The following is a 112,432-nucleotide window of genomic DNA, read 5'->3' on the forward strand; positions in this document are numbered from 1 at the left end:
ATGCCATCCAGTGCCGCAACGCTGGATGCATCCCAGATTTGTGCGTGGGTTAAATCGATCGTCACCTTTTTCGGGTCATGTGCATAATCGAAATGCTCAAACAGATCGTTGCTGCTGGCAAAGAACAGTGGACCACGCACCACATAGCGCACTGACCTGCCATCGTCGCTCAGCTGGCGTTCCGCATGAATAACGTGGGCAATACGGCGGGCAAAGAGCAGCATCGCGAGGAGCACCCCAGCCAGCACGCCCAGCGCCAGATTCCCTGTCCAGACCGTCACTGCCACCGTCAGCACCATAATCAGCGTCTCTGACCACGGCATACGTTTCAGGGTAGCGGGCTGCAGGCTATGCCAGTTAACGGTTTTCACCGCCACCACCATCATGATCCCAGCCAGCACCACCATCGGGATTTGCGCCATAATCCGGCTGAGTCCGGTCACCAGTAACAGCAGCACCAGACCGGCGGCTACGGTGGAGACACGGCTACGCGCCCGGCCCAGCTCAACGTTAACAATCGTCTGCCCTATCATCGCGCACCCGGCAATGCCGCCATAAAAACCGGCAAAGATATTTGCTACCCCAAGGCCCCAGGCTTCACGTCGCTTACTGGAGGGGGTATCGGTCAGATCATCGACCAGTTTGGCGGTCAGCAGTGATTCCATCAGTCCGACAAAGGCGATGCTCAGTGCGGTGGGCCAGATAATCTGCAGGGTCTGCAGGTTGAGCGGCACCAGCAGACTGTTAAAACCGGGCAGGCCGGGGCTCATTGGCCCTTCGTCGCCCACGTTCGGCATGCGATAGCCCATTAACAGTGCGACCGCAGTCACCACAACAATGGCGACCAGAGGAGAAGGAATACTCTTTAACAGGTGCGGTAACAGCAGCACGATAGCCAGGGTGACGGCAAAGAAGATCCACACCAGTGATGACTGCCCCCAGACGTGCGGCACCTGAGCAAAGAAAATCAGCACGCCGAGCGCATTCACAAATCCCAGCATGACCGAGCGGGGGATATAGCGCATCATGCGCGCCAGACCGACGACGCCAAACAGAATCTGAATGACACCGCCCATCACCACTGCCGGCAAAATATATTCAACACCGTGCAGATGGACCATCGGCCCGATAACCAGCGCCACAGAACCTGCCGCTGCCGTGACCATTGCCGGGCGTCCGCCCAGTATCGACAGCGTCAGGCAGAGCACCACCGAGGCGACCAGGCTGACTTTAGGGTCAACGCCAGCAATAACGGAAAAGGAGATCACTTCAGGGATCAGCGCCAGCGCGGTAATCACACCGGCCAGGCATTCGCGGGTCAGCAGCGCAGGCGAACGCAGAACGCGCCCCACACTGACATCGCCCGCCACAACGTCGGTCGCGGCAACATCATTGGTTTGGGTCATAAAGTTTTGCAGGCTCTTTAGTTGTTTTGCTCCCGCACGAGGGGCGGGAAGATTTGGATAATGGTAAGGGCAGATAGTACCGGGCGACTGGCGAAGATGCCAGAAAAAGGGGGATGACTCCCTCCATGGAGTCGCGATTACAGTGAAAAATCGTCCGGGGTTTTATGGACTACCAGGTCAAGCAGCTGCCGGTAGATGTCCAGCATCTCCCTGTCGCTTTCCAGTTCCAGCCGGTGAATAAGCTTTGAGATAATGGCTTTATTACTCACTGGCATGCCTGACTGCAAAATTTCTGCAACAAGGATACCCAGCATTTCCATCTCGCTGGCTGGCTTATTGGCAGCAGGATTAAAGTAATCAGCAATTTCCTGATTGGTCCGGGGAAGAATAGTTTGCATGTGTAAGCCCTTCAGAACAGCCCGATTCCGGTTCGGATGTCAGGACAAAATCGATCAAAAAAACCATCACATGGACAGATGCGATGGTGCCAGCTGCAAAGACTGAACAGATAAAAAATAACCTCTGAAGGTGGAAATCCACTGACACCTTCAGAGGCGACGCAAGTGCATCATTCGTTACAGAGTCGCATGACAACTCATGGCAGTAAACTTATACAATGAAGGGTAATTTGTACAATCAGAACCTTTGATAAAAAGTGCTATTATTCACTTATCAGTCGCTTATAAGGATTAATCCGAATCAAAATCTGTACAAATAACCTATACAAACGACGGGGCCGGCTGATGGAGTGGGAGAGTCAAGGGAAACAGCAGTCTGCTTCCTGTTGAAAAACTAACTGAAAAGCGCCAGTTTTGCCGTCATCTTACGCAGCGCTTTCTTATCGCCAACGATAGCAAGTCCAGACAGACGCCAATGCTGACGCGGTTGTTGCCGTAGTACGTCACCCAGCGCCTGATAATCGGTGGTGCTCTGACCCGCTTCGGGAAACAGCACCAGATCGTACTCCGCCTGTTCGCACTGTTCCCGCAAAACACTGAGCTGTTCGTCGGTGGCGGCCAGGACCGGAATGCCGGTAGTAATCAAACCGGGAGAAGGACGCATCTCTGCGTCTGTCAGCGCGTTGCCAACCAGCATCGGATGACGCTGTCCCAGGGTTAAGGCGATTACGGCGGCGGCGTTGGTTGCTTTGCCTGGCGGCAGAGCGGCATTGAGTATCATTACACATCGTTTGTCCTGCATAGCGCTTCTCCTGTCTGAAAAAACGCATTGTGGCAAGTGGCTTAACCCAGGTCTGGAAGATTTGTGCAGGCGTGCTGATAACGGGCGGGGGAGAGCTGGCAGGCGCGCTTAAACCAGCGGCCCAGATGACTCTGATCGGCGAAACCCAGCGCAGCGGCTACATCGGCGACAGGCTGGCCCTGCGCCAGCTGGCGTCGTGCCTGGCTCAGTCGCCACTGCACCAGCCAGGCGTGGGGCGGCAAACCCCAGTGCGTCTGAAACAGGCGCGACAGCCGGAAGCGATCTGTCTGAAGATGCTGTGCCATCTGCGCTACCCCGGGATTATCCGCATGATGGGCAATCAGCCAGTCACGCGCCTGCAGCGCCAGCCGGGCATCTTTGTCTATGGGCTGTGCGGGCAGTGACCAATGCCGGTGCGGGGTGAGCTGACCAAACATCCGGTCCATCGCTGCCTCTTTGATGATGGCAGGATGGTTGTGCCACAGCGCATCAAATGCGTGCCAGACGGCATACGCCAGCGGGCGGTCATCGCGCAGCGTGGCGGCAAACCGCAGCTCACGCGGTGAGGGGGCATCAGCCTGCTCAGGGGCGAGGTGGCGGGCAATCTGCTGTGGAGAAAGATAGAGCATCCGGTAGGTGAAACCGCTGTCATTGATGGCATCCCCATCATGCAGCTCCTCCGGCTCCAGCATAAAGACCGTTCCGGGACGACTCTGATGCTGTTTGCGTCGCGAATGAAACTGCTGTACACCTTGCTCGGTCACGCCAATCAGATAACTGTCGTGCCAGTGCGGATCATAGGCGTGACCGGTAAAATGGGCGCGCAGAGCCTCGATACCACTGACGGCGTCGCGATGCAGATCGATCCAGTTTGCTGATGCCTGTTGCATGTTGTCTGGCTCCCGGTTGCGGCCTCTGGACATTCTGCCGCGATCCACTAATTTTTAACAGGCCGGACGCTTTTCAATCGTGTTTCGCTTTGCGTATAATAACGCTTCCACTCAATTAGAAATCTTACTATTAGGCTGCTAACATTTGTCTCAGCACACGCGTACCTTTACCCATTTACTGCATCTGACCGCCCATGCCTGGCGGCTGGCGGTGGATCGTCACCTCAAAGATAGCGGCTTAAGCATGAGCAGCTGGATGGCTATCGGGCTGATTGCCAGCGAACCGCAACGCATGACCCAGACCGAACTGGCTCAGTTGCTGGGACTGGAAGATGCCAGCATGGTGCCGCTGGTGGATCGGCTGGTCAAACAGTCACTGCTGACGCGGGTACAACCGCCGGAAGATCGCCGTAAACGCCACCTGGTGCTGACCGAAAAGGGCAACGAAGCGTTTGCTAAAGTGAAAACCGAAGCTGATGCACTCCGTACTGAAATGCTGGCCGATATTGATCCGCAGGATCTGGCCGTCACCGAACGTGTACTGCAACAACTGCTGAGCCGTATGGGAAGTATGTAGCAGTGGCAAAGCGAAATCCCTACGCTGTCCGCGAGTGGTTGCCGCATGAAAAACCGATGCTGCCGGGTTCGCCCTCGACCCCGCTGCATCCGATGCCAAAACGTCTGGCGTTTGGTCTGATCGGCTTACTGATCTCGTTGACTGGTGCGCTAAGTAACGCGCTGGTCACGGCAAATCTGGTTAATCTGCAGGGCACCTTTGGGGCCTGGTCGAATGAGATTGCCTGGCTGCCTGCGGTCTACGTAATGGGTAATATCTCGATCAACCTGCTGCTGGTGAAGTTCCGTCAGCAGTTTGGCCTGCGTGTCTTTACCGAAGCGTTTCTGGTGCTCTATGTGCTGGTGGCGTTCTTTCATCTGTTTGCCAACGACCTCAGCTCGGCGATCGTTGTGCGCACGGCCCATGGTATGGTGGCTGCGGCGCTCAGCTCGCTGGGTATTTACTACCAGGTACAGGCCTGGCCCGCGAAACACAGGCTGAAAGCGCTGGTGATAGGCCTGACGGTCTCGCAGCTGGCTATCCCGCTGGCCCGCTTATTCTCGTCGGAACTACTGCAGCTCAACGAGTGGCGCGGTCTCTATCTGTTTGAACTCGGTCTGGCGCTGATTGCGCTCGGTGGGGTCCTGCTGGTGAAACTGCCTCCGGGCGATCGCATTAAAACTTTTGAGAAGATGGACTTCGTCACCTTTATCCTGCTGGCGCCCGGCATGGCGCTGTTGTGCGGTGTATTGACGCTGGGGCGTATTGAGTGGTGGTTTACCACGCCCTGGCTCGGTATCTGTACCGCGATTGCCCTGACGCTAATTGTCGCGGCGATCGTCATTGAGCATAACCGGCGCAACCCGCTGATTAATACCCGCTGGCTCAGCAGCGGCATGATGGTGCGGCTGGGCATTGTGATGATCATGATCCGTATTGTGCTGGCGGAACAGAACACCGGTGCGGTCGGCTTTTTGCAGCAAATCGGCCTGCAGAACGATCAGATGCGCGGTCTGGCATTGGCAATCATGGCCGGGGTTATCGCGGGCATTGCTGCCAGTGCGCTGACCATCAAGCCTGCACATCTTAACTGGCCAATTGTCACCTCGCTGCTGGTGATGATTATCGCCTCACTGATGGATGCGCAATCCAGTCCGCTGACCCGTGGCCCCGAGATGTATTTCAGCCAGTTTCTGCTGGGTTTCAGCAGCGCTTTTTTCATGGCACCCGCCATGCTGATGGGCATTGGCAGCGTAGTTACGCAGCCGAAAAATCTGGTGAGCTTTGTGGTGCTGTTTGGCATGAGTCAGAACCTGGGCGGGCTGATCGGCTCGGCGATTCTGGGCACGTTTCAGGTCTGGCGGGAAAAATATCACTCCAGCCTGCTGGGCGATCAGCTCTCATTGCTCGATCCCAATGTTACCGAGCGACTCAGCCAGTACAATGCGCTGTTTAATTCGCTGGTGGGTGACGACGTTCTGCGCAGTGCGCAGAGCACCAGCCAGTTACAGACGGTTGCCACGCTGCAGGCCAATGTGCTCGCCTGGAACGACACTTATTTGTTAACCGCGGCACTGGCGTTGATTACGCTGATGTGGGTGATCTGGCGTTTAACCCGACGTCGCTATCTTGACTGGCGTCAGGCGCAATTTAACCTGCGTGAGCAGCAACAGCTGGCCGCGTTACAGGAATCAACGGAGAAACAATGAGTCAGCAGGATGAGCTTCAGGCGGCGGAACGCGAGCGCGCGAATCGCCGCCGTATTCTTTCTATTGCCGCAGGCAGCGGCATTGTGGTGATTGGCGTACTGGTTATTCTCTACGCCTGGCAACTCTGGCCCTTCACCAGCGCTATACAAAGTACCGAAAACGCCTATGTGCGCGGTCAGGTCACCTTTATCAGCCCGCAGGTTAATGGCTATCTCACTTCGGTAGAAGTGATTGACCTGCAGCCGGTGAAAAAAGGGCAGCTGCTGATGACGATTGACGACCGTATCTATCGCCAGCGGGTGCATCAGGCGCAGGCGCAGCTGGCGATGAAGCAGGCGGCACTCAACAATAATCTGCAGCAGCGGCGCAGTGCCGAAGCTACTATCCAGAGCAACAAAGCGGCGCTGGAGAATGCTAAAGCCCAGGCGCTGAAAAGCGGCTTTGACCTGAAGCGCGTTGAAAATCTTACGGCAGATGGATCGCTGTCAGTGCGTGAGCGCGACGCCGCCCGAGCCGCAGACGCCCAGGCGCAGGCGCAGGTACGTCAGGCTGCGGCGCAGATCGCCGTCGCCCAGCAGAATCTGCAAACCGTCATCGTTAACCGTGATGCGCTGGAAGGCGATGTCGACAGCGCACGCGCTGCGCTGGAGCTGGCGGAGATCGATCTGGCAAATACCCGCATTACCGCGCCCGATGATGGCCAGCTCGGTCAGCTGTCGGTTCGCACCGGTGCCTATGTCACGGCAGGTACGCGCCTGACCTCGGTGGTCCCGAATCACAAATGGATTATCGCGAATCTGAAAGAGACCCAGCTGGCCCATATTCGTCCCGGCCTGCCGGTGACAATTCGGGTCGATGCACTGGATGGCAAACGCTTTAACGGGCAGGTGGAATTTATCTCACCGGCCGCCGGTTCGGAGTTCAGCGCCATTTCGCCCGACAACGCTACCGGCAACTTCGTTAAAATCGCACAGCGTATTCCGGTTCGCATCCGCATCCACGATCAGGATATGCATCAGTTGCGTCCGGGGATGTCGGTCGAAGTTAACATCGACACCGCTGCTCAGCCCACTGCTGAGGCCGCGCCATGATACGACGCGGCTTACTGGTCAGCGCGCTGACGCTGGCACTGACAGGCTGCGCCACGCAGGTTGAAAAGGCACCGGCCTCTCTGCCGATCCCCGAAGCCTGGCGCAACAGTGTCGGGCCAGCGGCTGCGCCGGAAGCAGAGTGGTGGCGCGCGTTTCATGATGAATACCTCAACCGGCTGGTGACGCAGGCGTTGCGCAATAATCCCGATATTCTCACAGCGCGATCCCGCGTTGATCAGTATCGTGCTCAGCTACGCGCCACGCAGGGCGATAACTTTCCGACTCTGAGCGCCGGGGTTGCTGCGACCCGCGAACGTACGCTCTCATCAGTGACGGGCCAGCCGTATGAAACTGATGTTTTTCAGGGCTTATTACAGGCGAACTATGAGGTCGATCTCTGGGGAGCGCGCAGCAGTAGCATTTCGGCCGCACAGGCGACTTTAGCGGCGCAGCAGGCCGCCGCATCTGCGGCCGAGCTGACCATCGCCAGTTCGGTGGCGTCAGGATATCTTAACCTCTGTGCGCTGGATGAGCAGTTGCGGGTGACGGAGGCGACGCTGGCGACCCGCAACAATTCGCTGAAGCTGGCACAGCGTCAGTTTGAAACCGGCTATACCTCCAGACTGGAGTGGATGCAGGCCGCCTCGGAATATCAGTCAGCCAGAGCGCAGATGCCGCAGCTGCAGCATCAGATCACCCAGCAGGAGAATGCGCTAAGCATTCTGGTGGGCATGAATCCGCGCAGCATCGCCCGTCGTCAGCAGTTCGACCAGATCTTACCGCAGCAGATGCCGTCACTGCTGCCCTCAGAGCTGCTCAATCGCCGTCCGGACATTGTGCAGGCACAGCGTCAGTTACTGGCCGCAGATGGGAGCCTGGCATCGTCGCGGGCGAAGCTGTTGCCAGGTCTGAACCTCACCGCCACCGGCACCCTGCAGAGTTCGGTGCTACATCAGCTGGCGGATGACCCGTTCCGGTTGTGGAGCGTGGGGGGCAGCATCCTCGCACCGCTGCTGAACCGTGAAGCGCTGACGGCGCAGGTGGATGTCTCCATGGCGACACGCAATCAGGCACTTTATGGCTATGAAAAAGTGGTGCGCAACGCCTTCTCGGAAGTTAACGATGCGATAGACGCTATCAGGCAGCGTGAGGCACAACTTCAGGAGCTGCAAAAGCAGGAGGCCTATGTAACGGAGGCGCTGCGCATTGCCCGCAATCGCTATCAGAACGGTTACGCCTCTTATCTTGATGAACTGGATGCCCAGCGAACTCTGTTTTCAACCCAGCTCAATCGGGTGACGGTTAAAAATAATCTGCTGCTGGCGCAGATCGACCTCTACCGCGCGCTGGGCGGTGGCTGGACTCCCGCTGCCACACCGTAATTGCCCTGGCCGCTCAGTAATGTGCGCGCGGTTGCCATGATCTGTCGGCAGACGTTTTGAGTATAAAGATTGCCAGCAAATTGCCGACAAATCAGATGACCCACTATTGCTGAACCGCAGAATAAACTTCTACTGTGAAAGCCTGATGCGGCGCTTATAAAGGCTTTCAGGCACGCACTCTTTAACACCAGCGGGAGCAACCCAACGAACGCCGGCTTCACACCGATAACGAAAAGAGTGCAGGGATGAAACTCGCTTACTCACAGGTCGACTGACAGGCTCGGGTTCCATGATTTCACGAGCCGGTTTATTTTCCGGACGAAAGAACCGGACGATAATCCGCCTTTCATTTACACTGTCACCTGCCGCATCACGTCCGGCGCCCCCCTATTTTTCACAGGATAGTTATGTCTTTGCCCTTGCCGCCCGACGATCACGATGAGCCAATTCGCCAGTCACTTGACGATGCGCACTTTGCGATAGTGGTGCTTGCGGTGACCTCGGTAACGCTTATAATCTTTGTGCTGATGATTACGCTCTGGATGAGCTGACGCACACAGGGGCTCCAACGGACTGAATAAGGAGAAGGCGATGGACTCCGGAGATGATAAATTAATCGCAATTATCGGTTTACTGGCTGCCTGCCTGATCGGGGTGACGTTCCTGTTTACGATGGTCTGGCTGACCGACGTTCGTCATCCTGCCGACCCCACGCTCGACGTTCAGTCGTGTCACCCCAAAAAGCCACCGTCTGAGCATGTCTGATTACGCGTCGCAAACTTAATCTGCTGACTGCGCAACACCAGCGCTAACGCCTCATGCAGGTTTCGGTTGCCATTAGGATCGGCGAGTCCCAGCAGCGGACCTGGCGACCGCCGGTCATCGGCCCAGGCGGGATATTCCACCACCGGATAGAGCGAAATACCCTCCACCGCAATGCCCTGATCCAGCGCCACCGCCACATTTTCACTAATTTCCTGCAGCCAGGGCGCACGTGCGTCACCTTCTGCGCCGGTTTCGGCAATCAGCATCGGCCGCTGGTAGCGCTGCCAGCACTGCGCCAGCATAATATGCAGCGGCTCGCGCACCGGATCATCCTGTGACATCGGTTGATCGGGGAAAAACCAGTGGTTGTCGGGATAGTAGTTCAGGCCGAGAATATCCAGGCAATCTTCACTGCCGCCTAACTCCTTATCAACGCGACCGGCCAGCATATCCCAGGCTTCGAACTGCGCCTGATGCTGTGCATCGGCATAGGGTTTGCTGTCCGGGTTATCGGGATGATGGGCAATCTGAACCAGCGGGTCGGTCAGCACAAAGCGTGCCTCCGGATAGATGTCGCGAATGGCATGAATGGCTGCCAGCGAGGCGCGGACCAACTGGCGCTTCAGCTCTTTACCACGCTGTGCGGCATGGGGATTAAACCAGGCGACATCTGCACCAGCCCATGACCAGAATGATATTTGATTCACCGGCGTAAAGAAGGGGCGTTCAATGCCCTGGTCGCGCATCAGTTGCGCCATTGCGCGGGCGAACCGGCTAAAGTGATCAACAAATTCGGCTTTCCAGATATTAAGATGATCGGGATAACCGAAGTGCGCCAGCTCCCAGATGATCTCCATCTGCTGACGTCGTGCGGCGTCAATCATGGGCAGAAAGCTCTGCCAGTCATACTGACCTGGAATCTTTTCAATCAGATGCCAGCGCGCACCGTCACGGGCGGTATGCAGATGCTGCTCAGCCAGTGCGGCATAATCTTTTTCCAGTAGCATATCGTGTCCGCTGCTGATCACCATATCCAGCCGTTTCCCTGGCGTACGGCAGGCAGTGGAGCAGGGAAAACTGCCCTGGAAAAAGCTGCGGAACAGACTGGGATGGTAGCGCTGGCGGGCATCTGTAAGGGATTGATGGGACATATTCCTCTCCTGCCGGACAAATGCCGGTCACAGATCGTCCGGTTAAGTCTAGACTAAAAAACGCCCGTGACCGCTCATTCAATCGGCGCAGAGGTATGGCGTCAGACGCCAGGCCGGGGAATAATAAAAATAACTGCATTTTACAGGGAATTTTCATGACCGAAGCGTTTGAGCTCTCGCAGCGATCAGAACAGACCAGCTGGCTGGAAACACGGCTGGAGCCTCAGTGCCAGCGCCACCCAGGGCTGAGCGGTGTCCATCAGTTGAGCGACGGGCTGGATGCCTTTGCTGCCCGTTATCTGCTGATGCAGAAAGCGGAGCGGTCACTCGATATTCAGTATTACATCTGGCAAAACGATCTCTCTGGCCGGCTGCTGTTCAGCGCCGTACTGGAGGCAGCCCGACGCGGCGTAAAGGTACGGCTGTTGCTGGATGATAATAATACGCCGGGCCTGGACGAGACGCTGGCCCAGCTTAATCGCCATCCCAATATTGAGGTCCGGCTGTTTAACCCATTCTCGTTTCGCACCCTGCGAGCGCTGGGCTATCTCACCGATTTTGCCCGTCTGAACCGCCGCATGCACAACAAGAGCTTTACGGTGGATGGCGTGACGACCGTGGTTGGCGGGCGCAATGTCGGCGACGAATATTTCGGCACCGGTAATGAACCGCTGTTTGCCGATCTCGACGTGATGGCGATTGGCCCGGTGGTGAAAGAGGTGGCAGAGGATTTTGAGCGCTACTGGCACAGTAAGCCGGTGTCCCCGCTGCAGAAGGTGCTGGATGATGAGGCGCCGGATGAGGACAGTGTGAGTCTGCCAGCAGAATGGGGTCACAGTGAGCCGGTTCAGCGCTATCTGAAGCGGCTGGAAAATTCATCGCTGCTGCAGGAGCTGGAAGAGGGGACGCTGGCGCTGACCTGGGCAAAAGCACGCCTGCTGAGTGACGATCCGCGTAAAGGGCTGGGTAAAGCGCGCGCCAGAAGCCTGCTGCCGCAGCGGATGCTGGAGGTCATTGGCACGCCGCAGGAGCAGTTCGATATCATCTCTGCCTACTTTGTGCCAACTCGTGCAGGCGTCGCCCAGTTGCTGGCGCTGAAGCGCAAAGGGGTGAAAATTGCCATTCTGACCAACTCGCTGGCGGCCAACGATGTGTCGATTGTTCATGCCGGTTACGCCAAATGGCGCAAGAAATTGCTGCGCCATGGCATTGCGCTCTATGAGCTAAAACCACAGGCGAACGTCCCTGAAGCCCCGCACGATCGGGGATTAACCGGTAACTCTGGCTCCAGCCTGCATGCCAAAACCTTTTCGGTGGATCAACAGACGCTGTTTATCGGCTCGTTTAACTTCGATCCCCGTTCAGCGGTGCTGAATACGGAAATGGGACTGGTGATTGAGAGTGCGGCGCTGGCCGGAGAAACGCATCAGCGCTTCAGTCAGTCGATGCGCGATCGGGCATGGACGCTGCGGCTGGATAAGTGGGGACGGGTAAACTGGCTGGAGTATCCGGATGAGCCGCAGCAGATCGTGCATAAACACGAGCCGGGCTGCTCCTGGTGGCAACGGCTGCAGGTGCGGTTAGTGTGGCGACTGCCGATTGAATGGCTGCTGTAAGCTGTAACTTACCTGGGTACAGGCTCTGGCTCAGAAAGCATACGCCTTCCGCAAAGACGCAAAACCCGCCATCCCTGGCGGGCTCAGCGCGGGCCGTACCTGGCCCGGTATGCTTTGCTGCGGGCGTATGCGCCCATCGCTGTTGAACTCTTTAGCTGTCTGCGGCTAAAACCATAAATGGCTGAACCATCTTATTTACGCTCAAACTTCCCCGAGAACAGGAACCGCAGCAGCGGGATGCGCAGGTGAATCTCATACAGCAGAAATGCGATGCCAAACACCATCAACAGGCCAACGAAGAAGCCCAGCGTGTTGTTTTCGATGCGCGGCGTGACATAAATGCCATACAGCAGCGTCAGCGGATGGTGCACCAGATAGATAAACAGTGATGCATTGACCAGATACATGATGCGCGGTGAATGCGCGTTAAGCAGTTTGTGACCAAAGCAGAAGCAGACGTTCAGCATGCAAAGTCCCATTAGCGTCGTGATGATTGCATCCAGCTCATATAACCAGCCATCGCCGCTGCTCAGACGCTGATTGGTACAGTAGGCGACAAACATCAACACCGCGCCAATCCACATCACGGGATTAAACCGCACAAACAGCTGCTTCAGTGGTGGATGCTTCCACGCCAGCGCCCCGAGCATAAAGAACGGCAGATAGAAAAGTGTCTGCATCACGATGATATTGAACAAACCATCCATCAGCCAGGCGGGCTGGAACAGAAACACCAGACGGCGAAACACGCACCAGACCAGCGCCCACGCCAGTACGCCAGCGGTCAGTGCACCCCAGCCAACCCGCGTGTAATCAATGGTGCGATGCTGATCGCGCAACCAGCGGAACGTCACCATGCCCAGCGTGGTCAGCATCACCAGTACTACCAGGAACCACAGGTGTGAAATCAGTTCCCACATCAGGTTATTAAATTTCTCATACGGCGTGAAACGAGGCCAGTCAGCCAGTTTATCTGTCCACGCTTTCAGCATGAAAAATTGCGGCAGCGTGAGCAGTGGAACGGCGGTGAGAAGCGGTATCCCCACGCGTTCCAGACGCACCTTCAGGAAACGTCGTGGCTGATAGCGCAGATACAGCATGTAGGAGAAGTAGCCCGAGATGACAAAAAAGACCTGCATACGAAACGCATGAATAAAATCATTCAGCAGCGTCAGCCATAATGAGGCCTCCTGGCTGTTTACTGCCCATTTCTGTGCTGAGTAGATGAGGGAAACGTGAAACGGCACCCCCAGTAACATCAGATACGCGCGGATGGAGTCGAGGAAGTATTCACGTTCAGGTTTTACAGTACTCATAAAGTTCCAGTTCGTTAGTACGTTTGGCCAGTTTCACCCTGAAACCGGATTATGCTCGGGCAAAATTCTACCTGGGATAAACCGGGTATACTATCAGTGGAATCCGTAGTGTCTAATTGTCCTAAAAGTAGCGTTAAGCCTGACGAAATGCGGGAACAATGTTGCGCATAAGCTGTCGGAAAACCGAATAATCCTTTAAGATAAACGGGTTTGATTTAAGCACACGAAAGGGGGGGATGTGCTGACTAAAGAAAAAAATAAAGCCGGACTGATGAAGGTACGCTGGATTGGTACTGCAGTTCTGCTGGCGTTGTACGCTAATAACAGTTGGGCGTTTAATATCGATGATGTTGCAAAACAAGCCAAAGCGTTGGCAGGGAAAAGCTTCGAAGCGCCTAAAAGCAATTTACCCTCTCAATTTCGTGAAATGAAATTTGCTGATTATCAGCAGATCCAGTTTAACCACGATAAAGCGTATTGGGGCAAACTGCGCACGCCATTCAAGCTGGAGTTCTATCATCAGGGCATGTACTTCGATACCCCGGTGCAGATTAACGAAGTGACCGCCAGCGCGGTGCGCGAGATTAAATACAACCCCGATTATTTTAATTTCGGTAATGTAAAACATGACGCGGATGCGGTGAAAAACCTCGGTTTTGCCGGTTTCAAAGTCCTTTATCCACTGAACAACAAGGGTAAAAACGATGAGATCGCCAGCTTCCTGGGTGCCAGCTACTTCCGGGTGATCGGTGCCGGTCAGGTTTATGGCCTGTCGGCGCGTGGACTGGCTATTGATACGGCGCTGCCGTCCGGTGAAGAGTTCCCGCGTTTCAAAGAGTTCTGGATTCAGCGTCCTAAACCACAGGACAAACAGCTGGTGATCTATGCACTGCTCGATTCGCCGCGCGCGGCGGGTGCGTATCGCTTTGTGCTGCATCCGGGTGAAGCGTCAACCGTTGATGTGCAGTCAAAAGTTTACCTGCGTGATAACGTTGGCAAACTGGGTATTGCACCGCTGACCAGTATGTTCCTGTTCGGGCAGAACCAGCCATCTACGGTGAACAACTTCCGTCCGGCTCTGCACGATTCTGACGGTCTCTCCATCCACAATGGCAACGGGGAGTGGATTTGGCGTCCGCTGAATAACCCGCGTCATCTGGCGGTGAGCACCTATACTATCGAGAATCCAAAAGGCTTTGGTCTGCTGCAGCGCGGGCGTGACTTTAACAACTATCAGGATCTTGATGACCGCTATGATCTGCGTCCAAGCGGCTGGGTTGAGCCAATCGGCGACTGGGGTAAAGGCCGGGTCGAACTGGTTGAAATCCCGACGGCCGACGAAACCAACGACAACATTGTTGCGTTCTGGACGCCAGAGACGCTGCCAGAGCCTGGCAAAGAGATGAACTTCAAATATCGTCTGCACTTCTCACGCGATGAAAACCAGCTGCACTCCGACGATACGGCCTGGGTCAAAAACACCCTCCGTTCAGCGGGTGACGTGAAGCAGTCTAATCTCGTGCGTCAGCCGGATGGCACCGTGGCTTTCACCATCGACTTCGTGGGTAAAGACATGAGTAAGATGGCGGAAAACAGCCAGGTGGCACCGCAGGTCAGCGTCGGCAAAAATGCTGATGTGGTCGAGCAGAGCGTACGTTATAACCCGGTCACCAAAGGCTGGCGTCTGGTGTTGCGTCTGCGTGTAAAGGATGCCAAACAGTCCACCGAAATGCGTGCGGCCCTGGTCAGCGGCGACAAGACATTGACGGAAACCTGGAGCTATCAGTTACCTGCCAATGAATAAATCCACTTTTACACCTCAACGTTATGTGGAATCTCTGCCGCTGGATGCGGCAGGGAAGGCCCGCCTGAGCGTCTCATTGCAGAATGCCAGCGAGTTCCACTTCATCCATGATGCGCTGGGCAGGGATGTCGCAGCCAGTGATCGTCCCGACGATGCGCCGTTAAAATCGGTCTCATCGCGGGTCGAAATGGCCTGGCCCGATTCGCTGGCCGACGGCCAGCAGTTGGGTAAAGATTATCTCGACCGTACCACGCTGAAAGCGATGCCGAAGGTTAAACGCTCACTGATGTTCCCGGAAGCCTGGCGTACCAACCCGGTTGCCCGTGCCTGGGACTCACTGCGTGGTCATAAATCGGTGCCGCGTTATGCCAATGCGGAAGAGCAGCGTGCCGAAGAGAAGTGGCGTCATGTCGGTTCGATTCGCCGCTATATCCTGCTGATCCTGACCATTTTCCAGACCGTGGTCGCCACCTGGTACATGAAAAGTATTCTGCCCTATCAGGGCTGGACGCTGCTGGACCCGATGGAGATGATCAATCAGAACTGGCAGCAGTCAGTGATGCAGATCCTGCCCTATGTGTTGCAGACCGGCATCCTGTTCCTGTTCGCTATCCTGTTCTGCTGGGTTTCAGCCGGTTTCTGGACCGCCCTGATGGGCTTCCTGCAACTCTTGATTGGCCGTGACAAATACAGTATTTCGTACTCAACGGTCGGAGATGAGCCGCTTAATCCGGAACATCGTACCGCGCTGATTATGCCGATCTGTAATGAAGACGTTGAGCGTGTCTATGCGGGTCTGCGTGCAACCTGGGAGTCTGTGGTTCGCACCGGTAACGCTGAACATTTCGATGTCTACATCCTCAGTGACAGCTACGATGCGGATATCGCCATTGCCGAGCAGAAAGCCTGGATGGAACTGGTGCGGGATGTTGGCGGGGCGGGCAAGATCTTCTATCGCCGTCGTCGTCGTCGTGTGAAGCGTAAAAGCGGTAACATCGATGACTTCTGCCGTCGCTGGGGCAGCAACTACAGCTACATGGTCGTACTGGATGCCGATAGCGTCATGAGCGGTGAGTGTCTGACCGGTCTGGTGCGCATGATGGATGCGAATCCGAATGCCGGTATCATCCAGTCGTCGCCGAAAGCCTCGGGTATGGATACGCTCTATGCGCGCTGTCAGCAGTTCGCAACCCGCGTCTACGGTCCGTTGTTTACTGCCGGTCTGCACTTCTGGCAGTTGGGCGAGTCTCACTACTGGGGTCACAACGCCATTATCCGCGTGAAACCCTTTATTGAGCACTGTGCGCTGGCCCCGTTACCGGGTGAAGGCTCTTTTGCCGGTTCAATCATGTCACATGACTTCGTTGAAGCCGCGCTGATGCGTCGTGCCGGCTGGGGCGTCTGGATTGCCTATGACCTGCCGGGTTCCTATGAAGAGCTGCCACCGAACCTGCTGGATGAGCTGAAGCGTGACCGTCGATGGTGTCACGGCAACCTGATGAACTTCCGCCTGTTCCTGGTAAAAGGGATGCACCCGGTTCACCGTGCGGTGTTCCTGACCGGCGTCATGTCTTACCTGTCGGCTCCGCTGTGGTTTATGTTCCTGGCGCTCTCCACTGCCTTACAGGTGGTGCATACGTTGATGGAACCGACCTACTTCCTGCAACCGCGGCAGCTGTTCCCGGTCTGGCCGCAGTGGCGTCCTGAGCTGGCGATAGCGCTCTTCTCGACCACGATGGTGCTGCTATTCCTGCCAAAGATGCTGAGTGTGGTGTTGATCTGGTTTAAAGGATCGAAAGCCTACGGTGGGCCGCTGCGCCTGCTGGCATCACTGGTGCTGGAAACGCTGTTCTCGGTGCTGCTGGCACCGGTGCGCATGCTGTTCCATACGGTGTTTGTGGTCAGTGCCTTCCTGGGCTGGGAAGTGGTCTGGAACTCACCGCAGCGTGATGACGATGCCACGCCGTGGAGCGAGGCGTTTAAACGTCACGGTTCGCAGATGGCATTGGGTCTGGTATGGGCAATTGGTATGGGACTGCTGGATCTCAACTTCCTGTGGTGGCTGGCTCCTATTGTTTTCTCACTGATCCTGTCGCCGTTTGTTTCGGTGATGTCGAGCCGCGCAACATTGGGCCTTAAGAGCAAGAAAGCCAAACTGTTTCTGATCCCGGAAGAGTACTCGCCGCCGCAGGAGCTGGTCGATACCGATCGCTATGTGCTGCTGAACCGCGAACGTGCGCTGGAAAATGGCTTTATGCATGCCCTGTTCCATCCCGCCTTTAACGCGCTGGCAACGGCACTGGCGACATCACGTCATAAGCAGAGTCAGTTACTGGACTATGCCCGCGATCGACGTGTAGATCAGGCGCTGAGCGATGCTCCGGACAAACTGGGTCGCGAGCAGCGTTTGCAGTTGATCAGCGATCCGGTGGTGCTGGCCCGTGTTCATACCCGACTGTGGGAAAATGCGGACAAGTATCATCAGTGGGTAGAGAGTTATCAGAAACTCACGCTTAACCCTCACGCGCTGGCAAAAAACGCGTAATCTGAAAAAGCGGCAGCGATGCCGCTTTTTTTATCGGATTAAAACAGCATCAGGATGATAAATTGAGTGCTGGCCGTCACCGCAGGCAGCGTGTGACGATTTCAAAGGCTGTTCAGGGCGGATATCAGTGGTGAAAGGGTTATTTAAGACAGGCGTTATCGTTGCGGCTGTGCTCTGCTTAAGCGGATGCGGCAGTATTATCAGCCGTACCGTGCCCGGACAGGGGCACGGTAATCAGTATTATCCCGGCGTGCAGTGGGACGTGCGTGACAGCGGGTGGCGGGTACTGACCATCCTTGATCTGCCGCTGTCACTGGTGATGGACACCCTATTATTACCGGTGGATGCCAGTCACGGTCCTTACGAATAACTGCGATCGGAGTCGCTGTTATCATCCTCCCACTCTTGTGCCGCAGCTTCACCCTCTTCGGTGTCAAGCGGCGGCTCCAGCTGGAATTCGCCATCATCCCACTCATGCAGCGTATTTTCCGCTAACCACTCCTGACGCAGCTCCACTTCATCAAAGTCAGCATCAAAAATAGCCTGCGCACCTTCGCCACTGCGGAAAGGCAGACATTCACCCGCATCACCTTCATCTGCCAGGAACTCAGCCTGCCACATGATATCGCCATCCTGCATCACATATTTTTGCAGACCAAACTGACCGATTGAAGCTTCTTCTTCATCCACTTCAGGGTTGTTAGCGAGGAACTCCTCACGTGCAGCATCAATCGCTTCCTCTAACGTACTGTACATGCTCATCGCTCTTCTCCTTACGGGTTCATTAACTACGGATTGTTTTGATTTCAGTGAAGGATAGACGAAATCTGAGGGAGGGAAAGGGCAGGGCGGTGCAACTGGCGGGAAATAAGCCATTTTCCGCCAGCCAGGATCAGATCATCTTTTGCGGAAAGTGCAGGACGGGTTGAACAGACTCATGAATCACCGGTGCTGAGTAGCGGATACAACATTTTATACAGGGCTTCACTTTCTTAAAATTAATTCTGGCGATCGAAAGTGCCTGACTCAGATTATATAATGTGCCGATAAATATCAGCTCGTCTTTATCAGGCAAGCGTTTGCACCCCTTTCGATGGAGAAAATGATAATTGTCCTGATCGGTGCCGATAGTAACGTAATAGTAGAGACCTTTGTTCATATAATCTGTCCCGTTAGAGGTTGCTGTGTATTGTCTTTTTTATAGTTTTGGCCAGGTCTGTTAAAGGTCTGACTGTTACAAATGAAATTACCGATAATCACAAACGACTTCAAATTCCATAACGATCTATCAGTATGTTAAAAAAATAAAAAATGGAATATAAGCCAGATTTACTGAGTAATCGATTGTAAAATCAGTTAATTTTTATCGATTCATAAGCGCAGAGATATCATTAAGGCCGGCTAAATAGGATTAGGCCTGGCATGCGGAATAAATAGCGCCAAATAAAACTAAACAGAGATCGCTGCAATATTAATTAATAAAAAGCTAAAGTGAGCGTTCAGCGGTCTGCGGTGAATTAATTGGTTAGCGATTTTAACGGTAAACAGAAATAAATTATATTCCGGTTATAGTCCCATACTCCTCGCTGGCCCTGAAATATGACTGAAAGGATTCTTCTGTGCTGAGTGACTGATTTATTTAGCAGGATGTCGGGTCAGAAACGCGCTAAATGTCAGGTGAACATTTAGCGCGAACTGATTAATAACGTGAAGGCTCGCCTTCAGGGCGTGTTTTAAAGCGGCGGTGGAGCCACATGTACTGTTCGGGAGCCAGCAGGACGCCCTCTTCGACCACTTTATTCATCCTGGCGGCGGTCACTTCATCGCTTTCCAGCGTAAATTCGGCGCTGATGTCAGGCAGTATCATCAGTTCATAACCACGGCCGTCGGGCAGACGACGCGGCACAAAGGGGATAACTGCCGGTTTACCGGTGCGGATCAGCAGATGCGTGCCCACTGTCGTGGCTGCTTTTTCTACAGCGAAAAAGGGCACAAAGACGCTGCTACGCGGGCCATAATCATGATCGGGTGCGTACCAGATGATGTCACCGTGCTTCAGTGCGCGGATCATGCCTTTGAGATCTTTACGATCGATCATGCTTTTATTTGACCGCATCCGGCCTTTTACCTGCAGCCAGTCGATCAGTTTATTGTCATTGGGGCGATAGACACCAATGCCAGGATTATGGATGCCAAACATGCGTGCACCAATCTCCAGCGTCAGAAAGTGCATGCCGATGAGCAGCACGCCACGCTGACTATCTCGCGCCTGCTGGATATGCTCCAGACCCGAAGGCTTATGCCATTTGTTGATGCGCCAGTCTGGCCAGAACCACGCCATACCGGTCTCAATCAATCCCATACCGACTGATTCAAAATTGTGCTTAACCATCGCTTCGCGTTCGTTAACCGGCATATCAGGAAATGTTAATTCCAGATTACGTCGGGCGATACTGACGCGTCGCGTCATAAAACGCATCCCAATACGACCAATATTGCAGCCGAGCACATAAAGCAGGGGATAAGGAAGTAGCACCAAAAGATAAAGAGAAGCGACACCCAGCCAGGTCAGCCAATAGCGCGGGTGAAGCAGTTCTCGTGAAAACTGAGGCAACTGAGTCATGTGAAGAGTAATTTTCCTGCGTCGCGCACCATGCAGTGCTGATATCTCATTGATTTACGCTATTGTGCCAGTTTTTATCGTGCGTATAAATATCACTGACAGAACGGACGACTGCAGGCTGCTGTTAAATAGCCAGATAGTGCCGGAAAAAACAGCAACCCGCGCCTGATTCCGAGACTGGTCTTTGCATCCCGGTGAAATCAGGTATCATGTGCCCGCTAAATTTCTCCTATTGATAACAGGAAAGAACACCATGCCAGTGTTACATAACCTCGTTTCCAATAAAGAGCTGAAGGCGCGCATGCTGGCTGAAACTGAGCCGCGCACCACAGTCTCTTTTTATAAATATTTCCAGATTGCCGACCCTAAAGCTTTCCGCGACGCGCTCTACCTTGGCCTGACGTCACTCAAGGTCTTTGGCCGCGTCTATGTCGCGCACGAAGGTATTAATGCACAGATCAGCGTGCCCGCCAGCCAGTATGAAAAGATGAAAGAGTGGCTGTATGGCTTTGATCCGGCGCTGAACAACCTGCGAATGAATATTGCGCTGGATGATGATGGAAAATCATTCTGGGTATTGCGCCTTAAAGTGCGCGATCGCATTGTTGCGGACGGTATCGATGACGCCAGTTTTGATGCCAGCGACGTAGGTCAGTATCTGAAAGCGGCCGAGGTTAACGCCATGCTGGACGATCCTGATGCCCTGTTCGTTGATATGCGTAACCACTATGAATATGAAGTGGGCCGCTTCGATAATGCGCTGGAAGTGCCTGCTGACACCTTCCGCGATCAGCTGCCGATGGCGGTTGATATGCTGCAGGATCAGAAAGACAAAAAGATCGTAATGTACTGCACCGGCGGGATCCGCTGTGAAAAGGCGAGCGCCTGGATGCGGCATAACGGCTTCGAGGATGTTTACCACATTGAAGGCGGTATCATCGAGTATGCCCGGCGCGCCCGTGAACAGGGATTACCGGTTCGCTTCAAAGGCAAAAATTTTGTGTTTGATGAGCGGATGGGTGAACGGATCTCTGACGACGTGCTATCGAACTGTCATCAGTGCGGCGAGCCCTGTGATACCCATGTCAATTGCGTCAATGACGGCTGTCATCTGCTATTTATCCAGTGCAAAAGCTGCGCAGAGAAATTTGAGAACTGCTGTAGCCCGATCTGTCAGGAAGAGGCGAAACTCTCACCGGAGGAGCAGCGCGCTCGTCGGGCTGGACGCGAGAATGGCAACAAGATCTTTAACAAGTCGCGTGGCCTGTTAAACATGACCATTCCGTCACCAGTGAAGAAATAATCGTGGCCGCCTGAAGTCAGCTTCAGGCGGCTTGCTGTGTTACTGGCGCACACCTTCAACCGAGATCATCAGCTCCACTTTCTGCGAAGCTGGCCCCAGATCTTTGGTAATGTTAAAATCTTTCAGTGTAATTTCGCCTTCGGCTTCAAAGCCAGCGCGGTAGCCGCCCCACGGGTCTTTGCCTTCACCCAGCATTTTTGCCTCCAGCGTCACCGGCTTAGTCACGCCATTCAGCGTGAGATCGCCGGTAATCATCAGCTCATCACCCTCTTTCTTTACTGCTGTGGATTTGAAGGTGGCCTGCGGGTTTTTGCTGCTGTTCAGGAAGTCAGCGCTACGCAGGTGCTTGTCACGTTCCGCGTGATTGGTATCGACGCTGCTGGTGTTAATGGTCACGTCAACTTTATCTGCTGCCGGGTTCTTCTCATCGAAGGTGAAGCTGCCGTCAAAATCTTTGAAGGTGCCGTAGAGCCAGCTGTAACCCAGGTGCTGAATGCGGAACTGGATAAAGGCGTGCTGGCCCTCTTTATCAATCTTATAGTCTGCGGCACCCGCAGTCATTGAGCCGAGCAGCAGGCTGGCACCGGTCATCGCCAGCAGGGTCTTCTTAAACATATTATTTATCCTTTTCAGAGGGGAAGGGGAGACGTAAACCTGACATCCGTTTTAGGGTGATATCGCGATCGATAACATGATGCTTTAGCGCAGCCAGACCATGCAGTACCGACAGGACCACAACCGTCCAGGCCAGCCAGAGATGAATGTCGCCTGCCAGGTCTGCCTGTTCGCCTGCGCCGCTGAACAGCGCGGGCAGCGTAAACCAGTTAAATACGGAGATGGGCTTGCCATCGGCGGTGGAGATCAGATAGCCACTGATCAGAATGGCCAGCAGCAGGGTATAAAGGAGCAGGTGCGCCACTACTGAACTGATGCGCACCAGCGGGGAATAGCTGCTCAGCGGCTTTGGCGGTGGGGAAATAACGCGCCATAGCAGGCGAATGATCAGCGTCAGCAACAGAATGACGCCAATACTTTTATGGATTTCCGGCGCGTCGTGATACCAGCTATCGTAATAGCCAAGACCAACCATCCAGAGTCCTAGCGCAAACATGGCATAAATCGCCAGCGCCATTGACCAGTGCAGTAGCACAGCAACCAATCCAAACTGATGGGGTGTATTACGTAATAACATAATGTGGGTTTCATAAAGAAATAATCTGAAATAAGCATCCACATTATGAAATATAAAAGCAATCGTCCTTACGCTTCTATAAATTTTAATTTCCAGGATGAAAAGGTTGAATAAAACTGCAGCGAGATGAGCAATATTACTGAATGAGATATTTCTGGCGGGAGAGTCGTCAACGTTAAATGGCGGCAATTAACCATATGGGCGAAATAAACACTATCATTATGTCAGGAAAATTCAGTTTTCGTCAGATTATGTCAGCCGGGTGGCATCAGACTGATGCCACCCGTTATCAGAGTCAGAAACGCGAGAGGCGGAAGCGGGACAAATCAAAGGAGAACGGTTTTTGCTGTGCGAATTCCGCAGCAAGCTCGCCTAAAACGCTGGCAAATTTAAACCCATGTCCGCTGAGTCCGGTGATGACCATGCGGTCGGGTTCACCCGGCAGGGTATCGATAATAAAGTCTTCGTCCGGACTGAAATCGTAGCTGCAGGCTTCGCCATGCAGACAGACGCCGACACCAGGTAAAAACTGACGGAGAAAACCAAAGGCCTCACTGCCGTCCGCCGCTACCGTGCCAAAAGGTTTACGATCTTCAGGCTGCTGCATCAGCTGACCGCCATCATGGCGACCTACCTTCAGTGCGTTGTTATCCGCCGGGAAGCCGTAAAACTGGCTGCCATCTGCCATCTCAACCGTAAAGCCGGGGAACTGATTATTCTCGCTGTAGCGGCCATCTGCCTGATACCAGGCAAATACCTTGCGGGTAGGGGCGACCGGCAGGCCAGGAATTAATTTGCCGACCCAGGTGCCAGCGCTTATCAGCATTTTGCGTCCCCGATAGATACCATCCAGGGTGGTGACCTGCTGCAGGTCGCCATCACGACCAATCTCAGAGACCGGGCAGTTAAACAGCTGCGCACAGCCCGCCTGTTCCGCCAGCTGGATCCAGCTGCGAACCGCCTGTTCACATTTCAGAAAGCCGGACTGCGGCTCAAATATGCCCAGATAACCCTCTGGCACGTTGATTTGCGGCCAGCGCTTTCGCACTTCATCAGGCTGCATCACCTCGATATTGAGCTGCCAGCGGGTCGCACTGTCGATAACGTTCCGGATAAAGGGGGAGTGGTCAGGAGCAAGGTTAAGTACGCCGCTGCGATGCATGATGCGCTCACCGGCGCGCTGTTCCAGCTCATCCCACAGCGTCTGCGCCCGCAGAACCAGCGGAACATAATGTTCGCCTTCACCATAGGCGTGACGAATCAGCCGGCTCTCACCATGATGCGTTCCCTGATTGTGAGGAGGATGGGCGCTGTCAATCATTAATACCGATAAACCTGCCTGGGTAGCATAGTAGCCAGCCGCCGCGCCCACTGAACCACTGCCGACGACGATAAGATCATAAATCATGATAACGACACTCTAAGAGTCAGATAATCAAAAGCATACCAGAAACAGAAACGAAAAAGGCACCCCTGAGGGCGCCTCTTTGATGCGGCAGAAATTAATGCTTATTAAGAAGTCGTTCTGGTTGCTCAGCTGATTCTATCTTGGCGATGCCCGCTTCGAGGATCGAGATAAACTGCCTTGCCACATCCGTTGTCAGCCAGTAGGTCGGGCCAACATCCGCTTCTTCTTCTTTTTGATCCTGCGACGACAGCGAGTGCAGGCGGATCATCATGGCATCATAGCTATCAACGGTACTGATGTCCCAGCCCACCAGAGGATGGGTCTGGATAACGTCTTTTCTTCTGTCCATTATAACCTCCTTATTACTCGTTAAACGAAGTGCATGATGAGGTTCAATGCGGCTTTTTTATTGCGATAGCGGAACAATTATAACAGTAAACCTGGGTATCACTGTTTAAAAAATGCCGTGAACCAGCTTCTCATAGAATATTTGCGTTTGAAAGGAGGGCGTTGAAAAATAAAATGCCTGACGGGCAGGCATTTTTATCACTGTTCAATGGGCATGTAAAAGCGGGTTAGCCACGTGAGCGGGCTTAAAGTGTCGGGGTTTCCGGCACGATGCCACCGCCACGTTTTTGCAGTGTTTCTGCAAGACGGGCAAAGTGCTGCTGGAGCTGCTCATCATGGTTTTGATTTTGGGCTTCCAGCGACAGATTGTGCACCAGCAACTGACTGGCACGATCGTCAAGACAGAAAATCAGACTGGAAAAGGCATTTTCCAGCACCGTTAAACGACGCTTCTGATCACCAATCAGTGCTAACAACTCACCAAAGGTCATCGCCTCTTCCGGTTTATCAGTAGTCATGGTGTCGCACCTCCTGTTATGCGTGACGAGCGCAAGGATAGGGCATTGATCATTAAGAGTCTAGATGCAGAGAGGGGGAAGTGCGAGAGGGGAGAAAAGATAAAAAAACCGGGTGGCGACACCCGGAAAAAAGCACAGTGGCGGTTAATCAGTAATGAACCAGTCGTCAGCGCTTTCCCACGTCTGCTGCAGGATTTCGCTGATCTGGTCGCGCGTCTCTTTTCCACCGCCCAGCACGCTGAGATTGTTGGCACTGGCGTAACGTACCTTGACGTGATTGGTCGAGTCAGGGAACTGTTCGTCGATGCGGCGCGATAATTCATCGCTTAACGCTTCAATCGCGCCAGCAGGAAGAGGTCGGGTATTGGATACGGTAATTTCAACGCGCATAATAGCCTCCGGTTAAGATGCTGTATATATTTACAGTATCAATGAGCCGGAGGCAAGCAAAATTATGCGATGCGCCAGTTCAGCGTTTCACCGGCCAGGAACGGCACCAGTGAGTGGCTGCCAAGCGCAATTGACTCTGGTACCTGCCACGGCTCACGCACTAGCGTGATCGTCCCCTCATTCAGTGGCAGACCGTAAAAACGCGGGCCATTTTCAGAACAGAACGCTTCAAAATGTTCCAGCGCGTTCAGCTCTTCAAAAACGGTGGCGTAGGCGGGCAACGACGTCGGCGCATTAAATACGCCCGCACACCCGCAGCTGGCCTCTTTGAGATGACGCAGATGCGGTGCTGTGTCGGTGCCGAGGAAGACGCGCGGATGACCACTCGCCACTAATTTGCGCAATGCTTCCTGATGCACGTTGCGTTTAAGAATCGGCAGGCAATAGAGGTGCGGACGAATACCGCCCACCAGCATGTGATTGCGGTTAAACATCAAATGCTGCGGGGTAATGGTCGCGCCCAGCGTCTCATCGGCGGCGGCAACATACTCTGCGGCGTCCTGAGTGGTAATGTGCTCCATCACCACTTTCAGTGCCGGAAACTGGCTGCGCAGCGGCACCATAACCGTTTCGATAAACCGGGCTTCGCGGTCAAAAATGTCGACATGCGCATCGGTGACTTCACCATGGATCAGCAGTGGCATACCGAGCGTCTGCATCCGATCCAGCACGCGGGCAATGGACGCGATGTTGGTCACGCCATGACTGGAGTTGGTGGTAGCGTGCGCCGGATAGAGCTTCGCCGCAGTGAACAGACCGGCGGTGAAACCGCGCTCAAGCTCATCAGGATCCAGCGAGTCGGTCAGGTAGCAGGTCATCAGCGGCGTAAAGGCGTGATCGGCGGGCAGCGCCGCCAGGATGCGATCGCGGTACGCTTCACCTGCTGCCACGCTGGTCACCGGCGGCACCAGGTTAGGCATCACAATGGCACGACCATTCACCGCGCTGGTATAGGGCAGGACCGTGTTGAGCATCTCATCGTCGCGCAGATGAATATGCCAGTCGTCAGGGCGACGCAGGGTAAGTTGCTGAGGTTGTGCTGTCATCAGTGAAGCTCCGGCAGAAGGGAAACAAAAGGCGTGTTTTGGCCGGGGTCTAAGCATAAGGATTCAGGCAACCGTTTGCACCTGCTTTTTATGCCGCCAGAGAAAATCCGCGCCAGGGGCGCGGAAATCGGGATTACTGCGTAAAGGGAATAACCAGTTCGCCAGGCTTCACTTCCAGTCCTTTGGCAAATTTCTTCGCCAGCGACTCGCCTTTGCTGCGGTCTGCGCTGAGCACATAGGCGGGTTTTTGATCAAAGTAGCTTTTCAGCGACTGATTCAGATAAGGCGTCAGCGTCTTCATGATTGAGGCCATTTTTTCCGGGGCCACCTGGGCGTCAACAATCTCCAGATCGCGCAGATAAATTGCGCCCTGCTGCTGATCATAAACCGGCTGAGCACGCATTTTCAGTTGCATATCGGCCTGCTGCGGGCCAAACAGTGAGGTGACGTTGATTTTTGCGTTACCGGAGAGCGTCACTTTACCTGGTTCTTCGCGACCAATCTGACTGGTCAGATTGTTCAGCACGATGTGTGCGTTAACCAGGCCGGAAACGCCAATATCTTTCTCGTAGTTGTTGTGTTTCTGCAGCGCCTGGTTTACTTCCTGTTCGCTGATGGTGTATTGCGTCAGTTGATTACAGCCGCTGATTAGCAGCGCCATCAACAGGGCAGTCAGCCCGAAAAAAACCTTTTTCATCGATCTTTATCCTGAATATCAGAGCCAGTAAACAGGCCATAGCCTGCCTGAATGCGTGGCGGGTGTCATCAGGAAAGGGATGAGAAACGCCGCAGCGTCTCTCATCGGAGGCGGGACTAATGCGCTATCGAAGAGAGCAGATTTACCTGAGTCTGTTTGGCCATGTTATCGCGGTAGTCCGCGACCCGGCTCGGCCAGTCGATACCGGCGACCAGCGTCAGAGAGCGGAGTAGCGGGAAGAGATTAAAATCATCTTCCGATAGCTCGCCGTTTACCGCATTGGGCTGAACGATTAATTTGTCCAGTTTGCGCAGATCTTCACTCACATTCTTAATCAGCCCGGCCGAGTGGCTTTTCAGCGTTTCAAAATCACCGAGGCTCGCCTGTTTTTTGCTGCGGAAATAGTCACGCGCCTCAGGCGTAGCGAACTCGGCAAACGCCGCTTCGGCAATGCGCGGCAGCAGCAGTTTATTGACATAGCTGTTCATGTGACGCAGCCAGTCGCCAATTGCCGGGTTCAGCGCGCCGGTGATCAGCGGTGCGCCATCCTGCTGATCGACGTACTGCACGATCTCCATGCTCTCAGGCATTGCACTGCCATCCTGCTTTTGCAGAATCGGTGCCATTTTCTGCCCGATCAGTCGTTTTGGCGTCTCTTCATCGTCGTTGAGCATCACCACCAGCTCAACCGGCTTATTTTTCAGACCAAAAATCATTCGCGCTTTAACGCAGAAAGGACAATGGTCATAGATATAGAGTTTCATCCTGATCTCCCGGATTTTTACAGGTTTAGTGTTTAACAGAGTGAATCAATTCATCCTGTTTTCGGGCGCGTAAAAAGTATGGAAGAGATTACCCTGCAGGGCAAACCTGCCAGCCAGCATGTGGGACTTTAGCCGGGCGAAACGACGGGTCATCGCTGTGATAACAGAGTAAAATCAACCTCTTTAAAGCTAAACCACTGTAACGTTTTACCGCAGCCCAGGCGGCGGTTATAGTGAACGCCGGGTAATGACGGCTTTCACTCACAGCCATTGATTTCAGGAGTCAGGATGTTTGGCTATCGTTCTGCCGCGCCCAGGGTGCGATTAACCACCGATCGTCTGGTGGTCCGTCTGGTTCACGAACGTGATGCCTGGCGAATGGCAGATTACTATTCGGAAAACCGCCTGTTTTTAAAACCATGGGAGCCGGTGCGCGACGATAGCCACTGCTACCCTTCGGGCTGGCAGGCGCGCCTCGGGCTGATTTCCGACATGCATAAGCAGGGAACGGCCTTCTATTTTATTCTCATGGACAGCGATGAAACCGAAGTGCGGGGCGTGGCGAACTTCAGTAACGTGCTGCGCGGTTCCTTTCACGCCTGTTATCTCGGCTATTCACTGGGTGAAAAGTGGCAGGGGCAGGGGCTGATGTTCGAAGCCTTGCAGTCGGCTATCCGCTATATGCAGCGCCAGCAGCATATTCATCGCATTATGGCGAACTACATGCCGCACAACCAGCGCAGCGGCGATCTGCTGGCGCGACTTGGTTTTGAGAAAGAGGGTTACGCGAAAGATTATCTGCTGATCGACGGACGCTGGCAGGATCACGTGCTGACAGCCTTAACTCTGCGGGAATGGACGCCTGACCGGCGTGGACAATAATGAGGACGCGAGCATGAAGATGGCTTTATCAGCGCAGGCGTTGCGCGTGCTGGGCTGCCTGCTGGAGAAGCAGGTCACCACGCCAGAGCAGTATCCGCTGTCACTGAATGGCGTGGTAGTGGCCTGTAATCAGAAATCGAATCGCGAGCCGGTGATGGAGCTGAGTGAAAGCGAGGTACAGAATCAGCTCGAGCAGCTGGAAAAGCGTCATCTGATCACCGCCAGCAGCGCCGCCGGACAGCGGGTGGTAAAATATGAGCAGCGTTTCTGTAACTCTGCGTTTGGCACACTGAAACTCAACAGTGCGGAAGTGGCTCTTCTCACCCTGCTGATGCTGCGCGGGCCGCAGACGCCAGGCGAACTGCGAACCCGCAGCGGTCGTCTGCATGAGTTCAGCGATGTCGGCGACGTGGAACAGACGCTGGAAGGCTTGATGCAGCGTGACGACAGTGCACAGGTCATCCGCCTGGCGCGTGAGCCAGGCAAGCGCGAAAGTCGCTTTATGCATCTGCTGGGCGATGAAGATGATGCACATCAGGCTGCCGACGCGCCGGACGAGCAGGGCGATCTGGCGGCGCGTGTTACTACGCTGGAACAGCAGGTCGCAGCACTTCAGGCGCAACTTACCCAATTGCTGCAAACGGAGAGCTGAGATGACATTACGTATAGGCGTGGTGGGATTGGGTGGTATTGCGCAGAAAGCCTGGCTGCCGGTGCTGTCTGCGGCGACGGACTGGACGCTGGTGGGGGCGTTTTCCCCGAATCAGGCCAAAGCCCGCCCAATCTGTGACAGCTATCGCATGCAGTGCTTTGGCTCACTGAATGAAGTAGCCGCAGCCTGCGACGCGGTGTTTGTCCACAGCAGCACCGACACCCACTATGAGGTGGTCAGAGCTCTGCTGCTGGCAGGAAAAGATGTCTGCGTCGACAAGCCGCTGGCTGAAACACTGGAGCAGGCTGAAGCGCTGGTGGCGCTGGCGGAAAAACGCCAGCGTAAACTGATGGTGGCATTTAACCGCCGCTTTGCCCCGCGCTATCAGCAGCTGCAGGCGGAGATGGCTGGGGCGGCTTCTCTGCGGATTGAAAAGCACCGCAGTGACAGCGTCGGGCCACGGGATCTTCGCTTTACCCTGCTTGATGACTACCTGCATGTGGTGGACACCGCGCTCTGGCTGGGCGGCAAGCCTGTTCGCCAGGTTCACGGACGCATTGATACCAATGAACAAGGGCAGATGCTCTATGCCGAACACCATTTCGCTGTTGAAGGCCTGGCGATCACCACCAGTATGCACCGGCGCGCAGGCAGTCAGCGCGAGCGGATCAGCGCAGTGTGTGACGGTAAGTGCATCGACATCAGCGAGATGCGCGACTGGCAGGAAGAGCGCAGTGATGGCCTGCTAATCACTCCGCCGCCTGCCTGGCAGAGCCATCTGACGCAGCGCGGCTTCAGCGGTGCAGCACGCCATTTTATTGACTGCGTAAAAAATCAGACGAAGCCTGAAACCAGCGGTGAGCAGGCGCTGATGGCGCAGCGTGTGGTGGAAAAACTGTGGCGTGAGGCGACGCAGGAATAACGCCTTGTAACACTCCGTGCTGGTCATTTCCCTCCGTGGCAGTAGACTGTCGCCGGGCATCCTCGGGTGCCCGCGCTAATTCTCCTTTTTTGCCGATTCTTTTCAGGATGCGCCGTCAATTATGAATTTGTTGAAATCGCTGGCAGCGGTCAGTTCTATGACCCTGTTTTCCCGCGTACTGGGCTTTGCCCGTGATGCCATCGTGGCGCGGGTGTTTGGTGCCGGAATGGCGACCGATGCCTTCTTTGTTGCGTTTAAACTGCCCAATCTGCTGCGCCGTATTTTCGCTGAAGGCGCATTTTCTCAGGCGTTCGTGCCGATTCTGGCTGAATATAAAAGCAAGCAGGGTGAAGAGGCGACAAAACTGTTCCTGGCGTACGTCTCAGGCCTGCTGACGCTGGCACTGGCGCTGGTCACGATGGCGGGGATGATCGCTGCGCCCTGGGTCATCATGGTCACGGCGCCCGGCTTTGCCGACAGTGCCGATAAGTTTGCACTGACCAGCTCGCTGCTGCGGGTGACGTTCCCCTACATTATGCTGATTTCGCTGGCCTCGCTGGCGGGGGCGGTGCTGAACACCTGGAACCGCTTCTCGGTGCCGGCGTTTGCGCCAACCCTGCTGAATGTCAGCATGATTGGTTTTGCGCTGTTTGCTGCGCCGCATTTTCATCCACCGGTGATGGCACTGGCCTGGGCCGTGGTCGCGGGCGGCGTGCTGCAACTCGGCTATCAGCTTCCTCACCTGAAGAAGCTGGGAATGCTGGTGTTGCCGCGCCTGAATCTGCGTGACGCAGGCGTATGGCGGGTGATGCGTCAGATGGGACCGGCCATTCTGGGTGTTTCCGTCAGTCAGATCTCGCTGATCATTAACACCATCTTCGCCTCGTTTCTGGTTTCGGGTTCGGTCTCCTGGATGTACTACGCGGATCGGCTGATGGAGTTTCCTTCGGGTGTGCTGGGCGTGGCGCTGGGCACCATTCTGTTGCCGTCGCTGGCTAAAAGTTTTGCCAGCGGCAACCATGATGAATATTCCCGACTGATGGACTGGGGTCTGCGCCTCTGCTTCCTGCTGGCGCTGCCGAGTGCCGTGGCGCTGGGCATGCTCTCCGGCCCGCTGACCGTGGCGCTGTTCCAGTACGGTAAATTCACCGCCTTTGATGCATTGATGACGCAGCGTGCGCTGATCGCCTACTCCGTGGGACTGATGGGCCTGATTGTGGTTAAGGTGCTGGCACCGGGCTTCTATTCCCGTCAGGACATCAAAACGCCGGTGAAAATCGCGATTATCACGCTGATCATGACGCAGCTCATGAACCTGGCGTTTATTGGTCCGCTGAAACATGCCGGTCTGTCACTGTCGATTGGTCTGGCGGCCTGTCTGAATGCGTCGCTGCTCTACTGGCAGCTGCGTAAGAAGAATATCTTTATGCCGCAGCCGGGCTGGAGCAGCTTCCTGCTCCGCCTGCTGATTGCCGTGGTGGTGATGGCCGGCGCGCTGTTTGCCATGCTGCAGTGGATGCCGGCCTGGGAACAGGGCTCCATGCTGTGGCGACTGCTGCGTCTGGCGGCGGTTTGTGCAGTGGGTGGCGGGGCTTATTTCCTGGCGCTGGGGCTGCTGGGCTTCCGGCTGCGCGACTATGCGCGGCGCACCGCTGTGTAAAGCTTGCCGCAATAAATAAATTCAACGCGCAGGGAACAGGGGCAGAGGAGGAAAGCGTCCCGCGCCATGGACAAAAACGCCGGGAGCGTTTTTGAACAACGCAACGCGTTGGCCCGGCAACGGGCGCACCTCAGCGATGAGGTGCGTAAACGCGCGGGCCGAGCGGCCAGGGATTGGCTTTAGCGTCTTTCCGATCTGCCCCTGTTCCCTGTGCAGGCTCAATTTTAAAGCTCATCATGGTGAAGGAAAAACGCACCAATAAAAAATCCCGCACCAGGCGGGATTTTTTTCGCTACTTTCCGGTTCAGGCTTTGCGACTTAACGTCGCCTGGCCTTTACCCATCCCATCCGGGCCGTAAAAGGCCTGGGTCTGATGCGGCTTCAGCACTTCAAGTGCATTTTCCGTGTAGCGGATCTGGTGTTGCAGCAGCAGGCCATTATGAACATTGGCGTCCTGCAGACGACGGGTATGCTGCTGAATGCTGTCCCAGCGGCGCGCCATGTCGTTCTGACCACGATAAGGTGCTGCTGTCGCCTGACTCTGTTCAGCGGTGCGGCGCATCTCATCCAGATAGTTCAGCGTACTGAGCAGTGCACTTTTATCTTCGGTGATGCGCTGCAACAGGTTGCTGTTAATGCTGCCCGCTGCCAGTTGCTGCTGCTCTTCTTCCAGCACCGCTGAAAGCGACGCCAGCACGTCCTGCATCTTATCTAATGTGGTCTGCAAATTACTCATGGCAATTAATTACCCTCTAAATACGCCTTAGTGTCGGCAATCAGCGCATCGGCGATTTTGCCGGTATCCATCTTCAGTTCGCCATTACGAATGGCCGTTTTCAGTTGTTCAACGCGCTCGACGTTAATATCTTTGCTGCTCGGCTGCATCAGCTGCGACTGCGCGCTGCTCAGGCTGACCTGGGCTGCTGCGGGGGTCGTGGCTGCTACCGGGCTGGCACTCTGACGCACTTTGCTGCTGCCAGTCTCGCTGCTGTCGCGGCTCTGGACGGTGCTGGCGGGTTTCAGAGGTTGCGTTCTGTCAATGCTCATATTCGGGCTCCTGTACGGTCAGGGGAAGTCTGCCACCTGAATCATAATAGCGTTATCGCTTTGTTGATTCTTCTATCGGCAGCACTACGGGCTTCTTTAACACTTTACAGCGTTATAAGAATATTCCCATCCTCGCGAACTTTACCGCTGACAATCTGGCCATTTCCCATCCTTACCCGAACCAATTGCGAGCGGGCGGCATTGTTCAGCGCCTTGCCCTCACCGCTGGCGTCAAAGCCGTCACCGCTGGCAATCACCATCACATTCTGACCCGCCTTAACACGCCATGGCTGACGCAGCGTGGAAGGATTAATCGGCTGTCCTGGCTGGATATCACGCAGCACTACGGCGTCTGCAACTGCGTCCGCATTCAGCAGGGCGCGGGCAGGCAGGGTATCAAGGCGGCCGGTCTGCAGCGTGAAATCACTTTCGCTGACGCTGCTGCCCTGGCTTAGCAGCCGGGTCGCCACCAGATAGGAACCGGTGACCTGAACCTGTACCTGGATATAACGGCGATTCTCATCGCAGTTTGCCGCCACGCTCATGTTGCCCCATAACCGGCTATTGCCTGGCAGGGTGAACTTTGGCATGTCACAGGCTGGCCATTGCTCTTTCGGCGTGCGCACCACGACAACCATGCCTTCAGCATGCTGAGCGTCACGCGCTTTAAAAAATTGATTCAGTTGTGCATTGAGATCCCCGGCAGAAGCCGGCAGGGCGATCATGACCAGCAGGCTGGTCAGCAGAGTCAGATATCGACGCATTGTGCAGTTCCTCACTGATGATGGCGACGAGTGTACCCGTTAAGAAAAATCCTCAATTGTCAAAATAGCGGTCATTTAAGGCGTTATTCAGACGATGACGGCTTGCTTTTTCAAATTAAGCTGCGAACTCGAAATTCTCATACGCGGAGGAAACATGCTCGACAAACTGGATGCGGCGCTGAAATTTGGAACGGAGGCCCTCAACCTGCGTGCTCAACGTCAGGAGATCCTGGCGTCAAATATTGCCAACGCCGATACCCCTGGTTATCAGGCCCGGGATATCGACTTTGCCAGCGAGCTGAGTCGGGTGATGTCCAATGGTCGTGCGGAAGGCAGCAGCATGGCGTTAAAAGTCACGTCAGCTCGCCACATTGAAGCACAGACAAACGGGGCGCCATCAATGGATATGCTTTATCGCATTCCTGACCAGCCTTCTGCCGACGGCAACACCGTAGATATGGACCGTGAGCGTACGCAGTTCGCGGATAACAGCCTGAAATATCAAACCGACCTCACCCTCATCAGTAGCCAGATCAAAGGCATGATGAGCGTGTTACAAGGGCAATAATTATGGCCTTGCTGAATATTTTTGACATTGCCGGCTCAGCGATGACCGCGCAATCACAGCGATTAAACGTCAGTGCCAGTAACCTGGCAAACGCCGACAGCGTCACCGGCCCCGATGGCAAGCCTTACGTGGCAAAGCAGGTGGTCTTCCAGACCGATGCAGCACCGGGTTCAGCGACCGGCGGTGTGAAAGTGGCACGCGTCGTGGACGATCCGACACCTGCGAAGCTGGTCTATGACCCGGGCAATCCGATGGCCGATGCCAAAGGCTATGTGAAGATGCCGAATGTGGATGTGGTTTCTGAAAGCGTCAACACCATGTCGGCGTCACGCAGCTACCAGGCCAACGTCGAGGTGCTCAACACCGTGAAGTCGATGATGATGAAAACCCTGACGATCGGGCAATAACGGAGAAAAATGATGGCTATCGCGGTAGGCGTTAATGAAAAGCTGGACCCCACGGTCCTTAGCTCATCCAGCACCAGTGGCACCGGCAACAACGCGCAGGATCTGCAGAATCAGTTCCTGACCATGCTGGTGACGCAGTTAAAGAACCAGGATCCAACCAATCCAATGGATAACAGCCAGCTCACCACGCAGCTGGCACAGATCAATACCCTGAGCGGCATTGAAAAACTGAATACCACACTGGGATCGATCTCCGGACAGATCAGCACCAGCCAGTCGCTGCAGAGCTCCACGCTGATTGGGCATGGCGTGATGGTTAATGGCGGACAGATTCTGGTAGGCAACGGCACCACCACGCCATTTGGCGTGGAGCTGGCTTCCGCCTCTACCGGCGCATCCGCCACCATTAAAGATGCCAATGGCACGGTGATCGACACCGTCGATCTGGGCGCGCTGAGTGCTGGCGTCCACACCTTCTCGTGGGATGGCAAGCTGACTGATGGCTCTGTCGCGCCGGATGGTAAATACAGCGTTGCGATTGCCGCAAGCAATGGCAACACACAACTGGTGGCACAACCGCTTAACTACGCCTACGTCAATGGGGTGAGTACTGCGAACAACACCACAAAACTGGATCTCGGCACCATGGGCTCCGCCACCCTTGACGACGTACGTCAGATTCTCTGATTAACCTGTAGACAGGAAACAAACACATGTCATTTTCCCAAGCGGTCAGCGGCCTTGGTGCTGCTTCAAGTAACCTTGATGTCATCGGTAACAACATTGCTAACTCCGCGACAGCGGGCTTTAAATCCAGCACCATCGCGTTTGCCGATATGTTTGCCGGTTCTAACGTCGGTCTTGGTACCAAAGTCGCTGCGGTGATCCAGAACTTTAACGACGGTGCGACCACCACCACCAGCCGTGGCCTGGACGTTGCGCTGAGCGGCAACGGTTTCTTCCGTATGACCGACAGCAGCGGCGGCGTCTTCTATTCACGTAACGGCCAGTTAACGCTGGATGCCAACCGTAACCTGGTGAACACCCAGGGTCTGAACGTGACCGGCTATCCGGCAAGCGGTTCACCGGCCACCATCCAGGCGGGTGCCAACCCGGTGGCGCTGACTATTCCTACCACGCAGATGTCAGCCCGCGCCACTACCACCGCCGGTCTGGTTGCCAACCTGAACTCAACGGATACCACGCCAACGGTAACCACTTTCTCGACGGCGAATGCAGACAGCTACAACAAGAAAACCACCGCCACCGTGTTCGATTCGCAGGGTAATGACCATGCGCTCGACATGTATTTCGTGAAAGACACCACCAGCAACAGCTGGACAGTCCACACCATTGATGGCAACACCGGCACCTCAGCGGGTGACTTCAGAATGGCGTTTGACACCAGCGGTAAGCTGACCAGCGTCTCTAAGCTGGCTGCAAACGGTACGGTAGCGAGCACCACCACGGATGGCACCGTTGGCCTGACGCTGAACGTAGGTGGCGCCAATGGCGCGGTCGCCAATCAGCCAATCAACCTGAGCATGCTGGGCAGCCTGCAGCAGAACACCGGCGCGACCACCTTTGGCAGCCCGACGCAGGATGGCTATGCGCCAGGCGATCTGACCAGCTACGCGATTAATGATGACGGCACCATTACCGGTACCTACTCAAACCAAAAAACCCAGCTGCTGGGTCAGATTGTGCTGGCAAGCTTCTCTAACCCGGAAGGTCTGCAGTCACAGGGCGACAACGTCTGGTCTGCATCAAGCGCATCCGGTCAGGCAGCCATTGGTCTGGCCAACACCGGCACCTTCGGCTCACTGACGGCGGGCGCACTGGAATCGTCCAACGTCGACATGAGTAAAGAGCTGGTGAACATGATCGTCGCGCAGCGTAACTATCAGGCGAATGCGCAGACCATCAAAACTCAGGACCAGATTCTCAACACGCTGGTTAACTTACGTTAATTCGCTAACAGGATTGCCATATGGATCACGCGATATATACCGCGATGGGCGCGGCCAGCCAGACGCTGGATCAGCAGGCGGTGACCGCCAGCAACCTCGCCAACGCCTCAACACCGGGTTTTCGTGCACAGCTGAATGCGCTGCGCGCGGTGCCGGTGAGTGGCTGGTCGCTGCCGACCCGTACGCTGGTCGCCGCCTCGACACCCGGCGCCGACATGAGTCAGGGCGCGATGGATTACACCGAGCGTCCGCTCGATGTGGCGGTGCAGCAGGATGGCTGGCTGGCGGTGCGTACCGCTGACGGCAGCGAAGCCTATACCCGCAACGGCAATATGCAAATCAGTCCGACCGGTACGCTGACGGTTCAGGGCAATCCTGTGATGGGCGATGGCGGTCCGATTGTGATCCCGCAGGGTACGGAAATCACCATTGCGGCAGACGGCTCCATCACCGGGCTGAACGCCGGTGATTCGCCGAACGCCACGGTTCAGCTGGGCAAGCTGAAGCTGGTCAGGGCAACCGGGCAGGAGCTGCAGCGCAGTGATGACGGCATGTTTCGTCCTACCGCAGCGACGCAGGCGACCCGTGGTGCTGCACTGCAGGCTGACGCCACCATGCAGGTGATGCCTGGTGTACTGGAAGGCAGCAACGTCAAGCCAGTGGAAACCATGGTCGATATGATCGCCAACGCCCGACGTTTTGAGATGCAGATGAAAGTCATCACCAACGTCGACGAAAATGAACAAAAAGCCAATCAGCTCCTGAACATGAGCTAAGGCGCGAGGATAACAACATGATTCGTTCTTTATGGATCGCTAAGACCGGTCTTGATGCGCAGCAGATGAACATGGACGTCATTGCCAACAACCTGGCAAACGTCAGCACTAACGGCTTTAAACGTTCACGTGCCGTGTTCGAAGATCTGATGTACCAGACTATGCGCCAGCCGGGCACGCAGTCGTCAGAACAGACAACGCTGCCATCGGGCCTGCAGATCGGTACCGGTGTGCGTCCGGTGACCACTGAGCGTCTGCATACTCAGGGCAACCTGTCGCAGACCAGTAACTCAAAAGATATTGCTATTAACGGTCAGGGTTATTTTCAGATTCAGATGCCGGACGGCACCTCTGCTTATACCCGTGATGGCGCGTTTCAGGTTGATCAGAACGGACAGCTGGTGACCAACTCCGGTTTCCCGGTACAGCCAGGCATTACCATTCCGGCCAACGCCACCAGCATTACGGTGTCGCGTGACGGTGTGGTCAGCGTGACGCAGCAGGGTCAGGCTCAGGCCGCACAGGTCGGTCAGTTAACGCTGAGCACCTTTATGAACGACGCCGGTCTCGATAGCGTGGGTGAAAACCTTTACAAGGAAACCCAGGCATCGGGCGCACCGACCGACAGCACGCCAGGTCAGAACGGCGCGGGTCTGCTTTATCAGGGCTATACCGAAACCTCGAACGTTAACGTAGCGGAAGAGCTGGTCACCATGATCCAGACGCAGCGCGCTTATGAAATCAACAGCAAGGCGATCAGCACCTCTGATCAGATGCTGGCGAAATTAACCCAGCTTTAATCCCGAACAGGGCCAGCCCGTGCTGGCCTGAGATACAGACATTAATAAGGTCGTGACACCGTGGCGAAGCAACAGATTCTCAAGCCTGGACATTGGTTAGTCGCCTCGTTGCTGCTAACTCTTAACGGATGTGCCCTGGTCCCGCGTACTCCGCTGGTCGAGGGGGCAACCACGGCGCAGCCGATGCCGTCCGCGCCACCGGTGGTAAACGGCTCTATATTCCAGGGCGTCGCGCCACTTAACTACGGCTATCAGCCGCTGTTTGAAGATCGCCGTCCACGCAACATCGGCGATACCCTGACCATCACGCTGCAGGAAAACGTCAGCGCCAGCAAAAGCTCCTCAGCCAGTGCCAGCCGCGACGGCAGCAACAGCTTTGGTGTGAGCGGCGTGCCGACGGGTCTGGCAGGCCTGGTGGGTGCAGGTGGCGAAAAAGCCAATCTCAGCGCCGAAGGCAAAAACGACTTCGCAGGTAAAGGCGGCGCATCCGCCAATAACACCTTTACCGGCACCATTACCGTCACCGTGGATCAGGTGTTGTCAAACGGCAACCTGCACGTAGTCGGTGAAAAACAGATCGCCATTAATCAGGGCACGGAGTTCATTCGCTTCTCGGGCGTGGTCAACCCACGCACCATCAGCGCCAGTAACGCCGTGTTATCTACCGCTGTCGCCGATGCACGTATTGAGTACGTCGGAAATGGTTACATCAATGAGGCGCAGACCATGGGCTGGTTCCAGCGTTTCTTCCTGAACATCTCGCCGATGTAAGAGGTTTCAATGAAAAAGTTAACGCTGTTACGCGCCGGGCTGGCGCTGCTGCTGGGCGTCAGCCTGCTGGCCAAAGCCGATTTGATTCGTGATTTAACCACGGTACAGGGCGTACGTGATAACCAGCTGCTGGGCTACGGCCTGGTCGTGGGTCTGGATGGCACCGGTGACCAGACCACGCAGACGCCCTTTACTACCCAGACGGTGAGCAACATGCTGTCGCAGCTTGGCATCACCGTGCCTGCGGGCACCAATATGCAGCTGAAAAACGTGGCAGCCGTTATGGTGACCGCTAAGCTGCCGTCGTTTGCCCGTCAGGGACAGAACCTGGATGTGGTGGTCTCATCGCTGGGTAATGCTAAAAGCCTGCGCGGCGGCACGCTGTTAATGACGCCGATGAAAGGGGTTGATAACCAGGTCTATGCGCTGGCTCAGGGTAACATCCTGGTCGGTGGTGCAGGTGCCTCTGCGGGCGGCAGCAGTGTTCAGGTCAACCAGCTGAACGGTGGCCGCATCACTGGCGGTGCAACGGTTGAACGTGAACTGCAGAGCAACTTTGGCTCGCAGAACACCCTTAACCTGCAGCTTAACAATGAAGATTTCTCGATGGCGCAGCGTATTGCGGACGCGATCAACGCCCGTGGCGGTTATGGCGCAGCGCAGCCGCTGGATGCCCGTACCGTGCAGATCCGCGTGTCACCGAATAATGGTGCGCAGGTGCGTCTGCTGGCTGAGATCCAGAACATTGATGTTTCGATTCCGGTTGAAGATGCCAAAGTGATCATCAACTCCCGTACCGGCTCGGTAGTCATGAACCGCGAAGTCACGCTGAATCAGTGTGCAGTGGCGCAGGGCAACCTGTCAGTGACGGTTAACCAGCAGCAGAACGTCAGTCAGCCTGATACACCGCTGGCCGGTGGTCAGACCGTGGCAACGACGCAGACCCAGATCGATCTCCGCCAGACCGGCGGTGCGCTGCAGCGCGTCAATGCCAGCGCTAATCTGAATAACGTAGTCCGTGCGCTGAATGCGCTGGGTGCATCACCTATCGAGCTGATGTCGATTCTGCAGTCGATGCAGAGTGCTGGCTGTCTGCGTGCCAAACTGGAAATTATCTGATGGCTGATATGCAATCTGTCACGAGTCCGGCTTTCGACAGCCGCTCCCTGAATGATCTTAAACGCCAGGCGAGCAACGATCCGAAAGGACATGCGTTGCAGGTTGCACGTCAGGTCGAAGGGATGTTTGTACAGATGATGCTGAAGAGTATGCGCGATGCGTTGCCGCAGGACGGCATTATGGGCAACGATCAGACCAAACTTTTTACCTCTATGTATGACCAGCAGATTGCACAGGAGATGGGCAAGCGTGGCCTCGGTCTGGCGGAAACCATCGTCAAACAGATGCAGCCCGCCACTGCGCCGGATGAAAAAGCCGGTACGGTGCCGATGAAGCTGGATAACAGCTTTATTCTCAGCACCAGCGGAGCCACACCACTGCCCGCCCAGCAGCTGGAGCAGATGGTGCGGAAGGCGATGCCACGACTGCCGCCGGTCGCGTCACCCACGGGGCTGCCGAGCGACAGCCGTGAGTTTATCGCTCAGCTGACGCAGCCAGCGCAGGCGGCCAGTCAGCAGAGTGGTATTCCACATCACCTGATTCTGGCGCAAGCTGCGCTGGAGTCGGGCTGGGGCCAGCGACAGATCCTGACCCGCGACGGCAAGCCGAGCTATAACGTGTTCGGGATTAAAGCCAGCGGAGACTGGAAAGGTGACACCACCGATATCATGACCACCGAATATGAGCAGGGTGCAGCGAAGAAAGTCCGTGCCAGCTTCAGGGTGTACAACTCCTATTTCGAGGCGCTGACCGACTACGTCAAACTGTTGACCAAAAACCCTCGCTATGCGGCAGTGACCAACGCCTCAAGCGCAGAGCAGGGCGCGCAGGCGTTACAGGCGGCAGGCTATGCCACCGACCCGAAATATGCGCAAAAGCTGGTGGGAATGATTCAGCAATTCAAAAGCATGGGCGATAAAGTCGTCAAAGCATACAGCCAGGATATTGGCGACCTGTTCTGATCATTTCGCCTCAAGTTTCACTTAAGCAAGCCGATAACATCCCTATAGCCAGAAGCGTTTCGCCTGCTGGCGCCCACTTTGATGTCTGCCAGCCCGGTTGACGGGGAACGTAAGGAACCGAGATGTCCAGCATAATTAACTCCGCGATGAGCGGATTGAGTGCCGCGCAGGCCGCTCTGAGCACCACCAGTAACAACATTTCTAACTACACCGTGGCGGGCTATTCACGTCAGACCACGGTACTGGCGCAGGCGAACAGTACCCTTCAGGGTAATAGCTATTATGGTAACGGCGTGAACATTACCGGTGTACAACGTGAATATGATTCATTTATTGCCACACAGCTGCGGGGTGCCAGCGCGAGTTACAGTGCAGTCGACACTCAGCATACGCAGATTTCTAACATTGACGATCTGCTGTCGACCGCGACGACCAGCCTGTCGACCTCGCTGCAGGGCTTCTTTACCAACCTGCAGAACGTCGTCAGTAACGCCAACGATCCGTCAGCGCGTCAGTCGATGCTCAGCAATGCACAGGGTCTGGTGAACCAGTTCCAGACCTCAGCGCAATACCTGAACAATATGCAGAACAGCGTCAATGCTGATGTCAGCTCCAGTGTTAAACAGGTCAACACCCTCACCAGCCAGATTGCCGATCTTAACCAGCAGATTGGCAAGTTGACTAATGGCAACGGTGCGGCGCCTAACGATCTGCTTGATAAGCGTGATCAGCTGGTCAATGACCTGAATAAAGTCGTTGGCGTGACGGTATCGCAGCAGGATGGCAATTACACAGTATCAATGGCCAACGGCCTGACGCTGGTTAACGGCAACAAATCTCACGAGCTGGTGGCGATGAGCGCCAGCAGCGATCCGACGCGTACCACGATTGGCTATGTCGACAGGCAGGCGGGCAACGTTGAGATTCCGGAAAAACTGATCACCACCGGCTCGCTTGGCGGTCTGCTGGCGTTCCGCACTCAGGATCTGGATCTGGCACAGAACCAGCTGGGTCAGTTAGCGGCGGCGTTTACCACCAGCTTCAACGACGTCCATAAGCAGGGCTTTGACAGCCACGGCGACCAGGGCGTCGACTTCTTTAATATCGGCAGTCCAGCCGTGGTGAGCAACAGTAAAAACAGTACCGCCGCCTCCGTGACCGCTGAATGGACCGACACCAGCGCGCTGAAAGCCACTAACTACACCGTGAGTTATGACGGCAATAACTGGACCGCAACGCGTGCGTCAGACAGCACCGCAGCCGCCATCACCCAGAGTACCGATGCCAGTGGCAATACCACGCTGAGTTTTGATGGCCTGAAACTGACTGTGGGTGCCTCGCCTGCACCTGCCGCCAAAGACAGCTTCCTGGTGAAGCCGGTCCAGAATGTGATTAACGACATGTCCGTGGCAATCACCAGTGAATCTCAGGTGGCTGCTGCGAGCGCGGTTGGCGGTGAAAGTGATAACCGCAATGCGCAGAAACTGCTGAATCTGCAGGATGTAAAGCTGGTCGGCGGCAACGCCACGCTGTCGCAGGCCTATGCGGCTATCGTCAGCACCGTGGGTAACAAAACCAGCTCGCTGGAAACCACCAGCACGACGCAGAAAAGTGTGGTCAGTCAGCTGACCGAACGCCAGCAGTCAGTCTCTGGCGTCAACCTCGATGAGGAGTACGCCAATCTGACCAAATACCAGCAATATTACATGGCCAATGCGCAGGTGCTCCAGACTGCCAGCACCGTGTTTAACGCATTGATTAATATTCGCTAAGGGCAGGAGATAACATGCGAATCAGTACAAATATGATTTTTGAACAGCAGGTGCGCGGCATTACTGACTCGCAAGCCTCCTGGCTGAAAGTGGGTGAGCAGCTCTCCAGCGGTCGCCGTGTAACGAATCCCTCCGATGACCCGATTGCCGCGTCACGTGCTGTTGTGCTGACTCAGACTCAGCAGCAGGGTGAACAGTATGCGCTGGCGCGTACCTTTGCTGAGCAGGGCCTGTCACTGGAAGACAATACGCTGAAGGGCGTTACCAATGGCATCATTGCGGCGCAGACGCTGATCGTCAATGGCTCAACCGGTACGCTGAGTGACGATGACCGTGGCTCGATTGCCACTCAGCTGGAGGGGATCCGCTCACAGCTGCTTAACCTGGCCAACAGCAAAGATGCCAATGGCCGCTATATTTTTGCCGGCTATAAAACTGACAGCGCGCCGTTTGTTGATACGGCAGGCACGGGCGTCAGTTATGCTGGCGGCACCGAAGCGATCACCCAGAAGGTTGATACCAGCCGTACCATGACCGTGGCGCATACCGGTGACAGCATCTTCATGTCAATCACCGGCAATGCCACCAAAGAGCCGGATGGCAGCGCCAGCGAAACCAATGTGTTTAAGATGCTGGATAGCGCTATTGCGGCATTAAAAGTCCCGCAGGATGATGCGGACGCCACGACTAAACAGACCTTCCAGGCCGCAATGGATAAAACCAACCGCGGGCTGGGTAATGCGCTGAATAATGTCTCAACCGTGGTTTCTGAGATTGGTACTCAGCTTGGTGAAATCGATACGCTGAATGCGCAGGGTGATGACCGTAAAGTGATTTACAGCTCGCAGATGAGTGACCTGGTTAACGTGGATTTAACTGAAGCGGCTTCCAGCTACACCATGCAGCAGACAGCACTTCAGGCTTCTTATAAGACCTTTACTGATATGTCTAAGATGTCACTGTTCCAGATGAATTCGTAGTCTGACCTGAAATTTTGAGCGTACTTTAACCGGATGCGCTTACTTTTTCCCACCCTCCTGCTAAAGGAAGGTGGGATTTTTTTGCCTGTGATTCAGCCGGTGGCAGGGCGATTGGTCATAAAGCCTGCCTGTCTGGTTTTTTTGCTTCCTCACTTCACGCTATCCCGCCGCATGCCTGCCTGATGCTTTCCCGCACTTTATTACGGCCAGCATGCCTGACGCCCTCTTTACTGATGGCTGACGAATTAAACGGGTTGGTTATTTCCCCTTTGACGGCCTGATGACTGAATCGACGCCATAAAAAAACCCCGGCTTTCAGGCCGGGGTTCAGTTTACAACAGCTTATGCGTTACGGCTTTGTCGCCGGGGCAGTGGCCTGATGTGTGGCGCTATGACCACCCGCAGAACCGCGACCATCGAACTCATAAGGTGCCCGTACCCAGTCACTGTGCGGAGCAGGCTCTGACTGCCAGACCGGCGCAGGCGCTTTGGTCATCGGTGCAGAGGCATAGTGTTTCCAGCGCGTACCGTCATTTGGCACCGCTTCAGCAGCAGGCGCTGATGCACCAGGCTCGACCGCCGTTACCGGTGCTGCAGGCGCGATATCGCGAGCGGCAACCGGGGCATGAGGTTCACTGACTGGCGCGCTTTCAGCGTTAGCAGCAACCGGCGCGTTCAGCACTTCTTCCACCTCTGCGGCGATCTCTTCACTGACATCAGTAGCTGACTGCTCTGCAACGTCTGCAGGCTGTGAAACTTCAGCGGCTGGCGTTACCACCGCTGTTTCGGTGACCAGGTCAGCAGGCTGTGACACTGGCGTTTCAGCGACGGGCTCAGCAGGCACAGCTTCAGCCGCTACCGCTTCCGCTTTGGCTTCATCAGCAGCCGGAACAACAGAAGGCTGCTCGTCAACCGGGGCGTCGATAGCACGGGTATCGTCAGTGTTGACGATCGCTACTGGCGTTTCTGCCTGCGGCTCGGCCTGTTGCACTGGCGCGTCCTGAGCAACCGATTCAACGGCGGCAGCAACCGGCAGCGCATGGGTCACGTCTGCAGTCTCTTCGCTGTTATAAGCTGGCGTCTCGTGCATTACATTCTGAACCTGCTCTTCGCTGGCCTGGCTCACCGGATAGCGAATCCAGACTTTACCGGATGCCATTTCAGGTGAAGCAGCGGCAGCAGCCAGCGGCATTGCTGACTGCGTCGGGTAACGCTCATCACGGTAACGACGACGACGCTGTCCGCTGACGCGCAGATGACGTGGCGAACGACGTGAACGACGCGGCATATTGGCGTTATCACGGTTATCGTTATCATCCTGCTCGTCACTCTGCGAAGCCTGGAAATCAGGCTGTGTCTGAGCAACGTCAGCTGGCTGTGCCTGACGCCCTTCAGCAGGCGGAGCGATGTCGCTGGCTTCGGCTGGCAGAGGCTGACGGTTATCATCAACACGCACCTTCTGGTTCAGCTGACGCGGCTTACGACGCGGCATAACCTGAACGCGTTCATCATCCTGCGCCTCAGTGACGCTCAGGGCTTCAGCAACGACTGCTGGCTGCTCAGCCGCTTTGGCCGCTTCTTCACCGGCACGTTTCTCTTCCTGACGACGACGCTGACGTTCAGCACGCTGTTCACGGCGCTGTTGCTGCTGCTCGTCACGCTGCTGGCGCGCTTCTTCGCTCAGTGCCGGACGCTCTTCGCGTACTTCACCCGTCTGAGACTGACGCTTGTTGCGACGGTTATCGTTGCCATCGCGCGGCTCGCGGCTTTCACGTGGCTCACGACTTTCGCGCGGTTCACGGCTTTCACGCGGCTCGCGACTTTCGCGTGGTTCACGGCCTTCACGAGACTGTGCATTATCACCGTTACGCGGCGTACGCTCACGACGATTGTTGTTACGACGGTTGTTATTGTTGCTGCGGCGCTCGCCACGGCCACTGTTGCTTTCCTGCTCTTCAGTTGCTTTCTGCGTTTCAGCAACCTCAGTGGCCACTGGCGCAGCAGCAGGCGCTTCTTCGCCAGCGAACATTTTTTTCAGGCCGCCAAGCAGACGCCCGAAGAAACCGGTGCTGACGGTCGCGGGTGCAGCGACAGCCGGGGCTGATTTTGCTGCTGGCTGAGCTTCAGCGCGCTTCACTTCTGGCTCAACTTCTACCGGCGCAGGAGGCGCATCAGGCATCACAAAGGCGGCCAGAGCAGGCTGCTCAGGACGACGGCGCTCAGCATGTTCCTCTTCCGACGGCATGGCCATTTCGGCTTCATGCAGCTTCGGCAGATGATAACTCAGGGTCTGCGTCTCTTCGCCTTTACGTACGCGCAGCACGGAGTAGTGCGGGGTCTGCATCTTGTCATCAGGAACAATGATTGCCCGCACGCCGCCCTGGCGTTTTTCAATCGCGTTGACCGCTTCACGTTTTTCATTCAGCAGGTAAGACGCAACCTGAACCGGAACAATGGCGTGAACTTCTTTGGTGTTGTCTTTCAGCGCTTCTTCTTCGATCAGACGCAGAATGGACAGCGCCAGTGACTCGTTATCACGGATAGTGCCGGTACCGCTACAGCGTGGGCAGACGTGATGACTGGATTCACCTAATGACGGGCTCAGACGCTGACGGGACATCTCCAGCAGGCCGAAACGTGAAATGTGGCTGATCTGAATGCGGGCGCGGTCCTGGCGGACAGCTTCACGCAGACGGTTTTCAACAGCGCGCTGATGGCGTACCGGCGTCATATCGATGTAATCGATAACGATCAGGCCGCCCAGGTCACGCAGGCGCAGCTGACGGGCAATCTCATCGGCCGCTTCAAGATTGGTGTTGAACGCTGTCTCTTCAATGTCACCGCCGCGCGTGGCGCGTGCTGAGTTGATATCGATAGCGGTCAGTGCTTCGGTACTGTCGATCACAATCGATCCACCGGAAGGCAGGCGGACTTCACGCTGGAAAGCGGATTCGATTTGCGATTCGATCTGGTAGTGGCTGAACAGCGGGATTTCACCGGTGTAGAGCTTAATTTTGCTGCTGAAGTCCGGACGACCCAGCGCCGCGATATGCTGACGCGCCAGTTCCAGCACTTTCGGATTATCGATAAGGATTTCACCGATGTCCTGACGCAGATAGTCGCGGAAGGCACGCACAATCACGTTGCTCTCCTGATGGATCAGGAACGGAGCAGGGCGATTTTCAGCAGCTTTCTTAATCGCTTCCCAGTGCTTGAGACGGAAGCTTAAGTCCCACTGCAGCGACTCGGCAGATTTCCCGACGCCGGCAGTACGCACAATCAGGCCCATGCCTTCCGGCAGATCCAGCGCCGACAGCGCTTCTTTCAGTTCGGTACGATCGTCACCTTCGATGCGGCGAGAGATACCGCCTGCACGTGGGTTATTCGGCATCAGTACCAGGTAGCTGCCCGCCAGAGAGATAAAGGTCGTCAGTGCAGCGCCTTTATTGCCGCGTTCTTCTTTATCGATCTGAACAATGACTTCCTGGCCTTCACGCAGCACGTCTTTAATATTCGGACGACCATGTGCGTTGTAGCTGGAGGGGAAATATTCGCGGGAAATTTCTTTTAACGGGAGGAAACCGTGACGCTCTGCGCCGTAATCGACAAACGCAGCTTCAAGGCTGGGTTCAATGCGAGTGATTTTACCTTTGTAGATGTTGGCTTTTTTCTGTTCGTGTCCAGGACTTTCGATATCCAGATCGTACAGACGCTGACCGTCAACCAGGGCAACGCGCAACTCCTCCTGCTGAGTTGCGTTTATTAACATTCTTTTCATCGTGACTTACTCGTTATTCTTTCATGAGTGATTACAGCTGCGGGCATAGTTACCCTGGACGAGTATCAACCGATGGCCCCGTGACTTAGTGCAATGTCGTCAACCTCACGGCTGTCGACCGCGCGAGGGGCGCAAATAACGTCGGTGGCCTGTTTTTCATAAGGAAAAACAGCACCAGATAGTGGAAATGCCTGAGAGAATAAAGAAAACCCGTGCATCCCATACTGTTGTCCAGGCCGCAACCCGCAGCCCGCTAAGTGCCTGATTTCGCATTACGTCTTACGCCATTGCTGCGTGTCTGCTCAATCCGGCAAAATGACAATTTCGCTCGGTTTCTGCACTGAAATGCTTCAGTTAAGAAACTCAGGCATTATTCCATTGCTAACCTTCATATAGCAAGGCGACTTTAGCCAGCTTGTGAAGTTTCTTTACATTTAACTTGCTAATGTGTCGGACAAAGCAGCGGTTTGCTGAAAAAGCCAGCAGAGAAGCGACCTGCCATCACATCAACCCCAGAGTTAAGCACAGAAAAAGGGGTGGCGCTATCAGGGGACACTATTTAGAATCGCCGCCATGAAAACAGAGAATCCCGGCGTACATTTTGTCGCCATCACGGCTGAAAATGCCGGACAACGCATTGATAACTTTTTGCGCACCCAGCTCAAGGGTGTGCCAAAGAGCATGATTTATCGCATCGTACGCAAGGGCGAGGTACGGGTGAATAAAAAGCGCGTCAAGCCTGAGTACAAGCTGGAGGAGGGTGATGAGGTACGCATTCCGCCGGTCCGGGTAGCGGAACGCGATGAAGATGCCGTATCACCTAAGCTGGCAAAGGTCGCTTCGCTGGCGGACGCTATCCTCTTTGAGGATGAGTCGCTGCTGGTGATGAACAAGCCCTCTGGCACTGCCGTGCATGGCGGCAGCGGACTCAGTTTTGGGGTGATTGAAGGGCTACGTGCGCTGCGCCCGGAAGCGCGCTTCCTGGAACTGGTGCATCGCCTGGATCGTGACACCTCGGGCATTCTGCTGGTCGCAAAAAAACGCTCGGCGCTGCGTTCCCTGCACGAGCAACTGCGTGAAAAGGGGATGCAGAAAGATTATCTGGCCCTGGTGCGCGGCAACTGGCCGTCACATCTTAAGGTCGTTCAGGCTCCCCTGCTGAAAAATATTCTCCAGAGCGGTGAGCGTGTCGTGCGTGTCAGCAGCGAAGGTAAAGCCTCTGAAACCCGTTTTAAAGTGGAAGAGCGGTTTGAGTTTGCCACGCTGGTGAAAGCAAGTCCGGTCACCGGACGCACCCACCAGATTCGTGTCCATACGCTGCACGCCGGGCATCCCATTGCCTTCGACGATCGCTATGGCGAACGTGACTTTGACAGTCAGCTGGCGTCAACAGGTCTGAAACGCCTGTTCCTGCACGCGGCGGCACTGACCTTTACTCATCCCGGCACTGGCGAAGTCATGCGTGTTGAAGCGCCGCTGGATGATGGCCTGAAGCAGTGCCTGAATAAGCTGCGTCAGCTGAAAGTGTAATCGTTCTCCGGCATCAGTCCGTTAAAGGGTTGATGCCGGCCTGCTGCAACATTCCGTTGAGTGCAATCAGCGGCAGCCCGACCAGCGTATTAGGATCGCGCCCCTCCAGCCGATCAAACAGACAAATTCCCAGACCTTCACTTTTAAAACTACCTGCACATTGCAGCGGCTGCTCCTTTTCCACATACCCGGCGATTTCAGCGTCCGTTAAGGAGCGGAAATGCACCACGAAGGGTTCGCAACACTGCAGCAGCCTGCCGCTGGCCGGATGAAAAAGAGCCAGCCCGGTGTAAAAGGTAATCGCCTGACCGCTGGCGGCACGCAGTTGCGCCCGCGCATTCTCTGCCGTATGAGGCTTACCGGCGATCGCGCCATCCAGCACGCAGACCTGATCTGAGCCGATTATCCAGTGATCAGGCCAGGCTTTTGCCAGCGCCTGCGCTTTCGCTACGGCAAGACGGGTGACCAGCGCTTCGGCATTTTCACCGGGCTGCGGTGACTCATCCACCTCAGGCGCAGCGGTAATAAAAGGCAGGCCCAGCTTGCGCAGTAATGCCTGTCGAAAGGGCGAGGTTGAAGCTAAAAGAATTGATGGCGTCATTTTTTTTCAATAGTGATAGCGAATTGGTGACAGTCATTTTAAACTGTGCGCCGCACTGGATGCGAATAGTGGTTGAAAGATGCTGTTTAACGGCCTTTTTCTTTGACTCTATGACATTACAAAGTTAATATGCGCGCCCTATGCAAAAGGTAAAATTACCCCTAACGCTGGACCCTGTCCGCACCGCTCAGAAGCGCCTTGATTATCAGGGTGTCTACACATCTGTTCAGGTGGAGCGTGTGGCCGAGTCGGTCGTTAGTGTGGACAGTGATGTGGATTGTGCCATGTCGTTTGCGGTTGATAACCAACGTCTGGCGGTACTGACGGGTACTGCTGAAGTTCAGGTGACGTTACGTTGTCAGCGCTGCAACCAGACCTTTCCCCATCACGTAAAAGTGAGTTATTGCTTCAGCCCTGTCTCTTCTGAAGAGCAGGCCGAGGCACTACCGGAAGCGTACGAGCCGGTCGATGTCAACGAGTTTGGTGAGATCGATCTGCTGGCGGTTGTCGAGGATGAACTGATTCTCGCGCTGCCGGTCGTTCCGGTGCACGATTCTGAACACTGTGAAGTGTCCGAGGCGGACATGGTCTTTGGCAAACTGCCTGCAGAGGCGGAGAAACCAAATCCATTTGCCGTATTAGCCAGTTTAAAGCGTAAGTAATAGGAGTAAGGTCCATGGCCGTACAACAGAATAAACCCACCCGTTCTAAGCGTGGTATGCGTCGTTCACACGATGCGCTGACCACTGCTGCTCTGTCAGTAGATAAAGTTTCTGGCGAAACTCATCTGCGTCACCATATCACTGCGGACGGTTACTACCGCGGTCGCAAGGTTATCGTTAAGTAAGTTTCTTGCTTAGCAAGGCGATACCTTGACACGTTTGACCCTGGCGATTGATGCCATGGGCGGGGACTTCGGTCCCTGCGTGACAGTGCCTGCAGCATTGCAGGCACTGGCCTCTCATACGGAACTATTCCTTCTTCTGGTCGGACATCCCGACACCCTCACGCCATTGCTTGCCAAAGCGGATTCCTCCCTGATGGGGCGTTTGCAGGTTATCCCTGCCGAATCGGTTATTGCAAGTGATGCGCGGCCCGCTCAGGCCATCCGGAATAGTCGCGGCAGTTCAATGCGCGTGGCACTGGAGATGGTTAAAGAGGGACGTGCACAGGCCTGCATCAGCGCTGGTAATACCGGTGCGCTGATGGGGCTGTCGACACTCTTATTAAAACCGCTGGATGGGATTAAGCGTCCTGCGCTGATGTCCGTTTTACCGCATCAGCAACAGGGTAAAACCGTGGTGCTGGATCTGGGTGCGAATGTGGGCTCAGACAGTGCGATGCTGGTGCAGTTTGCTGTGATGGGGTCGGTGATGGCTGAGCATGTGCTTGGTATTCCACGGCCCCGCGTCGCGTTGCTTAATATTGGTCACGAAGAGACCAAGGGGCTGGAAACCATCCGCGACGCCGCAGTAGTGCTGCGAGAATCACCGCAAATCAACTATATTGGTTACCTTGAAGGTAACGAACTGCTTACCGGTAAAACAGATGTGATGGTCTGTGACGGTTTTGTCGGAAACGTCACGCTGAAGACGATGGAAGGCGTGGTAAGAATGTTTCTTTCTCTGCTGAAGTCATCAGGGGAAAGTAAAAAACGGTCATGGTGGCTTCAGTTGCTGGGGCGCTTAATCCAGAAACGTCTGGCGAAGCGCTTCGGACAACTCAACCCTGACCAGTACAATGGCGCTTGTCTGTTAGGATTGCGCGGAACAGTGATCAAGAGTCACGGCGCAGCAAATCAACACGCCTTCGCCGTGGCGATAGAACAGGCAGAGCAGGCGGTGAGGCAGCAAATTCCCGAGCGAATTGCTGCGCGCCTTGATGCTGTATTAGCCAGGAGTGACAAAGCCTAGATGTATACCAAAATTATCGGTACGGGCAGTTATCTGCCCAGCCAGGTTCGCACCAATGCCGATCTGGAAAAAATGGTGGAGACGTCGGACGAGTGGATTGTTACCCGTACCGGCATCCGTGAGCGTCGCATTGCTGCGCCTGACGAAACCGTCGCCACCATGGGATTCAGCGCGGCGCAACGCGCGCTTGAAATGGCAGGCATTGACGCGAACGATGTTGGGCTGATTATTGTCGCCACAACGTCGTCCAGCCATGCTTTCCCCAGCTCCGCCTGCATGATCCAGCAAATGCTGGAAATCAAAGATTGCGCGGCCTTTGACCTTGCTGCCGCCTGTGCAGGTTTCACCTATGCACTGAGCGTAGCTGATCAATACATCAAAAATGGCGCGGTTAAGCATGCTCTGGTCATCGGCGCTGATGTCCTGGCACGCGCGCTGGATCCGGACGATCGCGGCACCATCATTCTGTTTGGTGATGGCGCGGGTGCGGTCGTGCTGGGCCAGAGCGAAGAGCAGGGAATTATCTCTACCCATCTTCATGCCGATGGTCGCTATGCACAGCTTCTGACGCTGCCTTATCAGGATCGTGCCCATCAGGATCAGCCTGCCTATGTCACTATGGCAGGTAACGAAGTCTTCAAGGTTGCCGTCACCGAACTGGCCCACATCGTTGATGAAACGCTGCAGGCCAATAATCTCGATCGTGAAATGCTGGACTGGCTGGTACCGCATCAGGCTAACCTGCGCATTATCAGCGCTACCGCGAAAAAACTCGGTATGACCATGGATAAAGTGGTCGTCACACTGGATCGCCATGGCAATACCTCTGCTGCATCGGTGCCCAGCGCACTGGATGAAGCGGTGCGTGATGGCCGCATCAAACCCGGACACCTTATTCTGCTGGAAGCCTTTGGTGGTGGATTCACCTGGGGTTCTGCGCTGGTTCGCTTTTGATTGACAGGAACAGAAGATGACGCAATTTGCATTTGTTTTTCCGGGTCAGGGTTCACAGACTGTGGGCATGCTGACTGAATTAGCGGCGACGTATCCGCTGGTAGAAGGGACCTTCCGTGAAGCCTCTGACGCGCTGGGCTATGACTTGTGGCAGTTAGTGAGTCAGGGGCCGGCTGAAGAGCTGAACAAAACCTGGCAGACTCAGCCTGCACTGTTAGCCGCCTCTGTAGCAATCTACCGTGTCTGGCAGCAGCAGGGCGGTGAACAACCTGTCCTGATGGCCGGTCATAGCCTGGGCGAATATTCGGCGCTGGTTTGTGCGGGTGTGCTTAACTTTGCGGATGCGGTGAAGCTGGTTGAACTGCGCGGCAAACTGATGCAGGAAGCGGTGCCAGAAGGCACCGGCGCAATGCAGGCAATTATTGGCCTGGATGACGCGGCTATCCGTAAAGCGTGTGAAGAAAGCGCGCAGGGCCAGGTCGTTTCACCGGTTAACTTCAACTCGCCGGGCCAGGTGGTTATTGCGGGTAACAAAGAAGCCGTTGAACGTGCGGGTGCTGCCTGTAAAGCTGCGGGCGCTAAGCGTGCTCTTCCGCTGCCGGTCAGCGTGCCTTCTCACTGCGCACTGATGAAGCCCGCTGCCGATAAACTGGCCGTTGCCCTGGAAAGCATTACCTTTAATGCCCCTGCAGTACCGGTGATCAATAACGTCGATGTGAAAGCGGAAACTGACGCTGCGGCCATCCGTCATGCGCTGGTTCGTCAGCTCTACAGCCCTGTTCGCTGGACCGAGAGCGTGGAAGCGATGGCGGCACAGGGCGTGACACAACTACTGGAGATGGGTCCAGGTAAAGTCCTGACCGGTCTGACTAAACGTATTGTCGATACCCTGACAGCGGCTGCCGTTAACGATACGACATCCCTGACGGCTGCACTCGGTAAGGAATAAGAGGAAAATCATGAGCTTTGAAGGTAAAGTTGCGCTGGTTACCGGCGCGAGTCGCGGCATTGGTCGTGCGATTGCAGAAACACTGGCGGCACGTGGTGCCAAAGTGGTAGGAACTGCAACCAGCCAGAGTGGCGCCGATGCCATCAGTGCTTACCTTGGCGACAAGGGTAAAGGCCTGTTACTGAACGTAACTGACGCTGATTCAATTAACAGCGTTTTAGAGAATATTCGCGCTGAATTTGGCGAAGTGGATATTTTAGTCAATAATGCAGGCATTACGCGTGATAATCTTCTCATGCGCATGAAGGACGATGAGTGGCAGGATATCCTGGATACTAACCTCACATCGGTATTCCGCCTTTCTAAGGCGGTCCTGCGTGCCATGATGAAAAAGCGCGTGGGCCGTATCATCACCATTGGTTCCGTTGTTGGCACCATGGGTAACGCGGGCCAGGCAAACTACGCAGCAGCAAAGGCGGGTTTGATTGGCTTTAGCAAATCACTGGCGCGCGAAATCGCGTCACGTGGCATTACCGTCAACGTCGTGGCTCCAGGCTTTATTGAGACTGACATGACGCGGGCACTGAACGAAGATCAACGTTCCGGTATTTTGGCGGAAGTCCCTGCGGGTCGCTTAGGCGATGCACAGGAAATCGCCAATGCTGTGGCATTTTTAGCCTCTGACGAAGCAGCCTACATCACAGGTGAAACGCTGCACGTCAATGGCGGAATGTACATGGTCTGATAAATCACGAAATCATTTGCTTTATTTGCGGTTAAAACCGCAAAATAACGCAAAATCGTGGTTCGACCAGCCGGGATTTTGTTGCATCTTTTTCACCATTTTATACACTACGAAAACCATCGCGTAAGCGAGTTTTGATAGGAAATTAAATAGTATGAGCGATATCGAACAACGCGTTAAGAAAATCATCAGTGAGCAGCTGGGTGTGAAAGAGGAAGAAGTCACCAACTCTGCATCTTTCGTAGAAGACCTGGGTGCCGATTCTCTTGATACCGTTGAGCTGGTGATGGCTCTGGAAGAAGAGTTTGATACTGAGATTCCAGACGAAGAAGCTGAGAAAATCACTACCGTTCAGGCAGCGATCGACTACATCAATAGCCATAAAGGCTAATGAATATCTTCAGGCGGTCGCTCGACCGCCTGATTTTTTGTTTGTCCCACATAGTTCCCTATTTCCCCTCCCTGGAGGACGAACGTGTCTAAGCGTCGTGTAGTTGTGACTGGTCTTGGCATGTTGTCTCCTGTCGGCAATACCGTAGAGTCTACCTGGAGTGCTCTCCTTGCCGGTCAGAGCGGCATTACCCTGATCGACCATTTTGATACCAGTGCTTATGCAACCCGTTTTGCAGGTCTGGTAAGAGATTTTAATTGTGATGACTACATCTCGCGCAAAGATCAGCGCAAGATGGATGCCTTCATCCAGTACGGCATTGTGGCCGGTATGCAGGCCATGCAGGACAGCGGTCTGGTTATTACCGATGAAAATGCAAGCCGTATGGGCGCAGCAATTGGCTCCGGTATCGGTGGCTTAGGTCTGATTGAAGAGAATCATACCTCACTGGTCAACGGCGGCCCGCGTAAAATCAGCCCATTCTTTGTGCCTTCAACCATCGTTAACATGGTGGCGGGTCATCTCAGCATCATGTATGGCCTGAAAGGTCCAAGCATCTCTATCGCGACAGCCTGTACCTCTGGTGTGCATAACATCGGTCATGCCGCACGTATCATCGCCTATAACGATGCTGACGTGATGCTGGCGGGTGGCACAGAGAAGGCCAGCACGCCATTAGGCGTCGGTGGATTTGGTGCAGCACGCGCCCTCTCAACCCGTAACGATAACCCGCAAGCGGCCAGCCGCCCGTGGGATAAAGATCGTGACGGTTTTGTGCTGGGTGACGGCGCTGGCATTGTGGTGCTCGAAGAGTACGAACATGCGAAGAAACGTGGTGCGAAAATCTACGCAGAAATCGTAGGTTTTGGTATGAGTAGCGATGCCTACCACATGACTTCACCACCAGAAGATGGCTCAGGTGCAGCGGCGGCCATGACCAATGCGCTGCGTGATGCTCAGCTTACGCCAGAGCAGATTGGCTACGTCAACGCGCACGGTACCTCCACGCCAGCCGGTGATAAAGCGGAAGCGCAGGCGGTGAAATCGGTCTTTGGGGCAGCAGCCAGCAGTGTCATGGTCAGCTCAACCAAATCAATGACCGGACACTTACTGGGTGCCGCAGGCGCTGTTGAATCAATTTACTCGATTCTGGCACTGCGCGACCAGGCCATCCCACCGACCATTAACCTGGACAATCCGGATGAAGGCTGCGATCTCGACTTCGTGCCGCACACCGCGCGTCAGGTTCCCGGTCTGGAGTACACCCTGTGTAACTCCTTTGGTTTCGGTGGAACCAACGGTTCGTTGATCTTCCGTAAAGTGTAATCGTTGCAGATTGTTAAAAAGGCCCGCGATGCGGGCCTTTTTTTATCCTGCAGAATGCGCTGAAATCACGGGTCACGCTCAGGAGAGAACCATGTGGATTAACGGATTCAAACAATCGACGCTGGCCGCCAGCGACCGCGGCCTGCAGTTTGGGGATGGCTGTTTTACTACCGCTGCTGTGCGCGAGGGGAAAATCGTGCTGCTGGAAAGCCACATCCAGCGCCTCAAAGCGGGCTGCGAGCGGTTATGGATTGGCGGCGTCGACTGGGATCAGCTTGAGGCTGAGATGAGTCAGGCCGCGCATGAGCAGGCGCAGGCGGTGCTGAAAGTGATTATCAGCGCGGGCAGCGGCGGACGGGGTTACAGCCGGCGCGGCTGTGGTGAACCCACCCGGGTCGTTTTGCTGGCGCCCTGGCCGCTACACTACGCCGATTTACGGCAGCGGGGAGCTTTACTCCGGCTGAGTCCGATTCGTCTGGCGCGAAACCCGCAGTTTGCCGGTATCAAGCACCTTAACCGGCTGGAACAGGTGATGATTCGGGCTCATCTTGACCAGACAGACGCTGACGAGGCGCTGGTGCTTGACACTGAAGGTTGGGTGGTGGAATGCTGTGCGGCCAATTTATTCTGGCGGCAGGGCGGGCAAATTTTTACGCCTGATATCTCCGCGTCAGGCGTTGATGGCATTATGCGGCGAAGTCTGATGGCGCAACTTGCAGCAGCAGGTCAGGCTTGTCAGGTGATAAAAAGCGAACCGGCACAGCTGCTGGCCGCTGATGAAGTGGTGATATGTAACGCGCTGATGCCGGTTCTGCCGGTCCGACAGATAGAAGCCGTACAGTTTACTGAGCGCTCGCTGTTTAATCAGTTGCACGCAGGCTGTAAAAAGATAATGGATGCATCATGATTCGAAGCAAAAAAATTCTCGTCAGCCTGCTGGCGATTGTGGGTCTCGCGGCTGCGCTGAGTTACTGGCAGGTTAAGCAGTTTGCGGCTACCCCGTTGACCATTAAGCAGGAAACAATCTACACATTGCCAGCCGGTACGGGCCGGGTCGCGCTCCAGGCACAGCTGGAAGAGAAAAACATCATTCCACACAGTATCTGGTTTGGCGCGCTGCTGCGTCTGGAGCCGGAGCTGGCGACCTTTAAAGCGGGCACCTATCGCCTTGAACCGGCCATGACCGTGCGCGCGCTGTTACAGCTGCTGGCCAGTGGTAAAGAGGCGCAGTTCCCTTTACGGTTTGTGGAGGGGCAGCGGCTGAAAGAGTGGCTCAATGAGCTGCGTAAAGCGCCCTATATCCGTCACACTCTGAAAGATGATCAGTTCGCCACGCTTGCCAGCGCACTCAACGTGGAGCCTGAGCAACTGGAGGGCAACTTCTTCCCGGACACGTATCTCTACACCGCCAACACGACCGATATGGCGCTGCTGCAACGCGCGCATGAGCGGATGAAGAAAACCATCGATGAGGTCTGGCAGGGACGGGCGGATAATCTGCCGTACAAAACGCCACAGGATCTGGTGACCCTGGCCTCGATCATTGAGAAAGAGACCGGCGTCAGCGAAGAGCGGGCGCGCGTGGCCTCGGTGTTTATCAATCGCCTGCGCACAGGTATGCGTTTACAAACCGATCCCACGGTGATCTACGGCATGGGTGACAGCTATAACGGTACGCTGACCCGCAAAGATCTTGAGACGGCGAGCGCGTACAATACCTATATCATTAATGGTCTGCCGCCGGGACCGATCGCGATGCCGGGCAAAGCCTCACTGCAGGCAGCGGCCCATCCCGAGAAAACGAACTATCTCTACTTTGTTGCAGACGGCAAGGGCGGACATACGTTTACCACCAACCTCGCCAGCCATAATAAGGCGGTGCAGGTCTACCGGCAGACGCTAAAGGAAAAAAATGAACAGTAAGTTTATCGTCATCGAAGGCCTGGAAGGCGCCGGAAAAACCACCGCACGCGACGCCATCGTCGCTACACTGCGCGCTCGTGGCATTAGTGATCTGGTTTTTACCCGTGAGCCTGGCGGTACGCCGCTGGCAGAACAGCTCAGGGTGTTAGTCAAGCAGGGCATTGAGGGTGAGCAGGTGACGGATAAAGCCGAACTGCTGATGCTCTATGCGGCGCGGGTTCAGCTGGTGGAGACCGTAATCAAACCGGCACTGGCTCGCGGTGCATGGGTAATTGGCGATCGTCACGATCTCTCCTCTCAGGCTTATCAGGGTGGTGGCCGTGGTCTGGACAGCGAACTGATGCAGACGCTGCGAGATGCAGTCCTGGGCGATTTCCGTCCCGATCTGACGCTCTATCTTGATGTCACGCCTGAGATCGGCCTGCAGCGCGCCCGTGCGCGCGGTGAGCTGGATCGCATCGAGCAGGAGTCGCTGCGCTTCTTTGAACGTACCCGTACACGCTATCTGGCGCTGGCCGCAGACGATCCCACTATCCTGACTATCGATGCAACTCAGTCACTGACCGAGGTGACAGCGTCACTTCAGATGGCGCTGGACAGCTGGCTGGCGGAGCAGATGTGATGAACTGGTATCCGTGGCTGAATCAGCCTTATCGCCAGGTGATTGGCCAGCATCAGGAGAATCGCGCGCATCATGCGCTATTGATCCAGGCGATGGCTGGGATGGGCGATGACGCGCTGGTCTGGGGGATGAGCCGCTGGCTGATGTGCCAGCAGCCGGATGGACTGAAAAGTTGTGGAGCGTGCCACGGTTGCCAGCTGATGCAGGCTAACACGCATCCTGACTGGTATCGGTTAGAGGCGGAGAAGGGCAAAAGTACCCTGGGCATCGACGCGGTGCGGCAGGTGACAGAAAAAATGTATCACTTTGGTCAGCAGGGCGGCGCGAAAGTAGTCTGGCTGCCGGATGCCGCGCAGCTTTCGGAAGCGGCGGCCAACGCCCTGCTGAAAACGCTGGAAGAGCCGCCAGCCAACAGTTGGTTCTTCCTCAGCAGTCGCGATCCGTCACGTCTGCTGGCCACGCTGCGCAGTCGCTGTATGACGCTGCATCTGACGCCGCCCGATGAAGGACAAAGTCTGCTCTGGCTGAAAAAGCAGTCCTCGCACGATGAAAAGATGCTGCTGGCGGCGCTACGCCTCAGCGCAGGTGCGCCGGGCGCGGCGCTCAGCCTGCTGGAAAACGGGCCGTGGCAGGCGCGGCAAAAGCTTTGCGATGCGCTGCCCGCGGCATTGCAGCAGGACATCCTGCAACTGCTGCCTGCGCTGAATGCTGACGATGCGGCAGCACGTATCGGCTGGCTGCTCTCTTTACTGCTGGATGCGATGAAATGGCAGCAACATGCAGGTCAGTGGCTGAGTAATATTGACCGTCAGGATGTGGTGCAGTTGCTGGCCGGATACTTTTCAGCCAGCGCGCTCAACAGCAGTACCCTGGCATGGATGCGCTGTCGCGAGCAGTTACTGCATATAGCGTCAGTGAACCGCGAATTATTGCTGACCGATCAGCTTCTGAGCTGGGCGGACAAACAGAAGCCCGCGCAGGTGTGCTAAACCTATCTGAGAGTAATTATGTTTATTGTGGATTCCCATTGCCATCTTGATGGCCTGGACTATGAAAAGAACCATCGTGACCTGGATGATGTGATCGCCAAAGCGGCGGCACGTGATGTGAAATTTATGCTGGCCATCGCCACCACGCTGCCGGGTTTCCATACCCTGAAGAGCCTGGTCGGCGATCGGAAAAATATTGCGCTCTCCTGCGGCGTGCATCCGCTGAATCAGGAAGAGGCCTATGACGTTGAGGCGTTTCGCCAGCTCTCTGCCGATCCTCGGGTCGTCGCGCTCGGTGAAACCGGGCTGGATTATCATTATCAGCCTGAGACAAAAGATCAGCAGCAGCGCTCGTTCCGGGAACATATCCGTACCGGGATTGCACTGAATAAACCGATCATTGTCCACACGCGTGATGCGCGCGAAGATACGCTGGCGATTCTGCGCGAAGAGCAGGTGGAACGCTGTGGCGGTGTGCTGCACTGTTTCACTGAGGATCAGCCCACCGCAGCTAAGCTGCTCGATATGGGCTTTTATATCTCCTTTTCCGGTATCGTCACGTTCCGTAATGCAGAACAGTTACGCGAAGCGGCGCGTTATGTGCCGCTGGACCGGATGCTGGTCGAAACGGATTCACCTTATCTGGCGCCAGTGCCGTATCGTGGTAAAGAGAATCAGCCTGCTTACACACGCGATGTTGCCGATTACCTGGCGGTACTGAAAGGGGTCGATGTGGAAACGCTGGCCGCCGCTACCACGCAAAACTTCTCAACGCTGTTCCATATCCCGATGAGCCAGCTTGGCGCGTGATCGGCTTTTATTTCAGCCTCTGTAATTAATCTGTAACCTGCCTGCATGACCCTGTTTTTTCAGACAGGGTCAGCTTTTTATCGTCAATTACCGATGCGCTTCAGTGAGAAATTTCGTAAAGTGCGCCTCTGTAATTGTCGAAACGTGATAGCCATCAAAGTAACAAAACGGGATTTATTTTACCCTTCGTAATAAATCAAAAGGCGGTCACCGCCAGCCCGGCAAAGAATCCTCCCTCTTTGCCACGCGCACTGCGCAAATATGCACTCATACTCAGGAGCTTCACGCTATGTTCAAAAATGCTTTTGCCAACCTTCAAAAGGTCGGTAAATCGCTGATGCTGCCGGTATCGGTTCTGCCGATTGCCGGTATTTTGTTAGGGGTCGGTTCAGCCAATTTCAGCTGGTTACCTGCAGTGGTTTCGCATGTAATGGCAGAAGCGGGTGGATCGGTGTTCGCCAACATGCCGCTGATTTTTGCTATCGGTGTGGCGCTGGGCTTTACCAATAACGATGGCGTTTCGGCGCTGGCAGCAGTGGTTGCCTATGGCATCATGGTGAAAACCCTGGCGGTGGTTGCGCCGCTGGTACTGCATATGCCTGCGGCAGAGATTGAGGCTAAACACCTCGCCGACACCGGGGTTCTGGGCGGCATTATCGCGGGCTCCATCGCCGCTTACATGTTTAACCGCTTTTATCGCATTAAGCTGCCGGAATATCTGGGCTTCTTTGCAGGTAAACGCTTTGTGCCGATTATTTCCGGTCTGGCAGCTATCATTCTCGGCGTGCTGCTCTCCTTTATCTGGCCACCGATAGGTTCTGCGATTCAGGAGTTCTCACAGTGGGCTGCCTATCAGAACCCGGTTGTCGCCTTTGGTATTTATGGCGTAATCGAACGTGCGTTAGTGCCGTTTGGTCTGCATCACATCTGGAACGTTCCTTTCCAGATGCAGATTGGTGAATACACCAATGCGGCAGGTCAGGTGTTCCACGGTGATATCCCACGCTATATGGCGGGTGACCCGACCGCAGGTAAACTTTCTGGCGGCTTCCTGTTCAAAATGTACGGTCTGCCAGCGGCAGCGATTGCTATCTGGCATTCAGCGAAGCCTGAAAATCGCGCTAAAGTGGGCGGTATAATGATCTCCGCCGCACTGACCGCATTCCTGACCGGTATCACCGAACCGATTGAATTCTCATTCATGTTCGTGGCACCGATCCTGTATGTGATCCATGCGCTGCTGGCGGGTCTGGCATTCCCAATCTGTATCCTGCTTGGGATGCGTGATGGCACCAGCTTCTCACACGGTCTGATCGACTTTATCGTACTGAGCGGCAACAGCAGCAAAATCTGGCTGTTCCCGATTGTTGGTATCATCTATGGTCTGGTTTACTACACCGTGTTCCGTGTACTGATCGCGAAGCTGGATCTGAAAACGCCTGGCCGTGAAGAGAGCAGCAGCAGTGAGCAATCTACCGCGACCGGTACCGAGATGGCGGGCAAGCTGGTGGCGGCGTTTGGTGGTAAAGAGAACATCACTAACCTGGATGCCTGTATCACTCGTTTACGCGTCAGCGTCGCCGATGTGGCGAAAGTGGATCAGACTGAACTTAAAAACCTCGGCGCCCGTGGCGTAGTGGTTGCCGGTTCCGGCGTTCAGGCAATTTTCGGGACTAAATCCGATAACCTGAAAACCGATATGGATGATTACATCCGCAGCATGTAATGATTCAGCGATATGAAAAAGCCCCGCTTAGCGGGGCTTTTTTTTGGCATGTGTTACAGGTAAACGCGCAGATACTCAGTCAGGCAGAGCAGGGCCATTGCCTGACCATAGGGCATCGAGGTGAGAGGAACCGTGCGGTAGTAGTCCAGATCACTGCCCATCGCGGTACCAAAGGAAACCTGTTTCAGCTCGCCATCGTCATCGATATTCGCAATCACGCCGCGCAACGCTTTTTCCGCTACCTCACGGTACTCAGCAGGGAGATAGCGCTTGCGAACCCCTTTCAGAATGCCATAGGCAAATCCTGCCGTGGCGGAGGCTTCCGGGTAGCTGTCTGGATCATCGAGCAGGGTATGCCACAAGCCGCTGCTGTGCTGACAGGCCTTTAACGCTTTGACCTGTGTCTCCAGCACCTGCTGCAGGAAGCGGCGGGTAGCGTGATGCTCAGGCCAGTTCATCATCTCCAGGAAGTCAGGAATCACAATCGTTACCCAGCTGTTGCCACGAGCCCAGCGTGCATCAGCAAAGTTATGGCGGCCATCGAAGTTCCAGCCGTGGAACCATAAGCCGGTTTCGCGATCCATCAGATACTGGGTGTGCAGCAGGAACTGATAGCTCGCTTCTTCCACCCACTCGTCGCGTTTCAGCAACTGGCCGATTTTGGCCAGCGCCATTACGCTCATCATCAGCGTATCGTCCCAGAGCTGCTGTGTGTTTTCATTGTTATAGACGATGTGCTGCAGGCCGCCCTGTTCGGTGCGCGGCATTTCATACATGACCCACTCAGCCCAGCGCTCAAGCACCGGCACCCAGGCCGGGTTACCGGTCTCTTCATAACGGTAAGCCAGCGTCAGAAAAGGACAAACGGTATTCACATTTTTGGTCGGCGTTCCTTCCGCCAGACGCTCAGTGAACCACTCATCAATGATCGCCAGCGTCTGCTGATCGCCGGTTTGCTGATAGTAGTGCAACATGCCATACAGACCGATGCCATGTGTCCATTCCCAACCCGCCCAGCCTTTGGTATCAATCACCCGGCCATCGTCCAGCCGTAATAAAAATTCGCCTGTTTCATCGGTGATGTTAACCAGATTTTGTGTCAGCTTTTGAATCAGCTGTACCAGTTCGCTGCGTGGCAGCAGATGCTCAGGTTGGCACAATAATTTGCTGTGTTTAACGGGAAATACAGTCATGGTTTATTCCTGTCGTTTTAAGGTCGGGTTTATAGAAGGGTGTAAAGAGGGGTGCGCGGACAATTTTTCCGGCGCTGGCTTATTACGGTTAAGAAAGCCAATGTTATTGTTGCCCCACAGATTTTCGTAAGGCATGCCTGCCAGCGTTTCAACTACCCCACGTGCTTCCGGGGTGATGCTTTCCGGCACGATGCGGTCCGCTTCGCGCATTTTCAGCGTCTCCTGGCGCAGGACAGTATGGGTCTGCAGATTAAGTTTAAAGCGCAGCGACACAATAAAGCCGCAGGCCAGAACGGCCACTGTACCGATACTCAGGATCGCCAGGATAGTGTGGCTGACGCCGGGTAGCTGGGTCGCCTGGCCAGAGACAAAACCAGAGAGCTGCAGCACGATACCGACCAGCATGACGGCACCAGCCTGCGACGCTTTACGTGTCAGGGTCATAATGCCGGCAAAAATGCCTTCACGGCGCTGACCGGTGATGGCCTCATCGACATCTGCGATATAGGTATAAGTGTTCCATGGCACATAATTAATGCCGCCACGTCCCAGGCCTGCCAGGGCAGAGATCGCTAACAGCAGGGACATGTTGTCGTTCATGCCGGCATACCACAATCCGGCATAGGAGAGCGACGCCAGGCCAAACAGGATAGCCACCAGACGGTAGGCAGGTGCAGGCCCCATGCGGATACAGAGCGGGATCATCGCCATCACGGCAATAAACTGCAGCACTGCCATGGTGCCCATCAGACTGGAGGCAACCTGGGCACTCTGCATCAGCACAAAGACCACATACCAGGTAAAGACGGCATTAAAAACATCCTGGGCGATGTAGCCGCCGAGGTACATGCCAAGGTGCTGGCGGAAGATGCGAATACGTAAAGTTGAGGCCAGCTCAACGTACAGCCGTTTAAGATTCTGCATCAGCGTCAGCTGCTGTTTTTCCTGTTCAGCACGCCGCGACTCGGCAGAGAAATCATCCGGGTGACGCTCCCAGGTAAAGCACCACACCAGCGTCAGCACCAGCGCGCAGATTACCGAGAACACCAGGCTGGCGTAGAAGAAGGAGAGAGGATTATCTTTGCCCAGCATACCCAGCAAAATACCGGGTAAAAAGGCGGCCAGAATGGCCGATAGCTGAGCCAGGCCGATGCGGGCACCGGAGAAGCGGGTTTTTTGTTTGAAATCGTCGGTCATTTCCGGCACCAGCGTTTCATACGGCACCAGGATCATGGTGTAGACGATATCAAACAGCAGGTAAGTGCAGAGATACCACCAGAAACTCATGTCGCTGACCCACATCAGGCTATAACTGAATACACAGGGTATGCCGAGCAGGATAAAGAATTTGCGGCGGCCAAAGCGTTTGCCCAGCCAGGTCGAACCGAAGTTATCGGTCAGAAAGCCCATCAGCGGACTGACTATCGCATCCAGCACGCGGGCAGCGGCAAAGATCAGCGTAGCCTGAATCGGGGTTAACCCACAAAAGGTGGTGTAAAAATAGAGCAACCAGGCGGCGGTCAGCGCCGTGGTACCTGCTCCAAGAAAATCTCCGGAACCGTAGGCCAGATAGTGGCCAAGACCAATTTTACGTGAGCGCATGTCTGATGCTCCTTGATGTTTATGGCGGTTTATCCCTGGTGACGCCGGTCATCTCACCCGGACTGGTTAGCAAAGTAGAACTGACGGGGCGGCTAAACCTTCGCAATTTGGCAAGTGCTGGCGCTGAAGTGGCAGTCATACAAAGAAAAGGGTGGCGAAATTCTAATTTATAAAACAGCGTTTCATTTTATGGTGTGGCAGCGGCGTTGCCGGCATTCTGAACAGGGTGCGGGTCACGGAGAGAGGGTGCTGCTGCAAAGGCAGGCGAACAATGCAAGAAAAGTGGTCCTGAGGTTGAAAGAAAACAAATTTCTCCCGCATACTGATTGATTAAGACTCAGGCTAAAGCTAAAGGAATTGCACCATGGCAGAAGAAACCATTTTTAGTAAAATTATCCGCCGCGAAATCCCCGCTGATGTGGTTTATCAGGATGAGCTGGTCACTGCCTTTCGCGACATTTCGCCCAAAGCCCCGACCCATATTTTAATCGTGCCGAATGTGCTGATCCCAACGGTCAACGAGGCGGAAGCGGCGCATGAGCATGCGCTGGGACGTATGTTTACTACCGCGGCGAAAATCGCGCGTCAGGAAGGTATCGATCAAAATGGTTATCGGCTGATTGTGAACTGCAATCAACATGGTGGTCAGGAGGTCTATCACATCCATATGCATCTGCTGGGCGGCGAACCGCTAGGCCCGATGCTCTCTGACTGACCTGATAACGGAAAAATGCTATGCGATCCTGGCTGACTGGCCTGCCGATCCTGCTCTGCCTGACGGCCTGCAGCAGTGAAAAACCGATGATCAATACGTCACAGTCGCTGGTGATGGAGTCCTCTGTGTTGTCGGCAGGGATCATTACCGATGAACCGACGCTGGATGAGAACGATGGACTGAAGCGTGCCACCAGCGTGCTCTATAATCAGCGCGAAACACCGGTTGTTGTGCACTATCGTTACTACTGGTATGACGACAAAGGGCTGGAAATCACCCCGCAGGAACCGGCGCAGACCGTTACCGTTCCGGCGCAGGGCAGCATTGTCGCCACCTCGCAGCTGGGTAACCTGACTGCCAGCAAGGTTCGTCTTTATCTCTATCTTTAAGGATTTTCTACGTGATACGCAGTGTTAATCGTACCGGAGCGCTCCTGATGGCGCTCATTCTGACCGGCTGTGTGGTGAAACAGCAGCAGCCTGCCCCGGTTGAACCGACTAAACCTGTGGAGCCGGTGCAGCCCGTTCCACAACCTGAACCGGTGCCGCAACCACAGCCAGTGCCGCAACCACCGAAACTGGTCACTATCAACTGGGATGCCAGCGTTCAGCCGCTGGTGGCGCAGATGTTACAGGCCGCCAGCGCCGAGCCGGGCAGCGTGTTGCTGGTAGACCGCATCAAAAACAGTACCAATGGCGCGCTGCAAAGCGAAAAAGCGACAGCGGCTATCCAGAATGCGCTGAACAACAACGGCAAATTCACGCTGGTTTCTGCCGATCAACTGGCGCAGGCTAAGCAGACGCTGGGATTATCGCCGGATGACAGCCTGAACTCGCGCAGTAAAGCGATTGGCCTGGCGCGTAACGTTAATGCTCAGTATGTGCTTTACAGCAACGCGCGAGGCGATGTCAAAGCGCCGACGCTGCAGATGCAGCTGATGCTGGTTCAGACAGGCGAGATCATCTGGTCCGGCAACGGCATTGCACAGAATTAATTCCGTCTTTCAGCGGGTAATTCAGCAGGTTACCGGCGAGCCAGATAAGGTATCAACTATCCCGCTGGCCGGTCTGACCGGGCACAGCCAGAAGATTGTCAGCCCGCGCGGAACCTTTATCGCGCGGGCGGCACCGCAACCGACTATTCCGTTTGTGGATCGGCAGCGCGAATTCCGTCTGTTACGCAAATTGCAAGACAGCGGACTGGCACCGCAGCCCGTGGCAGGGCATCGTCAGGGGATTATCCTGACCTGGTGCGCAGGCGAAGCGCTGGATGAACACTGCTTCAGCCAGCAGCGTCCACAGATCGTGGCACTCCTGCGGCAGCTACATCAGCAGCCGCTGACCGGCTATCGTCTGCAGTTGTTGCCGCTGTTATGGCGCTACTGGCAGCTCACGCCACAGCGGCATCACCGCTGGTTGCGGGCGCTCAGGCGTCTGACGCAGCAGGGTGAACCCCAGCCGCTGAGGCTGGCTCCGCTGCACATGGATCTGCATGCCGGCAATGTCATACAAGGTCCCGAAGGTCTGCGTCTGATCGACTGGGAGTATGCCGCCGATGGCGACGTGGCGCTGGAGCTGGCGGCTGTCTGTGCCAGCGATCCGCAGCACCATGCTGACTGGCTGGCAGAGTACGCCGCAGCGATGCAACTGCCTCTTCCCGCGCTGGTGCAGCAGGTCAGACGCTGGCAACCCTGGCTGCGTCTGCTGATGGCCAGCTGGTATCAGCTGCGTGCCGGTCAGGGTGACGACGAAACATTACACCAGCTGGCCCGACAGAGCTGGGAACAGATTTAATCGCGTTACGCAGGTGCGTTTCGCTACAGGATTCAGGTTATGAGATCAGATTTACCCGGCCCTCTGATGCTCGACGTCGAGGGTTATGAACTGGATGGCGAAGAACGCGACATCCTGCAGCATCCGCTGGTGGGCGGCTTAATTTTATTTGCCCGAAACTATCACGACCCGGCTCAGCTGGCAGAGCTGGTGCGACAGATCCGCGCCGCCTCTCACACCCGGCTGGTGGTGGCGGTGGATCAGGAGGGCGGTCGCGTGCAGCGTTTCCGTGACGGCTTTACCCAACTGCCTGCCATGCAATCCTTTGCGGCACTTCACGATGCAGAAACCGCTGGCGAAATGGCGCAGCAGGCGGGCTGGCAGATGGCGGCCGAGATGATTGCCATGGATATCGACATCAGCTTCGCGCCGGTACTCGATATTGGTCATATCAGCGCCGCGATTGGCGATCGTTCTTTCCATGCCGATCCGGCGATTGCTCTGGCTGTTGCCCGCCGCTTTATTGCGGGGATGCACGAGGCGGGCATGAAGACGACCGGCAAACATTTCCCGGGACATGGCGCGGTCAGCGCTGATTCGCATAAAGAGACGCCACGCGATCCACGCGATGAAAAAACGCTGCGTGAGCACGACATGGCGATTTTCAGCAAGCTGATTACCGAGCAGGCACTGGATGCGATTATGCCTGCACATGTCATCTACACCGACGTTGATCCGCTGCCCGCCAGTGGTTCGCCCTACTGGCTTAAAACTGTGCTGCGCGAACAGTTGGGTTTCGACGGCGTGATTTTCTCCGACGATCTCTCAATGGAGGGCGCCGCTGTAATGGGCAGCTATCCTGAGCGCGCGCAGCAATCCCTTTCTGCCGGTTGTGACATGATTCTGGTCTGCAATCAGCGGCAGGGTGCTATCAGTGTGCTGGATAACCTGATCCTGGTCGGGTCAGAGCGGATTACGCAGCTGTATCATCAGGGCAGGTTTACCCGCGATGAACTGCAGGCTACACATCGCTGGAAAAATAATGCCCAGCAACTGAGTGCACTTCAGGAACGCTGGCTGGCTCACAAAGCGTCGTGGTAGGCAGTGACTGCCCGGCGCTATCACTAACCTGAGGATTATCATGATCATCTATCTGCACGGTTTTGATTCCAGTAGTCCGGGCAATCACGAAAAGGTGCTGCAACTGCAATTTATCGATCCAGACGTCAGGTTGATCAGTTACAGCACCCGTCATCCTAAACATGACATGCAATTTCTGCTGAAAGAGACCGATAAAATGCTGACGCTGTCCGACGACGACCGCCCGCTGATTTGTGGCGTCGGGCTGGGCGGTTTCTGGTCAGAGCGCATCGGTTTTCTGTGCGGTATCCGGCAGGCGATCTTCAATCCCAACCTCTTTCCGCAGGAGAATATGGAGGGGAAGATCGACCGGCCAGAAGAGTACCAGGACATCGCCACGAAATGCGTCAGCGATTTTCGCGAACGCAATCGTGACCGCTGTCTGACTTTTCTCTCCCGTCAGGATGAGGCACTGGACAGCCAGCGCACCGCCGACCAGCTGCATCCCTTCTATGAAATCGTCTGGGACGAGACTGAGGGGCATAAGTTCAAAAATATATCCCCACATCTTCAGCGGATAAAAGCTTTCAAAACATCAGGTTAAGCCGGACAGGCACCGCAAGGTGCCTGTTTTCATTACGTAATTATCCGAGTTTTATTACCCCGCTTTGATGTATATCAATATTCTTATGTTCTCCTCTTCCCGCCATGTTATTCTGCCAGCAGATTGCGATTTTAACTTCGCCAACCCTATGTTTCTTAAGGTTTAATTTAACCTTTGGTTAACTTTTGGTTCACAATTTGAGGGGGTCTTTGTTGACTACGTCTGTTAAGAGAATTGTTATTGTTGGAGGGGGAGCGGGCGGCCTGGAAATGGCAACGCAGCTGGGCCATAAACTGGGTCGTAAAAAGAAGGCCGAGATTATCCTGGTGGACCGTAACCACAGCCATCTGTGGAAACCGCTGCTGCACGAAGTCGCTACCGGTTCGATGGATGAAGGGATTGATGCGCTGAGCTATCTTGCTCATGCCCGCAATCACGGTTTTGAGTTCCAGCTCGGTTCGCTCACCGACATCGATCGCAGCCGCAAAGTAATCCGTCTGGCAGAAGTGCTGAATGCACAGGGTGAAGTGCTGGTGCCACAGCGTGAAGTGGCCTACGACCAGCTGGTAATGGCGCTGGGCAGCACCTCAAACGATTTCGGCACGCCGGGCGTCAAAGATCACTGTATCTTCCTGGATAACCCGCATCAGGCGCGTCGTTTCCATAATGAGATGCTTAACCTGTTCCTGAAATTCTCCGCCAGCGAAGGCAGGGTCGAAAAAGTCAACATCGCCATCGTGGGTGGCGGCGCAACGGGCGTTGAGCTGTCAGCGGAGCTGCATAATGCGGTCAAACAGCTGCACAGCTACGGATTTAAAGGTTTGGGACGCGAAGCGCTGAACGTGACGCTGGTCGAAGCGGGCGAACGTATTCTGCCTGCACTGCCACCGCGCATCTCAGCTGCGGCACATCAGGAGCTGACCAAACTGGGCGTGCGCGTTCTGACGCAGACCATGGTCACCAGCGCTGAGCAGAATGGCCTGAATACCAAAGGCGGTGAGTTTATTGAAGCCGATCTGATGGTCTGGGCGGCGGGCATTAAAGCGCCGGACTTCCTGAAAGAGATTGGCGGACTGGAAACCAACCGCATCAATCAGCTGGTGGTAAAGGAGACGCTGCAGACCACGCTGGATGATGACATCTACGCGATTGGCGACTGCGCCTCCTGTGCCTTGCCGGGCGGCGGATTTGTACCACCGCGCGCCCAGTCAGCGCACCAGATGGCCTCACGCGCCATGGACAATATCCTTGCTCAGCGCCAGGGCAAACCGCTGAAGGCTTATGTCTACAAAGATCATGGCTCGCTGGTGTCGCTCTCCCGCTTCAGTACGGTCGGCAGCCTGATGGGCAACCTGATGCGCGGTTCAATGATGGTAGAAGGGCGCATAGCGCGCTTTGTCTACATCTCTCTCTATCGTATGCACCAGATAGCACTCCATGGCTATTTTAAAACCGGCCTGATGATGCTGGTCGGCAGTATTAACCGGGTTATTCGTCCCCGGCTGAAGCTGCACTAAGCAACAGCAATAACGCTGGCTAATTAATGCTAAGCCTCCTCGATTCTGAGGGGGCTTTTTTATGCCCTTGAGGGGCACACATTAAGACAAATTAAACTTCAGTTTCCTGTATGATGATTAATAAGAAATCCCGGACTTAATGCCGGGATTTTTCTTTACAGGTCAGTCAATTATCCTTCATTCGCCAGCCGGATGATCAACTGTCCCGGCCCGGTGATCACCTCGATCTTCTGCCCGGTCGTAAATCCCAGCGCTTCCAGCCAGCGGCCTTTAATGGTGAGCTGCGGCAGTGGGTTCGGCTGGCCCCTATTAGGCCGGTATCCCACTCTGTAATAATGTGCTCGCGATTCACCAGCGGCGGTTGTGGACGTGCGGGTCCCTGACTTATGATGCGTGTCAGCTATAATTAACTCCCAATCAGTTAGTTGTGGTCAGCGGGCTATTGGTGTTCCACCACCTTCAGCCCGCGCTAAAAAATCTCTCGTTATGTGCTTCCTGTTCCGTTTTTACCTGTTTAAATATACACCTCCTGCCACGTAAACTCGCTGAAAGCTGAGTAATAAATTGCGAGCTATCTCTGAAAACCAGATAGTTTTTCTCCGGTCTGGCTTTCGTTCATTTTTTCTTCGCAGTCAGCTTGAGGGTGACGCTTTTTGGGAAAATACAGGTGTTATTTTTCCGAATGCTTTCATTTATTCAGAGGGGTTTAAATAGAACTGTAACTTAGTCTTTTAATGGGTTGTGGGTATATAGGTCAGTTAATAATCTGCGTTAATGGATTGTATAAGGCAGGATAATTTTCTGGATGTATGTGCCGAAATGGTTTCCAGGGATTTTTGCTTTTTTATGGCAACTCGGTCTTGATACCTCTAATTCTTTTTGGTCTAATAATGCCATTAAGGATTGATTGGTAATTAACCGCGAGAATGATTCCTGTGGTTAAATTCTTTACTTAACCTAAATTAAATGGCCGAAGTTCCATTTAATAAGGCTGGCGTTTAAGTTTCACATTGACTCAGGCCAGCCTGATTTAAAAAATCCGGGTATGAATAGATGCTCTCCGACCGATCTGAACATCAGGCGCGGAGCGCTACATGAAATTCCTGTCCGATACAGATGGATTGATAAAAACTCTATCCTATCCGTCGGGTATGGGTGATTCAGGGAATGAAGTCCTGCGATTAGCGCAGGGAAATAATGTTAGATTATGAAAAGGAATTAATTACATGACCTCTAAAATGACGATGCTGGCATTACTGTGTGGCGGTCTGCTCGTGGGCAGCAATGCGCTGGCTGATAATCACACTGTCTCGATCGGCTATGCTCAAAGCAAAGTTGATGACTTCAAAAACATTCGTGGTGTCAATGTTCAGTATCGCTATGAGTGGGACTCTCCTCTCAGCGTTATTGGTTCGTTCAGCTATCTAAAAGGCGATCAAAGTTTTTCTGAGCGAGAAGATTTTTATGGCGATGTCAGCGGATATGATGGAAAAACCAAAGTGAAATATTACTCACTGATGGCAGGTCCTGCATATCGCATCAATGACTACATCAGCTTCTATGGATTAATTGGTGTTGCCCATACCAAAGTGGATGAGAACGTGACTTATCCCGGAGTCTACTCCGAAGAATATAGCGAAAATAAAACCTCTTTTGCCTATGGCGCTGGCGTTGTCGTGAATCCTATCAGCAACCTCTCTGTGAGTGTTGGCTATGAAGGTACTCGCGTAAAATATAACGAAGATGTTGCCATCAATGGTTTTAACATCGGCATCGGATACCGTTTCTGATTCAACGCTAAAAACCGCAACCCTGGTCATCTGGTCAGGGTTGTTTTTTTGCACTCTGGAAAGGACCGTTTTTTATAAAGGTCGAATCAGGCAGTTCTTCGATACATTTAAATTAGTACCTGATCCTGTCTGACCAAAGACGTCGATCTTCTGAATTAACCGGTTTGAATTTTGTTAAAACAAAGAAAAACAATTACAGCTTCAGGGGGCGAGAATGTTATGCATTAAATGTCAGGAAGCAGAAGAGAATAAATAATCAGGCTTTTGTGATAATTGTGAAAAAAAGAAGAGGGCAGGATTAATGGCTTATTATATCTGCCAGCTTTAGGCTTGATTATTGGTTTTTTTACGATGCTGTATAATGATTTTTGTATTGTTTCGTTGATTGCCAACACTTATCAGAAACAAGGTGTGGTTAATAGTTTTAGTGTTTTATTATTAGCGCTGTCCATTATTAATGCTCCCGTAACAGTGCTGGCTTGCTGGTTCTTCTTTAGGAAGAAAGTAAAAACCAGATACGTGATGATAACGTACTATTTATACGGTCTTATCTTTGCGAGTTTTTGCACGCTTTATCCTGCTTTGGTTTTTCACGTAAACCTTACGCAGCCTGCTATCAATATTCTGGCTCGGGCCTTAATCAGTTGTCTGATATGGGTACCATACTTTATTTTTTCCAGCAGGATTAATAAAGTCTTTGTGCATTAATACGGTCAATATTTTTTTGTCACAAAATAAACGATGTGTAACGCAACACCCGCCTCGTTATAGTACCAATAAAATAACCAATTCCAGTCTGTGTCAGTTAAATTAAGGACAATAAACAATGGCGGCAAAAATCATCATCTCCGGATTGATAGCACTATTATTGAGTGGCTGCACGGCAGGTTTCAGACCTTCACTGGATGATTACAAAGGACAGGATGCGGCCCGGATTCGCGTCGCTTCAGAGGGCAATACGGCTCTTCAGTTCTTTGAAAAGCAGGGTTCAGGTTGCTATAAAAAAGTACTGGAACGCCGTATTACTTCTGGCTTTGCCATTCTGGGTATCCCTGTCACAGGGAATAAACGAATAGGTATGCCAGCCTCATCTGATAATAATGGTGCTTTCATCAATGAGTTCACCCTGAAGCCGGGACAAATGATTCGGGTCATCCACTACTGGACTAAGACTGGGTACTATCAGAACACTCAAAAATCTGCCACTGTTGAATTTATTCCTCAGGCTAACGATGATTACGATATCGTGGTCAGAGGCTCTGAATATTCAGGCGATAGCGTTTCAATCAAAAATCTCACCCCAAACGGCATCGTTGTGGGCTGGGGCGAGGTGAAGGAATGCCCGTCAGAGAGTATTTTTGATTAGTCTCCTTTTTCTTCCTTCCTGAAGCCTGGGTGCTTCAGGAAGGAATATGCCCGATGACGGCATCCAGTGAACATGCTTACAGGTAGCGCTGAAAAGGCCGCTGCCAGAACAGACAGTCAGCGTCTGCATAACGCTTGAGATAAATTTATCCAGTTGATTTAATTAGTTAAATTTTTTTATTAAATCGACACCAGCAACAACTCCCTTCACCTCAGAACTCTCCTAAAAACTGGTCCTGATAGCAAAGTGACCAATTTCCTCCATTTATCTGATGTTGCATTTTCGGTCCATCTGTAAAACTTCATCTCAACAAACACGGCGCGTCGCGCACGCCGGTTATACCTCAGTCAATGAGGATGCTTTAACAGCAGGATTGCGCGGTAACACTTTCAGGAGGAACTTCCTGTGAATAAATCAATGTTAGCGGGTATCGGTATTGGTGTGGCAGCAGCGCTGGGTGTTGCCGCCGTAGCAGGCATGAACGTGTTTGATCGCGGTCCTCAATACGCTCAGGTACTGGCTGCAACGCCAATCAAAGAGAGCATCAGACAGCCACGTCAGGAGTGCCGTAATGTCACACTGACTCACCGTCGGGCCGTACAGGATGAGAACCGTCTTGCTGGCTCTGTATTAGGTGCAGTGGCAGGTGGAGTTCTCGGTCACCAGTTCGGTGGCGGTCGCGGTAAGGATGTCGCGACAGTAGCAGGTGCGTTGGCAGGCGGTTATGCGGGTAATCAGGTCCAGGGCGGACTGCAGGATCGTGATACCTACACCACAACCGAACAGCGCTGTAAAACAGTGTATGACAAACAAGAGAAAAAACTGGGATATGACGTGACCTATAAAATAGGCGATCAGCAGGGTAAAATCCGTATGGAGAACGACCCCGGCACGCGTATTCCACTGGATCGCAATGGTCAGCTGATTCTCAACGGTGACCAGGCGTAATTGGGCAAAGCTTTGCCGCACTGGCGGCCACACAGCACGACGTAATGAAAAAGGCGCATCTCAAAGATGCGCCTTTTTTATCGCCATTTTCCCGCACTTTACCGATTAGCTCAGCAAAGCGCGGGCAGAGGGTTACGCCTGATGCTCAGCCAGTTGTGAAACGAAGCCCTGCACCCAATCCATACGAATTTTTCTTTCCGACAGTTCACGGGTAAACCGCAGGCGTGTTGGCCCATCCAGTTTCCACTGCTGTGGCTCTTTCTGCAGCAGACTAATCAGCCATGCCGGATCGACCTTGTTCTGCGGCGCAAAATCGAAATAGCCGCCTTTGTCGCTGGCTTCGATCTTACGCAGACCGACCGCGCGGGCTTTCAGACGGATAATCGCCACGTCCAGCAGATTACGCGCAGGGTCAGGGAGCAGGCCGAAGCGGTCGATCATCTCAACCTTCAGCTCCTGCAACTCCTCTTCAGCCTCCGCGCTGGCGATGCGCTTATAAAGTGAAAGACGGGTGCTGACATCCGGGATGAAGCTCTCGGGCAACAGCGCCGGCATGCGAAGTTCCACCTCAGTCTGGTTGCTGGTGAGATCTTCCAGTGACGGCTCGCGACCCGCTTTTAGCGCATCGACGGCATTCTCCAGCAGCTCCATATAGAGCGTGAAGCCCAGCGTCTCCATCTGTCCGCTCTGCTCATCACCCAGCAGCTCGCCAGCCCCGCGAATCTCCAGGTCGTGGGTTGCCAGCGCAAAACCGGCGCCCAGATCTTCGAGTGAGGCGATCGCTTCCAGGCGTTTATGTGCGTCCGCGGTCATCGACTTCGGATGCGGCGTCAACAGCCAGGCATACGCCTGATGATGCGAACGACCGACGCGACCACGCAGCTGATGCAGCTGCGCCAGGCCAAAGTGGTCGGCCCGTTCGATGATGATGGTGTTCGCGGTCGGAATGTCGATCCCGGTTTCGATAATGGTGGTACAGACCAGCACGTTGAAACGCTGATGATGGAAATCGTTCATCACCCGCTCCAGCTCACGCTCGCGCATCTGTCCATGACCAATCGCCACCCGCGCTTCCGGCACCAGATCGCTGAGACGCTGCGCCGCTTTATCTATATTTTCAACGTCATTGTAGAGATAGTAGACCTGTCCGCCACGCAGAACTTCACGCAGAATCGCTTCGCGGATCACCACGTCGTCGTATTCACGGACAAAGGTTTTTACCGCTAAACGGCGGGCAGGCGGGGTAGCGATAATGGAAAGATCGCGCATGCCACTCATGGCCATATTCAGGGTGCGCGGGATCGGCGTGGCGGTCAGGGTCAGGATGTCCACATCAGCACGCATCGCCTTGATGCGCTCTTTGTGACGCACCCCAAACCGGTGCTCTTCATCGACAATTAGCAGGCCGAGATCGTGCCACTTGAGGTCACTCATCAATAGTTTGTGGGTGCCGATCAAAATGTCGATTTTACCCTCGCTGGCCTGTTCCAGCACCTGTGCCTGCTCTTTGGCGGTACGGAAGCGGGAAAGCATCTCAATGCGAACCGGCCAGTTGGCGAAGCGGTCACGGAAGTTGTCGTAGTGCTGCTGTGCCAGCAGGGTAGTCGGCACCAGTACGGCCACCTGTTTGTGGTTCTCGATGGCCAGAAACGCCGCGCGCATCGCTACTTCCGTTTTACCAAAGCCCACGTCACCGCACACCAGACGATCCATCGCCAGCGGTTCGCACATATCGCTCAGCACGGCGTTGATCGCCTGTGCCTGATCGGGTGTGGTTTCAAACGGGAAGCTTTCGCAGAACAGCTGATACTGCTCACGGTCATGCTTAAAGGCAAAACCGGTTTTGGCGGCGCGCTGGGCATAGATATCCAGCAGTTCGGCCGCCACATCGCGTACTTTCTCCGCCGCTTTCTGCCGCGCGCGCGACCAGGCATCACTGCCCAGCTTATGCAGTGGCGCATTATCGTCAGCTCCGCCCGCATAGCGGCTGATCAGGTGCAGCGATGAAACCGGCACATAGAGTTTGGCGTCATTGGCGTAGGAGAGCATCAGGTATTCCGCCTCAATGCCGCCTGCTTCCAGCGTAGTCAGGCCGATATAGCGGCCCACGCCGTGCTCCAGATGCACTACTGGCTGACCGGGATGCAACTCCGCCAGGTTACGGATCAGAATGTCGGGATTGATGGTACGACGGGTATCCTGACGGCGACGGCTGACGCGTTCGCCCAGCAGATCGCTTTCGCAAATCAGCGCCCGGTTACCCTGGGTATCGATGAAACCACGCTCGCTGGCACCGATCATCAGCGTGAAACGATCGTCGACGGTTTCATCAAAACGGTGCACTGACTGAGGACGCAGTTTAATCCGGGCCAGCAGCTCCTGCAGGCTCTCGCGGCGGCCTTCACTTTCGACCGAGAAGACCACGGCGCCGCTGAAAGTCTCAATAAACTGCCGCAGATGGTCGAGCGGCGCTTTCGCCTGCGCCTGAACGGCGAGATCTGGCAGCGGGATGTAACCGAGATTGGTATTCGCGGCTTTGGCGGGCAGCACCTCGTTGGTCATCTGGATGCGCGGCCAGGCTTTCAGTTCGCCCATTAACGCGTCGGGACGCAGCCACAGGGTGACCGGTTCCAGCAGCGGACGCATCGGGTCCACGCGACGGTTCTCATAGCGCGCCTCAGCATCCTGCCAGAAGCGGCTGGCGCTGCCTTCAAGGTCGCCGCAGTTCACAATCAGGGTGTTGTCAGGCAGATAGCTGAACAGGCTGGGTAACGGCTGCTCGAAGAACAGCGGCTGCCAGTATTCGATGCCCGCGGGCAGCGTGCCTTTGCTGACCTGCTGATAGACGTGCTCCGACTCGCGGCGCACATCAAAAATTTCGCGCCAGCGGCTGCGGAACAGCTCAATGGCGGCTTTGTCGCTGGGAAATTCATGTGCGGGCAGCAGATTGATTTCCGGCACCGCTTCCAGCGTACGCTGATTATCGACGTCGAACAGGCGCAGGCTGTCGATCTCATCATCGAAAAAGTCGATGCGGTAGGGCTGATCGCTGCCCATCGGAAACAGATCGAGCAGGGCGCCGCGCGTGGCGTATTCACCGTGCTCCATCACCTGATCGACATGGCGGTAACCGGCCTGCTCAAGCTGATCGCGCAGCCGGTCGCGTGACAGTTTTTGCCCCTGCTTCATCACCAGCGCATGGCCGTGCAGGAAACTGTGCGGACAGACGCGCTGCATCAGGGTATTGACCGGCATGATCAGCAGACCGCGCTGCATCACCGGCAGCTGGTAGAGGGTCGACAGTCGCGCAGAGATAATATCCTGATGCGGCGAAAAGCTGTCATACGGCAGCGTCTCCCAGTCGGCAAGGTGCGACACCGGCAGATCGGTAAACTGGCGGATTTCATCCAGCAGACGCAGAGCGGTTTGGGTATCGGGTGTAATCATTAACACCGGACCAGCATGTCGTTCGGTAATACTGGCACACTCAACCGCATGCGCAGCGCCGATAAGCTGGCCGAGCTGGCGATGATCGCCGGATTTAACGGGCAGGGTATAACGAGTCTGTTCGGGCATGGGATCTCGGGGTTGCTCCATTTTTCCAGGACGTAATCATTCCATATTATGTCAGGGGGATCACCTCTGCGGCACAATTTTCCTGCCGCGCCGCGCTGAACCCGGGGATCGGTCAGCCATTACCGGGCGTCGGCGGTAATACAGCGGATAGAGAGAGGATAGACGAGTCTGGAGCGGGATCAGAAAAAACCGCCGTCGCTGTGCAGCGACGGGGTTAAACGGGCATTCTATTTTATGGATTGCTGTGTGTAATACATGCGTGGGCGGTCGATATTTGCCCAGGATAACTCCTGCTCAGGATGATAGCTGAGGTTGCCGTCGTCCCACTTTACGTAGTAGCCGGCTGGTGCGCTTCCCTGCTCAAAGACGTTGATGATTTCGCCTCTGATTTCCCCGGATTGATGTTTAACGATGCTGCCTTTGGGAAATTTCAACATGGTCGCTGCCTCTATCGCTGTGCGATAAATTACCTCTTATCCTGTTACAGATTATAGTCTACGCGCCAGGGCGCTGGATAATCAGCCAATAAGCGATGGCTTTATCGTCTATTCTGCGGCTTTAGTCGTAAATGTGACGTATTCTGACGCAACTTTGCTGCCGACTCAGAGGGTTAGAGGTTTCATAAAACGAGCCGCTCCTTTATCATCCCCCTACCTATTTTCAGGCAACGGCTTACTGGATTCCATGTATCAACCTGTCGCGCTATTTATCGGTCTGCGTTACATGCGCGGACGAGCATCGGATCGCTTTGGTCGCTTTGTCTCCTGGCTCTCAACGATTGGCATCACGCTCGGCGTGCTGGCGATGGTCACTGTCTTATCGGTGATGAACGGTTTTGAGCGTGAACTTGAAGGCAATATTCTTGGCCTGATGCCTCAGGCGCTGATCACCAGCGACAAAGGCAGTCTCAATCCACAGCAGCAACCCGCCACTTCGCTGAATCTGCAGGGTGTCAGCCGTATCGCGCCGCTGACCACCGCCAGTGTGGTGCTGCAAAGTCCGAACAGCGTCTCCGTTGGTGTGATGCTGGGGATTGAGCCGGAAGAAAAAGATCCGCTGACGCCGTTCCTGGTCAACACCCAGCAGAGCGTGCTGCAGGCCGGACAGTACAATGTGATCCTCGGTGAACAGCTGGCGTCACAGCTTGGCGTTAAACGTGGCGATCAGCTGCGTCTGATGGTGCCGTCGGTCAGCCAGTTTACCCCGATGGGACGCGTACCGAGCCAGCGTCTGTTTACCGTGGCAGGCACCTATGCCGCCAATAGCGAAGTCGATGGTTATCAGATTCTGGTCAATCTTCAGGATGCGTCGCGCGTGATGCGCTATCCGGCCGGTAACATTACCGGCTGGCGACTCTGGCTGGATAAACCGCTGTCGGTCGACAGTCTGAGTCAGCAGACACTGCCTGCGGGCCTGGTCTGGAAAGACTGGCGCGAGCGCAAAGGCGATCTCTTCCAGGCAGTACGCATGGAGAAGAACATGATGGGTCTGCTGCTGAGCCTGATTATCGCCGTGGCCGCCTTTAACATCATTACATCATTAGGCCTGCTGATCATGGAGAAGCAGGGCGAAGTGGCGATTCTCCAGACCCAGGGCCTGACGCGTCGGCAAATAGTGGCGGTGTTTATGGTGCAGGGTGCCAGCGCCGGGATTATCGGCACGCTGCTCGGCACGCTGCTCGGTGTACTGCTGGCCAGCCAGCTTAATAACTTAATGCCGGTGATTGGCCTGTTCCTCGATGGCGCCGCGTTGCCGGTTGATATCAATGTGTGGCAGGTGGTCACCATCGCCCTCAGCGCGATGATTGTGGCGCTGTTGTCTACGCTCTATCCTTCGTGGCGCGCTGCCGCCGTTCAACCTGCTGAGGCTTTACGTTATGAGTAACACTCCTTTGTTGCAGTGCCGCGACCTGTGCAAACGCTATCAGGAAGGCAGCGTGCAGACCGATGTGCTGCGCAATGTGGCTTTCAGCCTCCAGCCCGGTGAACTGACGGCGATTGTCGGCAGCTCCGGTTCCGGTAAAAGTACGCTGCTGCATCTGCTGGGCGGTCTGGATGCGCCGACGTCGGGCGATGTGGTGTTTGATGGTCAGTCGCTGAACGCCATGTCCTCGTCGGCCAAAGCAGAGCTGCGTAACCGCGAGCTGGGCTTTATTTATCAGTTCCACCATCTTCTGCCGGACTTCAGTGCGCTGGAGAACGTGGCGATGCCGCTGCTGATTGGCAAAATCGCGAAAGCGGAAGCGCAGGATCGCGCCCGCGAGATGCTGGCTGCAGTCGGGCTGGACCATCGTGCCGCGCACCGGCCGTCTGAACTGTCCGGCGGCGAGCGTCAGCGCGTAGCGATCGCCCGTGCGCTGGTCAACCGTCCACGGCTGGTAATGGCAGATGAACCCACCGGCAACCTGGATGCGCGTAACGCCGACGCTATTTTTGAGTTGCTGGGCGAGCTGAACGTCCGTCAGGGCACCGCCTTTCTGGTGGTGACGCACGATCTGATGCTGGCAAAACGCATGACGCGTCAGATGGAGATGCGTGATGGCCAGTTAAGCGATCAGCTCACTCTGGCAGGAGCGCTGTAATGGGTTCATCGTTATCCCTGTTGCTGGGCCTGCGCTTCAGCCGTGGACGCCGTCGTGGCGGGATGGTTTCGCTGATTTCGGTGATCTCCACCATCGGGATTGCGCTGGGCGTGGCGGTGCTGATTATCGGCCTCAGCGCCATGAACGGTTTTGAGCGTGAGCTGAATAACCGCATTCTGGCGGTGGTGCCGCACGGTGAAATCGAGGCAGTTAATCAGCCGTTCCAGCACTGGCAGTCGATGATTGCCCCGATTGAAAAAGTGCCCGGCATTGCGGCGGCGGCCCCCTATGTCAACTTCACCGGTCTGATTGAGAGCGGTGCCCGGCTGGAAGCGCTGCAGGTGAAGGGCGTCGATCCGGCCCAGGAGCCGCGCCTCAGCGCGCTGCCACAGTTTGTCGCCGATAACGCCTGGTCCTCTTTTGCCGCCGGTAAGCAACAGATCATTCTGGGCGGCGGCATTGCTAAATCGCTGAAGGTGAAGCAGGGCGACTGGATCACCATCATGATCCCGAACAACGATGGTGATAACAAATTGCTGCAGCCAAAACGCATCCGGCTGCAGGTCAACGGTATCCTGCAACTCAGCGGCATGCTCGATCACAGTCTGGCACTGGTGCCGCTGGCCGATGCGCAGCACTATCTGGAGATGGGTGACAGCGTGTCCGGTATTGCGCTGAAGATGACAGACCCGTTCCAGGCCGTGAAACTGGTGCGCGATGCCGGTGAAGCGACCCGCTCCTATGTCTACATCAAGAGCTGGATTGGCACCTACGGCTATATGTACCGCGACATTCAGATGATCCGCGCCATCATGTATCTGGCGATGGTGCTGGTGATCGGCGTCGCCTGCTTTAACATCGTTTCCACGCTGGTGATGGCGGTGAAGGATAAGAGCAGTGACATTGCGGTACTCCGTACCCTCGGCGCGAAAGACCGGCTGATCCGCGCCATCTTTATCTGGTACGGTTTGCTGGCGGGCCTGCTGGGCAGCGTCAGCGGCGTGGTGGCTGGCGTGCTGGTGGCATTGAATCTGACCTCACTGGTGCGTGGGCTGGAATCGATTACCGGTCATCATCTGCTGGCAGGAGATATCTACTTTATTGATTTCCTGCCCTCGGAACTGCACTGGATTGACGTGTTCTCAGTACTGATCACCGCCATTCTGCTGAGCCTGCTGGCGAGCTGGTATCCCGCCAGACGCGCCAGCCGCATTGACCCGGCTCGGGTATTAAGCGGTCAGTGATAAAAATGCGGCGCGAGTGATTTCGCGCCGCATCTGTTTAAGACCTTTGCTGTTGGGTCATGCCCTCAGCAACCGTTACTATCGGGTGATGTTAACCCGGAATCTGTTTAGAGCGGCTCGCCGCAGCTGCTACGCCAGGAGATTTTATGCGTACACCACGTCGCCGCATACGACTTGCCCGCCTGAAGAAAACCCGGAGAAAAGTGCATCAGCGCTTTCGCCAGCGCATATTTGAGCGCGATCGTCAGGCCGAACTGGCCGCCCACCCTCAGCCGCATGTTGTGGTGCTGACCGGCGCAGGCATCTCAGCGGAGTCCGGCATCCGAACCTTCCGCGCGGCTGACGGCCTGTGGGAAGAGCACCACGTTGAAGACGTTGCTACGCCCGAAGGCTTTCAGCGCGATCCCGCGCTGGTGCAGCGTTTCTACAATGCGCGCCGCCAGCAGCTACAGGAAGCCGACATCCAGCCTAATGCTGCCCATCTGGCGCTGGCTGAGCTGGAGCAGGTGTTGGGCGATAACTTCCTGCTGGTCACGCAAAACATCGACAATTTGCATGAGCGTGCCGGTAACAGCCGGGTGCTGCATATGCACGGTGAACTGCTAAAAGTGCGCTGCGTTACCAGCGGTCAGGTGATTGAGTGGACCGGCGATATCACGCCGGACGATCGCTGCACCTGCTGCCAGTTCCCCTCTGTGCTGCGGCCGCACGTGGTCTGGTTTGGCGAGATGCCGCTGGGTATGGAGCAGATTTATCAGGCGCTGGAACAGGCCGATTACTTTATCGCTATCGGTACTTCAGGCCATGTTTATCCGGCCGCAGGCTTTGTGCATGAGGCCAAACTGCAGGGTGCGCACACCGTTGAGCTGAACCTGGAGCCGAGCCAGGTGGGTAACGAGTTTGCCGAACGGCATTACGGCCTGGCGAGCGAAGTGGTGCCGGAATTTGTTCATACCCTGCTGCGCGGACTGTATAAGTAGGCGAGGCGGCTGATAGCCGCCTCTTTAACTCTTCTAACGGCCCGCTTTAAGCTGCTGGAACAGGGTTTCGTACTGAAGGCTGGCGTCGCCAACATCATCCTGCCATTCACCGTGCTTAATCACGTCAGCAGGTGGATAGAGTGATGGATCGTTCGCCACGGCGGGTGGCAGCAACGCCTTCGCTGCGAGGTTCGGTGTAGGATAGCCGATGGTTTCCGCCACTTTCGCCGCGACGTCAGGACGCAGCAGGAAGTTAATCAGCTTCAGCGCGCCTGCCTTGTTCTTCGCGTTAGCCGGGATCGCCAGGTTATCCATCCAGAAAATGCCGCCCTCTTCAGGCCAGACGATCGCTAACGGCGTGCCCGCCTGACGTGCGACATACGCCGAACCATTCCATAGCATGCCCAGATTCACTTCGCCTTCCATATAGGGATTACCCGGATTATCAGAGTTGAAGGCCAGCACATTGGGCATCAGCTTTTTCAGCTCAGAATAAGCGGCTTTGATCTGCTCAGGATCGCGGGTATTGCCGGAGTATCCCAGCTTGCGCAGCGCCATCTGAAACACTTCGCGCGCGTCGTCGGTCAGCAGCAGGCTTTGCTTATATTCCGGCTTCCACAGATCGGCCCAGCGGGTCACGCTTTTCACGTCGATCTCATCGGTGTTGACACCGATTGCCGTCGCGCCCCAGATATAGGGAATCGAGTAGTTATTGTCAGGATCGAAGGGTTTATTCAGCAGGTCGGGATCGAGGTTGCTGAAGTTGCTGAGCTGGTTTTTGTCGATTTTCTGCAGCATCCCTTCGTTTCGCATTTTTGCCACGAAGTAAGTTGACGGCACGACCAGATCGTAAGCGCCATCTTTCCAGGTTTTCAGTTTGGCGTACATGCTCTCATTGGATTCATAGGTCGAATAGATCACTTTAATGCCGGTCTCTTTCGTGAACTGCTCCAGCAGCCCCGGCGGCACATATTCGGTCCAGTTGTAGAAATAGAGGGTATTACTGTTGTCTGCCTGCGCCACGTTCATACCCAGCAACAGTGCACCTGCCGCCAGCCAGTGAGATCTCTTTTTCATCTTCAATCCTCTTATTTATTTCTGTCACGCAGCAGCCACTGACTGGCCGCGACCAGCAGCAATGACAGCAGCATTAAAATGGTGGCCAGCGCATTCACTTCCGGTGAGACGCCTACTTTTACCATCGAGTAGATCTTCAGCGGTAAAATCTCAAACGTCGGACCGGTGACAAAGGAAGAGACCACCACATCATCCATTGACAGGGTAAAGCTCAGTAACCATCCAGCGGCGACGGCTGGCATCGCCAGCGGCAGAATGATTTTGCGCAGGATGATGGTTTCGCTGGCACCCAGATCTTTGGCTGCCTCCAGCATGCGCACATCAAAGCCCTTCAGACGTGAGTAGACAGTAATCACCACAAACGGCAGGCAAAATGTAATGTGGGAAAAGAGCAGTGACCAGAAGCCCAGCGAAATGCCCAGCAGCATAAACAGCACCAGCAGGGAGATAGCCATCACAATGTCCGGCGACATCATCACCACGAATAGCATGCCACTGACAAAGGGCTTGCCCCGAAAACGGTAGCGAAAGAGTGCGACAGCGGTGAGTGCGCCGATCAGTGTGGCACAGCTGGCTGAGAGCACGCCCATGATCAGCGAGTGCTGCGCCGCCTGAATCAGACTGTCATTGTTCAGCAGCAGGCTGTACCAACGGGTCGTGAAACCCTGCCAGTTAATGCCAAAGCGGGAGGCGTTAAATGAATTCACGATCAGAATAACAATCGGTATGTAGAACCAGGCGTAAATAATCGCCATAAAACTGCCGCGTAACAGGCGTGCCATCATCCTAAATCCACCTGGTTATTCAGCAGTCGCGCCGCGCGCCAGTAAATCAGCAACAGCAATCCCATCAACAGCGTCATCACAATGCTGGTGGCCGCGCCAAACGGCCAGTCGCGGATGTTGAGGAACTGACTTTTGATGACGTTGCCGATCAGCAGATTCTTTGCGCCGCCCATCAGGTCGGCGACGTAGAACAGCCCCATCGCCGGGATCAACACCAGCAGACAGCCCGCAATGATGCCCGGCATGGTCAGCGGCAGAATAATACGGAAAAAGGTCTGCAGCTTACCGGCACCCAGGTCGCGCGCCGCTTCCAGCAGCGGTTTATCAAGCTTCTCCAGACTGGAGTAGAGCGGCAGCACCATAAACGGCAGCAGAATGTAGATCAGCCCGAGGATCACCGCTTCCGGGGTATACATGATGCGAAACGGTTTATCGATCAGCCCCAGCGACAGCAGGAAATCATTCAGCCAGCCCCGGGTGCTGAGGAAAATTTTCAGGCCGTAGATACGGATCAGCGAATTGGTCCAGAAAGGTACAATCAACAGAAACAGCATCAGCGGACGCAGGCGCGGCGTGAGTTTTGTCAGACACCATGCAAAGGGATAGCCGAGCAGCAGACAGCCGATCGTGGCAATCAGCGCCATGTTCAGCGAGTGCAGCAGCACCTGCGCATAGAGCGGGTCGAGCAGCCGGGTGTAATTCCTGAAGGTCAACATCGCGCTGACGACGTGCGCATCATCGCGCGTCAGAAAACTGGTAACAAAAATCATCAGATTGGGCACAAAAACGAACAGCGCCAGCCAGCCGACGATCAGTACGATGACCCCCTTCTGAAAACCATTACGCATCAGCTTCATAGGGCAGTACCACCTCCCATCCCGGCACCCAGCTCACGGCCATCTTCTGATTAAGCGAGTGATCAACGTCCGGGTCATCCTCATTAAAGAACTCGCTGACCGTAACCAGCTTACCGTTCTCCAGCTCTACCGCAGACTCCAGCGTCATACCTTTATAGTTACGTTCGCGCACATAGCCAATCAGGCCATCTGATGCGCTGTCATCATGGATCTCCTGCACCCGCAGATCTTCCGGACGCAGCAGCACATGAAGCCGGTCACCCACGCTAACCGGGAAAGTACAGTGGATCTCGCACTCGCGTCCCTCTACCCGGGCCCGCACGTCTGGCGCGCTGTCGCTGGCGAGCACTTCAGCGTCAAAGACATTAATTTCGCCGATAAAGCGGGCAACAAACAGGTTTTCGGGCTCTTCGTAGATTTCGCGTGGTGTACCATCCTGCACTACCTTGCCGTCGCGCATGACCACGATGCGATCGGACATGGTCAGCGCCTCTTCCTGATCGTGGGTGACAAAGACAAAGGTAATGCCGAGCTTACGCTGCAGGGCTTTCAGCTCGTTCTGCATCTGACGGCGCAGCTTGTAGTCCAGCGCCGAGAGGGATTCGTCCAGCAGCAGCACTTCAGGGCGATTGACTACCGCGCGGGCAATGGCCACACGCTGTTGCTGGCCACCGGAAAGCTGATGCGGACGGCGATCGGCAAAGTGCTCCAGCTGCACCATTGCCAGCGCATCCTTTACCCGGCTCTCAATTTCTGCCGACGGGGTTTTCTGCATCCGCAGGCCAAAAGCAACGTTTTCAGACACGGTCATATGCGGAAACAGCGCGTAGCTCTGAAACACGGTATTGACGTGACGGTGTTCGGCCGGCGTATCAGTAATGTCCTGGTCATCGAGCGAGATACGGCCGCGATCAGCCGCTTCCAGCCCGGCAATCAGGCGCAGAATGGTGGTTTTGCCACAGCCCGACGGGCCGAGCAGGGTGATGAACTCACCGTGATGGATGGTCAGGTTAAAATCATCAATGATGGTCTTTCCATCAAAAGCTTTACTGATGCCAGAAAGCGTAACCAGCGCCTGCTGTGCGCGTGTTTGCGTCATTTTAGTCTCAGTCTGTCTAAGGTCGAACAGTTACAGCATAGCCGCTCAGTGCAGCCAGCCAGCAAAGAGGGGCGGATGATACCTGAAAAATAAGGCATTGCCATGTTTTGCCCGCCTGGCCGCGGCAATTCGCCCGGCTGTTAACAACATTGCGAGGTTTGCCGCAACAATCACGTAATCAGGCGTTTTTTTCGGGCTTATTACTTTCCCAAAGGTCACCGACAGCGCTAACCTGTCTGCGAATGATTTTACGCAACGTTGTGACCGGCGGGTCTGTGAATAATACCGGACGGCACTTTTAAAGGATGGGATATGGAACAGTTACTTGAGCGCTTTTTAAGTTATGTGGCAGTTGAGACACAGGCTAAGCCGCAGGCGCGCCAGGTGCCCAGCAGTGAAGGGCAGTGGACGCTGGCGCGTCAGCTGCAGGAGGAGCTGCTGGCCCTGGGTTTTGTTGATGTCACCCTGAGCGATCACTGTTGCGTCATGGGCACGCTGCCCGCCAATGTTGACTGGCCGACGCCAGTTATCGGTTTCATCTCCCACATGGATACCTCGCCTGATTTCACAGCGAAACATGTGAACCCGCAGATCATCGAAGATTATCGCGGTGGCGACATTGCGCTGGGTAATGGCAACGAGGTCCTGTCACCGGTCATGTTCCCTGTGCTGCACAAGCTGATTGGGCATACGCTGATTACCACCGATGGCAAAACCCTGCTGGGCGCGGATGATAAAGCGGGTATCGCCGAGATCATGACGGCGATGGCGCAGCTGGCTAACAGCGATACGCCCCACGGCGCGATCCGCGTCGCCTTTACCCCTGATGAAGAGATCGGTCGCGGCACCTCACATTTTGATGTGGAGGCGTTCGCCGCCGACTGGGCCTACACCATTGATGGCAGCGATCTGGGTGAGTTTGAGTATGAGAACTTCAATGCCGCCTCGGCTACGGTCAAAATCGTCGGTAACAACGTACATCCAGGCTCCGCGAAAGGCGTGATGGTCAATGCACTGGAGCTGGCTAACCAGTTTCATGCGGCCGTACCGGCCGGCGAAAAACCGCAGTACACCGACGGCTATGAGGGCTTCTACCATCTGCATCAGATCAAAGGCAGCGTCGAGCACGCCGAGATGCTCTACATCATTCGTGACTTTGAAACAGAGAGTTTTGAACAGCGTAAACAGACGCTGCTGCAGATCGCTGCGGAGATCAACAAAACCCTGCACCCTGACTGCTCGGTCACTGTTGAGATCACCAATAGCTATCGCAACATGCGTGAAAAGGTCGAGCCGTTCCCGCATATCATTGATCTGGCTTTGCAGGCGATGCGTGACTGCGGCATTGAACCCGTGGTGAAACCGATTCGCGGCGGCACCGATGGGTCATCGCTGTCGTGGAAAGGATTACCTTGCCCGAACATCTTTACCGGAGGCTATAACTATCACGGCAAGCATGAGTTTGCGTCGCTGAATATCATGGCGAAGTCAGTGGAAGTGATTGTGCGTCTGTCAGAACTGGCCGCGCAGAAGAAGGATTAAATTAAAAAAGGCTCTCCTGCCATGACGGCAGGAGAGCCTGATTCAGCCGCAGCGCACTGTTACGCGCTGCGGGTTATTCCTCGCCGAAGTACCAGTAACCGGCATTCACCAGACCGGCGATCTGCGCCAGTACGGCCGGATCATCCAGCGCATCACCCAGATCCTCCAGTGTGATGCGATAGTGATTCGCCAGAACTGCCATCACATCCGGGCGCGAACACTCAACCCGCTCACCATTGATATAAACAGCCTCACCAATCGTCAGGACACGCAGGCCACCCAACCGGCTCAGCGCATCGCCCTGTTGCAGCGCATCATAAATTTCATCAGGCTGATAAGGCGGTTCCGGCGGCGCGACGTCGAGTTCGTGGCGTGACTGCGAAATGAATTCGCCGAACCACTGCTCAAACTGCGCTGGCTGATTAACTACATCCAGCATCAGCTGGCGCACGCCTTCAATCTCCTGCGGCAGGATCTGCGACGGGCAATCACGTGCAGGCACATCCGGATCGCTGAAGCGCAGGCTGCCCAGCTCATTGGCCAGGGCATAGTCCGCAAAGCCGCTGATTAACTCGCGACCGCTGGGGGCGCGGAAACCCACAGAGTAGTTCAGTGCGTTTTCCAGCGAGTAGCCTTCGTGCGGGAATCCCGGCGGAATGTAGAGAATATCGCCCGGCTCCAGCTCTTCATCGATGATGGCATCGAACGGTTCAACCTGCAGCAGGTCCGGGTGCGGGCAGTGCTGCTTCAGCGCCACTTTTTCACCGACGCGCCAGCGACGGCGGCCAGTACCCTGAATAATAAAGACATCATACTGATCAAAATGGGGGCCGACGCCTCCGCCAGGCACGGCAAACGATACCATCAGGTCATCAACACGCCAGTCAGGCAGAAAGCGGAAAGGGCGCATCAGCGCGGCTGAGGGTTCATGCCAGTGATTGACCGCCTGGACCAGCAGTGACCAGTTGTTCTCTCCCAGATGATCATAGCTCTCAAACGGGCCGTGGCTGACCTGCCATTTGCCGTCCTGATGGCTGACCAGGCGGCTGTCCACCTCGTTTTCCATTGCCAGTCCGGCGAGTTCATCCGGTGAAAGGGGATCGACAAAGTTTTTAAAACCACGCTTCAGCACGACCGGGCGTTTCTGCCAGTAGCGCTGAATAAAATCGGGCCAGTTAATATCGAGCTGATAGTCCATACAAGGGTTCCGCTTAGGGCTGTAAATGCCAGCAAGTATAACAGTCCTGAGGGTTTTCTACTCGCGGTGATGTTCGACTTCCTGGCGCTGAAAAACTACTTCCATACGTGTTCCGCCAAGCGCACTGCTAGTGGCGATGACATTTCCATCATACTGTTCCAGTATATCGCGTACCACTGCCAGACCTAAGCCCTGGCCTGGCCGCAGCGTATCGGCACGCTGACCCCGGACAAACACTAAATCGCGCTTGCTCTCGGGAATGCCCGGGCCATCGTCGTCAATATAGAGATGCAGTGCATTTTCGCTTTGAAAAGCGCTGACTTCGATAAACTCCAGACAGTACTTGCAGGCATTATCCAGTACGTTGCCCAGCACTTCCATAAAGTCATTCTGATCGCCAATGAAGGACAGCTCCGGAGAGATATCCAGTGTAATTGCCACGCCTTTGCGCTGATAGACTTTATTCAGGGCTGAACAGAGCTTGTCGAGCAGACCGGAAACGGAATGGATATCGCGCTGCAGCGGATTGTGATCGGCCTGCATACTGGCGCGGTGCAGGTAATATCCCACCTGCTGTGAAATACGACTAATCTGCTCCAGCATGACCGGCTCCGCCTGTTCTACCGTCAGCTCTTTGCCGTTGCGCAGCGATCGCAGGGTGCTCTGCAACACGGCCAGCGGCGTTTTCAGGCTATGGGTCAGATCAGAAAGGGTGGTGCGATAACGCGTATAGCGCTGCCGCTCATTGGTCAGCAGCAGATTGAGGTTGCGCACCAGACTGCGCAACTCCTGCGGTGGATTATCCGCCAGATTTTCGCGCTGACTGGTTTCCAGTTCGCGCACCTGCTGTGTCAGCGTACCGATTGGCCGCAGACTCCAGTGCGCCGCCAGCCACAGCAGCGGAATAATCAGAATCAGGTTAGCCGCCAGCACATAGCTGAACCACGACCAGACCACATCAGAGTGCTGCAATTCCTGCGGAATAGAGTCGACCACCACAATGGTGAGCGCGGGCAGATTCGTCGTGGCATCGTAACGGTTAACCGCAACCGAATGGGTAAAGGTATCGTTGCTGTCAGTGTCCCAGTCATTAAGCCGTTGCTTAGCATTGAGATTATTGCCCATCGCGACCATGCTGGTGCGGTTGCTGGTATCGATCTCGTAGAAATCAGGCTTCAGCAGCCATTCGCGGCGGATCTTTTTGCGAATATCCGGCACGTCGCGTTGCTGCCACAGCAGCTTGCCATGCTCATCGTAGATGAAGACCAGGGTAGGAAAATTCAGCGTCATTCGTTCCGGCTGCGCGATGGTGAGCTTGTTGTCATGCCATTGCGCCAGCGTAAAGAACAGATTGCTCTCGCCGCGCATCACCCGGTAGGTATTTTTATCGAAACTCACCACATAGCCAATCACCGCGACCATGCCGTAAGAGAGTGAGAGGAACAGAACTATCGCTGCGGAGGCCAGCAGAAAGCGGGCGCGCAGCGAAATAGGGCGGTAACGATTAAACCAGGACATGGTCAGAGATCAAAGCGGTAACCCTGGCCACGCACGGTGGCAATGACATCAGTGGGGTGCAACGCCAGAATTTTTTTGCGCAGACGACCCATCAGGACGTCGATGGTGTGGCTTTCGCGCAGTTCAGCGTCAGGATAGAGCTGCAGCATCAGTGAGTCTTTGCTCACCACTTTGCCGGCGTTACGGATTAGCGTCTCGACAATGGTGTACTCAAAGGCGGTGAGTTTTACTGGCTCTTCATTCACCGTCAGCTCACGGCGTGAGAGATCCACCTGAAACGGGGCCATATCGATGATTTGCGACGCATGACCGCTGTTGCGGCGCATCAGCGCCTGCAGGCGTGCCGCGACTTCTTCAATGTGAAATGGCTTGGTCACGTAGTCATCCGCACCGGCTTCCAGCGCTTCGACTTTCGCCTGCCAGCCCTCACGGGCAGTCAGGACCAGAATTGGCTGACGCACGGCATCACTGCGCCAGCGACGAATCAGCGACATGCCATCTTCATCCGGCAGGCCGAGATCCACCAGCGCGATATCGGGCAGATGTTCGCGAAGAAAATAGTCAGCTTCTTTGGCGTCTTCGGCGGCATCGACCTGATGGCCCATGTCACGTAACTGGACGGCGAGATGATGGCGCAGCAGGGCATTGTCTTCAACAACCAGAACACGCATAGAAATTCCTTACACTCTGTTTGAGTCAACCTGCAGAAAGTATACGCGAAATGTATTAAACAAGATGTTAACGCAGACCGGACTGAGCCGGTCTGCGGCGGGCATTATTTCAGATCGTCAACCATCTGGATAGCGCGACCAATATAGTTTGCAGGCGTCATCTGCTTCAGACGCACTTTTTCCTCTTCCGGCAGCGCCAGGCTGTCGATAAAGGCCTGCATACCGGCAGCGTCCACGCGTTTGCCGCGCGTCAGCTCTTTCAGCTTCTCATAGGGCTTCTCAATGCCGTAACGACGCATCACCGTCTGGATCGGCTCTGCCAGCACTTCCCAGTTGTGATCCAGCTCGTCCAGCAGGCGGTCACGGTTCACTTCCAGCTTAGAGATGCCTTTCAGCGTCGCCTGATAGGCGATCAGCGCATAGCCCACGCCCACCCCGAGGTTACGCAGCACGGTGGAGTCGGTCAGGTCACGCTGCCAGCGTGAGACCGGCAACTTGCTGGCCAGATGCTGCATGACAGCATTCGCCAGACCCAGATTGCCTTCGGAGTTTTCGAAGTCGATCGGGTTCACCTTGTGCGGCATGGTTGAGGAGCCAATTTCACCCGCAATAGTTTTCTGTTTGAAATGGTTCAGCGCCACATAACCCCAGATATCACGATCGAAATCGATCAGGATGGTGTTAAAGCGGGCGATACAGTCGAACATCTCAGCGATATAGTCGTGCGGCTCAATCTGCGTGGTGTACGGGTTCCAGGTGATCCCCAGTGAGGTCACGAAGTTCTCGCTCAGCGCGTGCCAGTCCACTTCGGGATAGGCAGCAATGTGAGCATTGTAGTTACCGACCGCGCCATTGATTTTACCCAACACTTCAATCTGCTTCAGCTGACGTAACTGACGCTCCAGACGATAGGCGACGTTGGCCATCTCTTTACCCATGGTCGACGGCGTCGCCGGCTGGCCGTGGGTGCGGGAGAGCAGCGGAATGTCACGGTATTCGCTGGCAAGACCTTTCACGGCGGTAATCAGCTGGTCCCAGTAAGGCAAAATCACGTCACGGCGGGCCGTTTCCAGCATCAGGGCATGCGACAGGTTATTGATATCTTCAGAGGTGCAGGCAAAGTGAATAAATTCAGAGACGGCATGCAGGGCAGGGATATCAGCCACTTTCTCTTTCAGGAAATACTCAACCGCTTTTACATCGTGGTTGGTGGTGCGCTCAATTGTTTTGATGCGGGCGGCATCGTCTTCTGAAAAACCGGCGACAATTGCATCAAGGAAAGCGTTTGCGTCGGCATCAAATGCAGGAACTTCCTTGATCTCTGCGGTCGCGGCCAGTTTTTGTAACCAGCGAACTTCAACCTCAACGCGGAATTTCAGCAGACCGAACTCGCTGAAAATCGCACGCAGCGGGCTGACTTTATCGCCGTAACGACCATCGACAGGTGAGACGGCGGTCAGAGAGGATAATTCCATCAGTGCAACTCCTGAATCATTTAGCAGTGTTTTGCCGCACCGACTTAGTAAGTCAGTGGCAGCCGGGATAAGAGGGTTTTCGCTTCACGCAGCAAACGCTGACGCGAGAACATCAGTTGCAGTCGGCCACCGCCGACCTGCTGCCACAACACGGCAGCGCGGATACCGGCTAACAGGGTGGCGCGCACTTTGCTCTGCACCTGCGTATTCTGCAGCACCGCAGGCGAACCGGTAACCTGAATACGCGGGCCAAGCGGGCTGATCACATCCACATAGATGCCAGCCATCGCGCTGAGGATGGTGTCTGACTCCAGTTCATAATGTGCCAGCTGGCGATCCAGCTGCGTGATGCGCTGTGCCAGCGTCGCCATGGCGGATTTACTGGCGCTGAGCTTGCGCTCCAGCACCATCATGCTGAGCGTGTAACGTGTCAGTTCTGCGCCGGCACCCTGGCGACTGCTGCTGTTCAGCACCGCCATCAGGGTTTCAAGTCCGAGGCGCAGGTTGGCTTCATTATTGCCGAACACCGCCAGCGTGGAGCCAGGATTAAGATCCAGCACGCTGCGCAGCGACACGGTCAGCGCCTCGGGCTGGCAGTGACCCTGCTGAGCCAGCTGCTGCACGAGATGGGCGGACTGACAGATGCCCGCCAGCGCCAGCGTGATTTCCTGATAATTTTTCGCCACGGTTACTCCTGTTTACGCGTCATCAACGCGGGCTGAGCCCGCTTACTCCGCCACTAACGGCAGACGCTGTTCGATAATACCGCCACCGAGGCAGACGTCGCCAAGATAAAACACCGCAGACTGACCTGGCGTGACTGCAGCAACCGGCTCGTCGAAACGCACCGCAATCCGGTCGTCGCCCTGTGGAATAATCTCACAGGGAATGTCGGTCTGACGATAGCGGGTTTTCACGGTGCAGCGCAGCGGAGCGGTGATTGGCTGACGATCAACCCAGTGCAACTGCTGCGCAATCAGGCCAACGGACATCAGACGCGGATGATCGCCGCCCTGGGCAACAATCAGACGGTTACGCGCCACATCTTTGTCGACCACATACCAGGGATCATCTTTGCTCTCTTTCAGGCCACCGATACCGAGACCTTTACGCTGTCCAAGCGTATGGTACATCAGCCCCTGATGTTCACCGACGATCTGACCTTCCGTAGTTTCTATTTCGCCAGGCTGAGCCGGGAGATAGCGCGCCAGGAAGTCGCGGAATTTGCGCTCGCCGATAAAGCAGATGCCGGTCGAGTCTTTTTTCTTCGCAGTGATCAGGTCCAGCTGTTCCGCGATGCGGCGCACTTCCGGTTTTTCCAGCTCGCCGACCGGAAACAGACTTTGGGCAATCTGCTCGTGGCTCAGAGTATAGAGGAAGTAGCTCTGGTCTTTGTTACCGTCCAGTCCGCGTAACAGCTGGCTCTGACCATCGACGTCCTTGCGGCGCACGTAGTGACCTGTGGCGATAAAATCTGCGCCCAGGTCTTCCGCCGCGAACTCCAGGAACGCTTTGAATTTGATCTCTTTGTTGCAGAGGATATCGGGGTTAGGCGTGCGGCCCGCTTTGTACTCTTCGAGGAAATGCTCAAAGACGTTATCCCAATACTCTGCGGCAAAGTTAACTTTATGCAGCTTCATACCGAGCTTGTCGCACACCGCTTGCGCATCCGCCAGATCGTCCGCGGCGGTACAATACTCCTCGCCATCGTCCTCCTCCCAGTTCTTCATGAACAGGCCTTCAACCTGGTAGCCCTGCTGCTGCAGTAACCAGGCGGAAACGGAAGAATCGACGCCGCCGGACATACCGACGATCACTTTTTTCTGGCTGTTGTCAGACATGACACGCTCGCATTACGATAAAAAAACAGGCGGCGCATTCTATCATGCAGAAGGCAGACGCGCACCCTCGTGAAACGGCCACTGGAACGGGCTGACCAGATGTAACGGGTAGCGCGCGCCCTGTTGCCACAGGCGTACGCTTTCAGCGACCAGTGGCGAACGCAGGTTAGACGCAGTGAGAATCTGCGCTGGCGGCAGCCACCAGCAGCAATCGATGTCGCTGTCCTGCGGCTGAGTTGGCGCTTTTTCCGCCAGATCGACGCCAAACAGAAAACGCACAAAAGGCGTACTGTCGGGCGCGATCCACTGGTTTATCCCGATGAAATAGTGCATCGATGCCGCAATACCCGTCTCTTCATAGAGTTCACGTTCGGCGGCTTCCAGCAGGGTTTCATCCGCTTCGAGATGTCCGGCAGGCTGGTTCCAGGTAGGACGACCGTTGATCGTCTCTTCCACTACCAGCAGTTCACCCTCTGCCTGAACCAGACAGGCGACAGTAACATGAGGTTTAAACATTACTTCTCCGTAATTGTTAACCTGAGGTTATAAAAAATAGATTTTCAGGCAGGGCTCTCGCTGATTTCACGCCACGTACCCGGCGCCAGATCGTCGAGCGAATAGTTTCCCATGGCGTACCGAATTAACCGTAAGGTGGGAAAGCCGATATGGGCTGTCATCCGGCGCACCTGACGATTACGGCCTTCATACAGGGTGACTTTCAGCCACTGCGTCGGGATATTTTTGCGCTCGCGGATTGGCGGCTGACGCGGCCAGAGCCACGCCGGCTCAGCCACTTTTTCCACACCAGCGGGCAACGTCATGCCATCTTTCAGATTAACCCCTCCCCGGAGAGGCTGAAGATCCGCCTCCTGTGGCTCGCCTTCCACCTGCACATAATAGACCTTACCCGTGCGTTTGCCGGGCTGCGTCAGCGCGGCCTGCAGGGCACCGTCGTTGGTCAGTACCATCAGGCCTTCGCTATCACGGTCAAGGCGACCTGCGGCATAAACGTCTGCGACGCTGACAAAATCTTTCAGGGTGCGGCGGCCCGCTTCATCGGTGAATTGCGGCAAAACGTCGAACGGTTTGTTAAACAGAATGACACGTCGTGGAGCAGCAGGGCGGGCAGGCGCACGTCGCACATCACGCGTCGGGCGGCTGAATCGTTTATCCTGGTGAATTCGTTGAGTTGTTTTTCGCATGGGCTTTGCAGTCAGAAACATTCGGCGCATTATAACGTGAAATTGCGGTGATTGGCGTGACGGAAATATTCAAGTAGTATTGACGCGCATCTTACAAATCATTAACAAACGCCCAGGAGAGGTTAATGGAAAGCAAAGTAGTAGTTCCGGCGGAAGGTCAGAAAATCACCCTGAATCAGGGCAAGCTTACAGTGCCAAACAATCCGGTCATTCCTTACATTGAGGGTGACGGTATCGGTGTTGATGTTTCCCCGGTGATGCTGAAAGTCGTCGACGCGGCGGTGAAGAAGGCCTACAACGGCGAGCGTAAAATCTCCTGGATGGAGATTTACACGGGTGAGAAGTCAGTTGAACTCTACGGTCAGGATGTCTGGCTGCCACAGGAAACGCTCGACTTAATCAAAGAATATCGCGTGGCCATTAAAGGCCCACTGACCACCCCGGTCGGCGGCGGTATTCGTTCACTGAACGTAGCACTGCGTCAGGAGCTTGACCTCTACGTCTGCCTGCGTCCGGTACGTTACTACAAAGGCACGCCAAGCCCGGTTAAACGCCCTGAAGAGACCGACATGGTGATCTTCCGTGAAAACTCCGAAGATATCTATGCGGGTATTGAGTGGAAAGCGGGCTCTGCCGAAGCGGACAAAGTGATCAAGTTCCTGCGCGAAGAGATGGGCGTGAAGAAAATTCGCTTCCCTGAGCAGTGCGGTATCGGCGTTAAGCCGTGTTCAGAAGCGGGTACCAAACGTCTGGTCCGCGCGGCAGTGGAATACACCATCACCAACGATCGTGATTCACTGACCCTGGTTCACAAAGGCAACATCATGAAGTTCACCGAAGGCTCTTTCAAAGACTGGGGATACCAGTTAGTGAAAGACGAGTTCGGCGGCGAACTGATCGACGGCGGCCCGTGGATGAAGTTCAAAAACCCGAACACCGGCAAAGAGATCATCGTGAAAGATGTGATTGCTGATGCGTTCCTGCAACAAATCCTGCTGCGTCCGGCAGAATATGACGTTATCGCCTGTATGAACCTGAACGGTGATTACATCTCTGACGCCCTGGCGGCGCAGGTTGGCGGTATCGGTATCGCACCAGGCGCTAACATCGGTGACGAGTGCGCGCTGTTTGAAGCAACCCACGGTACAGCACCTAAGTATGCCGGTCAGGATAAAGTGAACCCAGGTTCAGTGATCCTGTCTGCAGAAATGATGCTGCGTCATCTGGAGTGGTTCGAAGCGGCTGACCTGATTGTTAAAGGTGTTGAAGGTGCTATCGCTAACAAGACTGTGACTTACGATTTCGAACGCCTGATGGATGGCGCTAAGCTGCTGAAATGTTCAGAGTTTGGTGACGCTATTATCGAAAATATGTAATCTGCATTACATAACATACAGCCAACACGAATGTAAAAATCGTGTTGGCTTTTTTTGACTTTTTCCTGCAAAACGCCAGCAAAACCCTTCGGCTAAACTGAACCTAAATCGTACTGTTTTATACCGCCACCACCAGTCAATCTTTGCCCCTGTCATCGTCGTATTTATCGGTCTGCGTCTGGTTTTTTATGACCAGGTAGTGCTGTATGTCCATGCCCTGTTCACGATATAACCGCTCAGCCAGTGAGCGCTGCTCGTAGAATGTTGGTGGGGTGTCATTCTCTGTCAGGCTTGTCATTTTACGTGCTTTGATTAAGCCGGTAGTGATGGAGCTGATAGTTAGCGCTTCGCAACGTTCTGCCTGTGATGTTGTGTGATGATGGTGAATCACAAGTACGAAAGCTCTGATACTGAGGTTGAGGGTTAACCAAAAAAATAGTTGCTATAAATTAGCTAATAAACCTTTTTTACAGGGCCTTATGTCAGTCGACTTGTTTAACCGATCAATTCTGGAGAATTGATCGGTTAAACAAGTCGGAGCCAAATTAAAGATGAGTATATTTTCAACATGGTTAGAGAGAGCCTGATATATGAATAGGAAAACAACGTGAAGTTAATATTATTTGGGTGTGTGATAAGGTGGATAATAATATTTTTAATAATGAGATTTTATAGAGTTTTCTTAATTTTATCTGCCAACACCAGCCCGGCTATTGCCGGGCTTTTTTCGTTCAATATGTGGCTCGTTGATTCCATGTGTCGCGGTAAATTACATTACCCTCCGTATACTTCCATGTATCGCCTCATAACGTAATTCGAGCGTTTCGAGATGAGTACTACTCATACCGTTAGGGGCCAGATACGGCGCAACCGTTGTAAATTTTACGTTTTCCAGAATGATATTGAAATATTCTGCTTCGATGCCAGATTCCAGAATACGATACATTCGGATTATCGCTTTCTTCATGGTCCGGCCTTCGCAGACAGCGCGGTATAGGAGTGGCGTTGTTTGATCAAACTCTTTAACTATTGTAATGGGGCTGTGTACACGCGTACCTGTTAATTTTCCCCAGCTGGGATCTACAGGGATAGTTACGCCGTGTGAGAATGATTTTAATTCAATTGAGCCTAACCTTAATGGCATCTGGCAACTACCAACAATTGGTGATCCGTTTTCATCTTCAAGCCATAAATGAGCTGGTGTAGACATGTTATTTCCTTATAAAATCTTATGTTATTGCTTTCGTTTGAGCTTTAAGACTTCATATATTGATAAACTAACCATCAAAAATACAAAGAATAGAGGGATTAGCTATATAGGACTATCCGGGAAAAACATACCCTGAATCAGAGCGAACAATATGGTTAATGCTGTCGGTCCGTAATCCGAGATTAAAGATCTGGAAATTTGGCTTAAAAAATTTTAATTATAATTACCATTTCACATATCGACTAAATATATATATAACTGCTATGGCGAAAACCGGCACAAGCCAAAGCGGGGCGGCAGGAAAATAATTTATCTGAATCATTGCATAGGTTATTATTAATGCCTGTGGAGCGTATAACCCTACTAGAGATGTGAAAACTCGCCTCAGTAATCGTTTAATAATATTCAAAAGCATTATCCTATCATCCTGGTGATAATGTTTGCTATATTTTTATCCGATAGGGGTTGCTGGAAAGCACCAGCGCGTTTAAATAATGGCTCTATTAAGAAATACATCATTTCAAGTTCTTGTGTATAAAGAGCATTGTGATAAGTAGGGGACTGAATACTTAATCGATGAGCACTGTCAGCAGCGTTTTGTACGACGCCGTAAAGACCTGATAGCAATATAATACCACCTGTAAATCGCCCTGTAAGTGCGGCCATGTCTAGATTAAAATGCAATCCGAGAGAAACGGCGGCTGCCGTCGCCAACACAAATCCGTGATTATTCAGGGAGCTAGCGGCGATATGAATATTCACCCCCATCAACAAACGTTTGATGTATTCTAACTGTTCAGATGTTTTATGGCGAAATACCTCATTAAAGTAGATTGTGAGCATTTCATAAACAATGTCTTCATGTCGCAAAATATGGTAAATACCTTTTACGAATCGAGTATCCTCAGTCTTTTGTTGCTGGCAAACATCGTTATAGGCATCGGTAAAGCAGGAAGTGTAATAGAGCGCGCGTCTGGCACCTGCACCTATAGTATCAATCTGGTTTGAGACTGCTTCTTTGACGCCTAAAAGAGCGTTGTCGAGATTTTTAGCTAAAATGTCATTTCCTTGTAAAAATCCTATTACCTGGTTGCTGTATTGCACTAGCCATTTCCTATGATCAATCCATGATTAGTGTTTTCAAATTATTAAAAAAATCTTTATATGTAAATACGTTAATCGTTTCAGTGGTGCGTTTGATCAATATAATTTGGAAGAGATGCTACAATTTTGTGATAAGTTTAACACAACGTTTAAATGGTTTTCTTTGAACAGGAGTCGGAATATGAAAAATGGATTTGGAGAAGCTATTTATAAGGCAGCATAGCCTGACATGACTATGGGCGAGGCTGTCTGGCAGCTGGTGGCCAGAGATGAAACGGTGACGCTGGAGACAATCGCCAGCGTGGTTGTGGCGCTATCAGAGCGGCGCGATAATCTGGCTGCCAGTATTGCACTGTCAGTCCTGCAGCAAGAATGGAAAACTCATCCACCGGCCTGTAAATTCAATAACTTTAATTGTTATTCAACTTTATTGCTTTGTGGCTTCTTTGCTTAAAAAACGCACTGTCAGATGAGGTCGAATCTGCTTCTTCGTATTGTGGCATCGCTTACGGGAGGAGGTGTTATGGAAGATAAATATACAACAGATGCAATCCACATCTGTCGGTTGATGTTTGGTCAAGCGGTGCTGGAATTGCTCAGCGATGATCAACTGGTAACCAAGGTTGCCCTGGAAGATAAAGTGAAGAAAATGCTTCCCGACTGCAAGCCCGAACTGGTTTACGATGTGGCTATTATGTTGCTCAAGCATAACATTCACTAAAATGTGAGGCTGGTTAAAAATCCCGGCAGCGTCAACTGCCGGGCTGACCACAAATAACCCGCTCAGTGGCGGGCTAGATTATCAGTGAATTTTTCTGCAAAACCCTAATCAATTCACCGATCTATATAGCTTAATCCCTCACATAAAAAACAGTTTGAACTACCCCAGTTAAGTTTTTATCGCACTAAATCAATAGATTAACCTCCTGATATTAGGGTAATGCTGCGTCACCTGGAGTGGTTCGAAGCGGCTGACCTGATTGTTAAAGGTGTTGAAGGCGCTATCGTTAACAAGACCGTGACTTACGATTTCGAACGCCTGATGGATGGCGCTAAACTGCTGAAATGTTCAGAGTTTGGTGACGCGATCATCGAAAATATGTAACGTCTGCTTAAGCCCACATCGCGCTAAACGCGATGTGGGCTTTTTGTATCCGCTTTTCACACTTTTCCATTCTCTTCTCCTCCGCCTCTTCAGCCATGACGTGGTCAGCATTGATGCTCTGCTGACTCAGTAAAATAACGGGCGATTAGCGTCCCCTTCAACGTATGACTGAATTACTTTTCATTATCAACATCCTGAAAAATTCTTACCTGCGACTGAATATTTTAATATTTCTGCAAAATGCATTATCTGATGCCACTACAAAAGAAACCGTGAACGCAAAACTGGCATCTGTTTGTGACTGAATATCGTTACTGTAATAGCTCACTCATAAGGAGGATTTATGGACGCTAATTATACAAAAGACGCGATTTATATCTGTCGCCTGATGTTTGGGCAGGCTGTGCTGGAATTATTAGCAGATAATCAGCCAGTAACTAACCGCGCACTGGAAGCAAAGATAAAGGTAATGTTACCTGATGCGCAGCCTGCAATGATTTATAATGTTGCTCTTGATCTGTTGAACGACACTCTTTGTTAATAACCCCTGCTTCAGGTCAGTGCCCGGCATTAACGGTTACGCGCCAGGCTCTCCGCGCGTTTCACAGGATTCATTTTTGTAATCTGTGCCGCAAAATAAACAGTTCAGCATGATCCTGCTGCCGCAGGAGTGTACTCTTCTGCCGATACACAGGGAGAATATTATGGATGATGAGGCTGTAAGTGATGCCATTGCGGCATGTCGACTGCTGTTTGGTCAGGCTGTGATGGAAATTGTGGCTGAAGATAAGCCGGTAACCCGCGAGGCCATTACTGAAAAAATTCACCGCATGTTTACCGGCATTGAACCTGAACCCGTTATGAGGCTGGCCATCAGCCTGCTGAAAAATAGCGCCAGCTAATATAACGGTAATGTAACCACCACGTCAGGCCGCCATTCGCGGCCTTTCCTCCTTCTTTACGCTGACGCCTTAGCATGGGTGTTGTTAAATCAATCATCCGGCGGATGCGTGAGGCATTTCACTTGCCTGAAAAGCACCCATCGGCTTTCCACAATACGGCGACCATGGAACCAACCTCAATCTGCGCTGACTAATTTGCTGACTTATGCCGTTACGTTAGCGCTTCAGAGACGTTAATTGTGCGAGTCTCACTTTTATTCAGCCAGAACGGCGTAGCCTGTGCGCAGAGGATGTCAGACATGCGGGTTTTAATTATTTGTCGGGATAATATTGGCGATACCTTGCTGACCACGCCGCTCATCAGTGCGCTGGCGCAGTCGGGCCAGTATGAGGTCGATGTACTGACCAACAACTACGCTGCGCCCGTGTTACAGCATAATCCCGATATCCGGCAGCTCTTCTATTACACCAAGTTGCATCACCGTGAGGCAGGGCAGGGACGACTGGCCTGTGTGTTACAGCGACTGAAGCTGATGCTGAATCTGAAAAAGCAACGTTACGACATAGTGATTCTGGCCAAAAGCCGCTGGGATCAGCATGGCCTGAAGTGGGTTAAAATCGTACGTCCCGCCAGAGTGATCGCGCTGGGGAAGCAGCCGCATCCGCTGATCAGCGATTTACTGCCGCCGCCCAGCCAGTCACCCTGTCATATCAGCGAAACCCTGTTTAGCCTGGGGAGGGATTTGCGTCTCAGCGCCACTGCGCCAGGTAAACTTACCCTGCGGCCGGATGCGGCTATTGCGGCCGGCCTGCGAGACACCTGTGCGATTGATTCTGCTCTTCCGATCTATGCACTCCAGATCAGCGCCCGTAAGCCAAGTCAGCAGTGGGAAGCCACGCGGTTTGCCGGGCTGGCGGAGAAGATCGCGGCGCATCATCCCTGCCAGATCATGCTGCTCTGGTCACCTGGCAGCCGCGATAATCCGCGTCATCCGGGGGATGATGAAAAAGCGCGTGAAATCATGGCGCTCTGTCCGCACCTGCCGATAAAGGCGGTAGCAACTACCAGCCTGCCACAGCTGATTGCGGCTATGTCGTTATGTCAGGGGCTGGTGAGCAGTGATGGCGGAGCAATGCACATCGGTGCCGCACTGGGCCTGCCGGTGGTGGCGCTGTTTGGTGACAGCGATCCGGCGTGCTGGCATCCGTGGAAGGTCAACTATCAGGTGCTGCAACCGGCGTCACGTGAGGTCAACGCGTTGAGCAGCCGCGAGGTCTATGATGCCTTCGTCCATATGATTATTCAGTAATCTGCTTCAGGCCAGCGTCCACGGCTGGCCGCTTCACATAACATCGCGACCGTTACGGGACAATATCCGCCAGATTTAAACCACTTCATTGGTGTCATTCGCCGCAGGTGCGCCGCCGGAAAATAGCGGGCATCATCATAATGCTCAGAGCAGACGTTGAACGTGGCAAAAAAATCATTCATCAGAATCGCAAACTCCACTTCATTCAGTGGCAGCTGCTGCAGATGAAAACCCGCCCGATCCACTTTCCGGAACCCGCCCAGGGCGGTTGGCTGATTGTGGTATTCAATCAGCGCCATAATGGCGTGAGAAAGCTCGTTCATTACCCCACCAGTTTCGCCACGGCCTGCTCGACTTCTTCAGCCTTGATCGACGCCATCGGATGCTGTGTCGCCGTTTTATCCGGGCGATGAATAACAATATGGCGATCGCTGTCCTGGCAGGGGCCGGTATAGCGTGGATTGGCGGTAGAGAACAGGCTGACCGTTGGCGTCTGTGCCGCCACGGCGATGTGCAGTGGGCCGGTATCGCCGGTGACCAGCACGTTCAGCGTGCGGATCAGCGTAATCAGGCCGCTGAGATTCGTTTTGCCCGCCATTGGCGTCACACGCTTACGGCAGTGCAGCGGCAGGCTTTCGATAAATTGTTTCTCAAGAGGCTGCTCAGCAGCCGTACCGGTGACAATGATTTCAGCGTCAGGCCAGCGTTCGAGCAACGCGGTCGCCAGCTGGCTGAATGAAGCCAGCGGCCAGCGGCGAATATCTTTTGATGCGCCTAACTGAAAACCGATACGGCGATGGCTGGCCGTTGCAGCCGAGCTGCTCGTTACCTCGGGAAGATGCATCCGGGTCTGCTCTGTCTCTGCACCCAGCGCTTCAATCAGTTTCAGCTTACGCTTGATGGTGTGGTCGTCGAAATAACCTGAATAGTGATCAAGATATTTATTCAGTACAGGGGATTCGCTGCCGTAATGATCGCGCAAAATTGCCTTACTGCCGGTCAGCACCGAACTCATAATATCGTAAGGGAAATGGGCGTGTAATATCACTGACAGATCAGGTTTCTGGCGACGCAGTTTGAAAAATAGCGGCAGGAAATTCGCCACTTTGTTATCCCAGATATAGATCTTATCGAACCAGTTATAACGACTGACCAGATCCTTATTTTTCTTGCTGGAAACCAGAATAAATTTGCTGGTGGGAAAGCGATTTTTCAGGCTCCAGATAGCCGGTGTATTCATCAGAAAATCGCCCAGTGCCGTGGTGGAGTAAATCACGACTGTGCCGGGTGTCAGGGCCTGCAGGGCCTGCAGTTTTGTTCTGCCTGAAAATCGAGAATAAAGCGTTAAAAGTCGGTCTATCAGATAAATCTTTCTTTTCTTCACGGCTGAATTCTCTTTAATGCATCAATAATATTAAACAAAAGGTGTTGTGCATTATTAGAGAATATTCTTACGTCTAAAGTTCAGTAGGGAGAAATATTTTTTATTCTCCGTAGAATATTTGTTTAAACTGTTTCCACATTTTTAGTGATGTTTATTCAGGGTATATATACAAAATTGTGTAAAAGAGGTAGGAAATTAGCGAAAAGAATTGGGACAATTCTTATAATAATGATATTCCATATTTTTAATTCCGCACTTAATTACTAGCAGGTTAACTATCAGAGGGTTTATTTTACGGGCGCTATTCAATATAAAAAAAGAGAAACAAACCCCGGCACGCGTGCCGGGGCAGGGTATTACGACTGAGGCTGACCCACCGGGCCTGAACCCAGGGTGCCGCCCGGTGATGACTGGCCACTTGGCGCATGGGGACGGCCATCTTCTTTAATCGCGTCGCTTTTATGTGAGCAGCCCGCCAGAGAGGTTAAGGTCGCTGCCACCAGCAGCAAAGCAGGTATCGTTTTCATAAGGTCACCTTGATGTTGTCAGAAAGAGAACGTAATTAAGACTAAAGTCTCACCGTGCGCTGGCCTGTGAAGGCTTACCCTTCAGATCTTTTTCAGCATGCGGTCAGCTAAAGCCAAAAAAAACGGAAGCCAGTGGCTCCCGTTCTGTGGACGTGTGGCGGTATTACTTGCGACCCAGCAGGAAGCCGATAAATACGCCAACGCCTGCAGCAATGGCCAGACCGGCAGCAGGATTGGACTGAACCTGATCGCGAATGGTCTCAGCAGCATCACGTGCAGCATAGCTTGCCTGATTGGTGTAACGACGCGCTGCGCCTTTAGCCTGATGCTCAGATGAACCGGTTGCTGCACCCCATTGTTCCTGAACTGCGCCAGCCGCTTCTTTTACTTTATCTTCGATTTTTCCTGACATTTAAATGCTCCTTGGTTTTGAGTAAGACTCTCAAAGCGTAGCAAAGATAGTGAGTTCTGCTCCGCCAGCGCCCGATAAGGGCCTAAAAAATCATTTCCGGCTGTTAATGGCGCTGCATTTGCGGGCCCGCCATTTCCTGTCTAGCCTTTTGAGAAGAAAGTCACAGCCGGAGGAGAAACGATGAAACGTGATGCACTGAATGATGATGACTATGATGAAGTCTGCCGCGTTATTGGCGATGCAGTCATTGTGCTGATGGAGCGCGGTCATGACACCCGGCGTGGCGAAATCTACGACCTGCTTAAGCGTATCCGCCAGCAGCGCGCCCACAGTGAACGGGATGAGCAGCGGATGCTGGATCACGCTATCCGGCTGGTTAAATCTGACGTGTAGCGAAGTGTGGAAGCGTTGCGCTATTGCAGCAGCACGCCCTGAATCAGGCTGGCCTCAACAATCTCCACCTCATCCATTTTCAGCGCCTGCATATACCCTTCCACCAGTAATAGGTTACTCACGTCAGTGGCGCGGTAGTCACCCTGCAATTCGCTGTCGCCTTTCCAGACCTGCTGCTGCGAGAGCTGGCTCAGGGTCGCCAGCATATAGTGGTTGGGTTTACCCGGTAACTGATTGCGAATCGAAAAACCGTGTACGCCTCCGATCCCAATCACCCGACGACCGGCCACATCCTGTTTGATCTGGGGGCTGACTTCGTTAGTCGCGTAAAACTGCACAAAGCGCAGCACCGACTGCCGCCAGGAACCAATCGGGTTGGGCGATTTAGCCTCCGGGCTGTTCTTCAGCACCGTCAGGATAAAGTTTTTCAGCGTCACTGAGGCCAGTCTGCCCTGGTAAATATCCGCTACCGGCTTGCCCGCCTGCTGTCGCCATGCCGTCATCTGCATTGACCCACCGCCAATATCCCAGACCAGCAACTGCTCATCCCGTACTGCCGGATCGTTAAGCGCGGCTTTGGCAGAGAGAAAGCCAAGCATCGCTTCCTGCTGCTGCGAAATAATGCTGATTTGCGCACCACTCTGGCGCTGCAACTGTTCAATTACGGCCTGACCGTTGCTGGCATTGCGAAACACTGCCGTCGCCACGCCGCTGATTCGCTGTGGATGAAAGCGCTGTGCGTGCGCGACCAGCTGCTGCAGTGCGGCGGCACCTTCGTGGGTGACTGCCGGACTCAGCTGGTTATCCGCTGAATGGGCTAATGCGTCGTTCCAGGCCACGGCGCGCTGATCCTGATACAGCACTTTTTCGATACGCTGCTGGCAGACATTGACGCGCGCCACCGCAATTTTGGTGGTACCGGAACCGATATCCAGACCGGCGCGGATTTGCTGGCAGCGATCGGCCTGGGCCGACGCGGCAAAAAACAGCGAGCAGAACAGCGTAAAAACAGACAGCGCAGCAGAACGCATAGCGACTCCGGGAGAAGTGGGGATCAGAGCGAACGGCCGGCGATGCAGGTCGGATAGACGCTCACCAGGAAATGACGCAGATGGTCAAAACACCATTCGGCGTCATCGGCCTGCGGACAATAGAACTGGATGGTAATTTTTTCGTAATCGCGCTGACGCTGATGCAGCGGCGACCAGCTCCAGTCGAGTACCGAACGGGCATAGTTGACCAGTGTCCCGGCGGGCAGTTGATGTTGCTGCTCCTGTCCGGTCAGGTAATGGTGAAAGCTCGCCTCCAGCTGCAGGGCTTCCTGGTGACCGTGCTGCGGCAGGTCGGGACGAAAAGCCACATCGATAAAACCACAGACCGCATCTTCCTGCTGCTGCCAGTCACAGGCCAGGGTCATAAACAGCCCCTCCTGCAGATTAACCTCCTCGACCAGTCGCCGCAGATTCGCTGAGCGATTCAGTACGACGATCTCTTCAAGGCGACCGGTTTCCAGCGTCAGATCAAAGCCACAGGGATTAACCGAGCCATCCGCATTGCGCGTAGCGGGGAAGGGGAAGTCGATATAACCGTTGTTATCCAGACGCTTTTCCATCGGGGAACCCTGCTGCTTGACGTTTCCTGACAATAAACCATCTGGCAGCAGGATTCATCCCTTATGGACAGGTCCAGGTGATTTGGGTGTCCTGATAAGGATTAATCAGGCGGAACTGCTTATCTGACAGGCGCTGCGCAAAGTAACCTTCACGCGTCACGGCGGAGGGGACATATTTAAACCGATCCAGCGACTGCAGCGGGCCACTGTTAACGCTGACATTGTCTCGTGTCACGGTAAAGCTGTTAACCAGGTCAAAAATCACGCCCTGTGTCTGTCCCATCGACTGACCATAAATTGTCGAGACCTCACCCGGACATTCCACCCCTTTCGGGCCAGATGAACATCCAGTCACCAACGCGATGAGGATAAAAATGCTGAGTCGCATCATGATTTTCTACCTGCTTCAATCCCTGGGAGTGTCGTGGCGCAGAGTCTATCCTGTTGCACCACCAATCACGTAATTATAGCAGTTTCCGCTACGCTTCCTGTTTGTGATTTGTTTAATCGTTAAGCAACAGGAATGTAAAGGGGTGACTTTGCTTATCAATAAACGGTATTCTTGGCTCCTTTGCGCACCACTTAGGCAAATCCAGGGATAAATGATGAAAGAAGAAGAAGCAAGTCTAATGATTATTCGCCACGCGATTGACGAGCTGGAAGCCGATAAGAAGCAACAGGTGCTCGCCTGCTCAGCGAATATTCGTGCAGCCATGCAGGCTTATGATAGCGAAAATGCCGGGCTGGCGCTGATGTTAGTGGCCGCCGAGGTCGCTGCCGAATAGTCACAATCCGGCCAGGCGGGTACGCTGTCAGGCTGGCCGGATTACTTTATCTTTTCTCAACTTTCAGGTTTTTTCGCACACCGATTCCACCTTTTAATGGTCTTAGTCACGCTCCCCTCACGCCTCTCCTCTGGTTTTTCTATGTTAAGCTAAGAAAATTCTCAATGAAATCAGTGGAGACACAGCATGAAGGCAGCGTTAATTGCCCTGGGCCTGCTGGCCTGTCATATCGCACCCGCCTGGAGTGAAACCGAATTTCAGCTTAACTGTCCCGGTCGGCCGACCATGACAGTTTCACGTGCCGAATATGGTTTAACCACCCTTATGTGGCCGGAAAATCATTTCCAGATTGCCGCCGGTCAGCAGCGAACCCGCTTAGAAGCGGGCGATCAGGTGGCGATTACCCGCTTTCGCAATGGCGATCAGCTGATTGTGAACCAGCGCAGCCAGGCAACCTTCTTTGTTTACCGCGACAGCGATAAACTGCTGCCCTGCAGCCGCAGCGAAAAACGCGATGTGGATGCGCTGACCCTGGAGCGTTATGACGATCGTCAGCGTTCCGACAGTTAACCCCCTGGAGCCACTATGCAACCTGAGATTACCGACAACGTTACTGCGCAGGATCTGGATGAGGTCAGGCTGGCTCTCAATGCCTTCAACAGCAAATTTATTGATGTGAATACGATCAGGTCAATTGGCGTGTTTATCCGTGATGAGCAGGGTAAAAAGCTGGCCGGACTGACCGGCTCAACGACCGGTAACTGGCTGCGGATTGATATGCTCTGGGTGAGTGAGGCGCTACGCGGGCAGGGGGCAGGCAGCAGGCTGATTCAGGCTGCCGAGCAGGAGGCGCGGGATCGCGGCTGCCGCTATGCACAGGTAGATACCGCCAGTTTTCAGGCGCGGCCGTTTTACGAAAAACTCGGCTATACCCTGCGGCTTACACTGGCGAACTACATGGATCATCATCAGCGGCACTATCTGACCAAAGAACTGTAATCAGAACAGCGGATTTTCCCGCAGATCCAGGGGATGCTGTTCAGCTTCATCAATGGCAGCCAGCCAGCTTTGCAGCGTCACTTTTTTCCAGGAAAGATGGCCGCGCGTGGTACTCATCAGTACCACGTCGGGACGTAGCGAGCGATAAAATTCCAGCGTCTGACTCAGCTCAGCCGGATTACTGTCCGGCACCAGCACCGTGATCCAGTTGTCATGAGAGCGGGTCACGGTATCGCCGACAAACAGATAGGTTAGCCCCAGCGGCGAGGTATAGAGAAAGCTGCAACTACCCGGCGTGTGTCCGGGCGTTGGCAGCAGATGGAAATCGCCGAAATGTGTCTCCGGCTGCGAAAAGGTGTCATCCGGCTCCGCAAAACGACTGATAGGGCCTAATGAGCGGCTGTGGCAGTAAAGCGCGCTGCTAAACCGCTGCTGGATCACTGCCGCACCGGGCGCGGATTCGTGCCAGTGGGTCAGATAGTGACGGATCACGCCGCCGGTATCGGCAATCACTTCATGATCGAGCGGATTTTCTACGCGGCCAATCAGCAGATTGCCGCGCGGGTGACGCAGCATAAAGCCATGCATCATCAGGTCATTAACGGCATCTTCCACCGGGAATTCCGGGGTTGAGATCCACAAATCGTCATACAACGGCTTCAATGTCGATCTCCTGAAACGCTCTCTATTCCCGCAGGACGGGATGCCCGGTCGCCTGCAAATGGGCGTTGCCCTGGCTGACCGCTAATCGTGCGCTGGCGCCCAGCGGCAGTGTGACGGTGTCAGCGGCATGTCCAAAATCTAATCCACAGATCACCGGCAGATCGGTAGTATCACGCACGCGCTGCCAGACGGTACTGAAATCAAACCCATTGTCATAGTCCGACAGGGTTGTGCTGGTGAAGCTGCCGGTGACGATTGCCCGCTGTCGCGCCAGAATGCCGCTCTGCTCCAGCTGAATCAGCATGCGTTCAATGCGGAACGGATGCTCATTGACATCTTCTATCACCAGAATGCCGTTCTCAATCTGCGGCATCCACGGCGTGCCGATCAGAGAGCAGATCATCGCCAGATTTCCGCCCCACAGCGTACCCTGCCAGTCACCCTGATCTGGCGTTTCGCTCTGCCATTTCACCTCTACTGTAGGTGATGTCAGTGCCTGCCAGAAGTGGTGCAGGGTAAATTCAGATAAGGTCGCGGCACCGAAGTTACCGGCCAGCATCGGTGCACTGAAGGTAATCAGGCCGACCTGCGCCAGCAGAGCCAGCTGAATCGCGGTAAAGTCGCTGTGGCCGCACAGCGCCAGCGGCTGATTCAGCAGACGGCGTTGCAGGGCGACGTAGTCGATGGAGGCCAGTAACCGGCTGGCCCCATAACCGCCGCGCACCGCCAGCACCACGTCGGGCAGCGTAGTGAGGCTGGCAAGCTGGTTGATATCCTCAAGGCGCTCTGCGTCCGTTCCGGCGAAGCGCTGAAAACGGCGGGTGATCACCTGCTCGTTCTCCACCTGATGGCCCGCCGCGCGCAGTCGTGCAATGCCCTGCAGTGCCGCAGGCTGATTATGACAGTAACCGGAGGGGGAGATAAGACGAACTGAACGTGAAATCATCATACTTTCCTGCTGTTAGCGCACATGACTGACGGCGATGATGGCGAAAAAGCCCGCTGAAGTCACGGTGCGCGCCGCATAATCGTGTATTTAGGATAAACGGTAATTTTGCTCTCAGGCTGCCTGGGTATGATAGCATTCGCCACAATCGCGATGAGACGAAAAATTGCTGAAAATCCGACACCTTATACTCTCGGCGTTACTCCTGACTGGCTGTGCCAGCGAGCCACCGCACCATGCCGTTAAGCAGCGCAACACGCCGTTAACGCAGGCACCGCCTTCCAGCGTCAATGGAACCTGGGCCATGTTTACCGAAGATGCCGCCAGTCATTATGGCGTTGATGAGAAGTTGATCAGCGCCATTATCAGTGTCGAATCGGGTGGAAATCCGGGCGTAGTGAGCCGTTCCAATGCGGTCGGGCTGATGCAGATTAAAGCGTCGACCGCGGGACGTGAAGTCTATCGCACGCTGGGCCGCCGGGGTCAGCCGTCGAATGCCGAGTTGCGCGATCCGGCCAAAAATATTGATATCGGCACCGCCTATATCCGCATCCTGCAGGACTCTGCGCTGTCGGGCATCCGCGATCCGCTGACCCTGCGCTACGCCACCATCGTCTCTTATGCCAACGGTGCCGGTGCGCTGCTGCGAACATTTTCCCGCGACCGCGATCGGGCCATTGCGATGATCAACGCCATGTCACCGGATGAGTTCTATCAGCATGTGCAGAACAGGCATCCGGCGGCGCAGGCACCGCGCTATCTCTGGAAAGTCACCACCGCTTACCGCACCATCTGACCGGTTTTGACTACGCCTGCGGCGTGAGCAGCAGCCGGGCCGTGGGATAGTCAATAATCAGCACCTTGATATAACCGCCCAATAGCGCACCGCGAATCGCCTGCGCTTTCTCCCGTCCGCCAGCCAGTCCGACGACCTGCGCGCACTGTTTCACCTGCGCCAGTTCCATTCCGATCACCGGATCTTCTTCAGCTTTCAATACCGGCTGGCCACAGGCGTCAAAATAGTGCAGGCAGATATCACCGACCGCACCGCGTGCCGCCAGCGTCTGCAGCATTTTGCCATCGTAGTAGTTGCCAGAATTGCGCAGCAGCGCTGACGGCTCCAGATCGCCGATGCCGACAATCGCCAGATCGACCTGCTCAAATTTACTCAGCACTTCGGCAACCTCGGCATTGGCCGACAGCCGCTGGCGATCGCTGACCGAATGCTCAATCGACTGCGACGGCAGTAGCCAGGCAGGGCAGTTCAGCAGCGCCGCCAGATTCTGGGTCAGAATGGTGGCCTGCACGTTGCCGTTGGCTCCGACGCCGCCCAGCAGCTGGATCACGCCCTTACAGGCGCTGTTGAGCGGATGCAGTGCATC

At 54.5% G+C, this 112,432-nt stretch carries 120 protein-coding genes and 2 pseudogenes (2 of these 122 only partly in view); 69 read left to right on the plus strand and 53 right to left on the minus strand.

Annotated features, from left to right (window positions below; all coding sequences use genetic code 11):
- The 4 genes from AC6I8J_RS06805 to AC6I8J_RS06820 form a co-directional block, all read right to left on the minus strand.
- Positions 1-1,406, minus strand: the 5' portion of a protein-coding gene (locus AC6I8J_RS06805) for a SulP family inorganic anion transporter (RefSeq protein WP_161733839.1). It extends 100 nt beyond the left edge of the window; only the first 1,406 of its 1,506 coding nucleotides appear in the window; it begins with the start codon at positions 1,404-1,406; its stop codon lies off the left edge, out of view.
- 137 nt (positions 1,407-1,543) lie between these two features.
- Positions 1,544-1,804 (minus strand): biofilm/acid-resistance regulator YmgB/AriR, encoded by a 261-nt coding sequence (locus AC6I8J_RS06810; RefSeq protein ID WP_161733837.1) that lies wholly within the window; start codon positions 1,802-1,804, stop codon positions 1,544-1,546.
- A gap of 394 nt (positions 1,805-2,198) precedes the next feature.
- Complete coding sequence (locus AC6I8J_RS06815; protein WP_222924206.1) at positions 2,199-2,606, minus strand: DUF2000 domain-containing protein; 408 nt, start codon at positions 2,604-2,606, stop codon at positions 2,199-2,201.
- Positions 2,607-2,647: 41 nt separating this feature from the next.
- Positions 2,648-3,496, minus strand: a complete 849-nt coding sequence (locus AC6I8J_RS06820; RefSeq protein WP_260057834.1) for an AraC family transcriptional regulator — start codon at positions 3,494-3,496, stop codon at positions 2,648-2,650.
- Between the two features lie 145 nt (positions 3,497-3,641).
- Here AC6I8J_RS06820 and AC6I8J_RS06825 point away from each other — a divergent pair, with 145 nt between their 5' ends.
- The 6 genes from AC6I8J_RS06825 (at position 3,642) to AC6I8J_RS06850 (ending at position 8,999) form a co-directional block, all read left to right on the plus strand.
- Positions 3,642-4,073 carry a MarR family winged helix-turn-helix transcriptional regulator gene (locus AC6I8J_RS06825; protein ID WP_013357394.1) on the plus strand — a complete coding sequence of 144 codons (432 nt, stop codon included), beginning with the start codon at positions 3,642-3,644 and terminating at the stop codon, positions 4,071-4,073.
- Between the two features lie 2 nt (positions 4,074-4,075).
- Positions 4,076-5,761: an MFS transporter gene (locus tag AC6I8J_RS06830; protein WP_161733831.1), complete on the plus strand. Its 1,686-nt coding sequence runs from the start codon at positions 4,076-4,078 to the stop codon at positions 5,759-5,761.
- Entirely contained in the window at positions 5,758-6,852 is a 1,095-nt protein-coding gene (locus AC6I8J_RS06835; RefSeq protein ID WP_161733829.1) for an HlyD family secretion protein, read from the plus strand. The genes AC6I8J_RS06830 and AC6I8J_RS06835 overlap by 4 nt, the downstream gene beginning before the upstream one ends.
- Entirely contained in the window at positions 6,849-8,234 is a 1,386-nt protein-coding gene (locus tag AC6I8J_RS06840) for an efflux transporter outer membrane subunit (protein WP_202604933.1), read from the plus strand. Before AC6I8J_RS06835 ends, AC6I8J_RS06840 begins: the two co-directional genes overlap by 4 nt.
- Before the next feature lie 407 nt (positions 8,235-8,641).
- Positions 8,642-8,785, plus strand: a complete 144-nt coding sequence (locus AC6I8J_RS06845; protein ID WP_010246429.1) for a hypothetical protein — start codon at positions 8,642-8,644, stop codon at positions 8,783-8,785.
- Positions 8,786-8,825: 40 nt separating this feature from the next.
- Positions 8,826-8,999: a hypothetical protein gene (locus AC6I8J_RS06850; RefSeq protein ID WP_202604932.1), complete on the plus strand. Its 174-nt coding sequence runs from the start codon at positions 8,826-8,828 to the stop codon at positions 8,997-8,999.
- Here AC6I8J_RS06850 and AC6I8J_RS06855 read toward each other — a convergent pair.
- Positions 8,966-10,150, minus strand: a complete 1,185-nt coding sequence (locus tag AC6I8J_RS06855; protein WP_497825195.1) for a glycoside hydrolase family 1 protein — start codon at positions 10,148-10,150, stop codon at positions 8,966-8,968. The two genes, AC6I8J_RS06850 and AC6I8J_RS06855, sit on opposite strands and share 34 nt — an antisense overlap.
- A 155-nt stretch (positions 10,151-10,305) precedes the next feature.
- Here AC6I8J_RS06855 and AC6I8J_RS06860 point away from each other — a divergent pair, with 155 nt between their 5' ends.
- Entirely contained in the window at positions 10,306-11,766 is a 1,461-nt protein-coding gene (locus tag AC6I8J_RS06860) for a phospholipase D family protein (RefSeq protein ID WP_497825196.1), read from the plus strand.
- 191 nt (positions 11,767-11,957) lie between these two features.
- Here the strand turns inward: AC6I8J_RS06860 and mdoC are convergent, their stop codons facing one another.
- Positions 11,958-13,082, minus strand: coding sequence for a glucans biosynthesis protein MdoC (gene mdoC, locus AC6I8J_RS06865; protein ID WP_161733823.1), 1,125 nt, complete (start codon positions 13,080-13,082; stop codon positions 11,958-11,960).
- A 268-nt stretch (positions 13,083-13,350) separates the two neighbouring features.
- On the opposite strand from mdoC, the gene AC6I8J_RS06870 reads away from it, so the two are divergent.
- The 3 genes from AC6I8J_RS06870 to AC6I8J_RS06880 all read left to right on the plus strand — a co-directional run bounded on the left by AC6I8J_RS06870 (position 13,351) and on the right by AC6I8J_RS06880 (position 17,801).
- Complete coding sequence (locus tag AC6I8J_RS06870) at positions 13,351-14,886, plus strand: glucan biosynthesis protein G (RefSeq protein ID WP_190285891.1); 1,536 nt, start codon at positions 13,351-13,353, stop codon at positions 14,884-14,886.
- Positions 14,879-17,431, plus strand: coding sequence for a glucans biosynthesis glucosyltransferase MdoH (mdoH, locus tag AC6I8J_RS06875; RefSeq protein WP_161733821.1), 2,553 nt, complete (start codon positions 14,879-14,881; stop codon positions 17,429-17,431). Before AC6I8J_RS06870 ends, mdoH begins: the two co-directional genes overlap by 8 nt.
- 157 nt (positions 17,432-17,588) lie before the next feature.
- Positions 17,589-17,801, plus strand: a complete 213-nt coding sequence (locus AC6I8J_RS06880) for a YceK/YidQ family lipoprotein (protein ID WP_161733850.1) — start codon at positions 17,589-17,591, stop codon at positions 17,799-17,801.
- Here AC6I8J_RS06880 and AC6I8J_RS06885 read toward each other — a convergent pair.
- The 3 genes from AC6I8J_RS06885 to AC6I8J_RS06895 form a co-directional block, all read right to left on the minus strand.
- Positions 17,792-18,193 carry a MysB family protein gene (locus AC6I8J_RS06885; RefSeq protein WP_013357421.1) on the minus strand — a complete coding sequence of 134 codons (402 nt, stop codon included), beginning with the start codon at positions 18,191-18,193 and terminating at the stop codon, positions 17,792-17,794. The two genes, AC6I8J_RS06880 and AC6I8J_RS06885, sit on opposite strands and share 10 nt — an antisense overlap.
- Positions 18,194-18,323: 130 nt before the next feature.
- Positions 18,324-18,590 carry a hypothetical protein gene (locus tag AC6I8J_RS06890; protein WP_237566701.1) on the minus strand — a complete coding sequence of 89 codons (267 nt, stop codon included), beginning with the start codon at positions 18,588-18,590 and terminating at the stop codon, positions 18,324-18,326.
- A 540-nt stretch (positions 18,591-19,130) separates the two neighbouring features.
- Complete coding sequence (locus AC6I8J_RS06895) at positions 19,131-20,054, minus strand: Kdo(2)-lipid IV(A) acyltransferase (RefSeq protein ID WP_150009773.1); 924 nt, start codon at positions 20,052-20,054, stop codon at positions 19,131-19,133.
- 253 nt (positions 20,055-20,307) lie between these two features.
- Here AC6I8J_RS06895 and trhO point away from each other — a divergent pair, with 253 nt between their 5' ends.
- Positions 20,308-21,357 (plus strand): oxygen-dependent tRNA uridine(34) hydroxylase TrhO, encoded by a 1,050-nt coding sequence (gene trhO / locus AC6I8J_RS06900; protein ID WP_150009771.1) that lies wholly within the window; start codon positions 20,308-20,310, stop codon positions 21,355-21,357.
- Positions 21,358-21,396: 39 nt separating this feature from the next.
- Here the strand turns inward: trhO and AC6I8J_RS06905 are convergent, their stop codons facing one another.
- The 9 genes from AC6I8J_RS06905 to grxB all read right to left on the minus strand — a co-directional run bounded on the left by AC6I8J_RS06905 (position 21,397) and on the right by grxB (position 27,780).
- Positions 21,397-21,972 (minus strand): YceI family protein, encoded by a 576-nt coding sequence (locus tag AC6I8J_RS06905; protein ID WP_161733819.1) that lies wholly within the window; start codon positions 21,970-21,972, stop codon positions 21,397-21,399.
- A 1-nt stretch (position 21,973) separates the two neighbouring features.
- Complete coding sequence (locus tag AC6I8J_RS06910) at positions 21,974-22,549, minus strand: cytochrome b (protein WP_161733817.1); 576 nt, start codon at positions 22,547-22,549, stop codon at positions 21,974-21,976.
- Between the two features lie 295 nt (positions 22,550-22,844).
- Entirely contained in the window at positions 22,845-23,957 is a 1,113-nt protein-coding gene (gene solA / locus AC6I8J_RS06915) for an N-methyl-L-tryptophan oxidase (protein ID WP_161733815.1), read from the minus strand.
- Positions 23,958-24,051: 94 nt separating this feature from the next.
- Positions 24,052-24,306, minus strand: coding sequence for a biofilm formation regulator BssS (gene bssS / locus AC6I8J_RS06920; RefSeq protein ID WP_013357427.1), 255 nt, complete (start codon positions 24,304-24,306; stop codon positions 24,052-24,054).
- 244 nt (positions 24,307-24,550) lie between these two features.
- Positions 24,551-24,823: a hypothetical protein gene (locus AC6I8J_RS06925; RefSeq protein WP_150009763.1), complete on the minus strand. Its 273-nt coding sequence runs from the start codon at positions 24,821-24,823 to the stop codon at positions 24,551-24,553.
- 144 nt (positions 24,824-24,967) lie between these two features.
- Positions 24,968-25,213: a DNA damage-inducible protein I gene (dinI, locus tag AC6I8J_RS06930; protein WP_003849907.1), complete on the minus strand. Its 246-nt coding sequence runs from the start codon at positions 25,211-25,213 to the stop codon at positions 24,968-24,970.
- Between the two features lie 62 nt (positions 25,214-25,275).
- Positions 25,276-26,319: a dihydroorotase gene (gene pyrC, locus AC6I8J_RS06935; RefSeq protein WP_161733813.1), complete on the minus strand. Its 1,044-nt coding sequence runs from the start codon at positions 26,317-26,319 to the stop codon at positions 25,276-25,278.
- A gap of 133 nt (positions 26,320-26,452) precedes the next feature.
- Complete coding sequence (locus AC6I8J_RS06940; protein WP_161733811.1) at positions 26,453-27,016, minus strand: lipoprotein; 564 nt, start codon at positions 27,014-27,016, stop codon at positions 26,453-26,455.
- 116 nt (positions 27,017-27,132) lie between these two features.
- Entirely contained in the window at positions 27,133-27,780 is a 648-nt protein-coding gene (gene grxB / locus AC6I8J_RS06945) for a glutaredoxin 2 (RefSeq protein ID WP_161733809.1), read from the minus strand.
- A 288-nt stretch (positions 27,781-28,068) separates the two neighbouring features.
- On the opposite strand from grxB, the gene rimJ reads away from it, so the two are divergent.
- From rimJ to murJ, 4 genes are all read left to right on the plus strand, one after another.
- A complete protein-coding gene (rimJ, locus tag AC6I8J_RS06950; RefSeq protein ID WP_150009757.1) occupies positions 28,069-28,662 on the plus strand; it encodes a ribosomal protein S5-alanine N-acetyltransferase in 594 nt (197 codons plus the stop codon).
- 13 nt (positions 28,663-28,675) lie between these two features.
- Positions 28,676-29,314 (plus strand): YceH family protein, encoded by a 639-nt coding sequence (locus tag AC6I8J_RS06955; RefSeq protein WP_161733805.1) that lies wholly within the window; start codon positions 28,676-28,678, stop codon positions 29,312-29,314.
- Between the two features lies 1 nt (position 29,315).
- Positions 29,316-30,236, plus strand: a complete 921-nt coding sequence (locus tag AC6I8J_RS06960; RefSeq protein WP_161733803.1) for a Gfo/Idh/MocA family protein — start codon at positions 29,316-29,318, stop codon at positions 30,234-30,236.
- 121 nt (positions 30,237-30,357) lie between these two features.
- Positions 30,358-31,896, plus strand: coding sequence for a murein biosynthesis integral membrane protein MurJ (gene murJ / locus AC6I8J_RS06965; protein WP_161733801.1), 1,539 nt, complete (start codon positions 30,358-30,360; stop codon positions 31,894-31,896).
- Positions 31,897-32,200: 304 nt separating this feature from the next.
- Here murJ and flgN read toward each other — a convergent pair whose 3' ends face one another.
- The 3 genes from flgN to flgA form a co-directional block, all read right to left on the minus strand.
- On the minus strand, positions 32,201-32,632 hold the full coding sequence (gene flgN, locus AC6I8J_RS06970) for a flagellar export chaperone FlgN (protein WP_161733799.1): 432 nt from the start codon (positions 32,630-32,632) through the stop codon (positions 32,201-32,203).
- Between the two features lie 5 nt (positions 32,633-32,637).
- A complete protein-coding gene (flgM, locus tag AC6I8J_RS06975) occupies positions 32,638-32,943 on the minus strand; it encodes a flagellar biosynthesis anti-sigma factor FlgM (protein WP_161733797.1) in 306 nt (101 codons plus the stop codon).
- Positions 32,944-33,047: 104 nt separating this feature from the next.
- The gene (gene flgA, locus AC6I8J_RS06980; RefSeq protein WP_253421584.1) at positions 33,048-33,707 is read right to left on the minus strand and encodes a flagellar basal body P-ring formation chaperone FlgA; all 660 of its coding nucleotides are present in this window, start codon (positions 33,705-33,707) and stop codon (positions 33,048-33,050) included.
- A gap of 154 nt (positions 33,708-33,861) precedes the next feature.
- Here flgA and flgB point away from each other — a divergent pair, with 154 nt between their 5' ends.
- From flgB to flgL, 11 genes are all read left to right on the plus strand, one after another.
- Positions 33,862-34,275 carry a flagellar basal body rod protein FlgB gene (flgB, locus tag AC6I8J_RS06985; RefSeq protein WP_003849889.1) on the plus strand — a complete coding sequence of 138 codons (414 nt, stop codon included), beginning with the start codon at positions 33,862-33,864 and terminating at the stop codon, positions 34,273-34,275.
- Between the two features lie 2 nt (positions 34,276-34,277).
- Positions 34,278-34,682, plus strand: a complete 405-nt coding sequence (gene flgC / locus AC6I8J_RS06990; RefSeq protein WP_013357440.1) for a flagellar basal body rod protein FlgC — start codon at positions 34,278-34,280, stop codon at positions 34,680-34,682.
- Positions 34,683-34,694: 12 nt separating this feature from the next.
- Entirely contained in the window at positions 34,695-35,369 is a 675-nt protein-coding gene (gene flgD, locus AC6I8J_RS06995; protein ID WP_013357441.1) for a flagellar hook assembly protein FlgD, read from the plus strand.
- Between the two features lie 26 nt (positions 35,370-35,395).
- Positions 35,396-36,652: a flagellar hook protein FlgE gene (flgE, locus tag AC6I8J_RS07000; protein ID WP_497825197.1), complete on the plus strand. Its 1,257-nt coding sequence runs from the start codon at positions 35,396-35,398 to the stop codon at positions 36,650-36,652.
- 20 nt (positions 36,653-36,672) lie between these two features.
- On the plus strand, positions 36,673-37,428 hold the full coding sequence (locus AC6I8J_RS07005; protein WP_061062163.1) for a flagellar basal body rod protein FlgF: 756 nt from the start codon (positions 36,673-36,675) through the stop codon (positions 37,426-37,428).
- Between the two features lie 17 nt (positions 37,429-37,445).
- The gene (flgG, locus tag AC6I8J_RS07010) at positions 37,446-38,228 is read left to right on the plus strand and encodes a flagellar basal-body rod protein FlgG (RefSeq protein WP_003849881.1); all 783 of its coding nucleotides are present in this window, start codon (positions 37,446-37,448) and stop codon (positions 38,226-38,228) included.
- A gap of 60 nt (positions 38,229-38,288) precedes the next feature.
- Complete coding sequence (locus AC6I8J_RS07015; RefSeq protein ID WP_033732242.1) at positions 38,289-38,999, plus strand: flagellar basal body L-ring protein FlgH; 711 nt, start codon at positions 38,289-38,291, stop codon at positions 38,997-38,999.
- Positions 39,000-39,008: 9 nt separating this feature from the next.
- A complete protein-coding gene (locus AC6I8J_RS07020) occupies positions 39,009-40,118 on the plus strand; it encodes a flagellar basal body P-ring protein FlgI (RefSeq protein ID WP_161733791.1) in 1,110 nt (369 codons plus the stop codon).
- Positions 40,118-41,080, plus strand: a complete 963-nt coding sequence (gene flgJ, locus AC6I8J_RS07025) for a flagellar assembly peptidoglycan hydrolase FlgJ (RefSeq protein WP_161733788.1) — start codon at positions 40,118-40,120, stop codon at positions 41,078-41,080. The genes AC6I8J_RS07020 and flgJ overlap by 1 nt, the downstream gene beginning before the upstream one ends.
- 122 nt (positions 41,081-41,202) lie before the next feature.
- A complete protein-coding gene (flgK, locus tag AC6I8J_RS07030) occupies positions 41,203-42,852 on the plus strand; it encodes a flagellar hook-associated protein FlgK (RefSeq protein ID WP_161733786.1) in 1,650 nt (549 codons plus the stop codon).
- A 14-nt stretch (positions 42,853-42,866) separates the two neighbouring features.
- On the plus strand, positions 42,867-43,832 hold the full coding sequence (gene flgL / locus AC6I8J_RS07035) for a flagellar hook-associated protein FlgL (RefSeq protein WP_161733784.1): 966 nt from the start codon (positions 42,867-42,869) through the stop codon (positions 43,830-43,832).
- Positions 43,833-44,181: 349 nt separating this feature from the next.
- On the opposite strand, the gene rne is transcribed toward flgL, so the two are convergent.
- A complete protein-coding gene (gene rne, locus AC6I8J_RS07040) occupies positions 44,182-47,610 on the minus strand; it encodes a ribonuclease E (protein ID WP_222924193.1) in 3,429 nt (1,142 codons plus the stop codon).
- Positions 47,611-48,183: 573 nt separating this feature from the next.
- On the opposite strand from rne, the gene rluC reads away from it, so the two are divergent.
- A complete protein-coding gene (gene rluC, locus AC6I8J_RS07045; RefSeq protein ID WP_161733780.1) occupies positions 48,184-49,140 on the plus strand; it encodes a 23S rRNA pseudouridine(955/2504/2580) synthase RluC in 957 nt (318 codons plus the stop codon).
- Positions 49,141-49,153: 13 nt separating this feature from the next.
- On the opposite strand, the gene AC6I8J_RS07050 is transcribed toward rluC, so the two are convergent.
- Positions 49,154-49,741, minus strand: coding sequence for a Maf family protein (locus AC6I8J_RS07050; RefSeq protein ID WP_253421587.1), 588 nt, complete (start codon positions 49,739-49,741; stop codon positions 49,154-49,156).
- A gap of 140 nt (positions 49,742-49,881) precedes the next feature.
- Between AC6I8J_RS07050 and yceD the strand changes: the two genes are divergently transcribed.
- From yceD to ptsG, 14 genes are all read left to right on the plus strand, one after another.
- Positions 49,882-50,403, plus strand: coding sequence for a 23S rRNA accumulation protein YceD (gene yceD, locus AC6I8J_RS07055; RefSeq protein WP_008925931.1), 522 nt, complete (start codon positions 49,882-49,884; stop codon positions 50,401-50,403).
- A gap of 14 nt (positions 50,404-50,417) precedes the next feature.
- The gene (gene rpmF / locus AC6I8J_RS07060) at positions 50,418-50,588 is read left to right on the plus strand and encodes a 50S ribosomal protein L32 (RefSeq protein WP_003849870.1); all 171 of its coding nucleotides are present in this window, start codon (positions 50,418-50,420) and stop codon (positions 50,586-50,588) included.
- A gap of 25 nt (positions 50,589-50,613) precedes the next feature.
- Complete coding sequence (gene plsX, locus AC6I8J_RS07065) at positions 50,614-51,654, plus strand: phosphate acyltransferase PlsX (protein WP_161733776.1); 1,041 nt, start codon at positions 50,614-50,616, stop codon at positions 51,652-51,654.
- The gene (locus tag AC6I8J_RS07070) at positions 51,655-52,608 is read left to right on the plus strand and encodes a beta-ketoacyl-ACP synthase III (RefSeq protein WP_161733774.1); all 954 of its coding nucleotides are present in this window, start codon (positions 51,655-51,657) and stop codon (positions 52,606-52,608) included.
- A 16-nt stretch (positions 52,609-52,624) separates the two neighbouring features.
- Positions 52,625-53,557, plus strand: a complete 933-nt coding sequence (gene fabD / locus AC6I8J_RS07075) for an ACP S-malonyltransferase (protein WP_161733772.1) — start codon at positions 52,625-52,627, stop codon at positions 53,555-53,557.
- 10 nt (positions 53,558-53,567) lie between these two features.
- On the plus strand, positions 53,568-54,302 hold the full coding sequence (gene fabG, locus AC6I8J_RS07080) for a 3-oxoacyl-ACP reductase FabG (protein WP_013357455.1): 735 nt from the start codon (positions 53,568-53,570) through the stop codon (positions 54,300-54,302).
- 154 nt (positions 54,303-54,456) lie between these two features.
- Positions 54,457-54,693 (plus strand): acyl carrier protein, encoded by a 237-nt coding sequence (acpP, locus tag AC6I8J_RS07085; protein ID WP_003849865.1) that lies wholly within the window; start codon positions 54,457-54,459, stop codon positions 54,691-54,693.
- An 84-nt stretch (positions 54,694-54,777) separates the two neighbouring features.
- Positions 54,778-56,019, plus strand: a complete 1,242-nt coding sequence (gene fabF / locus AC6I8J_RS07090; RefSeq protein ID WP_260057894.1) for a beta-ketoacyl-ACP synthase II — start codon at positions 54,778-54,780, stop codon at positions 56,017-56,019.
- A gap of 91 nt (positions 56,020-56,110) precedes the next feature.
- Positions 56,111-56,926, plus strand: a complete 816-nt coding sequence (gene pabC, locus AC6I8J_RS07095) for an aminodeoxychorismate lyase (protein WP_161733768.1) — start codon at positions 56,111-56,113, stop codon at positions 56,924-56,926.
- Positions 56,923-57,942 (plus strand): cell division protein YceG, encoded by a 1,020-nt coding sequence (gene yceG / locus AC6I8J_RS07100; protein WP_222924191.1) that lies wholly within the window; start codon positions 56,923-56,925, stop codon positions 57,940-57,942. Before pabC ends, yceG begins: the two co-directional genes overlap by 4 nt.
- Entirely contained in the window at positions 57,932-58,564 is a 633-nt protein-coding gene (tmk, locus tag AC6I8J_RS07105) for a dTMP kinase (protein ID WP_161733763.1), read from the plus strand. Before yceG ends, tmk begins: the two co-directional genes overlap by 11 nt.
- Positions 58,564-59,553 carry a DNA polymerase III subunit delta' gene (gene holB, locus AC6I8J_RS07110; protein WP_253421590.1) on the plus strand — a complete coding sequence of 330 codons (990 nt, stop codon included), beginning with the start codon at positions 58,564-58,566 and terminating at the stop codon, positions 59,551-59,553. The genes tmk and holB overlap by 1 nt, the downstream gene beginning before the upstream one ends.
- Before the next feature lie 18 nt (positions 59,554-59,571).
- Entirely contained in the window at positions 59,572-60,363 is a 792-nt protein-coding gene (locus AC6I8J_RS07115) for a metal-dependent hydrolase (protein WP_161733759.1), read from the plus strand.
- 289 nt (positions 60,364-60,652) lie between these two features.
- Positions 60,653-62,089: a PTS glucose transporter subunit IIBC gene (gene ptsG, locus AC6I8J_RS07120; RefSeq protein WP_161733757.1), complete on the plus strand. Its 1,437-nt coding sequence runs from the start codon at positions 60,653-60,655 to the stop codon at positions 62,087-62,089.
- Positions 62,090-62,142: 53 nt separating this feature from the next.
- Here ptsG and bglB read toward each other — a convergent pair whose 3' ends face one another.
- Both bglB and AC6I8J_RS07130 read right to left on the minus strand, forming a co-directional pair.
- Complete coding sequence (gene bglB, locus AC6I8J_RS07125; RefSeq protein WP_253421593.1) at positions 62,143-63,282, minus strand: beta-galactosidase BglB; 1,140 nt, start codon at positions 63,280-63,282, stop codon at positions 62,143-62,145.
- A gap of 3 nt (positions 63,283-63,285) precedes the next feature.
- Entirely contained in the window at positions 63,286-64,884 is a 1,599-nt protein-coding gene (locus tag AC6I8J_RS07130; RefSeq protein WP_161733753.1) for an MFS transporter, read from the minus strand.
- A gap of 364 nt (positions 64,885-65,248) precedes the next feature.
- On the opposite strand from AC6I8J_RS07130, the gene hinT reads away from it, so the two are divergent.
- From hinT to AC6I8J_RS07165, 7 genes are all read left to right on the plus strand, one after another.
- A complete protein-coding gene (gene hinT / locus AC6I8J_RS07135) occupies positions 65,249-65,599 on the plus strand; it encodes a purine nucleoside phosphoramidase (RefSeq protein WP_013357465.1) in 351 nt (116 codons plus the stop codon).
- A 20-nt stretch (positions 65,600-65,619) separates the two neighbouring features.
- The gene (locus tag AC6I8J_RS07140) at positions 65,620-65,988 is read left to right on the plus strand and encodes a YcfL family putative periplasmic lipoprotein (RefSeq protein WP_033732268.1); all 369 of its coding nucleotides are present in this window, start codon (positions 65,620-65,622) and stop codon (positions 65,986-65,988) included.
- 11 nt (positions 65,989-65,999) lie between these two features.
- The gene (gene lpoB, locus AC6I8J_RS07145; protein ID WP_480343604.1) at positions 66,000-66,593 is read left to right on the plus strand and encodes a penicillin-binding protein activator LpoB; all 594 of its coding nucleotides are present in this window, start codon (positions 66,000-66,002) and stop codon (positions 66,591-66,593) included.
- Entirely contained in the window at positions 66,580-67,392 is an 813-nt protein-coding gene (gene thiK / locus AC6I8J_RS07150; RefSeq protein WP_222924189.1) for a thiamine kinase, read from the plus strand. Before lpoB ends, thiK begins: the two co-directional genes overlap by 14 nt.
- A gap of 39 nt (positions 67,393-67,431) precedes the next feature.
- Positions 67,432-68,472 (plus strand): beta-N-acetylhexosaminidase, encoded by a 1,041-nt coding sequence (nagZ, locus tag AC6I8J_RS07155; RefSeq protein WP_497825198.1) that lies wholly within the window; start codon positions 67,432-67,434, stop codon positions 68,470-68,472.
- A 40-nt stretch (positions 68,473-68,512) separates the two neighbouring features.
- Entirely contained in the window at positions 68,513-69,055 is a 543-nt protein-coding gene (gene ycfP, locus AC6I8J_RS07160) for an alpha/beta hydrolase YcfP (RefSeq protein ID WP_222924188.1), read from the plus strand.
- A gap of 212 nt (positions 69,056-69,267) precedes the next feature.
- Positions 69,268-70,572 carry an NAD(P)/FAD-dependent oxidoreductase gene (locus AC6I8J_RS07165; protein ID WP_161733741.1) on the plus strand — a complete coding sequence of 435 codons (1,305 nt, stop codon included), beginning with the start codon at positions 69,268-69,270 and terminating at the stop codon, positions 70,570-70,572.
- A 170-nt stretch (positions 70,573-70,742) separates the two neighbouring features.
- On the opposite strand, the gene AC6I8J_RS07170 is transcribed toward AC6I8J_RS07165, so the two are convergent.
- Entirely contained in the window at positions 70,743-70,976 is a 234-nt protein-coding gene (locus tag AC6I8J_RS07170) for a SymE family type I addiction module toxin (protein WP_222924187.1), read from the minus strand.
- A gap of 822 nt (positions 70,977-71,798) precedes the next feature.
- On the opposite strand from AC6I8J_RS07170, the gene AC6I8J_RS07175 reads away from it, so the two are divergent.
- The 4 genes from AC6I8J_RS07175 to AC6I8J_RS07190 all read left to right on the plus strand — a co-directional run bounded on the left by AC6I8J_RS07175 (position 71,799) and on the right by AC6I8J_RS07190 (position 74,676).
- Complete coding sequence (locus AC6I8J_RS07175; RefSeq protein ID WP_440829404.1) at positions 71,799-72,362, plus strand: Ail/Lom family outer membrane beta-barrel protein; 564 nt, start codon at positions 71,799-71,801, stop codon at positions 72,360-72,362.
- Between the two features lie 297 nt (positions 72,363-72,659).
- Positions 72,660-73,070, plus strand: coding sequence for a DUF2569 family protein (locus AC6I8J_RS07180; protein WP_497825634.1), 411 nt, complete (start codon positions 72,660-72,662; stop codon positions 73,068-73,070).
- Positions 73,071-73,188: 118 nt separating this feature from the next.
- Positions 73,189-73,728 carry a hypothetical protein gene (locus AC6I8J_RS07185; protein ID WP_497825199.1) on the plus strand — a complete coding sequence of 180 codons (540 nt, stop codon included), beginning with the start codon at positions 73,189-73,191 and terminating at the stop codon, positions 73,726-73,728.
- 405 nt (positions 73,729-74,133) lie between these two features.
- Entirely contained in the window at positions 74,134-74,676 is a 543-nt protein-coding gene (locus AC6I8J_RS07190) for a glycine zipper 2TM domain-containing protein (RefSeq protein WP_033732285.1), read from the plus strand.
- Positions 74,677-74,808: 132 nt separating this feature from the next.
- On the opposite strand, the gene mfd is transcribed toward AC6I8J_RS07190, so the two are convergent.
- Together mfd and AC6I8J_RS07200 are read right to left on the minus strand one after the other, a co-directional pair.
- On the minus strand, positions 74,809-78,252 hold the full coding sequence (gene mfd / locus AC6I8J_RS07195) for a transcription-repair coupling factor (protein WP_161736343.1): 3,444 nt from the start codon (positions 78,250-78,252) through the stop codon (positions 74,809-74,811).
- 227 nt (positions 78,253-78,479) lie between these two features.
- Positions 78,480-78,689 (minus strand): hypothetical protein, encoded by a 210-nt coding sequence (locus AC6I8J_RS07200; RefSeq protein ID WP_013357479.1) that lies wholly within the window; start codon positions 78,687-78,689, stop codon positions 78,480-78,482.
- 247 nt (positions 78,690-78,936) lie between these two features.
- Here AC6I8J_RS07200 and lolC point away from each other — a divergent pair, with 247 nt between their 5' ends.
- From lolC to cobB, 4 genes are all read left to right on the plus strand, one after another.
- Positions 78,937-80,136 (plus strand): lipoprotein-releasing ABC transporter permease subunit LolC, encoded by a 1,200-nt coding sequence (gene lolC / locus AC6I8J_RS07205; protein WP_497825200.1) that lies wholly within the window; start codon positions 78,937-78,939, stop codon positions 80,134-80,136.
- Positions 80,129-80,833, plus strand: a complete 705-nt coding sequence (gene lolD / locus AC6I8J_RS07210) for a lipoprotein-releasing ABC transporter ATP-binding protein LolD (protein ID WP_161736345.1) — start codon at positions 80,129-80,131, stop codon at positions 80,831-80,833. Before lolC ends, lolD begins: the two co-directional genes overlap by 8 nt.
- On the plus strand, positions 80,833-82,077 hold the full coding sequence (gene lolE, locus AC6I8J_RS07215) for a lipoprotein-releasing ABC transporter permease subunit LolE (protein ID WP_253421608.1): 1,245 nt from the start codon (positions 80,833-80,835) through the stop codon (positions 82,075-82,077). Before lolD ends, lolE begins: the two co-directional genes overlap by 1 nt.
- Positions 82,078-82,223: 146 nt before the next feature.
- On the plus strand, positions 82,224-83,057 hold the full coding sequence (cobB, locus tag AC6I8J_RS07220; protein WP_095707369.1) for a Sir2 family NAD+-dependent deacetylase: 834 nt from the start codon (positions 82,224-82,226) through the stop codon (positions 83,055-83,057).
- Positions 83,058-83,090: 33 nt separating this feature from the next.
- Here cobB and potD read toward each other — a convergent pair whose 3' ends face one another.
- The 4 genes from potD to potA are packed head-to-tail and all read right to left on the minus strand — an operon-like array spanning position 83,091 to position 86,875.
- A complete protein-coding gene (gene potD, locus AC6I8J_RS07225; protein ID WP_161736348.1) occupies positions 83,091-84,134 on the minus strand; it encodes a spermidine/putrescine ABC transporter substrate-binding protein PotD in 1,044 nt (347 codons plus the stop codon).
- Positions 84,135-84,145: 11 nt separating this feature from the next.
- Entirely contained in the window at positions 84,146-84,919 is a 774-nt protein-coding gene (gene potC / locus AC6I8J_RS07230; RefSeq protein ID WP_161736349.1) for a spermidine/putrescine ABC transporter permease PotC, read from the minus strand.
- On the minus strand, positions 84,916-85,776 hold the full coding sequence (gene potB, locus AC6I8J_RS07235; RefSeq protein WP_161736350.1) for a spermidine/putrescine ABC transporter permease PotB: 861 nt from the start codon (positions 85,774-85,776) through the stop codon (positions 84,916-84,918). The genes potC and potB overlap by 4 nt, the downstream gene beginning before the upstream one ends.
- Positions 85,760-86,875: a spermidine/putrescine ABC transporter ATP-binding protein PotA gene (potA, locus tag AC6I8J_RS07240; RefSeq protein ID WP_222924179.1), complete on the minus strand. Its 1,116-nt coding sequence runs from the start codon at positions 86,873-86,875 to the stop codon at positions 85,760-85,762. The genes potB and potA overlap by 17 nt, the downstream gene beginning before the upstream one ends.
- A 312-nt stretch (positions 86,876-87,187) precedes the next feature.
- Here potA and pepT point away from each other — a divergent pair, with 312 nt between their 5' ends.
- Complete coding sequence (pepT, locus tag AC6I8J_RS07245; RefSeq protein ID WP_161736352.1) at positions 87,188-88,417, plus strand: peptidase T; 1,230 nt, start codon at positions 87,188-87,190, stop codon at positions 88,415-88,417.
- A gap of 73 nt (positions 88,418-88,490) precedes the next feature.
- Here pepT and AC6I8J_RS07250 read toward each other — a convergent pair whose 3' ends face one another.
- From AC6I8J_RS07250 to rluE, 8 genes are all read right to left on the minus strand, one after another.
- Positions 88,491-89,615: a ribosomal protein uL16 3-hydroxylase gene (locus AC6I8J_RS07250; RefSeq protein ID WP_161736353.1), complete on the minus strand. Its 1,125-nt coding sequence runs from the start codon at positions 89,613-89,615 to the stop codon at positions 88,491-88,493.
- 57 nt (positions 89,616-89,672) lie between these two features.
- Complete coding sequence (gene phoQ, locus AC6I8J_RS07255) at positions 89,673-91,133, minus strand: two-component system sensor histidine kinase PhoQ (RefSeq protein ID WP_161736354.1); 1,461 nt, start codon at positions 91,131-91,133, stop codon at positions 89,673-89,675.
- Positions 91,134-91,135: 2 nt separating this feature from the next.
- Positions 91,136-91,804, minus strand: coding sequence for a two-component system response regulator PhoP (phoP, locus tag AC6I8J_RS07260; RefSeq protein ID WP_003849836.1), 669 nt, complete (start codon positions 91,802-91,804; stop codon positions 91,136-91,138).
- A 104-nt stretch (positions 91,805-91,908) separates the two neighbouring features.
- Positions 91,909-93,279: an adenylosuccinate lyase gene (gene purB / locus AC6I8J_RS07265; RefSeq protein WP_161736355.1), complete on the minus strand. Its 1,371-nt coding sequence runs from the start codon at positions 93,277-93,279 to the stop codon at positions 91,909-91,911.
- A gap of 44 nt (positions 93,280-93,323) precedes the next feature.
- Positions 93,324-93,965, minus strand: a complete 642-nt coding sequence (gene hflD / locus AC6I8J_RS07270; RefSeq protein WP_033732295.1) for a high frequency lysogenization protein HflD — start codon at positions 93,963-93,965, stop codon at positions 93,324-93,326.
- A gap of 42 nt (positions 93,966-94,007) precedes the next feature.
- Positions 94,008-95,120 carry a tRNA 2-thiouridine(34) synthase MnmA gene (gene mnmA, locus AC6I8J_RS07275; protein WP_150038179.1) on the minus strand — a complete coding sequence of 371 codons (1,113 nt, stop codon included), beginning with the start codon at positions 95,118-95,120 and terminating at the stop codon, positions 94,008-94,010.
- 42 nt (positions 95,121-95,162) lie between these two features.
- Complete coding sequence (locus AC6I8J_RS07280; protein ID WP_161736356.1) at positions 95,163-95,636, minus strand: NUDIX domain-containing protein; 474 nt, start codon at positions 95,634-95,636, stop codon at positions 95,163-95,165.
- A gap of 44 nt (positions 95,637-95,680) precedes the next feature.
- Complete coding sequence (rluE, locus tag AC6I8J_RS07285; RefSeq protein ID WP_222924176.1) at positions 95,681-96,343, minus strand: 23S rRNA pseudouridine(2457) synthase RluE; 663 nt, start codon at positions 96,341-96,343, stop codon at positions 95,681-95,683.
- A gap of 104 nt (positions 96,344-96,447) precedes the next feature.
- Between rluE and icd the strand changes: the two genes are divergently transcribed.
- Positions 96,448-97,698, plus strand: coding sequence for an NADP-dependent isocitrate dehydrogenase (gene icd / locus AC6I8J_RS07290; RefSeq protein WP_013357495.1), 1,251 nt, complete (start codon positions 96,448-96,450; stop codon positions 97,696-97,698).
- Between the two features lie 136 nt (positions 97,699-97,834).
- Here icd and AC6I8J_RS07295 read toward each other — a convergent pair whose 3' ends face one another.
- The 3 genes and pseudogenes from AC6I8J_RS07295 to AC6I8J_RS07305 form a co-directional block, all read right to left on the minus strand.
- Complete coding sequence (locus AC6I8J_RS07295; RefSeq protein ID WP_202605064.1) at positions 97,835-97,996, minus strand: site-specific integrase; 162 nt, start codon at positions 97,994-97,996, stop codon at positions 97,835-97,837.
- Between the two features lie 433 nt (positions 97,997-98,429).
- Positions 98,430-98,908 (minus strand): annotated as a pseudogene (locus AC6I8J_RS07300) (Hcp family type VI secretion system effector).
- 414 nt (positions 98,909-99,322) lie between these two features.
- Positions 99,323-100,012: a hypothetical protein gene (locus AC6I8J_RS07305; protein WP_497825201.1), complete on the minus strand. Its 690-nt coding sequence runs from the start codon at positions 100,010-100,012 to the stop codon at positions 99,323-99,325.
- A gap of 229 nt (positions 100,013-100,241) precedes the next feature.
- Between AC6I8J_RS07305 and AC6I8J_RS07310 the strand changes: the two genes are divergently transcribed.
- The 6 genes and pseudogenes from AC6I8J_RS07310 (at position 100,242) to AC6I8J_RS07335 (ending at position 103,329) form a co-directional block, all read left to right on the plus strand.
- Positions 100,242-100,466: a hypothetical protein gene (locus AC6I8J_RS07310; protein ID WP_161736978.1), complete on the plus strand. Its 225-nt coding sequence runs from the start codon at positions 100,242-100,244 to the stop codon at positions 100,464-100,466.
- A gap of 69 nt (positions 100,467-100,535) precedes the next feature.
- Positions 100,536-100,733, plus strand: a complete 198-nt coding sequence (locus tag AC6I8J_RS07315; protein ID WP_253421619.1) for a hypothetical protein — start codon at positions 100,536-100,538, stop codon at positions 100,731-100,733.
- 216 nt (positions 100,734-100,949) lie between these two features.
- Positions 100,950-101,117, plus strand: a pseudogene (locus AC6I8J_RS07320) (NADP-dependent isocitrate dehydrogenase); the annotation flags it as partial.
- Between the two features lie 343 nt (positions 101,118-101,460).
- On the plus strand, positions 101,461-101,658 hold the full coding sequence (locus AC6I8J_RS07325) for a hypothetical protein (protein WP_161736980.1): 198 nt from the start codon (positions 101,461-101,463) through the stop codon (positions 101,656-101,658).
- Between the two features lie 163 nt (positions 101,659-101,821).
- The gene (locus tag AC6I8J_RS07330; RefSeq protein WP_033732300.1) at positions 101,822-102,019 is read left to right on the plus strand and encodes a hypothetical protein; all 198 of its coding nucleotides are present in this window, start codon (positions 101,822-101,824) and stop codon (positions 102,017-102,019) included.
- A gap of 299 nt (positions 102,020-102,318) precedes the next feature.
- Positions 102,319-103,329, plus strand: a complete 1,011-nt coding sequence (locus tag AC6I8J_RS07335; RefSeq protein ID WP_285085875.1) for a glycosyltransferase family 9 protein — start codon at positions 102,319-102,321, stop codon at positions 103,327-103,329.
- On the opposite strand, the gene AC6I8J_RS07340 is transcribed toward AC6I8J_RS07335, so the two are convergent.
- The 4 genes from AC6I8J_RS07340 to AC6I8J_RS07355 form a co-directional block, all read right to left on the minus strand.
- Positions 103,323-103,652, minus strand: coding sequence for a DUF1493 family protein (locus AC6I8J_RS07340; RefSeq protein ID WP_161736982.1), 330 nt, complete (start codon positions 103,650-103,652; stop codon positions 103,323-103,325). The two genes, AC6I8J_RS07335 and AC6I8J_RS07340, sit on opposite strands and share 7 nt — an antisense overlap.
- A complete protein-coding gene (locus AC6I8J_RS07345) occupies positions 103,652-104,713 on the minus strand; it encodes a glycosyltransferase family 9 protein (protein ID WP_497825202.1) in 1,062 nt (353 codons plus the stop codon). The genes AC6I8J_RS07340 and AC6I8J_RS07345 overlap by 1 nt, the downstream gene beginning before the upstream one ends.
- Positions 104,714-105,069: 356 nt before the next feature.
- Positions 105,070-105,240 (minus strand): hypothetical protein, encoded by a 171-nt coding sequence (locus AC6I8J_RS07350; RefSeq protein WP_013357533.1) that lies wholly within the window; start codon positions 105,238-105,240, stop codon positions 105,070-105,072.
- 163 nt (positions 105,241-105,403) lie between these two features.
- A complete protein-coding gene (locus tag AC6I8J_RS07355; RefSeq protein WP_013357534.1) occupies positions 105,404-105,652 on the minus strand; it encodes an ElaB/YgaM/YqjD family protein in 249 nt (82 codons plus the stop codon).
- Between the two features lie 180 nt (positions 105,653-105,832).
- Between AC6I8J_RS07355 and AC6I8J_RS07360 the strand changes: the two genes are divergently transcribed.
- A complete protein-coding gene (locus tag AC6I8J_RS07360) occupies positions 105,833-106,045 on the plus strand; it encodes a DUF2767 family protein (RefSeq protein WP_161736083.1) in 213 nt (70 codons plus the stop codon).
- Positions 106,046-106,065: 20 nt separating this feature from the next.
- On the opposite strand, the gene AC6I8J_RS07365 is transcribed toward AC6I8J_RS07360, so the two are convergent.
- The 3 genes from AC6I8J_RS07365 to AC6I8J_RS07375 all read right to left on the minus strand — a co-directional run bounded on the left by AC6I8J_RS07365 (position 106,066) and on the right by AC6I8J_RS07375 (position 108,048).
- On the minus strand, positions 106,066-107,076 hold the full coding sequence (locus AC6I8J_RS07365) for a Ppx/GppA phosphatase family protein (RefSeq protein ID WP_497825203.1): 1,011 nt from the start codon (positions 107,074-107,076) through the stop codon (positions 106,066-106,068).
- Positions 107,077-107,099: 23 nt separating this feature from the next.
- Complete coding sequence (locus AC6I8J_RS07370) at positions 107,100-107,657, minus strand: hypothetical protein (RefSeq protein ID WP_161736081.1); 558 nt, start codon at positions 107,655-107,657, stop codon at positions 107,100-107,102.
- 61 nt (positions 107,658-107,718) lie between these two features.
- Positions 107,719-108,048, minus strand: a complete 330-nt coding sequence (locus AC6I8J_RS07375) for a hypothetical protein (protein ID WP_161736080.1) — start codon at positions 108,046-108,048, stop codon at positions 107,719-107,721.
- Between the two features lie 214 nt (positions 108,049-108,262).
- Here AC6I8J_RS07375 and AC6I8J_RS07380 point away from each other — a divergent pair, with 214 nt between their 5' ends.
- From AC6I8J_RS07380 to AC6I8J_RS07390, 3 genes are all read left to right on the plus strand, one after another.
- On the plus strand, positions 108,263-108,442 hold the full coding sequence (locus tag AC6I8J_RS07380; protein ID WP_013357539.1) for a hypothetical protein: 180 nt from the start codon (positions 108,263-108,265) through the stop codon (positions 108,440-108,442).
- A gap of 186 nt (positions 108,443-108,628) precedes the next feature.
- Positions 108,629-109,012 (plus strand): hypothetical protein, encoded by a 384-nt coding sequence (locus AC6I8J_RS07385; RefSeq protein WP_135909190.1) that lies wholly within the window; start codon positions 108,629-108,631, stop codon positions 109,010-109,012.
- Between the two features lie 15 nt (positions 109,013-109,027).
- Positions 109,028-109,441, plus strand: a complete 414-nt coding sequence (locus AC6I8J_RS07390) for a GNAT family N-acetyltransferase (RefSeq protein WP_061062233.1) — start codon at positions 109,028-109,030, stop codon at positions 109,439-109,441.
- Here AC6I8J_RS07390 and AC6I8J_RS07395 read toward each other — a convergent pair whose 3' ends face one another.
- Together AC6I8J_RS07395 and ldcA are read right to left on the minus strand one after the other, a co-directional pair.
- Positions 109,442-110,104, minus strand: coding sequence for an MBL fold metallo-hydrolase (locus AC6I8J_RS07395; protein ID WP_033782762.1), 663 nt, complete (start codon positions 110,102-110,104; stop codon positions 109,442-109,444). It lies immediately after the preceding gene.
- 22 nt (positions 110,105-110,126) lie between these two features.
- Positions 110,127-111,050 (minus strand): muramoyltetrapeptide carboxypeptidase, encoded by a 924-nt coding sequence (gene ldcA / locus AC6I8J_RS07400; RefSeq protein WP_202605041.1) that lies wholly within the window; start codon positions 111,048-111,050, stop codon positions 110,127-110,129.
- A gap of 166 nt (positions 111,051-111,216) precedes the next feature.
- Here ldcA and emtA point away from each other — a divergent pair, with 166 nt between their 5' ends.
- A complete protein-coding gene (gene emtA, locus AC6I8J_RS07405; protein WP_081093833.1) occupies positions 111,217-111,846 on the plus strand; it encodes a membrane-bound lytic murein transglycosylase EmtA in 630 nt (209 codons plus the stop codon).
- A gap of 10 nt (positions 111,847-111,856) precedes the next feature.
- On the opposite strand, the gene AC6I8J_RS07410 is transcribed toward emtA, so the two are convergent.
- Positions 111,857-112,432: the 3' portion of a sugar-binding transcriptional regulator gene (locus tag AC6I8J_RS07410; RefSeq protein WP_161736077.1), read on the minus strand. 381 nt of this gene lie beyond the right edge of the window; 576 of the gene's 957 nt are visible here — the last part of the coding sequence; its start codon lies off the right edge, out of view; the stop codon is at positions 111,857-111,859.

This window comes from Pantoea sp. X-Soil-ISGK-355 (assembly GCF_059730805.1).

Excerpts from the sequence above, each read along its gene's own strand:
- AC6I8J_RS06905 (WP_161733819.1), bottom strand. The coding sequence starts at position 21,972 with ATGTTTAAGAAGACCCTGCTGGCGATGACCGGTGCCAGCCTGCTGCTC.
- tmk (WP_161733763.1), top strand. The coding sequence starts at position 57,932 with ATGAACAGTAAGTTTATCGTCATCGAAGGCCTGGAAGGCGCCGGAAAA.
- cobB (WP_095707369.1), top strand. The coding sequence starts at position 82,224 with ATGCGTACACCACGTCGCCGCATACGACTTGCCCGCCTGAAGAAAACC.
- grxB (WP_161733809.1), bottom strand. The coding sequence starts at position 27,780 with ATGAAACTCTATATCTATGACCATTGTCCTTTCTGCGTTAAAGCGCGA.
- phoQ (WP_161736354.1), bottom strand. The coding sequence starts at position 91,133 with ATGTCCTGGTTTAATCGTTACCGCCCTATTTCGCTGCGCGCCCGCTTT.
- fabD (WP_161733772.1), top strand. The coding sequence starts at position 52,625 with ATGACGCAATTTGCATTTGTTTTTCCGGGTCAGGGTTCACAGACTGTG.
- AC6I8J_RS07005 (WP_061062163.1), top strand. The coding sequence starts at position 36,673 with ATGGATCACGCGATATATACCGCGATGGGCGCGGCCAGCCAGACGCTG.
- potA (WP_222924179.1), bottom strand. The coding sequence starts at position 86,875 with ATGACGCAAACACGCGCACAGCAGGCGCTGGTTACGCTTTCTGGCATC.
- AC6I8J_RS07335 (WP_285085875.1), top strand. The coding sequence starts at position 102,319 with ATGCGGGTTTTAATTATTTGTCGGGATAATATTGGCGATACCTTGCTG.
- lolC (WP_497825200.1), top strand. The coding sequence starts at position 78,937 with ATGTATCAACCTGTCGCGCTATTTATCGGTCTGCGTTACATGCGCGGA.
- AC6I8J_RS07375 (WP_161736080.1), bottom strand. The coding sequence starts at position 108,048 with ATGATGCGACTCAGCATTTTTATCCTCATCGCGTTGGTGACTGGATGT.
- solA (WP_161733815.1), bottom strand. The coding sequence starts at position 23,957 with ATGATTTATGATCTTATCGTCGTCGGCAGTGGTTCAGTGGGCGCGGCG.
- purB (WP_161736355.1), bottom strand. The coding sequence starts at position 93,279 with ATGGAATTATCCTCTCTGACCGCCGTCTCACCTGTCGATGGTCGTTAC.
- AC6I8J_RS07175 (WP_440829404.1), top strand. The coding sequence starts at position 71,799 with ATGACCTCTAAAATGACGATGCTGGCATTACTGTGTGGCGGTCTGCTC.
- AC6I8J_RS07050 (WP_253421587.1), bottom strand. The coding sequence starts at position 49,741 with ATGACGCCATCAATTCTTTTAGCTTCAACCTCGCCCTTTCGACAGGCA.
- AC6I8J_RS06810 (WP_161733837.1), bottom strand. The coding sequence starts at position 1,804 with ATGCAAACTATTCTTCCCCGGACCAATCAGGAAATTGCTGATTACTTT.
- AC6I8J_RS06820 (WP_260057834.1), bottom strand. The coding sequence starts at position 3,496 with ATGCAACAGGCATCAGCAAACTGGATCGATCTGCATCGCGACGCCGTC.
- potC (WP_161736349.1), bottom strand. The coding sequence starts at position 84,919 with ATGATGGCACGCCTGTTACGCGGCAGTTTTATGGCGATTATTTACGCC.
- AC6I8J_RS06895 (WP_150009773.1), bottom strand. The coding sequence starts at position 20,054 with ATGACTCAGTTGCCTCAGTTTTCACGAGAACTGCTTCACCCGCGCTAT.
- ptsG (WP_161733757.1), top strand. The coding sequence starts at position 60,653 with ATGTTCAAAAATGCTTTTGCCAACCTTCAAAAGGTCGGTAAATCGCTG.
- pyrC (WP_161733813.1), bottom strand. The coding sequence starts at position 26,319 with ATGACAGCACAACCTCAGCAACTTACCCTGCGTCGCCCTGACGACTGG.
- AC6I8J_RS07355 (WP_013357534.1), bottom strand. The coding sequence starts at position 105,652 with ATGTCAGGAAAAATCGAAGATAAAGTAAAAGAAGCGGCTGGCGCAGTT.
- flgK (WP_161733786.1), top strand. The coding sequence starts at position 41,203 with ATGTCCAGCATAATTAACTCCGCGATGAGCGGATTGAGTGCCGCGCAG.
- AC6I8J_RS06840 (WP_202604933.1), top strand. The coding sequence starts at position 6,849 with ATGATACGACGCGGCTTACTGGTCAGCGCGCTGACGCTGGCACTGACA.
- flgJ (WP_161733788.1), top strand. The coding sequence starts at position 40,118 with ATGGCTGATATGCAATCTGTCACGAGTCCGGCTTTCGACAGCCGCTCC.
- flgC (WP_013357440.1), top strand. The coding sequence starts at position 34,278 with ATGGCCTTGCTGAATATTTTTGACATTGCCGGCTCAGCGATGACCGCG.
- yceG (WP_222924191.1), top strand. The coding sequence starts at position 56,923 with ATGATTCGAAGCAAAAAAATTCTCGTCAGCCTGCTGGCGATTGTGGGT.
- AC6I8J_RS06910 (WP_161733817.1), bottom strand. The coding sequence starts at position 22,549 with ATGTTATTACGTAATACACCCCATCAGTTTGGATTGGTTGCTGTGCTA.
- rpmF (WP_003849870.1), top strand. The coding sequence starts at position 50,418 with ATGGCCGTACAACAGAATAAACCCACCCGTTCTAAGCGTGGTATGCGT.
- dinI (WP_003849907.1), bottom strand. The coding sequence starts at position 25,213 with ATGCGCGTTGAAATTACCGTATCCAATACCCGACCTCTTCCTGCTGGC.
- flgE (WP_497825197.1), top strand. The coding sequence starts at position 35,396 with ATGTCATTTTCCCAAGCGGTCAGCGGCCTTGGTGCTGCTTCAAGTAAC.
- AC6I8J_RS06885 (WP_013357421.1), bottom strand. The coding sequence starts at position 18,193 with ATGAGCATGTACAGTACGTTAGAGGAAGCGATTGATGCTGCACGTGAG.
- AC6I8J_RS07325 (WP_161736980.1), top strand. The coding sequence starts at position 101,461 with ATGGACGCTAATTATACAAAAGACGCGATTTATATCTGTCGCCTGATG.
- mdoH (WP_161733821.1), top strand. The coding sequence starts at position 14,879 with ATGAATAAATCCACTTTTACACCTCAACGTTATGTGGAATCTCTGCCG.
- flgA (WP_253421584.1), bottom strand. The coding sequence starts at position 33,707 with ATGCGTCGATATCTGACTCTGCTGACCAGCCTGCTGGTCATGATCGCC.
- AC6I8J_RS07315 (WP_253421619.1), top strand. The coding sequence starts at position 100,536 with ATGGAAGATAAATATACAACAGATGCAATCCACATCTGTCGGTTGATG.
- AC6I8J_RS06960 (WP_161733803.1), top strand. The coding sequence starts at position 29,316 with ATGACATTACGTATAGGCGTGGTGGGATTGGGTGGTATTGCGCAGAAA.
- acpP (WP_003849865.1), top strand. The coding sequence starts at position 54,457 with ATGAGCGATATCGAACAACGCGTTAAGAAAATCATCAGTGAGCAGCTG.
- AC6I8J_RS07330 (WP_033732300.1), top strand. The coding sequence starts at position 101,822 with ATGGATGATGAGGCTGTAAGTGATGCCATTGCGGCATGTCGACTGCTG.
- AC6I8J_RS07365 (WP_497825203.1), bottom strand. The coding sequence starts at position 107,076 with ATGCGTTCTGCTGCGCTGTCTGTTTTTACGCTGTTCTGCTCGCTGTTT.
- AC6I8J_RS06940 (WP_161733811.1), bottom strand. The coding sequence starts at position 27,016 with ATGAAAAAGGTTTTTTTCGGGCTGACTGCCCTGTTGATGGCGCTGCTA.
- AC6I8J_RS07310 (WP_161736978.1), top strand. The coding sequence starts at position 100,242 with ATGACTATGGGCGAGGCTGTCTGGCAGCTGGTGGCCAGAGATGAAACG.
- AC6I8J_RS06850 (WP_202604932.1), top strand. The coding sequence starts at position 8,826 with ATGGACTCCGGAGATGATAAATTAATCGCAATTATCGGTTTACTGGCT.
- lolD (WP_161736345.1), top strand. The coding sequence starts at position 80,129 with ATGAGTAACACTCCTTTGTTGCAGTGCCGCGACCTGTGCAAACGCTAT.
- potB (WP_161736350.1), bottom strand. The coding sequence starts at position 85,776 with ATGAAGCTGATGCGTAATGGTTTTCAGAAGGGGGTCATCGTACTGATC.
- AC6I8J_RS06845 (WP_010246429.1), top strand. The coding sequence starts at position 8,642 with ATGTCTTTGCCCTTGCCGCCCGACGATCACGATGAGCCAATTCGCCAG.
- hinT (WP_013357465.1), top strand. The coding sequence starts at position 65,249 with ATGGCAGAAGAAACCATTTTTAGTAAAATTATCCGCCGCGAAATCCCC.
- flgB (WP_003849889.1), top strand. The coding sequence starts at position 33,862 with ATGCTCGACAAACTGGATGCGGCGCTGAAATTTGGAACGGAGGCCCTC.
- AC6I8J_RS07020 (WP_161733791.1), top strand. The coding sequence starts at position 39,009 with ATGAAAAAGTTAACGCTGTTACGCGCCGGGCTGGCGCTGCTGCTGGGC.
- AC6I8J_RS07380 (WP_013357539.1), top strand. The coding sequence starts at position 108,263 with ATGAAAGAAGAAGAAGCAAGTCTAATGATTATTCGCCACGCGATTGAC.
- mdoC (WP_161733823.1), bottom strand. The coding sequence starts at position 13,082 with ATGAGTACTGTAAAACCTGAACGTGAATACTTCCTCGACTCCATCCGC.
- holB (WP_253421590.1), top strand. The coding sequence starts at position 58,564 with ATGAACTGGTATCCGTGGCTGAATCAGCCTTATCGCCAGGTGATTGGC.
- pepT (WP_161736352.1), top strand. The coding sequence starts at position 87,188 with ATGGAACAGTTACTTGAGCGCTTTTTAAGTTATGTGGCAGTTGAGACA.
- AC6I8J_RS07200 (WP_013357479.1), bottom strand. The coding sequence starts at position 78,689 with ATGTTGAAATTTCCCAAAGGCAGCATCGTTAAACATCAATCCGGGGAA.
- rne (WP_222924193.1), bottom strand. The coding sequence starts at position 47,610 with ATGAAAAGAATGTTAATAAACGCAACTCAGCAGGAGGAGTTGCGCGTT.
- AC6I8J_RS07360 (WP_161736083.1), top strand. The coding sequence starts at position 105,833 with ATGAAACGTGATGCACTGAATGATGATGACTATGATGAAGTCTGCCGC.
- ycfP (WP_222924188.1), top strand. The coding sequence starts at position 68,513 with ATGATCATCTATCTGCACGGTTTTGATTCCAGTAGTCCGGGCAATCAC.
- AC6I8J_RS06925 (WP_150009763.1), bottom strand. The coding sequence starts at position 24,823 with ATGACTACTGATAAACCGGAAGAGGCGATGACCTTTGGTGAGTTGTTA.
- AC6I8J_RS07295 (WP_202605064.1), bottom strand. The coding sequence starts at position 97,996 with ATGACAAGCCTGACAGAGAATGACACCCCACCAACATTCTACGAGCAG.
- murJ (WP_161733801.1), top strand. The coding sequence starts at position 30,358 with ATGAATTTGTTGAAATCGCTGGCAGCGGTCAGTTCTATGACCCTGTTT.
- bglB (WP_253421593.1), bottom strand. The coding sequence starts at position 63,282 with ATGACTGTATTTCCCGTTAAACACAGCAAATTATTGTGCCAACCTGAG.
- potD (WP_161736348.1), bottom strand. The coding sequence starts at position 84,134 with ATGAAAAAGAGATCTCACTGGCTGGCGGCAGGTGCACTGTTGCTGGGT.
- fabG (WP_013357455.1), top strand. The coding sequence starts at position 53,568 with ATGAGCTTTGAAGGTAAAGTTGCGCTGGTTACCGGCGCGAGTCGCGGC.
- rluC (WP_161733780.1), top strand. The coding sequence starts at position 48,184 with ATGAAAACAGAGAATCCCGGCGTACATTTTGTCGCCATCACGGCTGAA.
- AC6I8J_RS07250 (WP_161736353.1), bottom strand. The coding sequence starts at position 89,615 with ATGGACTATCAGCTCGATATTAACTGGCCCGATTTTATTCAGCGCTAC.
- AC6I8J_RS06860 (WP_497825196.1), top strand. The coding sequence starts at position 10,306 with ATGACCGAAGCGTTTGAGCTCTCGCAGCGATCAGAACAGACCAGCTGG.
- yceD (WP_008925931.1), top strand. The coding sequence starts at position 49,882 with ATGCAAAAGGTAAAATTACCCCTAACGCTGGACCCTGTCCGCACCGCT.
- flgN (WP_161733799.1), bottom strand. The coding sequence starts at position 32,632 with ATGAGTAATTTGCAGACCACATTAGATAAGATGCAGGACGTGCTGGCG.
- AC6I8J_RS07370 (WP_161736081.1), bottom strand. The coding sequence starts at position 107,657 with ATGGAAAAGCGTCTGGATAACAACGGTTATATCGACTTCCCCTTCCCC.
- icd (WP_013357495.1), top strand. The coding sequence starts at position 96,448 with ATGGAAAGCAAAGTAGTAGTTCCGGCGGAAGGTCAGAAAATCACCCTG.
- rluE (WP_222924176.1), bottom strand. The coding sequence starts at position 96,343 with ATGTTTCTGACTGCAAAGCCCATGCGAAAAACAACTCAACGAATTCAC.
- AC6I8J_RS06835 (WP_161733829.1), top strand. The coding sequence starts at position 5,758 with ATGAGTCAGCAGGATGAGCTTCAGGCGGCGGAACGCGAGCGCGCGAAT.
- AC6I8J_RS07130 (WP_161733753.1), bottom strand. The coding sequence starts at position 64,884 with ATGCGCTCACGTAAAATTGGTCTTGGCCACTATCTGGCCTACGGTTCC.
- AC6I8J_RS07385 (WP_135909190.1), top strand. The coding sequence starts at position 108,629 with ATGAAGGCAGCGTTAATTGCCCTGGGCCTGCTGGCCTGTCATATCGCA.
- AC6I8J_RS07280 (WP_161736356.1), bottom strand. The coding sequence starts at position 95,636 with ATGTTTAAACCTCATGTTACTGTCGCCTGTCTGGTTCAGGCAGAGGGT.
- rimJ (WP_150009757.1), top strand. The coding sequence starts at position 28,069 with ATGTTTGGCTATCGTTCTGCCGCGCCCAGGGTGCGATTAACCACCGAT.
- flgD (WP_013357441.1), top strand. The coding sequence starts at position 34,695 with ATGGCTATCGCGGTAGGCGTTAATGAAAAGCTGGACCCCACGGTCCTT.
- pabC (WP_161733768.1), top strand. The coding sequence starts at position 56,111 with ATGTGGATTAACGGATTCAAACAATCGACGCTGGCCGCCAGCGACCGC.
- bssS (WP_013357427.1), bottom strand. The coding sequence starts at position 24,306 with ATGGACAGAAGAAAAGACGTTATCCAGACCCATCCTCTGGTGGGCTGG.
- phoP (WP_003849836.1), bottom strand. The coding sequence starts at position 91,804 with ATGCGTGTTCTGGTTGTTGAAGACAATGCCCTGCTGCGCCATCATCTC.
- AC6I8J_RS06890 (WP_237566701.1), bottom strand. The coding sequence starts at position 18,590 with ATGAACAAAGGTCTCTACTATTACGTTACTATCGGCACCGATCAGGAC.
- flgL (WP_161733784.1), top strand. The coding sequence starts at position 42,867 with ATGCGAATCAGTACAAATATGATTTTTGAACAGCAGGTGCGCGGCATT.
- trhO (WP_150009771.1), top strand. The coding sequence starts at position 20,308 with ATGCCAGTGTTACATAACCTCGTTTCCAATAAAGAGCTGAAGGCGCGC.
- flgM (WP_161733797.1), bottom strand. The coding sequence starts at position 32,943 with ATGAGCATTGACAGAACGCAACCTCTGAAACCCGCCAGCACCGTCCAG.
- lolE (WP_253421608.1), top strand. The coding sequence starts at position 80,833 with ATGGGTTCATCGTTATCCCTGTTGCTGGGCCTGCGCTTCAGCCGTGGA.
- AC6I8J_RS07185 (WP_497825199.1), top strand. The coding sequence starts at position 73,189 with ATGGCGGCAAAAATCATCATCTCCGGATTGATAGCACTATTATTGAGT.
- ldcA (WP_202605041.1), bottom strand. The coding sequence starts at position 111,050 with ATGATTTCACGTTCAGTTCGTCTTATCTCCCCCTCCGGTTACTGTCAT.
- AC6I8J_RS07115 (WP_161733759.1), top strand. The coding sequence starts at position 59,572 with ATGTTTATTGTGGATTCCCATTGCCATCTTGATGGCCTGGACTATGAA.
- AC6I8J_RS06955 (WP_161733805.1), top strand. The coding sequence starts at position 28,676 with ATGAAGATGGCTTTATCAGCGCAGGCGTTGCGCGTGCTGGGCTGCCTG.
- mfd (WP_161736343.1), bottom strand. The coding sequence starts at position 78,252 with ATGCCCGAACAGACTCGTTATACCCTGCCCGTTAAATCCGGCGATCAT.
- AC6I8J_RS07070 (WP_161733774.1), top strand. The coding sequence starts at position 51,655 with ATGTATACCAAAATTATCGGTACGGGCAGTTATCTGCCCAGCCAGGTT.
- AC6I8J_RS06855 (WP_497825195.1), bottom strand. The coding sequence starts at position 10,150 with ATGTCCCATCAATCCCTTACAGATGCCCGCCAGCGCTACCATCCCAGT.
- nagZ (WP_497825198.1), top strand. The coding sequence starts at position 67,432 with ATGAGATCAGATTTACCCGGCCCTCTGATGCTCGACGTCGAGGGTTAT.
- AC6I8J_RS07390 (WP_061062233.1), top strand. The coding sequence starts at position 109,028 with ATGCAACCTGAGATTACCGACAACGTTACTGCGCAGGATCTGGATGAG.
- AC6I8J_RS07140 (WP_033732268.1), top strand. The coding sequence starts at position 65,620 with ATGCGATCCTGGCTGACTGGCCTGCCGATCCTGCTCTGCCTGACGGCC.
- mnmA (WP_150038179.1), bottom strand. The coding sequence starts at position 95,120 with ATGTCTGACAACAGCCAGAAAAAAGTGATCGTCGGTATGTCCGGCGGC.
- AC6I8J_RS07340 (WP_161736982.1), bottom strand. The coding sequence starts at position 103,652 with ATGAACGAGCTTTCTCACGCCATTATGGCGCTGATTGAATACCACAAT.
- AC6I8J_RS06815 (WP_222924206.1), bottom strand. The coding sequence starts at position 2,606 with ATGCAGGACAAACGATGTGTAATGATACTCAATGCCGCTCTGCCGCCA.
- flgG (WP_003849881.1), top strand. The coding sequence starts at position 37,446 with ATGATTCGTTCTTTATGGATCGCTAAGACCGGTCTTGATGCGCAGCAG.
- AC6I8J_RS07350 (WP_013357533.1), bottom strand. The coding sequence starts at position 105,240 with ATGAAAACGATACCTGCTTTGCTGCTGGTGGCAGCGACCTTAACCTCT.